103 protein-coding genes, 1 tRNA gene and 3 pseudogenes (1 of these 107 running past the window's edge) are annotated in these 115343 nt (G+C 58.6%); 59 read left to right on the forward strand and 48 right to left on the reverse strand.

Features of this window, described 5'->3' with window-relative positions; translation table 11 throughout:
* The 3 genes and pseudogenes from K0F75_RS04665 to norR form a co-directional block, all read left to right on the forward strand.
* Positions 1-1929, forward strand: a pseudogene (locus K0F75_RS04665) (hypothetical protein); the annotation flags it as partial.
* 5 nt (positions 1930-1934) lie between these two features.
* Positions 1935-2993, forward strand: a complete 1059-nt coding sequence (locus K0F75_RS04670) for a hypothetical protein (RefSeq protein WP_257604260.1) — start codon at positions 1935-1937, stop codon at positions 2991-2993.
* 170 nt (positions 2994-3163) lie between these two features.
* Positions 3164-4714 (forward strand): nitric oxide reductase transcriptional regulator NorR, encoded by a 1551-nt coding sequence (norR, locus tag K0F75_RS04675; protein WP_219060675.1) that lies wholly within the window; start codon positions 3164-3166, stop codon positions 4712-4714.
* A gap of 41 nt (positions 4715-4755) precedes the next feature.
* On the opposite strand, the gene K0F75_RS04680 is transcribed toward norR, so the two are convergent.
* The 13 genes from K0F75_RS04680 to atpD all read right to left on the reverse strand — a co-directional run bounded on the left by K0F75_RS04680 (position 4756) and on the right by atpD (position 14011).
* On the reverse strand, positions 4756-5181 hold the full coding sequence (locus K0F75_RS04680; RefSeq protein ID WP_219060856.1) for a 3-isopropylmalate dehydratase: 426 nt from the start codon (positions 5179-5181) through the stop codon (positions 4756-4758).
* Between the two features lie 100 nt (positions 5182-5281).
* Complete coding sequence (locus K0F75_RS04685; RefSeq protein WP_219060676.1) at positions 5282-5815, reverse strand: GNAT family N-acetyltransferase; 534 nt, start codon at positions 5813-5815, stop codon at positions 5282-5284.
* Positions 5816-5903: 88 nt separating this feature from the next.
* Positions 5904-6746: an NAD-dependent protein deacetylase gene (locus K0F75_RS04690; protein WP_219060677.1), complete on the reverse strand. Its 843-nt coding sequence runs from the start codon at positions 6744-6746 to the stop codon at positions 5904-5906.
* A gap of 24 nt (positions 6747-6770) precedes the next feature.
* On the reverse strand, positions 6771-7211 hold the full coding sequence (locus K0F75_RS04695; RefSeq protein WP_219060678.1) for a CBS domain-containing protein: 441 nt from the start codon (positions 7209-7211) through the stop codon (positions 6771-6773).
* Between the two features lie 135 nt (positions 7212-7346).
* Positions 7347-8225: a F0F1 ATP synthase subunit gamma gene (locus K0F75_RS04700; RefSeq protein ID WP_219060679.1), complete on the reverse strand. Its 879-nt coding sequence runs from the start codon at positions 8223-8225 to the stop codon at positions 7347-7349.
* Positions 8222-9769, reverse strand: coding sequence for an alternate F1F0 ATPase, F1 subunit alpha (locus K0F75_RS04705; RefSeq protein WP_219060680.1), 1548 nt, complete (start codon positions 9767-9769; stop codon positions 8222-8224). Before K0F75_RS04705 ends, K0F75_RS04700 begins: the two co-directional genes overlap by 4 nt.
* Entirely contained in the window at positions 9766-10584 is an 819-nt protein-coding gene (locus tag K0F75_RS04710) for a F0F1 ATP synthase subunit B (RefSeq protein ID WP_219060681.1), read from the reverse strand. The genes K0F75_RS04705 and K0F75_RS04710 overlap by 4 nt, the downstream gene beginning before the upstream one ends.
* Positions 10585-10587: 3 nt before the next feature.
* Entirely contained in the window at positions 10588-10869 is a 282-nt protein-coding gene (locus K0F75_RS04715) for a F0F1 ATP synthase subunit C (RefSeq protein WP_219060682.1), read from the reverse strand.
* Between the two features lie 18 nt (positions 10870-10887).
* A complete protein-coding gene (locus K0F75_RS04720) occupies positions 10888-11583 on the reverse strand; it encodes a F0F1 ATP synthase subunit A (RefSeq protein ID WP_219060683.1) in 696 nt (231 codons plus the stop codon).
* Positions 11573-11872, reverse strand: a complete 300-nt coding sequence (locus K0F75_RS04725) for an ATP synthase subunit I (protein ID WP_219060684.1) — start codon at positions 11870-11872, stop codon at positions 11573-11575. The genes K0F75_RS04720 and K0F75_RS04725 overlap by 11 nt, the downstream gene beginning before the upstream one ends.
* Positions 11865-12200 (reverse strand): AtpZ/AtpI family protein, encoded by a 336-nt coding sequence (locus K0F75_RS04730; protein ID WP_219060685.1) that lies wholly within the window; start codon positions 12198-12200, stop codon positions 11865-11867. The genes K0F75_RS04725 and K0F75_RS04730 overlap by 8 nt, the downstream gene beginning before the upstream one ends.
* Positions 12193-12597, reverse strand: a complete 405-nt coding sequence (locus tag K0F75_RS04735; RefSeq protein WP_219060686.1) for a F0F1 ATP synthase subunit epsilon — start codon at positions 12595-12597, stop codon at positions 12193-12195. The genes K0F75_RS04730 and K0F75_RS04735 overlap by 8 nt, the downstream gene beginning before the upstream one ends.
* Entirely contained in the window at positions 12572-14011 is a 1440-nt protein-coding gene (atpD, locus tag K0F75_RS04740; protein ID WP_219060687.1) for a F0F1 ATP synthase subunit beta, read from the reverse strand. The genes K0F75_RS04735 and atpD overlap by 26 nt, the downstream gene beginning before the upstream one ends.
* Positions 14012-14292: 281 nt before the next feature.
* Between atpD and K0F75_RS04745 the strand changes: the two genes are divergently transcribed.
* Complete coding sequence (locus K0F75_RS04745) at positions 14293-14796, forward strand: Hcp family type VI secretion system effector (protein ID WP_219060688.1); 504 nt, start codon at positions 14293-14295, stop codon at positions 14794-14796.
* Between the two features lie 253 nt (positions 14797-15049).
* Positions 15050-16069 (forward strand): branched-chain amino acid aminotransferase, encoded by a 1020-nt coding sequence (locus tag K0F75_RS04750; RefSeq protein ID WP_219060857.1) that lies wholly within the window; start codon positions 15050-15052, stop codon positions 16067-16069.
* Between the two features lie 145 nt (positions 16070-16214).
* Here the strand turns inward: K0F75_RS04750 and K0F75_RS04755 are convergent, their stop codons facing one another.
* Complete coding sequence (locus K0F75_RS04755; protein WP_219060689.1) at positions 16215-17780, reverse strand: PAS domain-containing methyl-accepting chemotaxis protein; 1566 nt, start codon at positions 17778-17780, stop codon at positions 16215-16217.
* Between the two features lie 381 nt (positions 17781-18161).
* Between K0F75_RS04755 and selD the strand changes: the two genes are divergently transcribed.
* Positions 18162-19196 (forward strand): selenide, water dikinase SelD, encoded by a 1035-nt coding sequence (gene selD, locus K0F75_RS04760; protein ID WP_219060690.1) that lies wholly within the window; start codon positions 18162-18164, stop codon positions 19194-19196.
* Positions 19196-20302, forward strand: coding sequence for a tRNA 2-selenouridine(34) synthase MnmH (gene mnmH / locus K0F75_RS04765; protein WP_219060691.1), 1107 nt, complete (start codon positions 19196-19198; stop codon positions 20300-20302). Before selD ends, mnmH begins: the two co-directional genes overlap by 1 nt.
* Positions 20303-20322: 20 nt before the next feature.
* On the opposite strand, the gene K0F75_RS04770 is transcribed toward mnmH, so the two are convergent.
* A complete protein-coding gene (locus K0F75_RS04770; RefSeq protein ID WP_219060692.1) occupies positions 20323-21252 on the reverse strand; it encodes an AEC family transporter in 930 nt (309 codons plus the stop codon).
* A 112-nt stretch (positions 21253-21364) separates the two neighbouring features.
* Positions 21365-22342 (reverse strand): class I SAM-dependent methyltransferase, encoded by a 978-nt coding sequence (locus tag K0F75_RS04775; RefSeq protein WP_219060693.1) that lies wholly within the window; start codon positions 22340-22342, stop codon positions 21365-21367.
* 139 nt (positions 22343-22481) lie between these two features.
* Here K0F75_RS04775 and hutC (K0F75_RS04780) point away from each other — a divergent pair, with 139 nt between their 5' ends.
* From hutC (K0F75_RS04780) to K0F75_RS04935, 33 genes and pseudogenes are all read left to right on the forward strand, one after another.
* Positions 22482-23231 carry a histidine utilization repressor gene (hutC, locus tag K0F75_RS04780; protein ID WP_219060694.1) on the forward strand — a complete coding sequence of 250 codons (750 nt, stop codon included), beginning with the start codon at positions 22482-22484 and terminating at the stop codon, positions 23229-23231.
* A 344-nt stretch (positions 23232-23575) separates the two neighbouring features.
* Positions 23576-24766, forward strand: a complete 1191-nt coding sequence (locus K0F75_RS04785; RefSeq protein WP_219060695.1) for a CaiB/BaiF CoA-transferase family protein — start codon at positions 23576-23578, stop codon at positions 24764-24766.
* Positions 24756-25895, forward strand: a complete 1140-nt coding sequence (locus K0F75_RS04790; protein WP_219060696.1) for an acyl-CoA dehydrogenase family protein — start codon at positions 24756-24758, stop codon at positions 25893-25895. The genes K0F75_RS04785 and K0F75_RS04790 overlap by 11 nt, the downstream gene beginning before the upstream one ends.
* 167 nt (positions 25896-26062) lie before the next feature.
* Complete coding sequence (locus tag K0F75_RS04795; RefSeq protein ID WP_219060858.1) at positions 26063-26734, forward strand: ATP-binding cassette domain-containing protein; 672 nt, start codon at positions 26063-26065, stop codon at positions 26732-26734.
* Positions 26734-27528: an iron export ABC transporter permease subunit FetB gene (gene fetB, locus K0F75_RS04800; RefSeq protein WP_219060697.1), complete on the forward strand. Its 795-nt coding sequence runs from the start codon at positions 26734-26736 to the stop codon at positions 27526-27528. Before K0F75_RS04795 ends, fetB begins: the two co-directional genes overlap by 1 nt.
* A gap of 144 nt (positions 27529-27672) precedes the next feature.
* The gene (gene mrdA, locus K0F75_RS04805; protein WP_219060698.1) at positions 27673-29562 is read left to right on the forward strand and encodes a penicillin-binding protein 2; all 1890 of its coding nucleotides are present in this window, start codon (positions 27673-27675) and stop codon (positions 29560-29562) included.
* 273 nt (positions 29563-29835) lie between these two features.
* A complete protein-coding gene (locus K0F75_RS04810) occupies positions 29836-30696 on the forward strand; it encodes a MurR/RpiR family transcriptional regulator (protein WP_219060699.1) in 861 nt (286 codons plus the stop codon).
* Positions 30697-30762: 66 nt separating this feature from the next.
* Positions 30763-31323 carry a D-alanyl-D-alanine dipeptidase gene (ddpX, locus tag K0F75_RS04815; protein ID WP_219060700.1) on the forward strand — a complete coding sequence of 187 codons (561 nt, stop codon included), beginning with the start codon at positions 30763-30765 and terminating at the stop codon, positions 31321-31323.
* A gap of 223 nt (positions 31324-31546) precedes the next feature.
* Positions 31547-33103: an ABC transporter substrate-binding protein gene (locus tag K0F75_RS04820; RefSeq protein ID WP_219060701.1), complete on the forward strand. Its 1557-nt coding sequence runs from the start codon at positions 31547-31549 to the stop codon at positions 33101-33103.
* A 108-nt stretch (positions 33104-33211) separates the two neighbouring features.
* Positions 33212-34228, forward strand: coding sequence for an ABC transporter permease (locus tag K0F75_RS04825; RefSeq protein ID WP_219060702.1), 1017 nt, complete (start codon positions 33212-33214; stop codon positions 34226-34228).
* Between the two features lies 1 nt (position 34229).
* Entirely contained in the window at positions 34230-35129 is a 900-nt protein-coding gene (gene ddpC, locus K0F75_RS04830) for a D,D-dipeptide ABC transporter permease (protein WP_219060703.1), read from the forward strand.
* A gap of 2 nt (positions 35130-35131) precedes the next feature.
* Positions 35132-36157, forward strand: a complete 1026-nt coding sequence (locus K0F75_RS04835; RefSeq protein WP_219060704.1) for an ABC transporter ATP-binding protein — start codon at positions 35132-35134, stop codon at positions 36155-36157.
* Positions 36154-37146 (forward strand): oligopeptide/dipeptide ABC transporter ATP-binding protein, encoded by a 993-nt coding sequence (locus K0F75_RS04840; protein WP_219060705.1) that lies wholly within the window; start codon positions 36154-36156, stop codon positions 37144-37146. The genes K0F75_RS04835 and K0F75_RS04840 overlap by 4 nt, the downstream gene beginning before the upstream one ends.
* A gap of 199 nt (positions 37147-37345) precedes the next feature.
* A complete protein-coding gene (gene phnC / locus K0F75_RS04845) occupies positions 37346-38179 on the forward strand; it encodes a phosphonate ABC transporter ATP-binding protein (RefSeq protein WP_219060706.1) in 834 nt (277 codons plus the stop codon).
* Positions 38180-38236: 57 nt separating this feature from the next.
* The gene (gene phnD / locus K0F75_RS04850) at positions 38237-39247 is read left to right on the forward strand and encodes a phosphonate ABC transporter substrate-binding protein (RefSeq protein ID WP_219060707.1); all 1011 of its coding nucleotides are present in this window, start codon (positions 38237-38239) and stop codon (positions 39245-39247) included.
* A gap of 73 nt (positions 39248-39320) precedes the next feature.
* Positions 39321-40109 carry a phosphonate ABC transporter, permease protein PhnE gene (gene phnE, locus K0F75_RS04855; protein WP_219060708.1) on the forward strand — a complete coding sequence of 263 codons (789 nt, stop codon included), beginning with the start codon at positions 39321-39323 and terminating at the stop codon, positions 40107-40109.
* Between the two features lie 34 nt (positions 40110-40143).
* Positions 40144-40848: a phosphonate metabolism transcriptional regulator PhnF gene (gene phnF, locus K0F75_RS04860; RefSeq protein WP_219060709.1), complete on the forward strand. Its 705-nt coding sequence runs from the start codon at positions 40144-40146 to the stop codon at positions 40846-40848.
* 14 nt (positions 40849-40862) lie between these two features.
* A complete protein-coding gene (gene phnG, locus K0F75_RS04865) occupies positions 40863-41318 on the forward strand; it encodes a phosphonate C-P lyase system protein PhnG (RefSeq protein WP_219060710.1) in 456 nt (151 codons plus the stop codon).
* Positions 41318-41932: a phosphonate C-P lyase system protein PhnH gene (phnH, locus tag K0F75_RS04870; RefSeq protein WP_219060711.1), complete on the forward strand. Its 615-nt coding sequence runs from the start codon at positions 41318-41320 to the stop codon at positions 41930-41932. The genes phnG and phnH overlap by 1 nt, the downstream gene beginning before the upstream one ends.
* On the forward strand, positions 41932-43020 hold the full coding sequence (locus K0F75_RS04875) for a carbon-phosphorus lyase complex subunit PhnI (protein ID WP_219060712.1): 1089 nt from the start codon (positions 41932-41934) through the stop codon (positions 43018-43020). The genes phnH and K0F75_RS04875 overlap by 1 nt, the downstream gene beginning before the upstream one ends.
* On the forward strand, positions 43020-43895 hold the full coding sequence (locus K0F75_RS04880) for an alpha-D-ribose 1-methylphosphonate 5-phosphate C-P-lyase PhnJ (protein ID WP_219060713.1): 876 nt from the start codon (positions 43020-43022) through the stop codon (positions 43893-43895). Before K0F75_RS04875 ends, K0F75_RS04880 begins: the two co-directional genes overlap by 1 nt.
* Positions 43892-44716: a phosphonate C-P lyase system protein PhnK gene (phnK, locus tag K0F75_RS04885; RefSeq protein ID WP_219060714.1), complete on the forward strand. Its 825-nt coding sequence runs from the start codon at positions 43892-43894 to the stop codon at positions 44714-44716. The genes K0F75_RS04880 and phnK overlap by 4 nt, the downstream gene beginning before the upstream one ends.
* A gap of 55 nt (positions 44717-44771) precedes the next feature.
* The gene (gene phnL / locus K0F75_RS04890; protein ID WP_219060715.1) at positions 44772-45488 is read left to right on the forward strand and encodes a phosphonate C-P lyase system protein PhnL; all 717 of its coding nucleotides are present in this window, start codon (positions 44772-44774) and stop codon (positions 45486-45488) included.
* Positions 45482-46642: an alpha-D-ribose 1-methylphosphonate 5-triphosphate diphosphatase gene (locus K0F75_RS04895; RefSeq protein WP_219060716.1), complete on the forward strand. Its 1161-nt coding sequence runs from the start codon at positions 45482-45484 to the stop codon at positions 46640-46642. Before phnL ends, K0F75_RS04895 begins: the two co-directional genes overlap by 7 nt.
* On the forward strand, positions 46642-47211 hold the full coding sequence (phnN, locus tag K0F75_RS04900; protein WP_219060717.1) for a phosphonate metabolism protein/1,5-bisphosphokinase (PRPP-forming) PhnN: 570 nt from the start codon (positions 46642-46644) through the stop codon (positions 47209-47211). The genes K0F75_RS04895 and phnN overlap by 1 nt, the downstream gene beginning before the upstream one ends.
* On the forward strand, positions 47202-47951 hold the full coding sequence (gene phnP / locus K0F75_RS04905) for a phosphonate metabolism protein PhnP (protein WP_219060718.1): 750 nt from the start codon (positions 47202-47204) through the stop codon (positions 47949-47951). Before phnN ends, phnP begins: the two co-directional genes overlap by 10 nt.
* A 131-nt stretch (positions 47952-48082) precedes the next feature.
* Positions 48083-48499: an SRPBCC family protein gene (locus tag K0F75_RS04910; RefSeq protein WP_219060719.1), complete on the forward strand. Its 417-nt coding sequence runs from the start codon at positions 48083-48085 to the stop codon at positions 48497-48499.
* Positions 48500-48588: 89 nt separating this feature from the next.
* Positions 48589-49110, forward strand: coding sequence for a superoxide dismutase family protein (gene sodC, locus K0F75_RS04915; protein WP_219060720.1), 522 nt, complete (start codon positions 48589-48591; stop codon positions 49108-49110).
* Between the two features lie 75 nt (positions 49111-49185).
* Positions 49186-49261, forward strand: a tRNA-Asn gene (locus K0F75_RS04920).
* Between the two features lie 501 nt (positions 49262-49762).
* Positions 49763-50794, forward strand: a pseudogene (locus tag K0F75_RS26170) (cache domain-containing protein); the annotation flags it as partial.
* A 93-nt stretch (positions 50795-50887) separates the two neighbouring features.
* The gene (locus K0F75_RS26175; RefSeq protein WP_374028602.1) at positions 50888-51652 is read left to right on the forward strand and encodes a methyl-accepting chemotaxis protein; all 765 of its coding nucleotides are present in this window, start codon (positions 50888-50890) and stop codon (positions 51650-51652) included.
* 182 nt (positions 51653-51834) lie between these two features.
* Positions 51835-52473, forward strand: a complete 639-nt coding sequence (locus K0F75_RS04930) for a nucleoside/nucleotide kinase family protein (RefSeq protein ID WP_219060722.1) — start codon at positions 51835-51837, stop codon at positions 52471-52473.
* A 154-nt stretch (positions 52474-52627) separates the two neighbouring features.
* The gene (locus tag K0F75_RS04935; RefSeq protein WP_219060723.1) at positions 52628-53179 is read left to right on the forward strand and encodes a DUF4174 domain-containing protein; all 552 of its coding nucleotides are present in this window, start codon (positions 52628-52630) and stop codon (positions 53177-53179) included.
* 20 nt (positions 53180-53199) lie between these two features.
* On the opposite strand, the gene tssC is transcribed toward K0F75_RS04935, so the two are convergent.
* A complete protein-coding gene (tssC, locus tag K0F75_RS04940; protein ID WP_219060724.1) occupies positions 53200-54873 on the reverse strand; it encodes a type VI secretion system contractile sheath large subunit in 1674 nt (557 codons plus the stop codon).
* A 328-nt stretch (positions 54874-55201) separates the two neighbouring features.
* Here tssC and ggt point away from each other — a divergent pair, with 328 nt between their 5' ends.
* Both ggt and K0F75_RS04950 read left to right on the forward strand, forming a co-directional pair.
* Complete coding sequence (gene ggt / locus K0F75_RS04945; protein WP_219060859.1) at positions 55202-56929, forward strand: gamma-glutamyltransferase; 1728 nt, start codon at positions 55202-55204, stop codon at positions 56927-56929.
* A 146-nt stretch (positions 56930-57075) separates the two neighbouring features.
* On the forward strand, positions 57076-57411 hold the full coding sequence (locus K0F75_RS04950) for a hypothetical protein (protein ID WP_219060725.1): 336 nt from the start codon (positions 57076-57078) through the stop codon (positions 57409-57411).
* Between the two features lie 113 nt (positions 57412-57524).
* On the opposite strand, the gene K0F75_RS04955 is transcribed toward K0F75_RS04950, so the two are convergent.
* On the reverse strand, positions 57525-58571 hold the full coding sequence (locus K0F75_RS04955) for a class I SAM-dependent methyltransferase (RefSeq protein ID WP_219060726.1): 1047 nt from the start codon (positions 58569-58571) through the stop codon (positions 57525-57527).
* A gap of 348 nt (positions 58572-58919) precedes the next feature.
* On the opposite strand from K0F75_RS04955, the gene K0F75_RS04960 reads away from it, so the two are divergent.
* Positions 58920-59201 (forward strand): DUF3303 domain-containing protein, encoded by a 282-nt coding sequence (locus K0F75_RS04960; protein WP_219060727.1) that lies wholly within the window; start codon positions 58920-58922, stop codon positions 59199-59201.
* 124 nt (positions 59202-59325) lie between these two features.
* Here K0F75_RS04960 and K0F75_RS04965 read toward each other — a convergent pair whose 3' ends face one another.
* Entirely contained in the window at positions 59326-60474 is a 1149-nt protein-coding gene (locus tag K0F75_RS04965; RefSeq protein WP_219060860.1) for a murein transglycosylase A, read from the reverse strand.
* Between the two features lie 60 nt (positions 60475-60534).
* Here K0F75_RS04965 and K0F75_RS25590 point away from each other — a divergent pair.
* From K0F75_RS25590 to K0F75_RS04980, 4 genes and pseudogenes are all read left to right on the forward strand, one after another.
* A pseudogene (locus K0F75_RS25590) lies at positions 60535-60648 on the forward strand (metal ABC transporter substrate-binding protein); the annotation flags it as partial.
* Positions 60649-60938: 290 nt separating this feature from the next.
* Entirely contained in the window at positions 60939-62345 is a 1407-nt protein-coding gene (locus K0F75_RS04970) for an LLM class flavin-dependent oxidoreductase (RefSeq protein WP_219060728.1), read from the forward strand.
* 185 nt (positions 62346-62530) lie between these two features.
* Complete coding sequence (locus tag K0F75_RS04975; protein WP_219060729.1) at positions 62531-63754, forward strand: SfnB family sulfur acquisition oxidoreductase; 1224 nt, start codon at positions 62531-62533, stop codon at positions 63752-63754.
* 52 nt (positions 63755-63806) lie between these two features.
* Complete coding sequence (locus K0F75_RS04980; RefSeq protein WP_219060730.1) at positions 63807-64577, forward strand: MetQ/NlpA family ABC transporter substrate-binding protein; 771 nt, start codon at positions 63807-63809, stop codon at positions 64575-64577.
* Positions 64578-64615: 38 nt separating this feature from the next.
* Here K0F75_RS04980 and K0F75_RS04985 read toward each other — a convergent pair whose 3' ends face one another.
* The 4 genes from K0F75_RS04985 to K0F75_RS05000 form a co-directional block, all read right to left on the reverse strand.
* Positions 64616-66022, reverse strand: coding sequence for an ATP-binding protein (locus K0F75_RS04985; RefSeq protein WP_219060731.1), 1407 nt, complete (start codon positions 66020-66022; stop codon positions 64616-64618).
* Positions 66019-67827, reverse strand: a complete 1809-nt coding sequence (locus tag K0F75_RS04990) for a DAHL domain-containing protein (RefSeq protein WP_219060732.1) — start codon at positions 67825-67827, stop codon at positions 66019-66021. The genes K0F75_RS04985 and K0F75_RS04990 overlap by 4 nt, the downstream gene beginning before the upstream one ends.
* Positions 67824-68783, reverse strand: a complete 960-nt coding sequence (locus K0F75_RS04995) for a cytochrome-c peroxidase (protein WP_219060733.1) — start codon at positions 68781-68783, stop codon at positions 67824-67826. Before K0F75_RS04995 ends, K0F75_RS04990 begins: the two co-directional genes overlap by 4 nt.
* Before the next feature lie 74 nt (positions 68784-68857).
* Positions 68858-70732 (reverse strand): bifunctional diguanylate cyclase/phosphodiesterase, encoded by a 1875-nt coding sequence (locus K0F75_RS05000; RefSeq protein WP_219060734.1) that lies wholly within the window; start codon positions 70730-70732, stop codon positions 68858-68860.
* 263 nt (positions 70733-70995) lie between these two features.
* Here K0F75_RS05000 and K0F75_RS05005 point away from each other — a divergent pair, with 263 nt between their 5' ends.
* Positions 70996-72372 (forward strand): HD domain-containing phosphohydrolase, encoded by a 1377-nt coding sequence (locus tag K0F75_RS05005; RefSeq protein ID WP_219060735.1) that lies wholly within the window; start codon positions 70996-70998, stop codon positions 72370-72372.
* A gap of 57 nt (positions 72373-72429) precedes the next feature.
* On the opposite strand, the gene K0F75_RS05010 is transcribed toward K0F75_RS05005, so the two are convergent.
* The 8 genes from K0F75_RS05010 to K0F75_RS05045 all read right to left on the reverse strand — a co-directional run bounded on the left by K0F75_RS05010 (position 72430) and on the right by K0F75_RS05045 (position 83335).
* Positions 72430-73614, reverse strand: coding sequence for a type III PLP-dependent enzyme (locus tag K0F75_RS05010; protein ID WP_219060736.1), 1185 nt, complete (start codon positions 73612-73614; stop codon positions 72430-72432).
* Positions 73611-75374 (reverse strand): IucA/IucC family siderophore biosynthesis protein, encoded by a 1764-nt coding sequence (locus K0F75_RS05015; RefSeq protein WP_219060737.1) that lies wholly within the window; start codon positions 75372-75374, stop codon positions 73611-73613. Before K0F75_RS05015 ends, K0F75_RS05010 begins: the two co-directional genes overlap by 4 nt.
* Positions 75371-76516, reverse strand: coding sequence for an MFS transporter (locus tag K0F75_RS05020; RefSeq protein WP_219060738.1), 1146 nt, complete (start codon positions 76514-76516; stop codon positions 75371-75373). Before K0F75_RS05020 ends, K0F75_RS05015 begins: the two co-directional genes overlap by 4 nt.
* On the reverse strand, positions 76501-78279 hold the full coding sequence (locus K0F75_RS05025; RefSeq protein ID WP_219060739.1) for an IucA/IucC family protein: 1779 nt from the start codon (positions 78277-78279) through the stop codon (positions 76501-76503). The genes K0F75_RS05020 and K0F75_RS05025 overlap by 16 nt, the downstream gene beginning before the upstream one ends.
* Complete coding sequence (locus K0F75_RS05030; protein WP_219060740.1) at positions 78276-79475, reverse strand: acetyl-CoA carboxylase biotin carboxylase subunit family protein; 1200 nt, start codon at positions 79473-79475, stop codon at positions 78276-78278. Before K0F75_RS05030 ends, K0F75_RS05025 begins: the two co-directional genes overlap by 4 nt.
* Before the next feature lie 77 nt (positions 79476-79552).
* The gene (locus K0F75_RS05035) at positions 79553-81637 is read right to left on the reverse strand and encodes a TonB-dependent siderophore receptor (RefSeq protein WP_219060741.1); all 2085 of its coding nucleotides are present in this window, start codon (positions 81635-81637) and stop codon (positions 79553-79555) included.
* A gap of 17 nt (positions 81638-81654) precedes the next feature.
* On the reverse strand, positions 81655-82425 hold the full coding sequence (locus tag K0F75_RS05040; RefSeq protein WP_219060742.1) for an HpcH/HpaI aldolase/citrate lyase family protein: 771 nt from the start codon (positions 82423-82425) through the stop codon (positions 81655-81657).
* 127 nt (positions 82426-82552) lie between these two features.
* A complete protein-coding gene (locus K0F75_RS05045; protein WP_219060743.1) occupies positions 82553-83335 on the reverse strand; it encodes an alpha/beta hydrolase in 783 nt (260 codons plus the stop codon).
* A 127-nt stretch (positions 83336-83462) separates the two neighbouring features.
* Here K0F75_RS05045 and K0F75_RS05050 point away from each other — a divergent pair, with 127 nt between their 5' ends.
* Together K0F75_RS05050 and K0F75_RS05055 are read left to right on the forward strand one after the other, a co-directional pair.
* On the forward strand, positions 83463-85139 hold the full coding sequence (locus K0F75_RS05050; RefSeq protein WP_219060744.1) for a thiamine pyrophosphate-binding protein: 1677 nt from the start codon (positions 83463-83465) through the stop codon (positions 85137-85139).
* Positions 85140-85141: 2 nt separating this feature from the next.
* On the forward strand, positions 85142-85861 hold the full coding sequence (locus K0F75_RS05055) for an alpha/beta hydrolase (RefSeq protein WP_219060745.1): 720 nt from the start codon (positions 85142-85144) through the stop codon (positions 85859-85861).
* 42 nt (positions 85862-85903) lie between these two features.
* Here the strand turns inward: K0F75_RS05055 and K0F75_RS05060 are convergent, their stop codons facing one another.
* A complete protein-coding gene (locus tag K0F75_RS05060; protein ID WP_219060746.1) occupies positions 85904-86485 on the reverse strand; it encodes a hypothetical protein in 582 nt (193 codons plus the stop codon).
* A gap of 168 nt (positions 86486-86653) precedes the next feature.
* Positions 86654-87586: a LysR family transcriptional regulator gene (locus K0F75_RS05065; RefSeq protein WP_219060747.1), complete on the reverse strand. Its 933-nt coding sequence runs from the start codon at positions 87584-87586 to the stop codon at positions 86654-86656.
* 135 nt (positions 87587-87721) lie between these two features.
* Between K0F75_RS05065 and K0F75_RS05070 the strand changes: the two genes are divergently transcribed.
* From K0F75_RS05070 to K0F75_RS05095, 6 genes are all read left to right on the forward strand, one after another.
* Positions 87722-88216 (forward strand): DMT family transporter, encoded by a 495-nt coding sequence (locus tag K0F75_RS05070; protein ID WP_219060748.1) that lies wholly within the window; start codon positions 87722-87724, stop codon positions 88214-88216.
* A gap of 2 nt (positions 88217-88218) precedes the next feature.
* Positions 88219-88692: a DMT family transporter gene (locus K0F75_RS05075; RefSeq protein WP_219060749.1), complete on the forward strand. Its 474-nt coding sequence runs from the start codon at positions 88219-88221 to the stop codon at positions 88690-88692.
* A 144-nt stretch (positions 88693-88836) separates the two neighbouring features.
* Positions 88837-91728 carry an EAL domain-containing protein gene (locus K0F75_RS05080; protein ID WP_219060750.1) on the forward strand — a complete coding sequence of 964 codons (2892 nt, stop codon included), beginning with the start codon at positions 88837-88839 and terminating at the stop codon, positions 91726-91728.
* A 338-nt stretch (positions 91729-92066) separates the two neighbouring features.
* Positions 92067-92996, forward strand: a complete 930-nt coding sequence (locus K0F75_RS05085) for an autotransporter outer membrane beta-barrel domain-containing protein (protein ID WP_219060751.1) — start codon at positions 92067-92069, stop codon at positions 92994-92996.
* An 86-nt stretch (positions 92997-93082) separates the two neighbouring features.
* Positions 93083-94408: a nodulation protein NfeD gene (locus K0F75_RS05090; RefSeq protein WP_219060752.1), complete on the forward strand. Its 1326-nt coding sequence runs from the start codon at positions 93083-93085 to the stop codon at positions 94406-94408.
* A gap of 14 nt (positions 94409-94422) precedes the next feature.
* On the forward strand, positions 94423-95181 hold the full coding sequence (locus K0F75_RS05095) for a slipin family protein (protein ID WP_219060753.1): 759 nt from the start codon (positions 94423-94425) through the stop codon (positions 95179-95181).
* A 38-nt stretch (positions 95182-95219) separates the two neighbouring features.
* Here K0F75_RS05095 and K0F75_RS05100 read toward each other — a convergent pair whose 3' ends face one another.
* Entirely contained in the window at positions 95220-96812 is a 1593-nt protein-coding gene (locus tag K0F75_RS05100) for a DHA2 family efflux MFS transporter permease subunit (RefSeq protein WP_219060754.1), read from the reverse strand.
* Positions 96809-97942 (reverse strand): HlyD family secretion protein, encoded by a 1134-nt coding sequence (locus tag K0F75_RS05105; protein ID WP_219060755.1) that lies wholly within the window; start codon positions 97940-97942, stop codon positions 96809-96811. Before K0F75_RS05105 ends, K0F75_RS05100 begins: the two co-directional genes overlap by 4 nt.
* 475 nt (positions 97943-98417) lie before the next feature.
* Between K0F75_RS05105 and K0F75_RS05110 the strand changes: the two genes are divergently transcribed.
* Positions 98418-98681 (forward strand): DUF2790 domain-containing protein, encoded by a 264-nt coding sequence (locus K0F75_RS05110; protein ID WP_219060756.1) that lies wholly within the window; start codon positions 98418-98420, stop codon positions 98679-98681.
* Positions 98682-98804: 123 nt separating this feature from the next.
* On the opposite strand, the gene K0F75_RS05115 is transcribed toward K0F75_RS05110, so the two are convergent.
* The 12 genes from K0F75_RS05115 to K0F75_RS05170 all read right to left on the reverse strand — a co-directional run bounded on the left by K0F75_RS05115 (position 98805) and on the right by K0F75_RS05170 (position 110435).
* On the reverse strand, positions 98805-99032 hold the full coding sequence (locus K0F75_RS05115) for a hypothetical protein (RefSeq protein WP_219060757.1): 228 nt from the start codon (positions 99030-99032) through the stop codon (positions 98805-98807).
* 257 nt (positions 99033-99289) lie between these two features.
* Complete coding sequence (locus K0F75_RS05120; RefSeq protein WP_219060758.1) at positions 99290-100066, reverse strand: hypothetical protein; 777 nt, start codon at positions 100064-100066, stop codon at positions 99290-99292.
* An 18-nt stretch (positions 100067-100084) separates the two neighbouring features.
* The gene (locus K0F75_RS05125; RefSeq protein WP_219060759.1) at positions 100085-101560 is read right to left on the reverse strand and encodes a hypothetical protein; all 1476 of its coding nucleotides are present in this window, start codon (positions 101558-101560) and stop codon (positions 100085-100087) included.
* Positions 101561-101572: 12 nt separating this feature from the next.
* Complete coding sequence (locus K0F75_RS05130) at positions 101573-102430, reverse strand: lipase family protein (RefSeq protein ID WP_219060760.1); 858 nt, start codon at positions 102428-102430, stop codon at positions 101573-101575.
* Between the two features lie 202 nt (positions 102431-102632).
* Positions 102633-103370 (reverse strand): histidine utilization repressor, encoded by a 738-nt coding sequence (gene hutC, locus K0F75_RS05135; RefSeq protein ID WP_219060761.1) that lies wholly within the window; start codon positions 103368-103370, stop codon positions 102633-102635.
* Complete coding sequence (hisC, locus tag K0F75_RS05140) at positions 103370-104506, reverse strand: histidinol-phosphate transaminase (protein ID WP_219060762.1); 1137 nt, start codon at positions 104504-104506, stop codon at positions 103370-103372. Before hisC ends, hutC (K0F75_RS05135) begins: the two co-directional genes overlap by 1 nt.
* Complete coding sequence (locus K0F75_RS05145) at positions 104503-105303, reverse strand: amino acid ABC transporter ATP-binding protein (protein WP_219060861.1); 801 nt, start codon at positions 105301-105303, stop codon at positions 104503-104505. The genes hisC and K0F75_RS05145 overlap by 4 nt, the downstream gene beginning before the upstream one ends.
* A 137-nt stretch (positions 105304-105440) precedes the next feature.
* Entirely contained in the window at positions 105441-106112 is a 672-nt protein-coding gene (locus tag K0F75_RS05150; RefSeq protein ID WP_219060763.1) for an amino acid ABC transporter permease, read from the reverse strand.
* Entirely contained in the window at positions 106109-106768 is a 660-nt protein-coding gene (locus tag K0F75_RS05155; protein ID WP_219060764.1) for an amino acid ABC transporter permease, read from the reverse strand. Before K0F75_RS05155 ends, K0F75_RS05150 begins: the two co-directional genes overlap by 4 nt.
* 74 nt (positions 106769-106842) lie before the next feature.
* On the reverse strand, positions 106843-107679 hold the full coding sequence (locus tag K0F75_RS05160) for a transporter substrate-binding domain-containing protein (protein ID WP_219060765.1): 837 nt from the start codon (positions 107677-107679) through the stop codon (positions 106843-106845).
* A gap of 178 nt (positions 107680-107857) precedes the next feature.
* Positions 107858-109234, reverse strand: a complete 1377-nt coding sequence (locus K0F75_RS05165) for an FAD-binding oxidoreductase (RefSeq protein WP_219060766.1) — start codon at positions 109232-109234, stop codon at positions 107858-107860.
* Positions 109235-109238: 4 nt separating this feature from the next.
* On the reverse strand, positions 109239-110435 hold the full coding sequence (locus K0F75_RS05170) for an alpha-hydroxy acid oxidase (protein WP_219060767.1): 1197 nt from the start codon (positions 110433-110435) through the stop codon (positions 109239-109241).
* Positions 110436-110852: 417 nt separating this feature from the next.
* Between K0F75_RS05170 and K0F75_RS05175 the strand changes: the two genes are divergently transcribed.
* On the forward strand, positions 110853-111818 hold the full coding sequence (locus tag K0F75_RS05175) for an isopenicillin N synthase family oxygenase (RefSeq protein WP_219060768.1): 966 nt from the start codon (positions 110853-110855) through the stop codon (positions 111816-111818).
* Between the two features lie 86 nt (positions 111819-111904).
* Here K0F75_RS05175 and K0F75_RS05180 read toward each other — a convergent pair whose 3' ends face one another.
* Positions 111905-113098 carry an amino acid aminotransferase gene (locus K0F75_RS05180; protein WP_219060769.1) on the reverse strand — a complete coding sequence of 398 codons (1194 nt, stop codon included), beginning with the start codon at positions 113096-113098 and terminating at the stop codon, positions 111905-111907.
* A 341-nt stretch (positions 113099-113439) separates the two neighbouring features.
* On the opposite strand from K0F75_RS05180, the gene uvrB reads away from it, so the two are divergent.
* A protein-coding gene (uvrB, locus tag K0F75_RS05185) for an excinuclease ABC subunit UvrB (protein ID WP_219060770.1) crosses the window boundary here: on the forward strand, positions 113440-115343 show its 5' portion. It continues 112 nt past the right edge of the window; 1904 of the gene's 2016 nt are visible here — the first part of the coding sequence; its start codon is at positions 113440-113442; its stop codon lies beyond the right edge, outside the window.

Below are 115343 nucleotides of genomic sequence, written 5' to 3' on the forward strand. Positions count from 1 at the left end.
CAGCAGGATATGGAAGCGCCGTATGTTCGGCCCAAACTCATGGACCGCAATCATGGCGACGGAAAGTATCGGTCGACTGAGGTGTTCAAAACGGCCTGCGGGGCCACACCTTGCGCCGAACAACTCAACACCCTCGATGCCGCTCTGCTGGCAGGATTACTGGAAAGCGGCAGCCTCGCTAGCACCCTGACCGGCGGCCTGAAAGCCGTCGCGGCGGCCTCCCTCAGCCTGCACGAGAACCTGCAAGGCGCGGTGAATGCGGCGGAACAGGCGCTGCACGCCGCCAACCACATTCCGATCCCTGGCGCCGAGCGTGGTGTCAATACGCTGAACCTGGCACTGCAACGACGGGCGTTGGCGCACCTGCGCGGCATGCTGCCGGAAGTCTTTGGTGACGCCCACTTTATTCGCCACCAAGAGGCCAGAGGCAGAAATCTCTACGTCTTTGGTTTTAGCGACATGCCCGAGCGTTCTGCCCATACCCGACGCCCCGCTCTCGATTATCGGAGTCCGGATGGGTATTCCATTGTCGGCTCACACCATTACCAGGCCGGCGGCGACCTGCACGCGAACACCGTCGTCATCGCCATGCGCCGCGACCATCCGATTGTGAAACTGGTCAGCGATGCGAACCAACGCATCAACGCCGCGTGGCAGGAGGATTTGGCAGAGCAGGACGCCACCAGGAAAAGTGCCATCCGGAAGGCAGTGGACAGCGGTGAGGCGTTGCGGAGTGGGCGGGTTTACCGGGTGCTTAACTCGACGCCGTTTGCGGTCACGGTAGTCATGTTGGAGTTGGTGAATTTGAAGAATGAGATGGATTCACTTCAGCAAACTATGAGAGAGAAAGGAACTTACAGAGCTTCTGGAGGAGTTGTTGGGGCGGGTGCTGATTTGGTGATTGCGATGGAAGCATTAACCGTAAAACTTGCGGGTAGCCAATCTGTTCTAGCCGCAGCTCGCAAAACGCTGTTTACCGTCTCGGATGCTTCTGCAAAACGTGTCCTAGGCTCATTAAGCGAATATTTCATAAAAGAGTTCTCCGTTCGATTGATCGGTCAAGTGATTGCCGGATCAATTTTTGTCGGCCTCAATCTCTACGACGCCTGGCAAGCCTATCAATGGGGAGACAATGCCATGTGGGGCCACCTATTGATGGCCGCAGGGGGCTTGACCGGCATCGCCGGCAGTCTGATGGTCGGCGGCAGCACCTTCCTCGGCTTGGGGCCAATGGGCTGGATCAGCTTGATATTGATCAGCGTCGGTGCGGGCATCGCCTACTGGCTCAGCAGTAACGCGGTCGAAGACTGGCTCAGCGCTGGCCCCTTCGGTCCTTTCAGCGACCGAATTCCCCACCTGCAAGATCCGGAACAGACCTTCTACTACCTGGTCAGCCTGTTTGCCGATATTCGCATCAGCTCGCGCCCTAATCCGGACCACGAATTCGCCCCCAAAATCAATGACTGGGATCCGGTACCCATGGACGTGCGGAAGGCCAACACTAGCATCCTGATCGAGAGCAATCTGCCGGGGCTGCTGAGTCAGGAACTCGACACTTTGATTGAATGCCGGTTGCAAAAGACGGAAGCCTATTACACATCGCGCCACGAATGGAGTCATCAGCGCAGTTATCTGACCCAGGAGAGGCCTGTTGCTTATCGGTCCTTGCCCAATGGGATGGAATTCTTTGTTACGTTGCCACGTAACCAGCCTGCGGAACCGTCGCAAAGCACACCGGCCCATATATACCGCTGGTTGGTCCGCGCGCAACTGTCATTGACGGACGGGGATCGCACCTGGGTATTCCCCGCACCGGCGCCGAAAGATCCAACGCCATTCGGTCCGGCTTATGCCAAAGCGAACTTCGAGGAAGTCAAACAACTGTTCTGGGCCGACGAAACCACCCATAAAGCGCCGAGCCAGGAATGACGGCCATGAACTCGTTTTACTATGCGGCCACGGCCTATCGTTCCGACCGTATCCCCAAACAACCGCCTTCGGCGGAACGTTCGTGGATTCGACGTTTTGCCAAGGTACGCCTGCCGTGGGGGATGACGCAGGAAGCCGCCCCCGATGATTTTTTGCTCCGGCGCAAACCCAGCAGCCTGCGGTTTCAGGAGGAAATGAACAAAGAACGAGAAGAGAAACAAGCACTAGGGACCTATGTTCCAGCTCCTTACGAGCACGTGGACTTCCATGACAAGCACGACCATGAGCGCTTCAGGTTTGCTTTATGGTCAAAGCGGTCGCAGTTCTGGGTATATCTACTTATATTTGGAAAAGGTTCTTTTCTGTTTCTCCTTCCGTTGAGCCTATTTGCATTCACCGTCGTCGGACTATCGTTGGAAGAGTCTTGGAGCGATCTAGCAGAAGATCTCATTCTAGGATTTTATTCTTGGCTGTTAGGCATCCCTCTATTGTTCTGGGCAATCGGTTCACTGGTCATAAACAAACTCCCCCACCTCTGGGTCAAACCCTCCCGAGGCCCGATCTGGGAAATCAACCGTCGCACGGGCCTTGTCACCCTGTTTGATTACGACAACCACGGCGAATACAAAAAGAACGGCACTATCGGTGAACTGACTGCGCCGTTCTATGAGTTCGACGCCTATATCGCCACGACCCCTGATCGTCAGGGTCTGCCGATGAATGCGCTGTACATAGCCCACCGCTATCGCGACATCGTCATCAACTTCGGCGCGCTGGTTCCTCCGGGCGCTGGCGAGTTGTGCTGTGCCCTGTGGGATTTTCTGCAGAACTACATGGACACCAGCCGCCCGTTGCCCGACTTGCCACGCTACGAAGAATTCCGCCACCTCGACCCTGTGACAGCTCAATACGACCGCGAAGTCGGCCGAAATCCACGACTGTGGATCGATATGGATGACGAAACGTATGAAGGGGCTCTCTACCACATGCGTGGCCAGATCGATCAGATCGACACCTTCCGCCGTCCTAATCTGATGGCGCGGTATGTGGAGTATGTCGATTGAGTGAGCACCGTCAGGCGGTTCATACCGGTACCCTAACGTGATAGGTTGTGCGGCTGGCGCAGAGTCGTATTTTTTTAAAATTTAAAGTTGTTATAAAACAGCAGCTTAAAATTTATTCGAGTCATTTTGATAGCGTGACGATAAGTCTTGATGACCACAATGGAGTCGTAATGACTAACCCTCTACTGTTGGCATTGGTGCCGCTGGTCGCCGATCTTTCCCGCGAATTGCCGGATGATGAGCGCTATCGACGCCTGCTGCGCGCCCTGCGTCAGATACTGCCATGCGATGCGGTGGCACTCCTCAAGCTTGAGGGCGATGTGCTGATTCCGTTGTCGGTAGAAGGGTTGAGTCCGGACACGTTGGGTCGACGATTCAAGGTTGAGGAACATCCTCGACTCAAGCTTCTTCTTGAAAGCCGTGGCCCGACCCGGTTTTCCACGGATTGCGGTTTGCCTGACCCTTACGATGGTTTGGTCGAGGGCCATCAGGGGCATCTGGAAGTCCATGATTGCCTTGGCTGTCCGCTGTACCTCCAGGACAAACCCTGGGGCCTGATTACCCTGGATGCGTTGGACCCGTCGAGCTTTGGTAAGGTCGATCTGGACAATCTCGAAGCATTCGCCAGTCTGGCTGCCGCGACGGTGATGGCCAGTGAGCGGATCAACCAGCTGGCGCGCAGTTTTGAGGATCAGCGCCAGTTGGCTGAGGTCTACAAACGTGCGGCAGGCGGGCGCCGGCCGCGTGAGCTGATTGGTCAGAGCCCTGTTCACAAAGGCATGCAGCAAGAGATTCAACTGGTGGGCAACAGCGCGTTGTCGGTGTTGATCACCGGGGAAACCGGCGTGGGCAAAGAGCTGGTGGCGGAAGCCATTCACCTGCACTCGCCACGGGCGCAGAAACCGCTGATCAGCCTCAATTGCGCGGCGCTGCCTGAGCTGCTGGTCGAGAGTGAGTTGTTCGGTCATGTCAAAGGCGCTTTTTCTGGCGCCGTCAGCGGGCGTGGCGGTAAGTTCGAGCTGGCCGACGGCGGCACGATATTCCTCGACGAGGTTGGCGAGTTGCCGCTGCCGGTTCAAGCGAAGTTGCTCAGGGTGTTGCAGAGTGGTCAGTTGCAGCGCGTCGGTTCCGATCAGGAGCATCATGTCGACGTGCGAATCATTGCCGCCACCAACCGCGATCTCGCCGAAGAGGTGCGCGCCGGTCGTTTTCGTGCCGACCTCTATCATCGGCTGAGTGTCTACCCGTTAAGGGTTCCGCCGTTGCGTGAACGAGGGCGGGATGTGCTCCTGCTGGCGGGGTTTTTTCTTGAAGAAAACCGCGCGCGCATGGGGCTGCGCAGCTTGCGTTTGAACCAGGATGCTCAAAAACTGTTGGTGAGCTATTCATGGCCAGGCAACGTCCGCGAGCTGGAGCATTTGATCAGCCGCGCCACGCTAAAGGCCTTGTCCAGTCACGCCGAGCGTCCGCGCATTCTCACCATTGATGCCCAAGCGCTGGGCCTGGACGAGGAAGTCCCTGTGGTGGAACCGGTCACGATTGGCGACGCGCCCAAGGTCAAGGATGGCGAGGATTTGAAGGCGTCAGTCGATGCCTATCAGAAAGTACTGATCAGTGAGGCGTTGACCCGGCATCAGGGAAAATGGGCTGATGTCGCCCGTGAACTCGGCCTGGATCGTGCCAACCTGAGTCGCCTGGCCAAACGACTGGGCATTCGTTGAGGTAGGCCGTCAGGCACCAACGCCGTCAGCAGGTATAAGGCTCAGCGCGGGTCGACTTGAATCCCGAAGCCGTTTTTGGCCTCACTGACAATTCGAAAATGCTGGGTTTCACCTTCCTTCAGCTGAATGGCCAGCTCGCGGTGCAGGTGTCCCTTGCTGCAGAAAGAGTCGTCCTTTTCATCAATGCCGATGCCGACGATGCGTGCGCCCGGTGGCACCTGGAAGTTGGCCGCCTCACCGATACCGATACGCGCGGCGACCTGCCGATCTATCAGGAAGGCCAGGTAACAACCACCGCCCAGCATGCCAATGTCGCGGTCCACGGCGATCTGGCCGCCACCTTTGATGGGTTGTTGGTAGGCCAGCAGCCGATCATTGGGGACTGGGGTGACTTTTTCCGGGGCTGCACGAAACGATGAACATCCAGCCAGCACCAACAGGGGAAGTACTAAGCAGATCAATCGCATTGAGGCTTCCTTGGGCAACTGACGGGCGGGGATGCTGCTGGAACTGTAGCTCAGATTGAGGCTGTCGATACTCATCCCTTACTTGCGTAAGGCGATCGCTTTAAACCGGCGGCAGACTCAGTGAACCGTCGCTCAGTGAACGCTGCATCAGCACTGTATCGACCCAACGCCCATGCTTGAAGCCGACCGCCTCAAAGACGCCGACCCGATGGAAACCGAGCCGCTCATGCAAACGAATCGATGCATGGTTTTTGCTATCGCCGATGATCGCGATCATCTGTCGCCAACCGCCTCGAGTACAGCGATCAATGAGTTCGCCGAGCAATGTCAGGCCGATGCCGTGGCCTCCCAATCCGTCGCGGACATAGACCGAATCCTCGACGGTAAAACGGTAGGCAGGACGCGGTCGGTACAGTGTTGCATAGCCATAACCGACCACCTCTCCAGCCAGTTCTGCGACCAGATACGGCAGCCCTTTTGCTAGAACGTCAGCGCGCCGCTCGATCATTTGGGGCACGCTGGGGGCTTCCAGTTCAAAGCTGGCGATACCGCCTATGACGTGCTGCGCGTAGATGCTTTGCACCGCTGACATATCGTCTTCGCAGGCATCACGCACGACCGGAATGTGGTTCATGTTCACTTCTCGTCTGATTCAATGATGGGCTTAGCCTGACACTGCCCTGTCGATACACGCTGACGAATCCGCGGCCGCCAGCAACACCTCAATCCCTCAAGCGCTCAACCAACACCGGCAACAGCTGTTCGCAGGACGCTTCGATTTTCAGGTCCAGAAAATCGTCAGCGCGGGTCTTGCCGAAGTTGATGGCGATCAGCGGCTTGTGCTGTTCAGCCATCGCGCGGCACAAGCGAAAGGCCGAGTAGGCCATCAACGAAGAGCCTACCACCAGCAATCCTTCTGCCTGCTCGACACACCGGGCGGCCTTGGCTGCGGTGGCCTGGGCGACGTTTTCGCCGAAAAAAACCACGTCCGGCTTTAACCGCTCACCGCTGCAGGAGGGGCAGCGGGGGATCTTGAAACGCGCTTCGAAGGCCGGGTCCAGTAGCGTATCGCCGTCGGGTGCCTGGGTGGCGTCGACCCCCGACAGGTAGGGGTTTTCCGCTTCCATGACGAGCTGGATCGCCTGGCGATCAGCACGCTGATCGCAATCCAGGCACACCACACGGTGCAGGCTGCCATGCAGCTCAATCACTTCGTGACTGCCCGCCTGATCATGCAGCGTGTCGACGTTCTGGGTGATGAGCCCGGCGATGAGCTGCTTCGTTTGCAGCGTCGCCAGCGCGTCATGGGCAGCGTTTGGCCGAGCTTGCCGGATGCGTGGCCAGCCCAGCATGGCACGCGCCCAATAGCGCCGCCGCGCTGCCGGCGCACTGAGGAACTCCTGGTACATCATGGGGGCTTTGCCCCGACGCACACCCTCGTTGTCACGGTAGTCCGGAATCCCGGACGGGGTGCTGATGCCCGCGCCCGTCAGGACCAAAAACTGCTTGTTGGCCATCAGTTGGTAGAGCATCTCGAGACGGTCGCTGATCTGCCTATCGATCATGTTGAAGTCTCCGATAAGGTCAGCTTAATCACCGCGAATGTACTGCTCCAGTTGCTGTATCAGGTCAGCCTGCTCGGCAATGGCTTCTTTAACCAGGTCGCCAATGGACAGCAAGCCCAGGAGTTTTCCGTCTTCGACAACGGGCAAATGGCGCAGGTGTCGATCAGTCATGATGCCCATGCAGGTGTCGATGCTTTGATGGGAATCCACGGTCAATACAGGCGTACTCATGATCTCGCTGACGGACGTGCCTTCCGAGGACCGTCCCTGGAGGACGACCTTGCGTGCATAGTCACGCTCGCTGATAACGCCTACCACCTGGCCGTTCTCCATCACGGGTAGAGCACCGACATTTTTCTCGGCCATCACCTTGAGCGCTTCCAGCACCTTTTGATCGGGGGCGATGGTGTGAACTTGCTGGTTTTGCTTGGCTTTCAACTTCAGCAGTTGCGCAACGGTCTTCATGCGAGCCTCTCCAGTGTTGTTTTGGGGTGGCCGCGAACCGGCCTGACAGGGGTCATACAGAATCGTAGAGAGAAGCCCGCAGGGCAAGGGCTAAAACGGTATGCACACGACTGAAAAACGTCATCCGGGCTGCTCTCAAGACTTGCTCAGCGCTTCAAAGCCTGAAATGACATCGAATAACTCTTCGTCAATCGCACTTTGGCGCAGACGATGGAAGTCCCGGTTGAGATCCTCCAACAGCTCGCCGATGTTTTTCTCGGCGCGCTGCATGGCCGCAAGACGGCTGGCATTTTCGCTGGCCAGCGATTCGGCGCAGGCTCGAAACAGGGAGACAAAAAGATACTCGCGGATTAACGCCGGGAGGGTTTGGTCTGTGCCATTGATCACTTCGGGTCGGTTTTTGGACGGCCAGTGATTGGCTGCCAGATTACGCCGCCACTTTTCGTCCAGCGGCAATAGTCGCTGGCTTACGGGTGCATAAATCGCACCTGACTGTGGACGGTTGTGGAACAGGTACACCTGAGAGATCTCGCCCTGTTCGCGGCGGGTTTGCATTTCGAGCAAAATCTGCCCGACCAGAGGCGTAATCGCAGTGATGGAGCTGGGCAGAACGAAGCTTTGACCCAAACGTAAATCGCTGTCCGCCAGACGTGACTGAATGCGCTCGCCGACCGCCCAGACTCTTTTATCTCCTGGCAGCTTGCCCAGCTCATCGATGACGAATTCGACCAGAACATCGTTGAATTGGCCGACCAACCCCTGGTCGGAACCGAAGACGATAACCCCAATCCCTTCATTTTTTTTCTGTACGACCCCTTGGTCAGCGGTCGCCTGACGCTGGAAACAGGCCATCAGGCCCAGCTGTACGGTGCGATAGTAGTCATTCAGTGAGCTGACTGCGTTTTCATACTGGCCGATGTTCGATGCCGCCATGGCTTTCATTGTGCGCACAACGGACTCGAGGTCTGCAGCACCGGTGATTTTACGACGCAGGTTGGCGGGGGTGTCGCTCACGGCGCACTCCCGGAGTCTGCCGGGGGTTGCAAGTGCGCCAAGGCATTGCGCGCGATCTGAATAATCGCAGCCCGGTCGGCGTCACTCAGTTTCTCATCCCCATTGAAACGTGATCTGACCTCGACCGGGATGGCCCCTGTAGCCTCACACACCGCCTGCTCGGCCTGGACCATCTGTTCAAGCGGCACTTTATCGAAGCATCCCGCGGTCAACGCCAGCAGAACCGCAATTTGCTCGGGCACCGACAACGGTGCGAATTCCTGTTGTTTGAGGCATGCACGGATCCGCAGTCCATGCGCGATCAGTTGGCGAGAGTCGTCATCGAGCCGGGCGCCAAAACGGGAAAAAGTTTCAAGCTCCTCGAATTGGGCATAAGCCAGCTTGAGGTCGCCGGCCACGGCTCGATAGACGCCCCGTTGCGCCTTGCCGCCCACGCGGGAAACCGACTTGCCGACATCGACTGCCGGCAGCACGCCGAGTTCGAAGAGCGCTGGAGAGAGGTAGATCTGCCCGTCGGTTATGGAGATCAAATTCGTCGGGATGTAGGCGGAAATATCCTGTGCTTCGGTTTCGATGATGGGTAAAGCCGTCAAGGAACCACCGCCGAGCTCGGAGCGCAAATGAGTCGCACGCTCCAGTAAGCGCGAGTGAATGTAAAAAATATCGCCAGGGAACGCCTCGCGACCCGGTGGCCTGCGCAAAAGCAGAGAGAGCTCACGGTAGGCGCGAGCGTGGTGGGTCAGGTCGTCGTAGACCAACAGAACGTCGCGTCCCTGCTCCATGAAGTACTCGGCAATGCTGGTCGCAGCATACGGCGCAATGTAGGCGAGGCCTGGCGGGTCGTTGCCTTCGGTGACCACCACCACGGTATACGCCAGCGCACCTTGTTCACGCAGGGTAGCGATCACTTTGGCGACGCCGGAGGCACGTTGGCCGATGGAGCAATACACGCACAGAACATTCTGATCGTGCTGATTGAGGATGGTCTCCAGAGCAATCGCGGTTTTGCCGGTTTGCCGATCACCCAGGATCAGCTCGCGCTGACCGCGTCCGACCGGAATCAGTGCGTCAATCACCTTGATGCCGGTTTGCAGGGGGGCGGTAACCGGTGCCCGATCCATGATGTGCGCGGCTGGACGCTCAATCGGCAGCCGGGCGCTGGACAATAGTGGCCCCAGACCGTCCAGTGGCTGACCCGTAGGGTCGATGATACGACCGATCAGGCCATCGCCGACCGGTACGTCCACCACATGCCCACAGCGCTCGACCTCATCGCCAGCGTGCAGTTGCGAGTAGTCACCGAGCAGCACGACGCCGATTTCGTTCTCGTCGATATTGAAGGCGATGCCATGGATATCGCCTGGGAATTTCACCAGTTCCTCGAAGCCGACACCGGGCAAGCCGGAGACCTTGGCGATGCCGGACGCAATGCTGGTGACCCGCCCGACTTCCTTTGGTCGCAACTGATGGACAAAGCCTTCCCGCGCTTCACCCATGACAGTAAAGGCCGTCGCAAAGACATCCTGAAGGCGCTCGATGCTCATGTGACTTGCCCTTCTTTCAGGGGGGTGGCCTTCACCTCCGTCCGGGCGTGGACCTGCTCCTTCGTGTCCAGCAGCTCGCTGATGCCCTTTTCCATGGCCGCCAGATACTCCGAGATACTCCAGGCTACTTTTTGCCCGGCTGCGCTGAGTTCGATACCGCTCACCAAGTCCGGGGCGGTCTCGAAGTGAACGTCAGCACTCACGGCCAGGAGCGTGTTGATGGCTGCTTGCGCGGCAGTGCGTTGCGCCTCTGGCAACTCGAAGGCAGTGCGCACGATGACCGGTTCTGCCGATGCCTTTAGCGCTGCCACCAAGCCTTGCTTTTCCTCAGTGCTCAACGTATTCAGACGATTGACGAAGGTGTCGACCATGCGCTCTTCCAGGGTCGTCCCGGCCAGGTCTTTCAGGGTCTTACGGGCAATGGCAAAAACTTCTTTCTGAGTACGCCGCCCCACTTCGTCATGCAGGCGGCGAGATTCGCTCTGCAGGGTTTCCAGATGTTTGGCACTCAAGGCCGTGGCGGCCTGGCGTGCGTCATCGAGAAGGCGCTGGCGCTCTACATTCGCCGCGGCTGCTGCCTGTTGCAGCAGCCCAGCCCGTTCCTTGTCGAATGTCACGTTTTTTTGCAAAAACTCATCGCGCTCCTTGTTGGCCTCGGCTTCTTTCGCCTCGGCATCCGCCAATTGCGCCGCAATGCGCTGTTCTCGCGCATCGATAGCCGCAAGGATCGGGTGATAAAGGAAGCGCTTCAACAACCACATCAGGATGAGAAAGTTGAGCGCTTGAGCACCGACAGTGAACCAATCGATGAGCATGATCTATTTTCCGGCGACCTGAGCGATGGCGTGATTCCAGAACGGATTGGCGAACAGAAGAATCATCGACACCACGAAGCAGTAAATCGCCACCGACTCGACCATGGCCAGGCCAACAAACAGCGTTCGGGTAATGGTCGCGGCAGCATCAGGTTGTTGCGCCAACGACGTTAACGCCGTCGCCACTGCGCGTCCTTCGCCAAGTGCGGGGCCAATACTGCCGATGGCGATGGTCAGCCCCGCAGTGATGATGGAAACCACTGCAATAATCGTCATGCTATCCATGGTAATTCCTTCCTGGGTTCAAGTTGTCGAGTCGGGGACGGGTTCTGGCGAGCGTGATCGTGTCGCTGCCGCGATGTAAACCGCTGCCAGAATGCTGAAAATGTAGGCCTGGACCATGCCGGTCAATAACCCAAGCGCACTGAGGGCAATGGGAAAGAGGAAGGGGGTGATGGTTAGCAGGATGGCGAGAATCATCGTGCCGCTCATCATGTTGCCGAACAGACGGGCGGCCAGTGCCAGGGTGCGCGAGAGTTCGCTGACGATGTTAAAGGGCAGCATGATGAAGGTTGGCTTCGTGTAAGCGCGCAAGTACTCGCCCAAACCGCAATCGGCGATGCCAAACAGGGGCACAGCGATAAACACGCAGATTGCCAGCGCGGTTGTCGTCGACAGCGATCCGGTGGGTGGCTCGTACCCGGGCACTATCGTAAATAAAGTGGCACTCGCCACAAACAGAAACAGCGTCCCGACAAACCCAAGGTATTTGCGTGGCTGGATGAGGCCAACCTCACCTAGCTGCGTGGTAATGCCGGTGACGACGATTTCCAGCAGATTCTGCCAGCCGCTGCGCTCCAGTCCACGAGACAGTCGGCGGGTCACCAGTTTTGAACCCAGCGCGAGGAACAGCATCAGCGCCCATGTGAAGGCGATAGTGGCGTTGATCTTGAAAAAACCGTATTGCCAGTAAATGATGTCGTCTGGGCTAAGGTGCATGGCGGTCCTCCGTGAAACGCAGGGCTGGTCGAGTCAGTCGTGTAACGAAAAACCGTGCCACGGTAAACCCGAGCAACGCGACCAGCCAGCGCTGCCAGTCACCGCCGCAGGCAAAATAGAAACCGACCAGCACGACGCCGGTTCGCAGGAGCAGGCTGGCGAAAAACCAGAGTGCTGCCCAACGCGATGACGCTGCCTGACGAACCGTCCACCAAAGGCCACCGAAAAAGAACGCACCAAGCACAACGCCCACTGCGAATGCCGGGACCAGACTCAACATGTCACTCATCCTTATCAGACTCCTGATCGCGAATTTCCCGACCTTCTTTGGCGACCCAATGCCATGCATTGAAGCAACCGAGGCCTAGCCCCAGGGCCAGCAGCGCAAGTGTCCACGAGTGGCCGCCTGGATAGTGCTTATCCAGCCAAAAACCCAGCGCTGCGCCAAGCAGCGTCGGGAGGGTCACCGACCAGCCGATCAGGCCCATCATGCCAAGACCGGACCAGACCGTTTGATTAACCTGGCGCTGCGCCTTGAGCTTGCGCGCTGCTTTAACACCGATCTGCTCGCTGAACGCCTTGCCCTTGGCGGGCTTCTTTTCTTCGCGATCACTCATGATGCATGGCCGCGAAACGGGTAATGAAACCGCCCTCCAGCTTCGCCAGGACCGAACGTACACTGCGCTCCTGCTCATCCAGATTGAGGAACTCCTGCTCGACAGCCCTGTGCAGTTCCCCCAAATCAGTGCCGCCAATGGCGTTACGTACGGAAATGAGGACATCGCTCCCGGTTTTGACCAATACCCCCTCATCGACCGCCACACACACTTCGCCCTCAGTCACAGTTTCGTAAATGAGAATGCCCGGCGCAAGAGCTGCCACACAGTCCAGCCGTTGGGGCAGCAGGCCGAAAGAGCCGTTGCGGGACTCGGCGACAATACGCAGTACATCGACCTTCTCGGCGAAGACCTTGAAGGGCAGCAGAATTTTAAGTTTCATGTGGGTTGACGGCATCTTCAGCCTCCGTTGCAGGCTCGGGCCTGGTTTTGCCCACCGCCTCGTCAATGCTCCCGATCATGTACAGGGCACTTTCTGGGACGTCTTTGAACTCATCGCGCAGAATGCGCTCGCAGCCGTCCAGCGCGTCCTCGAGGCTGACCCACTTGCCCGCAAGACCGGTAAATTGCTCGGTGGTGAAAAACGGCTGGGTGAGGAAGCGTTCCAGCCGCCGGGCACGGGCAACCACCTTGCGGTCCTCGGTCGACAGCTGTTCCAGACCGAGCATGGCAATGATGTCTCTCAGGTCGGCGTATTGCGCCAGTGTGCGGCGGATCTCCTGCGCCAGCGCATAGTGCCGCTCGCCGATGACCCCGGGCGTGGCCATTTTCGAGTTCGACAGCAGCGGATCGATGGCCGGGTACAAACCCTCACTGGCCCGCTTGCGAGACAGCACGATGGAGGCGGAGAGGTGGGAAAAGGTATGCACGGCGGCGGGGTCGGTAAAGTCGTCTGCCGGCACATAGACCGCCTGAATCGAGGTGATGGCGCCGGTATCGGTGTTGGCGATGCGCTCTTCCAGTTGCGACAGTTCGGTGCCCATGGTCGGCTGATACCCAAGACGCGAGGGCATCTGGCCCATCAGCCCGGAAATCTCCATGCCCGCCTGGATAAAACGAAAAATGTTATCGACCAGCAACAACACGTCACGGTGCTCGTCGTCGCGGAAATACTCGGCCATGGTCAAGGCCGCGTGGCCGACCCGAAAACGCGCGCCCGGAGGTTCGTTCATCTGTCCGAAGATCATCACCATGTTCTCCAGAACGCCTGCCGCCTTCATGTCGCGGTAGAGCTCCTCGCCTTCGCGGCAGCGCTCTCCGATGCCGCAAAAGATGCTGACGCCTTCGGTCTGCCCCACCATGTTGTGAATCATCTCGGTCAACAGCACGGTCTTGCCGACGCCAGCCCCACCGAACAGCCCGGCCTTGCCACCACGCTCCAGTGGCATCAACACATCAATGACCTTGATCCCCGTCGCGAATACTTCGGTTTTGGTCGAACGATTGGCCAGTGAAGGTGGCGCGCGATGGACGCTGCGCCAGCCAACCTGAGGCGCTGGCAGACGGTCGATGGCATTGCCAAAGACGTCGAACATGCGTGACAGAATTTCCTTGCCTACGGGCGCAAGCAAGGGCCCACCGCTGTCCACGACCTGCATGCCGCGGGCGAGACCTTGTGTCGGTGTCAGGGCGATGCCGCGTACACGCTGAGCATCCAGTTGCTCCATCACCTCAATGATGATTTTGCCTTCCGTCCCAGTGTGCAGCAGGGAATGGATTGGAGGCAGATGGGCTTCGAAGCGGATATCAACGACGCTGCCGCGCACCGAAGCAACCACGCCTGTATTCGATAAGCAGGCATTGCTTGTCATGCGAGCCCCTTATTTCCATTGTCAGCCGAGTAGGGCACCGGGAAATTTCATTCTGAAAGGCTGCGTCGGGCATTTTTGCCGCGCGCGCGATTCACCAGATAATCCAGTAAGGGCCTATATTGGCGCCAATAAATCCGGGGTGCATAGACCCTGATCAAGGATCAGGCAAAAAATATCCATCGGGCACCTGTTACAACGGTGACAATGGCTATTTGATCACCTGGCCTGCCACGATCTGGCAGATTTTTCATCTCTTTAAGCCGTGCAAGGAATGACACACGATGGATGTGATCATTATGGATCTGGGGGGCACGATCAAAGGTGACTGCCTGCTGGAAGGTTACACCGACAAAATTGAGGTCATGTCCTACAGTCATAACGTGGCCATGCAAGTGACCAACGATGTAAGCAGCGCTGAGCGAATCTCTGGCAGGCCACATATCGGTGAGTTCACCGTCACCAAGTTCATCGACTCCTCGACCTCAAGCATCAACGAGTACTGCTGCGCCGGCAAGCCGATTCCAGAGGCCAAAATCAGCGTGGGGCGCAACGCTTCAGACAATAGCGGGCAACTCATGCCTTTAATCGTCTACACCTTGACTGATGTGTTGATATCCAGCGTCAGTGTCAGCGGTGGTGCAGGGGGTAAGCCGGTCGAAACGTTGTCGCTGAACTTTATCAGGATCAAATGGGAGATTACCGCCCAGAAAGACGATGGAACAGAGCAGGGGGCTGCCGCATCGACCTGGGACCTGGCCGCGAACGCACGGGTCAAAAGCGGTTGACTGGAGAAATCTCTATTGAGTGCGGTCAATGGCTGGCACGTCACGACGTGTGCTGGCGATCAGGTCGACGTCACTTAACGTTCGATCGGCTGGCGTTCGGTCAGACGTGTATGTGGCCTCCCGACAGGCGGTAGAAAGACAAGAGTATTTTCGTTCAGGCTGCGATAAGTGCGTGAATAAAGTATTGTTGTTCGCATCAGCACGATGTCAGAAGCCTGGGGTGTTCAGGCGTTGTTAAATGATCGAGGGTGTCATGGGTTACGAAAGCATAAAGTGGGACAAGCTGGGATTCGATTACATCAAGACAGATCTGCGCTATTTGTCTTACTGGCGCAACGGTGCCTGGCAGGAAGGCACCCTGACAGAAGACAACGTGTTGCACATCAGCGAGGGCTCGACAGCCCTTCACTACGGCCAGCAGTGCTTCGAAGGGCTCAAGGCGTATCGCTGCAAGGACGGGTCGATCAATCTGTTCCGGCCAGACCAGAACGCGCTACGTATGCAGCGCAGTTGTGCCAGGTTGCTGATGCCTCCTGTCCCTTCGGATGTCTTCATTGAAGCCTGCAAGCAAGTCGTGCGTGCCAACGAGCGATTCATCCCGCCCTATGGCACAGGCGGAGCGCTGTACCTGCGTCCATTCATCATCGGGGTGGGCGATAACATTGGCGTGCGTACTGCACCGGAGTTCATTTTCTCGATCTTCTGCATGCCGGTGGGCGCCTACTTCAAAGGCGGCTTGAAACCCAATAACTTTGTGATTTCCAGCTATGACCGTGCAGCACCCAATGGTACGGGGGCTGCCAAGGTGGGCGGTAACTATGCTGCGAGCCTGATGCCCGGCGCAGAAGCCAAGAAGCGCCACTTTGCCGATTGCATCTACCTCGACCCTCAAACGCATTCGAAGATCGAAGAAGTGGGTTCCGCTAACTTCTTTGCAATTACGCGCAATGATGAGTTCATTACACCGAAGTCGCCTTCGGTATTGCCAGGCATTACCCGCTTGTCGTTGATCGAGCTGGCGCAGACTCGCCTGGGCCTGAAAGTTATCGAGGGCGATGTGTTTATCGACCGCATTGATGAGTTCAAGGAAGCTGGCGCCTGCGGTACGGCTGCGGTGATTACACCGATTGGCGGTATCGAATACCAGGATAAGTTACATGTGTTCTACAGTGAAGAAGAAGTAGGGCCCGTGACTCAACGGCTCTATAACGAACTCACGGGCGTGCAAACAGGCGATATCGAAGCGCCAGAAGGCTGGATCGTGAAAGTCTGATAACAGGCCCGGCATACACTGTATTGGCTCATCCACCCGGCTAAAAAAGGTGGATGAGCACCGGCATTTATCGCCGGACAGTGAGGCCTGCAAAGGACGAGGTCATTTTATAGACCTCTCCCACACACGGTGTTCCTGCAACGGGTCACCTGTTAAACCGTTCAACCAGCGCGCGCAAACCACGAGATGTACTTTCCAGTTCGTTGCCACGCATCACGGCTGCCTGTGCATTGCTCGCTGTTTTCTCAACGGTCCCTGCGACATTGTTGATTTGCCGGGCTATGTCTTCAGCGACATGGGCTTGCTCTTCTGAAGCCGCTGCCATTTGATGGCTCATGCTGCTGATGCGCTCAACGGCCTCACGGATTCCCTGGAGCGCCTCTTGCGCCTCAATGACCTGCAGAACACCGTGGTCAGCCTCGTTGATGCCCAACCTGGCGATGCTGACAGCCTCATCGGCTCCCTTTTTCAGGGTTTCAATGACACGTTGAATTTGCTGGGTTGATTCGCGGGTTTTGCCGGCCAGGGCGCGGACCTCATCGGCGACTACTGCAAAGCCCCGACCCTGTTCACCTGCTCTGGCCGCTTCAATGGCGGCGTTGAGAGCAAGCAGGTTGGTTTGGTCGGCAATGGATTGAATCATCCCGGCAGCGCTCATGATTTGCTGGGTTTCGTTGGCCAGGTTGTCCACGGCGTTGCTGATGTTGGTCACAGTGCTCGCCAGCAGTTGAATGGCTTCTCTGGACGTCCCGGCCACTTCGCCAGCCCGTTGAGCCAGTTCATGTGCTGTTTGTGCTTCATGTGCGGTGTGTTGCACATGACTGGACACCTCGTTGATCGACGCAGCCATTTGAGTCATGGCGGCGGCCGTCATGTCAGTTTCGGCTCTTTGCTCAAGCAAAGCCTGTTCAGTCTGGCTGGAAAGCAGTGAGGAATGTGCAGCCGCCTCGGACACTTGGGCCGCGAGATCGCTCAGGCGCGTGAGGGCGGTCTTGAGCCGGGCGTCTTCACTGATCAGTATCATCTCCAGCTGCGCCGACGGACCATATGCGTCGCTATAGGTGAGCGCGCTCACCGGGTCTGTAAACGCGTCAGGGGCGCTTTCAATGATGTGCTTTAGTTGATGCCCGATCCGTTTATATGACCATGCACCTACGATTAAAAATAACCCGGCGGTCACGGCGTGGGCTATCAGACTGGGCAGGTAATTAGCGGCGCCAATAGCGAGAACGGCGGCGCTCGCGGGGACAAGCATTTGTCCGGTAAAAGCCGCCAGGTGATGTTTTTTTGAAACGGCATTTTTACCGGCCCGCAACCGCTCATACAACCGATGTGCGCGGTCTATCTGCTGCCGCGTCGGCTTGACCCTGACGGACTCATAACCGACTAACTTACCCTCTTCAAGAATAGGGGTTACGTACGCGCTGACCCAATAAAAATCTCCGTTCTTACAGCGATTTTTTACAACGCCCATCCAGCTTTTTCCCGCTTTCAAATAACGCCACATCAGCGCAAAAACAGCAGGAGGCATATCGGGGTGACGCACCAGGTTGTGAGGGCTACCGATCAGCTCTGCTTGAGAGTAACCGCTTATCTGGGCGAATTCGCTATTGCAATAAGTGATTTTTCCGCTGGTATCAGTTGCTGAAATAAGGCGTTGTTGAACAGGAAATATCTGCTCTACGGCAGTGATGGAGCGGGCAGTTCGCACGGGCAGTGTGTCCCAAAATTATTGGTCTGTAATATTATAAAGCTACACGCTTTCAGAGTGATCCCCTAACGAATACTCGTGCTGAATACATACCTGTAACTGCGCCGTGGCGGTCAGCTGTAGTTAGGCATTCAACAAAAAGCTCTGGAGGCGCATCGACTTTCAAAGATGGCTATTTGATACTTTCGTGCCGGTATTATTTATCCGGCTGAGTATTTTTACAATAAGGCATCAAGGCCGTCAGGAGGGTGTTGAACTTTTTCTTCAGAGAAAAGCTCCAACTTGAATTTTGGCCAATATACAGTGTGGGAGGAATGTAAGCGCCTACCTCGCTTGGCCGCTCTGTTAGAATCGGGGCACTTGATATTCAGAGGTGCACAGATGAGCTCGCCGATTCGCCTTACCCAGTACAGTCACGGTGCAGGTTGCGGCTGCAAGATCTCTCCACAGGTGCTGGAGGTGATTCTGGCCGGCAGTGGTGCGCAGAACCTTGATCCAAAGCTCTGGGTTGGCAATGCATCGCGCGACGACGCGGCGGTGTACGCCATCGATGAGGAGCGTGGTGTGGTGTCGACCACCGACTTCTTCATGCCTATCGTGGATGATCCGTACGATTTCGGGCGGATTGCGGCCACTAATGCCATCAGCGATATCTACGCCATGGGCGGTGATCCGTTGATGGCGATTGCGATTCTGGGCTGGCCGGTCAATGTGCTGGCGCCGGAAGTTGCCCGTGAAGTGATTCGTGGCGGGCGTGCAGCCTGTGATGCTGCGGGCATCCCGCTGGCGGGTGGGCATTCGATCGATACGCCGGAGCCTATTTTTGGTCTGGCAGTGACGGGATTGGTCGAGAAGCGTTTCATGAAGCGCAATGACACCGCGACCGAAGGCTGCAAGCTCTATCTGACCAAGCCTTTGGGCATCGGTATTCTCACCACGGCCGAGAAAAAGGGTGTGCTGCGCGCCGAGGATCAAGGGGTGGCGCGCGACATGATGTGTGCACTGAACAAGCCGGGTAGCCGTTTCGGCAAGCTGGAGGGGGTCAAGGCGATGACGGATGTCACCGGTTTTGGCCTGCTCGGCCATCTAGTGGAAATGGCCGACGGTAGCCAACTGACAGCACGCCTCGATTTTGCCGCCGTGCCGCGTCTGGCCAGTGTCGACTTCTATCTTGAGCAGGGCTGCGTCCCGGGTGGAACCCACCGTAATTTCGACAGTTACGGCGAGCGCATCACCGCACTGACACAGATGCAGAAGTTGCTGCTGTGCGATCCGCAAACCAGTGGCGGTCTGTTGGTTGCCGTCGAGGAGGGTGAGCAAGCGAACTTCCTCGCACTGGCCTCAGAACTCGGTCTGGAACTGTCAGCAATCGGCGAATTCGTGGGTCGACAGCGTCACGCGGTTGAGGTGTTCTGATGCGTCAAAACAGCACCGACTACCGCGACATTTTTCTCAACGACCGCCCCTTGATGGACGTTCGTGCACCGGTCGAATTCGACAAGGGTGCTTTTCCCCTGGCGTGCAATCGGCCACTGATGAACGATCTGGAACGGGAGAAAGTGGGTACCTGCTACAAGCAGCAAGGGCAGCAGGCGGCCATTGAGCTGGGCCATCAGTTGGTGTCCGGCCAGACCAAGCAAGAGCGCATCGAGGCCTGGGTGGACTTTGCTCGTTCCCAGTCTCAGGGCTACCTGTATTGCTTCCGGGGAGGATTACGCTCGCAACTGACCCAGCAATGGCTCAAGAACGAGGCCGGGATCGAGTACCCACGGGTCATCGGTGGTTACAAGGCACTGCGTACGTACCTGATCGAAGTGACTGATAGCGCGGTAACCGAGTGCAACTTTGTGCTGGTAGGTGGGCTGACAGGCTCGGGCAAGACCGAAGTACTGACACAACTGGCCAATGCGCTTGATCTAGAGGGGCACGCAAATCACCGCGGCTCCAGTTTCGGCAAGCATGCGACGCCACAACCGGCGCAGATCAGTTTCGAAAATGCTTTGGCGATCGACATCCTCAAGAAGCGGGCTGGTGGCATCAATCAGTTCGTCCTCGAGGACGAGGGGCGTGTTGTCGGCAGCCGCGCGATCCCGCTAACGTTGTTCCAGGGCATGCAGAAGTACCCGCTGGTCTGGCTTGAGGAGCGCTTCGAGGACCGGGTCGAGCGAATCCTTAAAGATTATGTGATCGATTTGTGTGCCGAGTTCATCGACGTTCATGGCATCGAGCAGGGCTTTGGCGTCTTTGCTGCGCACCTGCGCCAGAGTTTGTCAGGCATCGTCAAACGTCTGGGCGGAGAGCGCTACCAGCGCCTGGCCTTGATTATGGACAGTGCACTGAACGAGCAGGAAAAGTCCGGCGCAGTCGATCTGCACCGGGACTGGATCATCGGGATGCTGAGTGAGTATTACGACCCTATGTATGCCTACCAGAGAGACAGCAAAGGGCCGCGCATCGAATTTTCCGGCGATCATGCGGCGGTGCTTGAGTACCTGAGAGACCGCGGCCGCCGACTCGACTGAGTACTGCGCTCGGCTGTGCGTCATCCTTTGATGACGTACAGACAGATCGACAGTGTCACCAATGAGCCAAGGGTCGAGATCAGAATTGTGCTTGAAACCACTGACGCCTCGCGCCGGTAGTATTCGGCCAGCATGAACGGCCCGGTGCCTGTGGGAAGTGCGCTGAGCAATAGGGCCGAATTGGCCCACAACGGTGGCAGGTGGAATACGCGGAACACCAGAAACCAGGTCAGCAGTGGGTGCGCGATCAGCTTTATCAGCACCAGCATGGTTGCGCCTTGCCGTGGGCCTTGCTGTTTCTGGGCAAGAAACAGCCCGAGTGAAATCAATGCACACGGTGTGGTTGCCGCGCCGAGCAGGCTCAAGAATTTTTCAAGTGGCCCTGGCAGCGGTGCGCCGGTATAGGCCCAGCAGGCGCCCAGAATCGGCGAGACCACCAAGGGATTTTTAGCCAGCGCGAGCAGCACCTTGAGCACGATGCGATGCACCCGAAGCTCGCTCTGTAAACCAATCTCGATGCACACCAGCGCCAGTCCGAACAACACACAGACCACCAGCAAGGACGCAATCAGGGCCGGTTCAAGACCCTCAGGCCCCAGGACCATGATGCACAGCGGTATGCCGATATAGCCGGTATTGGCATAGGACGCGCTGAGTGCATCAATGCTGGCATCGGCGAAGTGGCCACTTTTTTTCCAGCGCAGTAACAGGGTCAGTACGAACATCGCGAGGGTACTGCCTGTAAACGCGAGCACAAACCCCGGGTGCCAGATTTGCTCCCAGGTCGCGGTGGCGGTCGCCGTGAACAACAGCGCGGGCAGACACAGCCAGACCACCATGCGGTTGATTTCCGAGGCCGCATTCGGGCCCAGGCGCTGGGTGCGTCGACATACAAAGCCAATGAGGATCAGGGCGAAGATCGGCAGCAATACATTCAATACAGAAGACATCGACCCCGACCCCTTGAACCGCTAACAAGCCGGCAAGGTTAAAGTCGGAAATCGTTAGCGTCCAATCTTTATTGATGAGCTCGTGGCCTGCAATCTCTCTGTATCAACGGTTTCAGGGCAGCAGAGCGGACCCTCGCCCGGCCACAAAGTCGCTATTCAACGAGAAGATCAACGCCTTCAATCCGCCCTCAGGGTGGACGTCGGCAAACTCGGGCGGGTTTTCCAGGCGCTGCTGAAAAATCAGGTCAGGCGCCTCGACAGCGGCGCTGTCGATTAAAAAGTCCGGGCCGATGGCGGGGTCATTGATGCACGCCAGTACAAGACCTTGCGGGTTGAGCAAGTCAGGCAGGCGGCGGAGGATTTTTTGGTAATCCTTGGTCAGCACAAAGCTGCCTTTCTGAAACGAAGGCGGGTCGACGATGATCAGGTCGTAGGGGCCGTCTCTTTTTACTCTCGCCCAGGATTTGAACAAGTCATGCCCTAAAAAGCTCACTCGGCTCAAGTCATGCTGATTAAGGCGGTGATTATCTCGCCCTCGGCTAAGTGCGGCCTTGGCCATGTCGAGATTCACCACGTGCTCGGCGCCCCCGGCAATGGCGGCGACAGAAAAACCACAGGTATACGCGAACAGATTCAGCACCCGTTTGCCGTGTGCCTGAGCTTGAACCCAGCGGCGACCATAGCGCATATCCAGGAACAGCCCGGTGTTCTGGTTTCTGCCAAAGTCCAGTTTGAAATGCAGGCCGTTCTCGGTGACAACGCCGTTATCAACGGTCTCCCCCAGCAACCATTCGGTTGTGCTGTCTTGAAGGTAGCGGTGCTGCAATAACAGGGTATGCGCCTGGCGGTGCAGCCAGGCGGGTGACTGGCTCAGGGCCAGAAGCATATGCTTCAGGGCAGCCAACCCGGCTTCATCCGGTTGCTTGTACAGCGACACCAACAGCACGCCCTGCAACCAGTCAACGGTCACTTCTTCAAGCCCCGGCCAGCGTAGCCCTCTGCCGTGAAACAGGCGGCGAGCTTCGTCAGGTGCTGCACTTAAAGCGGAGATTAAATGCTGTTGCAGGATAGAGAGGGCTTCGGAATTCATCGCGGGCTATCAGTCATTCGAAAGCGCGCAGTTTAAGCGTAATCGCCGGGGGGTTGGTGGCGTTTATTCTATGATCCTGCGCTGGCGGGTAGACTAAGTGGCTGTGCTCGTTGAAGCATCCTTATGAACAGGAGTCGCTGTGTCCAAGTCTGTTGACGCCCCATCCCTTGAATCCTTTTCGAGCGAGAGTCCTTCCCCGCTGTATGCCCGGGTCAAGCAGGTTATCGTTCAGCGGATTCGCTCGGGAGCATGGCTGCCGAACTCGAAACTGCCCTCCGAAAGTGAGTTGCTAAGCCTGCTGGGCGTCAGTCGCATGACCATCAACCGCGCCTTGCGCGAGCTGACCATTGAAGGGTTGCTGGTGCGTGTCCAGGGTGTTGGCACCTTTGTCGCCGAGCCCAAAGGGCACGCCGCACTGTTTGAAATCCACAATATCGCCGAAGAGATTTCTGCTCGCGGTCATGTTCACCGCTGTGAAGTTATCACCCTTGAAGAGCTGCCGGCCAAGGCCAGTGTTGCGCTGCCGTTCGCTCTGGAAGGGGTAACGCGGCTGTTCCATTCGCTGGTGGTGCACTACGAGAATGAGGTGCCGGTGCAAATCGAGGAGCGCTTCGTCAATGCACTGATTGCGCCTGAATATTTGCAGCAGGACTTCACCAAAGTCACCCCTTATGCCTACCTCATTCAACTGGCGCCGCTAACGGAAGGGGAGCATGTGGTCGAGGCCATCCATGCCAAGTCTGCCGAGTGTCGACTGCTGCACATCAAGCGCAACGAACCGTGCCTGTTGATCCGTCGACGCACCTGGTCGGCCAAGGGGCAGGTAGGCAGTGCGCGGCTGGTGTATCCCGGCTCGCGGTATCGACTCGAAGGCAAGTTCGGTCACTGATTTCCCCCGATCAATGAGCGTCATTCAACGGGTCGCTCATCGGTTTTGGCGGGTGTTACCTGCGTTACTTTTTGGTGCGCTCATGTTACGTGATGGCGCTATTTGGTACAGAATTGCGGCAGATTCTTAGTCAGAAATAGAATCATGATTCCGCATGGTCTGATTAATTAAATTGTTAACTGTCTGAAAAAATAGAATTTTTATAAAATTCTGGATGCTTTGACTCAACCATAAAAAAACGATTGGCCCTTCACTTGCATTGACTTGTATGTACAGGCTGGTATGAGGCTTAAGTGGCTTTCTCCGGCCCCACCTGCTTGTGATGCCCGATGAAGGAACTCCACATGACTGATAGCCCTGTCACTCCCTTCACCCAACAGCTTCAGGGCGTACGCGTCCTGGATCTCAGTCGGGTGCTCGCCGGCCCGCACTGCACCGCTCTGTTGGCGGACCTGGGTGCCGATGTAATCAAGTTCGAAGTGCCTGTGCACGGTGATGACAGTCGACACCTGGGGCCTTTTCGCGAGGGTGAAAGCGTGTATTTCGGCTTGATCAATCGCGGTAAGCGGAGTGTCGAAATCGACTTCAAGTCCGAGTCCGACCGCGCACGATTTTATGAGCTGGTGGCTGACGCAGACGTGGTAGTGGAGAACTTCCGTCCGGGGGTGACCCAGCGACTCGGTATCGATTTCGACACCTTGAAGCAGTACAACCCGCGATTGATCTACGCGAGTATTTCCGGTTTCGGTCAGGACGGTCCGTTCTCGCGGCGACCGGCCTACGACATCGTTGCCCAGGCCTTGTCGGGTTTGATGAGCGTGACCGGTTTTCCCGAAACAGGCCCGACCCGCAGCGGTGAGGCGATTGGCGATTTATGTGCTGGCGTCTATGCCGCCTGGGCGATCAGCTCTGCGCTGTTCGCCCGCGAACGGCATGCGCCTGGCGCGCAGTACATCGACGTTGCGATGTTCGATGTGCTGTTCAGTCTGCAGATGACCGGCCTGTCCAATCTTTTCGCCACCGGTGTCGCGCCGGGCCTGGTGGGCAATCGTCACCCGGTGTCGACGCCGTTCGATACGTACCGCGCGGCCGATGGCCTGGTGGTTATTGCGGTGGCCAGCAATCGTTTGTTCCAGCGGCTGTGTGAGTGCATGGGCAACGCTGGACTGGCGAGTGATCCACGTTTCGTCGATGACGATCAACGCACCCGCAACGAGCCAGCCTTGCGCGGCGAAATCGAAGGCTGGACCGCGAGCTACAAGGTCGAGCAGCTCTGTGACGCGCTGCTCGATGCGGGTGTTCCCGCGTCGCCGGTATGGAACCTTGCTCAAGCGGCTGCCAGTGAGCAGGCCCAGGTCCGTCAATTGCAGATCTACCCTGAAGGCTCGGGGTTACCGCTGGTTCCTCAGCCGGTGTTTTTCAATGGTCAGAAACCTCATGCCACGACGCTGGCGCCTCGATTGGGCGCAGACAATCAGGCATTCGGGCTGGCGGACCCGATTAAACGCAAGCAGGAGATCAAGCATGAACTTTGAATTGGATCAGACCGAGTTGGCGGTGATCGACAGCGTTGAGCACGTTGCACGTGAAGTCATTGCGCCGCGAGCCAAACATTACGATGAGACTGAAACCTTCTGCGCCGAGAGTTTGCAGGCCCTCGCCGAGCTGGGCTGCATGGGCGTCAACTTGCCTGAGCACTATGGCGGCCTGGGCATTGGTAGCCTGGCGATGAGTCGTGTGGTTGAGGCGGTAGCGGGCGCATGTGCTTCGACGGCTTCTGCGCTTACGGCACATTTTTTGGCCACCGACTCGATCTTGATTGGCGGTACTGAAGCGCAGAAACAGGAGTGGCTGCCCCGGGCGGCCAGTGGTGAACTGCTGGGCGCCTTTGCCTTGACCGAGCCTGCTGCAGGCTCGAATCCGGCGGACATGCGCTGCCGGGCGCAGCGGGAGGAGGGCGGCTGGCGATTGCATGGGAGCAAGCATTACATCACCAATGCGCGCGAAGCTGGTTTCATTGTGCTCTACGCGAAAACCGACGCCGAGGCCGGGCACAAAGGCATCAGCGCCTTCGTGATTCCTCAGGGCACTGCCGGTATCAGCTTTTCCAGTCCGGAAAAAACCATGGGGCTGCGCGGCAGCACCATTTACGAATTGGCACTGGACTGCTGGCTGCCGGAATCGGCGTTACTTGGGACTGAAGGGCAGGGTTTCAACACAGCCATGGCGGTGCTTGATCGCGGTCGGGTCGAGGTGGCCGCCATGTCGCTGGGTATCGCCAATGCTGCCATGCAATGCAGCCTGGACTGGGTCCGCGAACGACAGATAGGCCCCAAACCGCTGGCCGCTTATCAGGGGACTCAATGGCGCCTGGCCGAGATGTACGCTCAGTTGGAAGGCGCCCGGATGCTCACCTGGAAAGCCGCCGTGCGACGCGACAGTGGTGGACGCTTCAGCCTCGACTCAGCCACCGCCAAACTGGTGGCGGCCGAATCGGCAGGCTTTATCACCGATGCCGCGCTTCAGCTACACGGCGGTTACGGCTACATCCGTGATCTGCCACTGGAGCGTTACGTGCGAGATGCACGAATCCTGCGCATCTTCGAGGGCACCTCTGAAGTACAGAAAATTATCATCTCCAGAGGTTTGCTCGAAGCCCGATGAGCCGCGATTTGTTAGCCTAGGCAAAAGCCGCTCGGTTTCAATTGAGCGGCACTGCGGCTATTGATCAGGGGAACAGGGATGAAGAGCGACGCACGCGTTGTGCATCACACCGCGACTGGCGGTGATGAGACGGCTGCTTTCTATATAGGGACAGCTGTCGAGTGATCTTGATAAAAGCGTCAGGGCTGGTCCGAAACGACGCGAAAACCCATAAGTGTTTGCTTAATCCTACGGATTTCACCTTGGCAGGTGGAGATCGCGTCGCCCTCACGGGGCCGTCGGGGTCGGGGAAAAGTGTATTTCTTCGTGCCCTGGCGCTGCTTGATCCGCTGGAGGAGGGCAGCGTTTTTTGGCGCGATAAACCGGTGTCGGGTTCCGGGATTCCGGCGTATCGCCGCCACGTCAGTTACATCGCTCAGCGCCCCGCAATGCTTGAGGGCACGGTCGAAGACAATCTGCGTTACCCCTTCAGCTTGAAGGTCTATCACGACCTTACCTTCGACCGCGCCGCCGCCTTACGGTTGGCCGAGCAGGCCGGTCGGGATGAGCGCTTTCTCGACCAGCAATCCAGCGAACTGTCGGGGGGCGAAGCGCAAATTGCAGCATTGATCAGGGTTCTGCAATTGCAGCCTGATGTGCTTCTGCTCGATGAACCCACCGCGTCACTGGATCCCGAATCATCTCGGGAAATCGAGTCACTGGTGTCGGCCTGGTTCAGTGGCGCCAAACAGGATGATCGCGCCTTCATCTGGATTTCCCATGATCAAGAGCAGGCTCAGCGCATGAGTGAGCGGAGATTGTCGATGCAGGCAGGCACACTGAGCGAGTACACGACCTGATGGAATATCAGAACCTATCGCTACTGGATATTGGTATTGCGTCCTCGTTGATCCTGATTAACGGCGTGCTGTCCCTTGTCCTGAAGCTTGATCTGGAGCGCAAGCTGCTTTGGGCGGCGATCCGCACCGTGGTGCAGCTACTCGCCATCGGATATGTACTGGGCTGGGTCTTTAACTTCGCCCAATGGTATGTCGTGCTGCCGTTGATGGCCGGGATGACCTTGATTGCGGGGCTGTCGGCCTCAGGTCGAGGCAAACGGACGTATGCGGGGCAGCGTATCGACAGCATTGCGTCGATCTGGCTGAGTTCATGGCTGGTCACAGCTGTGGGGCTGTTCGCTGTTATTCGGATTCATCCCTGGTATGAGCCGCAGTATGCAATCCCCATTCTCGGGATGATTCTCGGCAATACCCTGACCGGGGTGTCGCTGGGTATTGAGCGGATGACTCAGGAATTGACGACCGGGCGCAACGTCGTGGAAATGAGTCTTGCCCTCGGCGCTACCCGCTGGGAGGCCGCACAAGGCCCAGCCCGGCAGGCGGTACGTGCCGGGATGATCCCCACGCTTAATCAAATGACCGTGGTCGGGCTGGTCAGCCTGCCCGGGATGATGACGGGGCAGGTGCTGGCGGGCCAGTCGCCGATTCAGGCGGTGCGCTATCAAATCATCATTATGTTTCTGATCGCGGCGGCGTCGGCGCTGGGAACGGTGTGTGCTGTATTGCTCACCTACCGGCGGCTGTTTTCAGCGGATCACCGGTTTTTGGCGTCGAAACTTATGGCGCGTAAATAGTCGGCCATGACACCACCTTGCGCCCGTCGGTTCGTCGGCGTGGCAGCACTGCCGTTGATCAGCACTGCAATATTCGGGGGCACTTCTTGGTATTGTGCGTCACAATTTGTGACGTTTTTCCCTTTTTAACGAGAAGCTGTAGAAATGCCTGAACCAATTCCCTTAAAGGACCACGAGAAAGAGACGCAGCTGGTCAATAAGCGTTTGCTGGCGTGTGGTCTGCTCGTGGCCGTGTTGAGCTGCATTCTGGTGGGCAGAATGTATTTTCTGCAGGTAACCGAGTTTGCCTATCACTCGACGATTTCAGAGAACAATCGGGTGCATGTGCTGCCGATCCCGCCGGAAAGAGGCCTGATCTACGACCGTAATGGTGTGGTGCTGGCGGACAATCGACCCAGTTTCAACCTGATCATGACCCGCGAGCGGTCTGGGGACTGGAGTCAGGTGCTGGACTCCCTCATCAGCATTCTTCAGTTGCCTGAAGAAGACCGGATTTTGTTCGACAAGGATCTGAAGCAGGCCCGTCATCGCTTCGACCCTGTGACGCTGCTGTATGAGTTGACCGAAGAACAAATTGCCTTGGTCGCCGTCAATCAGTTCCGCCTGCCGGGGATCGACGTCGAGCCGCAGTTCGTTCGACATTACCCGTTGGGCGCGCATTTTGCCCATTCCATTGGCTATGTGGGCCGGATCAACGAAAAAGAGTCCAAGCAACTGTCGGTGGATTATCGCGGCACTCAATCGATCGGCAAGACCGGCATCGAGCGCTTCTACGAGTCAGAACTGCATGGCCGGGTCGGCTATGAAGAGGTCGAAACCAATGCGCAAGGGCGGGTGTTGCGCGTGCTCAAGCACACGGACCCTATCCCCGGTAAAAGCATTGTCCTGAGCCTGGATATCGGTCTTCAGGAAGCAGCGGAAGATGCCTTGGGAGATCGACGCGGTTCAGTGGTGGCGCTGGACCCGGAAACCGGCGAAGTACTGGCTATGGTCAGCAAGCCCAGTTTCGATCCCAACCTGTTCGTCACCGGTATCAGCTTCAAGGAATACGCAGCGCTGCGTGACTCTGTCGACCGGCCCTTGTTCAACAGGGTGTTGCGCGGGTTGTATGCGCCCGGCTCGACGATCAAGCCAGAGGTCGCGATTGCAGGGCTGGACAGCAGTGTTGTAACCGCGCAGACCCGGGTGTTCGACCCAGGCTATTTTCAGTTGCCGGATTACGACCACAAATACCGAAACTGGAACCACAGTGGTGACGGTTGGGTGGACATGGATGCCGCCATCATGCGTTCCAACGACACCTATTTCTACACGCTGGCGCACAAGCTCGGCATTGATCGCATGCATGACTACATGACCATGTTTGGCCTGGGGCAGAAAGTGTCGCTGGACATGTTTGAGGAGTCGGCGGGGCTGATGCCTTCCCGTGAGTGGAAGCGGGCCACGCGACGTCAGGTCTGGTTCCCGGGTGAAACCGTCATCCTGGGTATCGGGCAGGGGTATATGCAGGTGACACCGCTGCAACTGGCCCAGGCCACCGCGCTGATTGCCAACAAAGGCGTGTGGAATCGGCCTCATCTGGCGAAAACCGTCGACGGTGTGACGCCGGTCGATGAACACCCGATGCCCAACATCGTGCTGCATGACTCCAGTGAATGGGATCAGGTCAATCACGGAATGCAGATGGTGATGCATGACCCGCGCGGCATTGCCCGGGCCTCTGCCCTTGGCGCGCAATACCGGATTGCCGGTAAAAGCGGCACGGCCCAGGTGGTTGCGATCAAACAGGGTGAGCGCTACAACCGCTTGAAAACACTGGAGCGCAACCGCGACAACGCCTTGTTCGTTGGCTTCGCCCCGGCGGCACATCCGAAAATCGCGGTCTCGGTCATGATTGAAAACGGTGAAGCGGGCGGTCGTGTGGCGGGTCCTGTCGTGCGCCAGGTAATGGACGCCTGGTTGCTCGACAAGGAAGGCCACTTGAAGCCGCAATATGCGACGCCAGTCAAAGCGCCGGGTGAGCCGCACGTCTGATACGCCGCATCAAGCTCACGTTATTCGCGAACAAATGCGCTTCAACAGGATGCGCATTTGCCCGCGAATTAAGCTGATCAGATCCCGGTTTATGCCCGTAAACCGGGCGTTGCTGCTTCATCGTGCACCACTGTGAATCAATAAAAACCTTCCTGAAAATTTCTGCAAAAAAGCCGTTGTATCCGTCTGAAATTGAATGTTATGTTGATAACATATTGAGGCTTGGTGACTCGCTTCTAACATCCTCTGCTGCACCAGAGCGTTGAGTCCGGCATGAATCCCACTGAAAAAAGCAGTTTTCTGGTGACGCTGGAACAGCGCTTCACTGGCCTGACGCCGACCGGGAAGCGTATCGCCGGTTACCTGTTGGCCAACCCTCAGAAGTTGCCCTTCGAAACAGCTGACAGTATCGCGCAGCAAACCGGAACCACCGGTATCTCGGTCGGGCGCTTCTTGCGTTCGCTGGGCTACCGTAATCTGGACGACGTCAAACAAAGTTTGCGCGGCGACTCGGGTAATACCTGGCTGATCACCGACCGGCTTGGCGCCTTCCGTGAAGAAGCCACTCACGGCGATGCTCTGGACCGCTCGCTGAGCCGGGAACTGGACGCTATTCAGCATGTGTACGGCCTGGCCCGGAGCGAACAGTTTGCCCACATTGTCGAGCACCTGTACGCCGCCGATGCGGTGTTTATTGTCGGCATTCAGACCACTCGCGGCATCCTCAACGCGTTTCACAGCCACCTCGAATACATCCGGCCCAAGGTCTACTACGTCGATGGCCTGTCCGGGACTTACGCGGAATCCCTGAACTCAAGTTTCGAGAATCCCTACGCGATCATTTCCGACTTCCGTACCTATTCCAGCGTGGCCCGCACGTTTTGCGAGGTTGCCAGCAGCAACAATCTGCCCTTGGCATTGGTCACCGATTTTCACTGTCCGTGGGCCAGGGATTACCCCATGGACCTGTTGCAACTGAAGACCGACGTGGGTCAGTTTTGGGATTCCCTGGCACCGCTGACATGCCTGTTCAACCTGATGGTGTCGGCCGTGGCGGAAAAATACGGTGACCGTCTGGACGAGCGTCTGGCGAAAAACCGGCACCTGCAAGAGCTTTTTGGCCAGTTTGAATAGCGCTGCTCAGAGCGATCAAACCGGCAACATGATGACCAGCGTCTTACTTTTGATTGGAGTGTTTACGTGAACAGCAGCCTACTTGTCGAAGTCGATGCCCACGCGCTGCAGGTCGAAATCGATCTGATCTACGCTGGCGCCGATAACCTGGCTGGCACGCCGATTTATCAAGATCCACGCTGCTTGTTGCACCGCGATGCCGAACGCTGCCTGCGCATGGCCAGCCGTCTGGCGCGCCAGGCAGGATTGAGCCTGCGCATCCTCGATGCCTATCGCCCGCCGTATGCCCAACTGTTGTTGTGGCAGGCGCTGCCTAACCCGGAATACGTGCGTGATCCAACACTCGGTTCGCACCATAGCCGTGGCGTGGCGGTCGATTTGACGTTGATCGATGCCGACGGCCAGCCGCTGGACATGGGCACCGGTTTCGATGACATGCGTGAGCAGTCACATCAGTTCTTCGCCGACCTGCCTGCTGCTGTGCAGCGCAACCGTTTGTTGCTGCTGGGGATCATGCTGAGCGCGGGGTTCCAGCCGATTGCCAGCGAATGGTGGCATTACGAATTGCCCGACGCCGAGCGCTATCCCTTGATTGACGACGGTTCTATCCGTCCGGCCAACCACTGACGGCCAACCACTGAATAGATGACACCTGCTTGACTGTGACACAGCCTGACATGACCGGGACGACAATGAATCCCGGCGTAAATTCGGTGCAATCCTTTTCCAGAACAGGCAAGGATTGGCCGTTTTCGAACACTCATTGCGAGTGGTCGAGCTTTAACTGCCCGGTATAGCTTTAATAAAAAACCTGACGAACTTCCACATATCGAATGATCAAGGAACCGGCATGAATCTAATCTTCACCCCGCGCAAATTGGCCATGGCCTTGCTGTGTTCGGCTCTGGGTCTCGGTGCCTGGCAGTCGGCCAGCGCCGCCGTGCCGCAAGACACGCTGATGATCGGCAAACCTGCCGACCCGCAGACCCTCGACCCGGCCGTGACCATCGATAACAACGACTGGACCGTGACCTATCCGGCGTACCAGAAACTGGTGGCCTACAAGGTCGAGAACGGCAAGGGCAGCACCGAGGTGCAAGGTGATCTGGCTGCCAGTTGGACCACCTCAGCCGACAGTCTTGTCTGGGAGTTCAAGATCAAACCCGGCAACCTGTTCGATGATGGCGTCGAAGTGGACGCCAACGCGGTGAAGTTTTCTTTCGACCGGTTGATGAAACTCAAGCAAGGCCCGTCCGGTGCGTTCCCCGACGACATGGTGGTGGCGGTGGTCGACCCGATGACCGTGCGCTTTACCCTGAAAGCACCGTATGCGCCGTTCCTCTATACCCTTGCGCATAACGGCGGAGCGATCATCAACCCGGATGTCGCGAAGAAGACCGACGACGTCAACGCCTACCTGTCGACCCATACTGCGGGTTCTGGTGCCTTCCGGCTGACCTCATGGCAGAAAGGCCAGTCCTTGACCATGGAGCAGAATACCTACTTTTCTGGCCCCAAGCCGACGCTGAAAAAAGTCGTGATCAAAATCATTGGCGAGGCTTCAGTACGCCGCTTGCAACTGGAGCGCGGTGACCTCGACATCATTGAAGACATGCCCGAAGACCAGCTCGATGCGCTGGGCAAAAAAGCTGGCGTAGTGGTTCGCGACTATCCGTCGCTGCGGGTCACGTACCTGTACCTGAACAACAAAAAAGCACCGATGAACAATCCGGATGCACGCCGGGCTATCGTCGATGCGCTGGATTATGACGGCATCATCAACGGCATTCTCAAGGGCAAAGCCAAACCCATGAACGGGCCGATCCCACAGGGCATGTGGGCCTACGATCCGGCGTTGCCGCCGATGAAGCAGGACGTAGCCAAGGCCAAGGCCGACCTGGCGAAAGTCCCGGAGAAAATCGGCAGCCTGAACTTCATGTATTCGGACAAGGACCCTAACTGGGAGCCTATCGGTTTGACTTTGCAGGCTGGCCTGGCACCGCTGGGGGTCAATCTCAAGCTGGAGAAACTGGCCAACGCGACCCTGCGTGAGCGCTTGGGTACGGGTGATTTCGATATCGCCATCGGCTCCTGGAGCCCGGACTTCGCCGACCCCTACATGTTCATGAACTTTTGGTTCGACTCCAAGCTGCAAGGCCTGGCGGGCAATCGCTCGTTCTATGACAACCCGGTCGTCGATAAACTGATCCGAGAGGCCGCGTCGAACAACGACACCGCCAAGCGCACCGAGCTGTATCAGCAAGCGCAGAAAATTGTCCTCAACGACAGTGTCTACGCCTACCTGTACCAGAAGAGCTACACGTTGCCGATGCGTGACGCAGTCAAAGGTTACGTGTTCAACCCGATGCTTGAGCAAGTGTTCAACATCGACACCATCACCAAGTAAGTCGTCGTTATCGCTCCAGCGACCCACCTGTAAAGGGTGGGTTGTTGCAGCGTTGTGCCCACGGCAGACGTCTATAGCTGCCGATCCGAAGCGTTACCGAGGTGCCTGATGGCCTTCCTGAATATGTTGCGCAAACGTCTGTTCGGCCTGTTGCTGGTCGTTGTGGGCGTTTCGTTGATCACCTTTGCGATTTCCCATCTGATCCCCGGCGATCCGGCCCGACTGATTGCTGGCGACCGTGCCAGCGATGCCATCGTCGCCAACATCCGCCATCAATTGGGGCTGGACCTGCCGCTGTATCAGCAATATGGTCGCTACATGCTTGATCTGTTGCAGGGCGACCTCGGCACTTCGATCCGCACCAGTCGACCGGTGCTCGAAGATTTGCAGGCGTATTTCCCGGCAACTCTGGAGCTGGCGCTGGCGGCGCTGATCCTGTCGATACTGATCGGCGTGCCATTGGGTGTGCTGTCGGCGGTGTACCACAATCGCGCCATTGATCAGATCGCACGGACCCTGGCGGTCACCGGTATTTCCACACCGGCGTTCTGGCTCGGGCTGGGCTTGATCGTGCTGTTTTACGGGCATTTGGGCTGGTTACCCGGCAGCGGCCGCCTCGATGAGGGCCTTGAGCCGCCGCCGACCTTTACCGGCTTTTACTTGATCGATTCATTGCTCGCAGGCGACATGGCGCTGTTCTCCAACGCCTTGCAGCATTTGATCCTGCCTGCCGTGACCCTGGGTTTCGTTAACCTGGGGGTGGTGGCGCGGCAAATACGCTCGGCGATGCTCGACCAGCTTGGTGAGGATTACATCCGCACTGCGCGCGCCTACGGCTTGTCGCGCTGGGCGGTAATTCTGCGCCATGCGCTGCCGAATGCGTTGATCCCGTCGGTGACGGTATTGGGCCTGACCCTGGGCGACCTGCTCTACGGTGCGGTGCTCACCGAAACGGTCTTCGCCTGGCCAGGCATGGGCGCGTACGTGGTCAAGTCGATTCAGTCCCTGGATTTTCCGGCAGTGATGGGCTTCGCGATTTGGGTGTCCTTCATTTATGTACTGCTCAACATGGCCATCGATCTGCTCTACCGCGTGATCGACCCCCGCATTGGCGAGGTCAACTGACATGTCTATTCCCGTTAACCCGCTGACCATCGCGCCGCTCGCTCAAACCCCGCGCTGGCGGGAAAGGTTCGCCTACCTGGCCTACCAGATTCGCCGCAGCCCGCTGACCATGGCGGGCCTGGCGATCTCCCTGGTCGTCCTGCTGTGCATGGCGTTCGCGCCGTGGCTGGCGCCCCATGACCCCAACGCACTGGACCTGGTGCATCGCCTGGCACCCCCTTCCGCCGCGCACTGGTTCGGCACCGATGAAGTCGGCCGTGACCTGTTCAGTCGAGTGTTATACGGCAGTCAGCAATCGGTCGGTGTCGGACTGTTCGTGGCCTTTTCCTCGTGTTTGATTGGAGGGTTGCTGGGCTGCATGTCCGGGGTCATCGGCGGGCGTTTTGACAGCCTGACCATGCGCTTGATGGACATCATGCTCTCGGTGCCGTCGCTGGTGTTGATCATGGCCCTGGCTGCCGCGTTGGGCCCGAGCCTGTTCAACGCCATGTTGGCGATCACTCTGGTGCGGATTCCGTTCTATGTGCGACTGGCCCGAGGGCAAGCGTTGAGCATCCGTCAGATGGGTTACGTCAAGGCCGCGCAGACCTTCGGCGCCGGGCGCTGGCACATCGTGCTCTGGCACGTGGCGCGCAATGCCATGCCGCCGTTGTTGGTGCAACTGAGCCTGGACATTGGCAGCGCGATCCTCATGGCTTCGGCCTTGGGCTTCATCGGACTTGGCGCGCAGCAACCGACGGCGGAGTGGGGCGCAATGGTCGCCACGGGGCGTAACTACATCCTCGACCATTGGTGGTATTCGACATTCCCCGGCCTGGCGATCCTGGTCACGGCGACCGGATTCAATCTGCTGGGCGACGGCGTGCGGGACTTGCTCGATCCACGTCAACAGGGGAAATGACCATGCAGACCTCTCCAGAAGTGAGCGCACACGTGCCGAACGCGAATACCCCGGTCCTGACCATCGACAACCTGAGCGTGGAGTTTCCCGCTTACCGCAGCACGGTCAAGGCCCTCAACGGCGTTTCGCTGCACGTCAATCCTGGCGAAATCGTCGGCGTGATCGGCGAGTCCGGTTCGGGTAAATCAGTCACCGCCATGCTCAGCCTGCGCCTGTTGCCCGAACGCAGTTACCACGTCAGTGGCGGCAGCCTGCACATTCTGGGTCGCGACATGCTCGCGGCCAAAGAAAAGGACCTGCTTAAAGTCCGTGGCCGTGACGTCGCGATGATTTTCCAGGAGCCGATGACCGCGCTTAACCCGACCCGCCGCATCGGTCGACAGATGCTCGATGTGATCATTCATCACCAGCACTTGAGCAAGGCCGATGCACGGGCCAAGGCCATTGGTCTGTTGCGTGACATGCACATTGCCGACCCTGAGCAGGTGTTGGAAAGCTACCCCTTCGAGCTGTCCGGCGGCATGCGTCAGCGGGTGATGATTGCTTTGGCTTTTTCCTGCGATCCGCAGTTGCTGATCGCCGACGAGCCGACCACTGCACTGGACGTCACCGTGCAACGTCAGGTGTTGCTGCTGTTACGGGAAAAAGCCCGCGAGCGTGGCACCGCAATCCTGTTGATCACCCATGATATGGCGCTGGTGTCGCAGTTCTGCGATCGGGTCTACGTGATGTACACCGGTGCCGTGGTGGAGCAGGGTGCAACCGGCGAGGTCATGGTCGATCCGCGCCATCCCTATACCCGCGGTTTGCTCAGCGGCCTGCCGGAGCAAGTGCAACCTGGGGAAGACCTGATGACCATTCCTGGCCAGGTCCCTAATCTTGCCGCGTTGCCCGCAGGTTGCACGTTCCGCGACCGCTGTCAGTACGCGATGCCGGTCTGCAGCAAACGTCCGCCCTTGCAAGCCATTGACGCCGAAGGCCTGCGCAAGAGCGCCTGCTGGCTGACTGTACAGGAACAATCATCATGATCAGCACTGCACGTAAACGACTGCCCAGCGACAACGCGGCGATTCTTGGCCTGAGCGATGTGCGGGTACATTTTCCGGTGGGCAGCGACTGGCTGGGTCGCCCCAAGGGCCTGGCCCATGCCTTGAACGGTATTGATCTGGACGTTCGCGCCGGTGAAACCCTCGGCGTGGTCGGTGAGTCCGGCTGTGGCAAAAGTACGTTGGCGCAACTGTTGATGGGGCTGATCAAACCCACCAGCGGGACGCTGGACTGGATCTATAACGACGCCCGCGAGCGCAGCAGTAATGTGCAGATCGTGTTTCAGGACCCGCAGTCGTCTCTCGATCCGCGTCTGCCGATCTGGAAAATCATCACCGAGCCGCTGTTCGTCCAGCGTGCTGTCCCGCGTCGAGAAATGCGCGATATCGCGGCCAAAGTTGCAGCTCAAGTGGGCATTCGCACCGAGTACATGGACCGCTTCGCCCACCAGTTTTCCGGTGGGCAGCGGCAACGTATTGCCATCGCCCGAGCACTGTCGTCCAACCCGGACATCATCGTCCTCGACGAGCCGACCTCGGCACTGGACATTTCGGTGCAAGCGCAGATTCTCAACTTGCTGAGTGAACTGCAACGCAGTCGCGACCTGACCTACATCCTGATCTCGCACAACGTTTCGGTCGTCCGGCACATGGCCGACCGTGTGGCCGTGATGTACCTGGGGCAAATCGTCGAACTGGGCAGCGCCGCCGAAGTGCTCGATCACCCACGGCACCCTTACACGCGATTGTTGCTGGACGCGGTGCCGCGTCTTGGTGCGCCGATTGATAACGCCCAGGTCGCCGCCCCGACTGAACTGCCCGGCAACCGCAACCTGCCCACCGGCTGCTTCTTCCGCGACCGCTGCCCGCGCGCCACCATCGGCTGCGACAAACCTCAGGGGTTGTTGGCAGCGAAGGGCGGTACGGGCGATAACCTGGTGCGCTGCCACCTGGAATCTGTGACGGTCTGACCCCGACGCGTCAGAAAACGCCAGTGTTTGAAGCACTCACCGACCGGTAGTCGGTGAGTGAATGAGGGCGTCTACAAACCGTCAACCAATCGTTACCTTACTGTCATCCCCAGGTCATGGGCCTGAAACACCTTCTCTTTACTGTCAGTTGCACACAAACGCAGCCGTGCAAAGGCTGTTCAACCAGACAGAGAAGCCCATGAACGCAGCTATCCATGTCGACCGTCTGAACAAGACTTTTGCTCGCAAGACTGCTTTGGTTGATCTTGCGTTGTCTATACAACCCGGTGAAATGGTCGCGCTGATCGGTGCTTCCGGCTCTGGGAAATCAACGCTGTTGCGCCATATGGCCGGGCTGGCGCGTTGCGATCGCACCAACGGTGGCAGTGTGCAGGTGCTGGGCCGCGAAGTGCAGGCCTCAGGCCGCCTGAATGGCAACGTCCGCCAGCTGCGCGCCGATATCGGCTACATCTTCCAACAGTTCAATCTGGTCAATCGCCTCAGTGTGCTGGACAACGTGTTACTCGGTTGTCTGGGGCGCATGCCCGGTTGGCGCGGCAATCTGGGCCTGTTCAATGCTCAGGAAAAACAGTGGGCGATGGAGTCCCTGGACCGCGTGGGGCTGGCCGATCTCGCCACGCAGCGCGCTTCGACCCTTTCAGGCGGTCAACAACAACGCGTGGCGATTGCCCGTGCGTTGACCCAGCGTGCCGACGTTATTCTGGCCGATGAACCTATCGCGTCACTGGACCCTGAGTCCGCACGCAAGGTCATGGAAATCCTCGCCGATATCAATCGCCGTGACGGCAAGACCGTCGTCGTCACCCTGCATCAGGTGGATTACGCCGTGCGTTATTGCCAGCGCGCCGTGGCCCTCAAAGCCGGGCGCATTCATTTTGATGGCGCCGCTGAAGCACTCAGTACCTCGCTTCTCAACGACCTGTACGGCGCGGATCTGGACAGCAGTCTTCTGTTCTCCGACAAAGCTCGCAGCGCCGAAAGACCGTTAAAACTGGCGCTTGCGCGGGCCTGATTTCGTTGCAGTTGCTCTAAAAAACAAACCACCAACGCCACCTTCAGGAATCCCTCCATGTTGAATCGTATGGGTCGTGTTTTCGCGTCTGCCGCTTTATTGGCTACCTGCTTCCTGGGTACCGCTCAGGCTGAAGAAAAAGTCATCAACTTTGGCCTTATGTCCACCGAGTCTTCGACCAATCTGCGAAGCGTCTGGCAGCCGTTTCTCGACGATATGTCGAAAAAAACCGGTCTTAAAGTCAACGCGACCTTCGCCTCCGACTATGCCGGATTGATTCAGGGTATGCGCTTCAATAAGGTCGATATCGCCTGGCTGGGTAACAAGGGCGCGATGGAAGCCGTGGACCGTTCCAACGGTGAAATCTTTGCCCAGACCGCTGCCGCCAATGGGGCAGCCGGTTACTGGAGCCTGTTGATCGTGCGCAAGGACAGTCCAATAAACTCGGTCGAAGACATGCTCAAAAACGCCAAGGACCTGACCTTCGGCAACGGTGATCCAAATTCCACTTCTGGCTATCTGGTGCCGGGCTACTACGTCTTCGCCAAGAACAATGTGAATGCCGCCACCGCCTTCAAACGCACGCTCAACTCCAGCCATGAAGTGAACGCCTTGAGCGTGGCCAAAGGCCAACTCGACGTTGCCACCTTCAACACTGAAAGCTGGGACCGTCTGGTCGTCACCCAACCGGACCAGGCAGCCATGCTCAAGGTCATCTGGAAGTCGCCATTAATCCCCGCCGACCCGATGGTCTGGAACAAAGGTCTGTCAGACGTCGATAAGGGCAAAATTCGCGAGTTCTTCGCCACCTATGGCGACACCGACCACGAAAAGGCCGTGCTCAAAGACATGCAGTTGAGCAAGTTCCTGCCGTCCTCCGACGACCAATTACTGCCGATCCGCCAGCTTGATCTGTTCAAGCAGCGCACCGAAGTCAATGCCAGCACCACCCTCGACGCCAAAGAAAAAGCCGAGCGACTGAAAGAGCTCGATGCGGGTCTGGCCAAGCTGCAAGAGCGAATCAGCGATCTGGAAAAGAAGAGCACCTCCAGCGCCAGCGCCGGTTGACGCCTGCCGACGCGACGCCCCAGCGCGTCGCGTCATCGCAGCCTTTTATGGCTGCCCTATTTGAGAGCCGTTTATGACTTCCAATGCTGCACATGCTGAAGCCGTCGGCAAACGTACCTGGCCGCAATATGTGGGCTGGGGCCTGTTCCTCGCCATGCTGGCCTGGGCCTGGCATGGCGCTGAGATGAACCCGCTGGCGCTGTACCGCGATGCAGGAAACATGGCGACCTTCGCAGGCGACTTCTTCCCGCCAGACTTCCGCGAATGGCGCTCGTACCTCAAAGAAATGATCGTCACCGTGCAGATCGCACTCTGGGGCACGGTGCTGGCGATTGTCTGCTCGGTTCCGTTGGGAATTCTGTGCGCCGATAACATCACCCCGTGGTGGATTCATCAGCCATTGCGCCGGGTCATGGACTCGTTCCGTTCAATCAACGAAATGGTGTTCGCGATGCTGTTTGTGGTCGCGGTCGGTCTGGGTCCGTTCGCTGGCGTTCTGGCGTTGTGGATCAGTACCACGGGAGTCCTCGCCAAGCTGTTTGCTGAAGCGGTCGAGGCCATTGACCCCGGTCCCGTCGAAGGCGTGCGTGCGACCGGCGCCAGCGCCCTGCAAGAGGTCATCTATGGGGTCATCCCGCAAGTCATGCCGCTGTGGATTTCCTACGCGCTGTACCGCTTCGAGTCCAACGTGCGCTCGGCCACGGTGGTCGGGATGGTCGGTGCTGGCGGGATCGGGGTGATTCTCTGGGAGAACATTCGGTCTTTCCAGTTCGTTCAGACCTGCGCCGTATTGCTGGTGATTATCGTCGTGGTGAGCGTGATCGACGTCCTGTCGCAACGCCTGCGCAAACAATTCATTTGACGGAGAGGGTGCCGAACGGCGCTTTTTTTTAACCATGCAGTTGTCTAGACAAATTGAACCCGTTTACCGCGAGTTGGCAGACACCTTGCGCCGGGAGCTCGGCGATTATCGGGCCGGGGATTATCTGCCCGCGGAGATCCGCCTGGCCGCACGATTTTCCGTTAACCGGCATACCGTGCGCCGCGCCATTGATGAGTTGGTGCTCGATGGCAGTGTGTTGCGTCGCCAGGGCCGGGGCACTCAGGTGCTGGAGCGTCCGTTGATCTATCCGCTGGTCGCAGAAAGCGCCTACAGCCAGTCGTTGTCGGCGCTCGGGCATGGGGTTGAAGCCCGGCTGCTGCAGCGGCGCAGTTGCCTGGCCAACCGCGATGAGGCGAGGCACCTGGGCCTGGCTGATCAGGCGCCACTGATTGAGTTGCAAACGTTGCGCATGGTCGATGGTCAGCCCGTGAGCTTGATTCGTCACCGTTACTGCGCCAGCCGAACCGAGCTGCTGGCGCCGTATACCGGGGGCTCGCTGCGTCAGTTCTTCGCGGAGCGCGACCTGCCGTTGACCCGCACGTTCAGCTTGATCGGTGCGCGCCTGCCGAGCCGTGAGGAGGCAGGTCTGTTGCTCATGCCCCGGCATTTGCCCGCGCTCAGCGTTTTTACCCTTTCCCGTGATTCGTCCGGCCAGCCCGTGGAGCTTGCGCAGTCCACCAGCCGCTCGGACCGTTTCCAATATCAGGTCATCACATGATGGAGATGCCGACGATGAGTTCCGCTCCTGCAGCCCCGCACGCAGCCCGTCAACAGTGGATCGGCGTGCTCGCCCGTGCCCACCGTGGCGAATTGAGTGGCCATGAAGCGGCCCTGCGTGACACTGAATACCAACTGATTCGCGCTCCGGAAATCGGCATGACCCTGGTCCGTGGTCGCATGGGCGGCACCGGTGCGCCGTTCAACCTCGGTGAAATGAGCGTGACCCGCTGCGTCGTTCGCCTGGCGGATGGGCGCACCGGCTACAGCTACCTCGCCGGGCGCGACAAGGTTCATGCCGAACTGGCCGCGCTGGCCGACGCGCATCTGCAAGGCTCGCAACAGGCCCGCTGGTTGAGTGAGTTGATCGAACCCTTGGCCCGTGCGCACGCCGCACGCCGCGCCCAAAAAGACGCCGAAACCGCAGCGACCAAGGTCGAGTTCTTTACCTTGGTCCGAGGAGAAGACTGATGAGTGCAACCCTTTTGCAACCCGCATTTGCCGACCCTGTGCTGGACGCCCAACGCAGCTTCCGAGCGGCGCTCAAGGCCCTGGCTGGGCCGGGTGTGGCTCAGCCGCTGGAGCAGGCCCCGCCTCTGGAAGGGCTGGCGCCAGCGAGCTACGCGCTGTGTTTGGCGCTGCTCGATGTCGACACCCCGCTGTGGCTGGCGCCGGCATTCGATACACCGACGATCCGCGCCAACCTGGCGTTTCACTGCGGTTGCGCGATGGTCAGCCGTCGCGAACAGGCGCGTTTTGCGTTGCTCGACGACAGCGAACTCGATGATTTACAGGGCTTCGATCCTGGCAATGACCGTTACCCCGATCAGTCCTGCACCTTGTTGATCCAGCTGCCTCAGCTCGACGGCGGGCGGCCTCTGGCGTGGCGTGGTCCCGGCATCCAGCACGAAAATCAGGTCGCCTTGCCACTGTCTGAAGGGTTCTGGAGCGAGCGCAACGCACGCAACGATTTCCCCCGAGGGCTGGATGCGTTTTTTCTTGCTGGGCATAGCGTCATCGGTCTGCCGCGCAGCACCCGCATCAGCCACGTGAATCCAACAACCCTGGCTGAGGAGCTTGCCTGATGTACGTAGCCGTAAAAGGTGGCGAACAGGCCATCGACAATGCCCACCGTCTGTTGGCGAAAAAGCGCCGTGGCGACACCACGATTGCGGAGCTGGGCGTCGAGCAGATTCGCCAGCAACTGCCATTGGCCGTGGCTCGGGTCATGAGCGAGGGCTCGCTGTACGACGAGCAGTTGGCCGCGCTGGCGATCAAGCAGGCTGCCGGGGATTTGATCGAGGCGATCTTCCTGCTGCGCGCCTATCGCACCACGCTCCCACGTTTCAGTGCCAGCCTGCCGATTGATACTTCGGTCATGCAACTGAGTCGACGCTTATCCGCAACCTTCAAGGATGTTCCGGGCGGGCAACTGCTGGGCCCGACCTTCGACTACACCCATCGCTTGCTGGACTTCACGTTGCTGGCCGAAGGCGAACATCCGGGACCGCACGTAGAAGAGGGCGCGACCCTGGAGCCTTGCCCGCGAGTCCTCGGTTTGTTGGCCAAAGAAGGCCTGATCAAAAACGAGTCCGACAACGGTGAAGCCGTCGCCGACATCACTCGCGATCCTCTGGAGTTCCCTTCCAGCCGTGCTCAGCGCTTGCAGGCCCTGGCCCGTGGCGATGAGGGATTTTTGTTGGCGCTGGGCTATTCCACCCAGCGTGGCTACGGCCGTAATCACCCGTTCGCCGGGGAAATCCGCATCGGTGAAGTGGAGGTCTGGATTGAGCCGGAAGAGCTCGGCTTCCCCATCGCCATCGGTGCCATCGAGGTGACCGAGTGCGAGATGGTCAACCAGTTCGTCGGCTCTGGCGCTGAACTGGCGCAGTTCACCCGAGGCTACGGGCTGGCGTTTGGGCATGCCGAGCGTAAAGCCATGGGCATGGCTTTGGTGGACCGCTCTCTGCGTGCGGATGAGTTCAACGAAGAAATCCAGTCGCCAGCGCAGCAGGAGGAGTTTGTCCTCAGCCATTGCGACAACGTCGAGGCGGCCGGTTTCGTGTCGCACCTCAAGCTTCCGCACTACGTTGACTTCCAGTCCGAGCTGGAGCTGATCCGCAAGCTGCGCAAGCCCGCAGCCGCTCAGTCCACCGTACAGGAGAACCCATAATGAGCAGCGTGATGACTGACAGGCCTGCGCGTGACGAGGCCTACAACTTCGCTTACCTCGACGAGCAAACCAAACGCATGATCCGGCGCGGCCTGCTCAAGGCCGTGGCGATTCCCGGTTATCAGGTGCCCTTCGGCGGCCGCGAAATGCCGCTGCCGTATGGATGGGGCACGGGCGGCATGCAAATGACCGCAGCTATTCTGGGGGCTGATGACGTGCTCAAGGTCATCGATCAGGGCGCGGACGACACCACCAATGCGGTCTCGATTCGGCGCTTTTTTGCCCGTACGGCAGGTATCGCGACCACCGAGCGCACGCCGGAAGCGACGGTGATCCAGACCCGTCACCGGATCCCGGAAACCCCGCTGCACGCGGACCAGATCATGGTCTATCAGGTGCCCATCCCGGAGCCGCTGCGCTTTATCGAACCGTCGGAAACCGAGACCCGGACCATGCACGCGCTGAACGATTACGGGGTGATGCACGTGAAACTCTACGAGGACATCGCCACCTTCGGCCACATCGCCACCAGCTACGCCTACCCGGTGATGGTCGATGATCGTTATGTGATGGACCCGTCGCCGATTCCCAAATTCGACAACCCGAAGCTCGACATGAGCCCGGCGTTGATGTTGTTCGGCGCCGGTCGTGAAAAGCGCCTGTACGCCGTGCCGCCTTACACCCGGGTGGTGAGTCTGGATTTTGAGGATCACCCGTTTGAAATCCAGACGTGGGAAGAGTGCTGCGCGATCTGCGGCAGCCGCGATTCGTATCTGGATGAACTGATCCTCGACGACGCGGGCACCCAGAGCTTCGTCTGCTCGGACACCGACTACTGCGCCCAGCGCAGCAACGAACAGGAGGCCGGTCAATGAACAACCCAGTGCATCCCTCGCAGCGGTTGCGGGAACGGCAAGCCGACCGTGCGCAGCCGCTGCTCGAAGTACGGGGTCTGTCGCGCTTATACGGGCCAGAGAAGGGCTGTCAGGACGTGAGCTTCGACCTGTACCCCGGCGAAGTATTGGGCATTGTCGGCGAGTCCGGGTCGGGCAAATCGACCTTGTTGTCATTGCTCAGCGGCCGTTGCCCGCCCGACAGCGGTGCCGTCGCCTATCGACGTAAAGAAGGCGGCTGGCTCGACCTCTACAGCGCCAGCGAAGCCGAACGCCGTACTTTGTTGCGCACTGAATGGGGGTTTGTTGAACAGAGCCCGCGCGATGGCCTGCGCATGGGCGTGTCGGCTGGCGCCAACATCGGCGAGCGACTGATGGCGCAAGGCGCACGTCACTACGGGCAATTGCGTGCTGCCGGCATCGACTGGCTGACCCAGGTGGAAATCGATCCGCTGCGCATTGACGACCTGCCGCGCACGTTCTCTGGCGGTATGCAGCAGCGCTTGCAGATCGCCCGCAACCTGGTTTCCGGCCCGCGCCTGGTGTTCATGGACGAGCCGACCGGAGGGCTCGACGTTTCAGTCCAGGCGCGTTTGCTCGACCTGTTGCGTGGCCTGGTGCGGGAGCTGGACCTGGCGGTGGTGATTGTCACCCACGACCTGGCGGTGGCGCGATTGCTGGCCGACCGGCTGATGGTCATGCGGCGCTCCAACGTTGTGGAGGCCGGGTTGACCGATCAGATCCTTGATGACCCGCAGCATCCGTATTCGCAGCTGCTGGTGTCTTCGGTGCTGCAACCGTGATCCGTCCATCCGCCGGGCGATCCCCGGCTGCCGTCGTCTTTTTGGGGTGTGCTTGATGAACAGGCTGATCGAGGTCCGCGACCTCTCGAAAACCTTCACGCTGCACCAGCAGAACGGTGTGGTGCTCAACGTACTGGACGGCCTGAGCTTCACCGTCGACGCAGGCGAATGCCTGGTGCTGCACGGGCAGTCCGGCGCGGGCAAAAGTACCTTGCTGCGCACCCTGTACGGCAATTATCTACCGGCGGGTGGCAGCATTCGTGTGCGACATGCCGGTGACTGGCTGGAACTGGTCGGCGCCCAACCGCGAGATGTGTTGGCCGTGCGCCAACAAACCCTCGGCTATGTCAGCCAGTTTCTGCGGGTGATCCCGCGTGTCGCCAGCCTGGACGTAGTCATGGAGCCGGCACTGGCGCGAGGCTGGTCGAGGACGTTGGCCAAGGCCCGCGCAGAAAACCTGCTGGCGCGACTGAATATTCCGCAGCGCCTGTGGCAACTGGCGCCCGGCACCTTCTCCGGCGGCGAGCAGCAGCGGGTGAACATCGCTCGCGGCTTCATGGTCGCTTGGCCCGTGATGCTGCTGGATGAGCCCACGGCGTCGCTGGACGACACCAATCGCCAGGTTGTGCTGGAGTTGATGAACGAAGCCAAAGCGGGAGGTGCCGCCTTGATTGGCATCTTCCACGACCGCGCTGCCCGTGAAGCGGTCGCCGACCGCCACCTCGACATGACCCCGAATGCCCCGACAGCAAAGGAATCACAGCCATGCTGACCGAACAGATCCTTAGCAACGCGCAACTGGTCACCGCCGATCGGGTTTTCAACGGCACGGTGGTGCTGCGCAACGGCCTGATCGTCGAGGTGGACGAGGGCATTAGCAGGCTGCCTCAGGCACATGACCTGCAAGGCGATTACCTGCTGCCGGGTCTGATCGAGCTGCACACTGATAACCTGGAAAAGCACATGACGCCGCGCCCCGGTGTTGACTGGCCATCGACCTCGGCGGTGCTCAGCCATGACGCGCAGATCGTGGCTGCGGGCATCACTACGGTGTTCGACGCGCTGTCCATCGGTGACGTAAACCCCAAGGGCAATCGCATGCAGAAATTGCCAGCGATGCTCGACGCCATCGCTACCGCCAATGCCGCCGGACTGACCCGCGCCGAACACCGTCTGCACCTGCGTTGTGAGCTGTGTCACCCGGACACCCTGAGCGTGTTCCGTGATCTGGTGGAGAATCCGTTGGTGCAACTGGTGTCGGTCATGGACCATTCGCCAGGTCAGCGTCAATTCGCCCTGGAGTCCAAGTACCGCGAGTACTACATGGGTAAGTACCATCTGACGACGGTCGAGATGGACGCGTTCATTGTCACGCAGATGGCTAACTCCCGTGAGTTCAGCAGCCGTTACCGGCGTGCCATCGTCGAGGATTGCCTGGCACGTGGTCTGTCGGTGGCCAGTCACGATGATGCGACCCTGGCGCACGTCGAAGAATCGGCCAGCTACGGGATGACCATCGCTGAATTCCCGACGACCCTGGAAGCAGCGCGGGGCTGTCATCGTCTGGGCATGGGGGTGTTGATGGGCGCACCGAACATCGTGCGTGGCGGCTCGCACTCGGGCAATGTGGCGGCGGCCGACCTTGCTAAAGAAGGACTACTGGATATCCTCTCCAGCGATTATTATCCGGCCAGTCTATTGCAGGCGGCGTTTATGTTGGCTGCCCAGAACGAAGACAAGCGGCATAACGATTGCGATCTGCCTCGCGCCGTCGGTATGGTCAGTCGCGCACCGGCCCAGGCCGCCGGGCTCAATGACCGGGGCGAGATCCGGGTCGGGTTGCGTGCCGACCTGGTTCACGCTAGGCATCAGGACGGATTACCGGTGATTCAACAGGTTTGGCGACAAGCGAAGAGGGTGTTTTGATGGCGGGCAGGTTGATCTATCTCATCGGACCTTCAGGTTCGGGCAAGGACAGCCTGCTTGATGCTGCACGTGAACCCTTGGCCTATCAGGGCTGCCGGATCGTGCGGCGGGTCATCACCCGTTCGGCCGAGGCGGTCGGTGAGGCGGCGCAAGCGGTCAGCGTCGAGCAGTTCATAGCGATGCAAGGCGAGGGTGCGTTCGCCTTGAGCTGGCAAGCCAATGGCTTGCACTACGGGATCCCAAAGGAAATCGACGAATGGCTGGAGGCCGGGCTGGATGTTCTGGTCAACGGTTCCCGTGCTTATCTGCCCCAAGCGCATCAACGCTATCCGGGGTTGCTCGCGCTGCTGTTAACGGTGGATCAGGCCGTTTTGCGTCAGCGTTTGCAGGCCCGTGGTCGCGAATCATTGCCGGAGATCGAAGCACGATTGGCGCGCAATGCCGATTTTGCTGCGGTCTTGATGGCGGCTGAGGATAAGGCGTTGTGGCTGCTGGATAACTCCGGCCCCATCGAGCAGACCCTTGGACGGCTGCTGCAACTGATGGGTAAAGAGCCCACATGCACCTGACCTTGCTGGGCACCGGCGATGCACGTCAGGTGCCGGTCTATGGTTGCGACTGTCCGGCGTGCGCCGTTGCACGCTCGGACCAGCGCTTGCGCCGTCTACCGTGCAGTGCCCTGATTGAATGCGCCGGCCAACGCTGGTTGATCGACACGGGGCTGACCGACCTCACCGAGCGTTTCCCGCCGCGCAGCTTTAACGGCATCCTGCAAACCCATTACCACGCTGACCACGCACAAGGCCTGCTGCATTTGCGTTGGGGCCAGGGATGGGTCATTCCGGTACATGGCCCGGTTGATCCAGAGGGCTTTTCCGATCTGTACAAACACCCGGGCATCCTCGACTTCAGTCGACCCTTTGCTGCCTTCGAAACCCGGCAGTTCGGCGCGCTGAGTGTGACCGCGGTGCCGTTGATGCATTCAAAACCCACGCTGGGTTACCTGCTCGAAGGCGAGGGGCGACGCATCGCTTACCTCACCGACACCGTCGGCCTGCCTGAGCCGACTCGCGATTTTCTGCAACGCCAGCCCCTCGATGTACTGGTGCTGGACTGCTCCATGCCCCCTCAGCCGCAAACGCCTCGCAACCACAACGACCTCAACCTGGCCCTGGCTTGCATCGCCGAACTGCAACCACAACAGGCGGTGTTAACCCACATTGGTCACACACTGGACGCCTGGCTGCTCGATGAGGCGCATCAACTGCCCGCACGGGTGATCGTTGCGCATGATGGTATGGTGTTGTGAAACGGCAGTGGCTCTCACACAGTCATGCGTTGCTGAACGTTATGATTCAACGCGCGGCTACAGTAACTGAAGTCACCTGTCCGGCCAGTTGAGCCTTTTCCGATCCCTTGAATCCTGCTTGGAGAAATACCGTGGCTAAAGCGTCTGCAACGATCGAAATTCCGGCGACTGCCGATCAAGTCTGGCAACTGATAGGCGGCTTCAACTCGCTCCCCGACTGGTTGCCGTTCATCGCCAAAAGCGAACTGGGCGAGGGTGGGCGCGTGCGTCACCTGGAGACCGGCGATGGCACGGTGATCGTCGAGCGGCTCCAGACGTTCGATGACAAGGCGCGTACGTACACGTACTCCATTGATCAGGGGCCATTCCCTGTTACAGATTATCTGGCCAAGGTGCAGGTCCGGGAAGTGGCGGGCAAACAGATGACTCAGGTCGAATGGTCGGGCAGCTTCACCCCGGCTGGCGTGACCGATGCAGAAGCCGTCGAGCTGTTCAGCGGTGTCTATAGCGGTGGTCTTGATGCACTCAAGGTTAACTTCCCAGGCTGAAGTTCATCGTGTCGTAATGTGTAGGAAGCGCCGCTGACAAGTGTTCTTTCTTATAATTCAGGCTCTTTCCGATAAGCCCTGGAGGCACCATGAAATTGTATGGCTGGTGGGTATTGATGGGGGTAATGTCGTGCGGCGTTGCCCAGGCAGCCTCGAAAGAAGTCTCGATGAGCCTGGTGAGCGCTGACGGTCTGCCCCAGGCCATTGGTTCGGTTACGCTTAGCGAGACAGAGTATGGGGTGCTGTTTACGCCCAACCTGAAATCGTTGCCTGTTGGGGTGCATGGTTTTCACGTGCATCAGAACGGCAGCTGTGAGGCCGGATTGAAAGACGGTAAAAAGTCTGCGGCAGAGGCGGCCGGAGGTCATTTCGATCCACTGGGCACCAACAAGCACCTTGGCCCGTACGGTAATGGCCATATGGGCGATCTGCCTGCAATCTACGTAAATGCCGATGGCACCGCGACCTATCCGGTGCTGGCGCCACGTATCAAGAAAATTTCCGACATCGATGGCCATGCGTTAATGGTCCATGCCGGGGGCGACAACCATGCCGACATGCCAAAACCGCTGGGTGGTGGCGGTAGTCGCATGGCCTGTGGGGTCATCTGATTTTGGTCGGGTAGGGTAAGGAATTTTTTGCCGAAGGCTTGACTTGCCCTTTTCAATCAGTAACATAGACCACATTCCGCGATAGCTCAGTTGGTAGAGCAAATGACTGTTAATCATTGGGTCCCTGGTTCGAGTCCAGGTCGTGGAGCCATTTTCTTCAAGGTGCAAGTTTCAGGCAGTTGAGCGCTGGCTTGCACGCTTCTGATCAATTCAGACACGCAACCGTTATTGTCGTTGCTCCAGTGCATCGATCACCACGCGGTTCGCTGGATTTATCAGCTCATTGCCCAACGCTTTACGTGGGCAACGCAGGACACACAGTGCCTGTACCCAATCTGCTTTCATCCCCTTCCGCTATTCCTGCCGCCCGCTCGGTAACGTATTTCTGCACCTCGTTTGCGTGCATTTTCGTCTAAAAAAACCGGGCATCGGCGCGCGCTATGGCTGTGCATTATTTTTTACATTTCTGGTTAATCTTTAGTTCGTTACTGTCGATACAGAAGCGATAGCCCAGAAAAGACTGAAGAACGCGGATGCTCCTCAAGGGAACGGAGGGATAACCGGTTTGCCCTTCAAAAAATAATGCCCAGTTCGCGCTCTTTCGGAGAAAGGGTGCCCTTGGTCATGAAGACCCGAGCGGACACTAGACGCCATGACTAACAATTTGCGCTTCAGCCATAAAATTCTGCTGGCCGCTTCGCTGATCGTGATTACAACCTTCGCACTCTTCACCCTCTACAACGATTACTTGCAGCGCAATGCGATTCGCACCGATCTGAAGAACTACCTGCAAGAAATGGGTAGCGCCACTGCGGGCAACATTCAGACCTGGCTGAACGGGCGGACCCTGCTCATTGAAAACCTCTCGCAATCCGTTGCGCTTAATCCCGACGCAACGAACGTGGGCAATGTGCTCAACCAGAAAGCGCTTACTTCCAGCTTTATGGGCGTTTACCTCGGCGGCTCGGATGGCAGTTTCACCATACGGCCAGACAGTAAGATGCCGGACGGCTACGACCCACGCATACGGCCTTGGTACAAAGGTGCGCAAGGCAGCAACGTTTCTGCACTGACTGAACCCTACATTGATCTGGCAACTGGCGAGTTGGTGATTTCCATCGTTGATGCCGTGCAAAAGGCCGGTCAAAACCTTGGGGTAGTGGGTGGTGATTTGAGTCTGAAAACCATTGCCGACAGCATTAACGCGCTGGACTTTGGCGGCATGGGTTATGCCTTTCTGGTCAGCTCCGACGGTAAAGTTCTGGTTCACCCGGACAAAGCCTTTGTGATGAAAACTCTCAAAGACATTTACCCGAAAGATACGCCACCGATCAGCGGCAATATCAGTGAAGTCCAGGTCGACGGTAAAACCCGTATCGTCACCTTCAGTCCTATCAAAGGCCTGTCCTCGGTTAGCTGGTACATCGGCCTGTCCGTGGATAAGGATAAAGCCTACGCAATGTTGAGCGAGTTCCGGGCCTCTGCGATTGTTGCGACCATCATCGCGGTCGTCATCATCATTGCGTTGCTCGGCATGCTGATCCGTTTTCTGATGCAACCCCTGTATGTCATGACCCGCACCCTGCAGGACATCGCCGAAGGTGAGGGTGACCTGACCAAGCGCCTGACCATCCAGACTCAGGATGAATTTGGCATTCTGGGGACCGCGTTCAACCACTTCGTTGAACGAATTCACGGCTCGATCCGCGAAGTGTCCTCGGCCACCGATCACCTCAACGAGGTGGCAACGCGCGTGGTCTGCGCCTCCAATTCATCAATGCTCAATTCGGACGAACAAGCCAATCGTACCCACAGCGTCGCAGCTGCGATCAACGAATTGGGCGCCGCAGCGCAGGAGATCGCCCGCAATGCGGCGCAAGCTTCCCGCCAGGCCAGTGATGCGCGGCAGTTGGCCGGGGAAGGTCAGCAGGTGGTCGACAAGAGCATTCAGTCGATGAATCAGTTGTCCGAGATGCTCAGCGCCTCCAGCAGTAATATCGAGTCGCTCAACAGCAAAACCGTGAACATCGGGCAGATTCTTGAAGTTATCACCAGCATTTCTCAACAAACCAACCTGCTGGCGCTCAATGCTGCCATTGAAGCAGCGCGGGCAGGGGAAGCAGGACGTGGATTCGCGGTGGTGGCTGACGAGGTCCGCAACCTGGCTCATCGCACTCAGGAATCGGCGCAACAGGTGCAGAAAATGATCGACGAGCTGCAAGTCGGTGCCCGCGAATCGGTCAGCACGATGGCTGAAAGCCAGCGCCATAGTCAGGAAAGCGTCGTCGTCGCCAACCTTGCGGGGGAGCGTTTGAGCAGTGTGAACCAACGCATTGGCGAAATCGACGGTATGAACCAGTCGGTCGCCACTGCCACTGAAGAGCAGACTGCCGTTGTCGAGGCGATCAACATGGATATCACCGAGATCAACACACTCAATCAGGAAGGGGTGGAAAACCTTCAGACAACGTTGCGCGCCTGCTCCGACCTGGAGCAACAGGCGGGTCGCCTCAAGCAGTTGGTGGGCAGCTTCCGGATCTAGGCTTTAGTCCTGATGCTAATTGGCATCAGAATGACCGCTGGCAGCGGCCCTCTGATGACCAATTTGACCGCCTGCACGGGTTGGGTCAGCTCCGTACACTAACGACGGGATTCTCAACGGGGTGGGTAAGCCGGGTTAATCGTTGTTTGGCGTGAATAGCGCATCTACTAACGAGGATCATAATGAGCATTCCTGTTCGGCCTGATGTGCACCTTGCGGATGTACTGGTCGCCCGCGCGGAAGCGTTGATCCTTCGCGGCGAACGGCGGATGTTGGCCATCGCTGGAGCGCCTGGCTCTGGAAAATCCACAGTTGCCCAATGGCTGGCCGAAGCCTTGGGGGAGCGCGCTGTAGTGGTGCCGATGGATGGTTTTCACCTAGCGAACAGCGAGTTAGCTCGCCTGGGTCGCGCCGCCCGCAAGGGCGCACCGGACACGTTCGATGTGGCGGGCTACCGAGCATTGTTACAACGCCTCAAGCAGCCTCAGGCGGGAGAGACTATTTACGCGCCACTTTTCAACCGTGAGCTCGAAGAATCGATTGCCAACGCCATCCCGATAGCCGCCGCTGTTCAGTTGGTGATTAGCGAAGGTAATTACTTACTGCTTTCGCAAGGTCCGTGGGAGCCCATCGCCGGACTGTTTGATGAACGTTGGTATGTAGAGGTTGATGAGACCGTCCGGCGCGCTCGGCTGATTGAGCGCCACATGCGTTTTGGCCGCAGTCTTGAGGCTGCGCGAGCGTGGGTTGAGAGCACTGACGAGCCTAACGCTCGAAAGGTCGAGAAAGATCGCGGTCGAGCTGACTTTGTACTGCCGTGAGCGACATTGAAACCAAAGCATCTTCAGGGAGTGGTTGCGTGATGAGCACGCTGACCTAAGCTTCAGGTCAGTACAACGTGATGCGGCTTTGAGCTTGAAACCGCACGGATGAAACTCCCAATGAACGATGCGTGGTATTGAAAAGGAGATGCGTATGCTCATCCGGTCACTGATCCTTGCCACGCTGTTCGCTAGCGTCGGCCCGGTGCTGGCTGCCGACAGCGATGCCCCCTTGGCTCAGGATCGCGGACGATTCCGCCCGCTGATCATCATTGCTCCCAGTGCCGTGGACCCGACGCTGGTTAACCTGAAGAAAGCGCTGGAAGAGCCTGCCAACCGCGATGCCTTCGCCGAACGCAACATGGTGCTCTACACCGTGGTCAACACCATTGGCCAGCGCAGCGGCAAGGACCTGGACGCGCAAACCACCATGGCTCTGATCCGCGAACTCAAGCTGGGTGCCAGCGCCCAGGCCAAGGTCATTCTGGTGGGCAAGGACGGTGAGAAGAAGATCGAACACTCAGGCCCCATCGATCCCAAGGAGATTTTCAGCACCATCGACCAACTGCCCATGCAAGAAAAAGAGGCCTCGGCACCGCCGCCACCTCCAGCTGCGCCTGAGGCCACGTCAACCCGTACGGGCAAGACAGGCAAGCCTGATAAACCGGGTAAACCCAGCGCGCCACCCAAGGCGCTGGATGATTGACAGGAGGAGGGGCGGACGTTTCATTTCGGCAACTCAACCACCACCCTGATCGAAACGGTCAATTCCTCCAACTGAAAGTGCGGACGCAGGAACATCGTCGCGAGATAACTGCCTGGCTGCCCTGGCACGTCAGTGACAACGATTTTGGCTTCCCGCAGTGGGTACTGCGCGTTTATCTTCTGGGTGGCGTTGTCGTCGAGCAGCACGTACCCGGCAATCCAGTTGTTAAGGTAGGACTCCACATTGGCGCGGGTCATGAAGCTGCCAATCTTGCTGCGCATGATCGCTTCAATGTAATGAGCAAAGCGTGAGGTCGCCAGGATGTACGGCAGCAGCGAGCCGAGGCGGGCGCAGGCATCGGTATCAACGTTGAAGTAGCGCTTTGGTCTGTTGGTGGTCTGGCTGCCGAAGAACACGGCAGCGTTGGCGCTCTCGCAATAACACAAGGCGATGAAACTCAGGTTTTCGAGTTCCTGCTCACGGTCGTCGCTGATCCTTACCTCTGTTGCAGACTCTGCCAAACCACCGCGGCGGGTGTTGAAGGCGTAAACCGGCAGACCGCTCACCGCGCCTCCGCCCTCAATGCCCTGAATGGCGGCACACCAGTGGTATAGGGCGAACGCTTCGGTGATGCGCTGGGCCAGGAGCCAGGCGGCATTTCCCCAGAGAAACTTTTCCGGGTCTGTGTAGGGGGCTGCTTTTGGATCATCGGCCAGGCTGACGTCGCTCACGTGCACGTCTTCAGTGAAGGTCGGCATCCCCTGCACGGGCCAGTTCTGCGCATCGTAAGGCGGGCGGGCCAGATAGCGCGGCACCACCATGGCGACATAACGCGAATTCTCGCTGTCACGAAACGCCAGCCAGTCAACGCACTCGGGGCTCTCGAATATCGTGGATAACTCGCGTGGCCAGTCCAGGTCGCCAAGGCCCTGAAGATTAAACATGGCAGGGCTGGCGGCAGTGAGGAAGGGCGCATGAACGGCTGCGGCGACGTTCGACAGTCCCGTGAGCATCTGGATCTCAGCCATGTCCTGGCCAAACGCATAGTCGCCCAGCAATATACCGAACGGACTGCCACACAAGGTGCCATCGCGCGGCTCGGATACTCGCTGGAACAACAGGCTTTGGTCGAAGTCGACGGCGCTTTCCAGGTCAAGGCGCAGTTCTTCTTTGGTCACGTCAAGCAGGCGCAACGTCAGCAGAGGCCCGGTCTCTGTATTCATGACCAGTTGGTGCAGTCCGCGCCAGGACGCTTCAAGGGCTTGCAGCGGCTTACTGTGGAGAATCAGATTGAGTTGGGCATGGACCTGGTCACTGGAAAGATCCTTCAACTCAGGAACCTGGCCCAGGATTTTCTCCGGGCTGAAATCGCTGAAGGTGTTGAAGGTCAGCTCGATATTGAGCGGTTCGATTCGACCCGAGAGCGCGCTTTGGACGGTGAACGTAATGCGTGGCTGGAGGCTGCCGAGCAAGGCATCAAAGTGATCGCGATCGATGTCGACGAACGCTCTATTTTCCAGTGTTGGCGCTTTGACCAACGAGCCGTTTCCGGACAAGTCTGCAAGGATACCCACCACGAATGGCAGTTCTCTTTTTTCAAGCGCGCCACCTGTCTCGACATCGTAGGCAATGTGCGTGCGCGGTAGCAGATGGCTGTCTGAAGTACGGTGCGTGTTTTCTTGCTCGGGGGCCATTATTTTATTCCTTGTGGAGCCTGTGCGGATTCGAACGTGGACACTGAAATTGCTGGAGCGCATTTTTACACAGCCGTGACCCAAAATGACCCAAAGCGAGTAGTGACGCAAAACACTTGGATGGCCCCTTTTACCTGTGCCGTTGAGTAGGGCGTGGCGCAGGCAAGCCAAAATTGACCTACAGTCTCTGGGCTGTTGGCGTCTGCCATTTGATCGAACGTGGCGCTGCAAGGTCTCTTGGCATTGGTACTGGATGAGAGCTGCAGAGCCGGGACTTTGGCAACTGCCCACGCAGCCTTCCCTTACCTTAAAACAAGAGAATCGGCCCATGAAATTCCAACCCTTTGCCAGATCGCTTATTGCGACGGTATTCGTTATTGGTTCCATCGGTGTACACGCGGCTTCGCAAGCCCCTGTTGCTGCCGAGAACGGCATGGTAGTCACGGCCCAGCATTTGGCTACCCACGTTGGTGTCGATGTCCTCAAGGACGGCGGCAACGCGGTTGATGCAGCGGTGGCGGTCGGTTATGCACTGGCGGTGGTTTACCCTGCGGCAGGTAACCTTGGCGGCGGTGGTTTCATGACCATTCAGTTAGCCGATGGCCGCAAGACCTTCCTCGATTTCCGTGAGAAGGCGCCCCAGGCGGCCACCGCGAACATGTACCTCGATAAGGATGGCAATGTCATCCCGGACCTGAGCACGAGGGGATATCTGGCAGTAGGCGTCCCGGGTACCGTGTCAGGTATGGAGCTGGCGTTAAAGAAATACGGCACGATGACGCGTGCCACGGTCATAGCGCCAGCAATCAAGTACGCGGAGGAGGGCTTCGTGCTTGAGCAGGGTGACGTAGACCTGCTCGAAACCGCGACCGACGAGTTCAAGAAAGACATGCACGACTCAGGTTCGATCTTCCTGAGCAAAGGCGAGCCTATGCAGGTCGGCCAGAAATTGGTGCAAAAGGATTTGGCCAGGACGCTCCGGGAAATTGCCACCAAGGGTACCGATGGCTTCTACAAAGGCTGGGTTGCCGAGTCCATCGTGGGTTCAAGCCAGGCGGGCAAGGGCATTATCACTCAGGCCGACCTTGATAAGTATCAGACCCGTGAACTCGCGCCTATCGAGTGCGACTACCGTGGGTATCACGTCGTTTCGGCTCCACCGCCGAGTTCGGGCGGTGTCGTTATTTGCGAGATCATGAATATTCTTGATGGCTACCCGATGCAAAGCCTTGGTTTCCATTCGGCTCAGGGGTTGCACTATCAGATTGAGGCCATGCGGCACGCTTATGTCGACCGGAACAGCTATCTGGGCGATCCAGATTTTGTCAAAAATCCGCTGACTCACCTGCTGGATAAAAATTATGCGGCGAAGCTCCGTGCGTCTATCGATCCGCAAAAAGCCGGTATTTCGCGTGATATCAAGCCGGGGGTGGCACCTCACGAGGGCAACAACACCACGCACTATTCGATCGTAGACAAATGGGGCAACGCAGTCTCGGTGACATACACGCTGAACGATTGGTTTGGCGCGGGGGTCATGGCCAGTAAGACCGGGGTCATCCTCAATGACGAGATGGACGACTTCACCTCCAAGGTGGGCGTACCCAATATGTATGGTCTTGTACAAGGTGAGGCAAATGCTATCGCCCCAGGGAAAACACCGCTGTCCTCAATGAGTCCGACAATCGTCACCAAGGACGGAAAAACCGTCATGGTCGTCGGCACCCCAGGAGGCAGTCGGATTATCACGGCGACATTGCTGACAATGCTCAATGTGATCGACTACGGCATGAATATTCAGGAAGCAGTCGATGCGCCGCGATTCCATCAGCAATGGTTGCCTGAAGAGACTAATCTTGAAGCGTTTGCTGTCAGCCCTGATACCCAAAAAATCCTCGAAGGTTGGGGGCAAAAGTTCACGGGGCCGCAGCCGTTCAACCATGTTGCGGCGATTTTAGTCGGTGCGCCTTCGCTGGGTGGAAAACCGGTCGGCAAGAACCGCTTCTATGGTGCGAATGATCCGCGGCAGGGCTCAGGACTTTCACTGGGCTATTAAATGATGCAAGTGGTGCAAAGCCCTGTTTCGGGGCTTTGCTGACCCGCGCAAAGGTTTTTTTCTTTTGAAACCTTGAGCATCCGCACGTTGTCGTAATAGTCATGAGTCCATACAGTTTCCAATGGTTCACATCAGGAGGTTTCTCCATGAATGCCCTGACGATCGAAGGCTGGTGCAAAATCAGCGGCGAGCAAAAGTCCACCCCTGTAGGGGATATCCATTTTTACGTTAATGGACCTGTTCATTTGCGTCTGGAGCAGGCCGAAGAACACTTGCAGAAGACCCACGAGCCTGAAGTCATGGTCGATGTCGATATGGGCTCGATGGACTTGATTCTCCCGGAAGGGTACGGCCCCTTGTCCGATTGCCAATTGCGCGTTTATTTGAGTGATCAGCGCGGCCAGTTCCATTTGGTCGGGCATCGGGCGAGTGACGGTAGCTTGATCTATACCAACTCGGTGATGGTTGATCAGCTAGGGTAGCCGCGCACTGTTCAACGACGCAGGAACTCTCCTGCCATTGATGAGTTTGAGCGCAATATACCTCGGCATGGCGCTGAATCCAGCCGGCGTCATGCCGAGGTGAATTGCCCTGATTATTTGCGCGCTTCCAGGATCAGGTTAAACGGTGTTTCCGCTGCCCGGCGGAAGTGGGTGAACCCCGCCTCGGTGAAGACCTTGCGCAAGCGCGCCTCGCCAGCCTGAGCACCCAGACCGAGGCCGACCTCCTGAGACAGCGAGTTCGGTGTGCAGATAAAGGTCGATGCGGCGTAGAACAGTCGTCCCACGGGGGTCATGTTCTCGTCAAGCTTGTCGTTGGCGTACGGCTCCACCAGCAGAACCGTACCGTCAGGCTTGAGTGACTGATAGGCATGCTGGGCAGCACCTACGGGGTCGCCCATGTCGTGGAGACAGTCGAAGTAGCAGACCAGGTCGTAATCGTTGCCAGGGTAGTTCTTGGCTGTGCCCTGGGCGAAGCTCACGCGATCCGCCACGCCTCCTTCTTGCGCGCGTTGCGTCGCGATGTCGATGGACGGCGCGTGGTAGTCGATGCCTACAAAACGCGATGCCGGGAAGGCCTGCGCCATGATCACTGTCGACGCGCCATGGCCGCAGCCAATGTCCACCACCTTGGCACCGGTTTTCAGCTTGTCGACCACGCCCTCCAGGGCCGGCAACCACTCGGCGACTAGATGCGCCCGATAGCCAGGCCTGAAGAAGCGTTCCGTACCGCTGAACATACACGGATGGTGATCGCCCCAAGCGAGGGAGCCATCGCCGCGCATGGCTGCGACCAGCTTGTCCTTGTCATGGAACAACGACGCGATGACCACTGCTCCGCCCGCCACATAGACCGGGGAGTCCTCAATCGCCAACGCCATGGCTTGTTCCTCTGGCAGACGGAATTGGCCATCGATGTGCTCGATGTAGCCGGACGCCGCGTGGGCGTTGAGCCATTCACGCACCAGGCGCGCGTTGCAGCCGGTTTTGCTGCCGAGTGCTTCGGGGGTGACAGGTTGGCTGTCAGCCATGGCCCGGTACAGACCCAGCTCATCGCCGAGGATGATGTTAGCGAGCATCGCCGCTCCGCCCATGTCGGAAACCAGCTTGCCCATGAACTCATTGAGTTTGGCCTCGTTCATTGCGTGTCCTCCTATTTAGGAAGGCCACCGGCCAAGGCGTTGCGACTCCAGGCGACAACCTGCTCGGCGGTGGTCGGGGTCAATAAGTGTAGTCCGCCTCTAAGCGATGTGCAGTTGCTCTTCGTCGCTGCCTCAGCATATCTGGCGCTTGTGCTGGGTGAGGTAGATTCAAGGAAAGAGGATCAGCGGTCATACGCAAGGTTCGGGAGGCTGCTATTCCTTCCCATGGGAGCAGTCGTTTCAGGCCTGCCAGGGTGTGGGCCGGGAACAGACGCGTGGCCGTGGTCGCGGCGCCAGCCAGGTGCGTGAAGAGAAGAACAGGTGCCAATCCCTGTCAGGAGGTGGCAGATGCTATTCATTGTCAGTTGGTCAATCAGTCCCGAACGCCGTAATAGCGCGATTGAACGTTTTCTCAAAACAGGAGCCGTACCACCCGCAGGCGTAACCATGCTGGGACGCTGGCATGCCATAGGGCGCATGACTGGCTTTGGCATCGCAGAAACCAGTGATCTTGCGCTGATGCAGAAATGGGTGCTTGAGTGGAGTGACCTCATGAGTATGGAGATTCACCCGGCACTGACCGACGAACAGGCTGCTCCGCTACTGGCAGCAGCGGTCAGCAAGCACTAGTTTCCGTCCGAGAAAGCGTTGATAAAACAAGGACAGATTTATTTTGACCAATAAATCTGTCCTTTTTTCAGGGCGCCAGGCGCTTGTGCGATAACAGGACTGATGGGGGCTCCAGATCAGGCCGTTATTGCGCGTTGGGCAACGCAACCCCTTTTGGCCACAGCAGCCAGATCTCGCCCTGTTGTTTCATATTGCCTGCCAACTCACCGGCCTCGGTGCCGGTGCCCCAGAACAGATCCGCGCGGACTTCGCCAGCGATGGCGCCCCCCGTGTCCTGAGCGGCAACAGGCCGTACCACCTCGCTGCCATCGGGGCGTGTGGTGGAGAGCCAGAGCAGGCTGCCCAAGGGGATGACCTTGCGGTCGATCGCCACGCTGTAGCCTGCCGTCAGCGGCACGTTCAATGAGCCGCGCGGACCTTCATTGCTGTCAGGTCGTCGGCTGAAGAATACGTAGCTGGGGTTGCTCGCCAGTAACTCCGGAACCCGATCCGGGTTGGCACGGGCCCAGTCGTGGATCCGGCCCATGGTCACGTCTTCTTTTTTGAGTTGACCCTGCTCGACCAGCCAGCGGCCCACCGGCTTGTAGGGATGGCCGTTCTGGTCGGCGTAACCAATGCGCAATTGCTGACCGTTATCCAGTTGGATGCGGCCGGACCCCTGGATCTGTAGAAACTGCAGGTCCATGGGGTCGCTCAGCCAGGCCAGCACAGGGGCGTTCACACCTTGGCGTGCAATGGTGGCTGCATCGTCATAGGGCTTGAGTGTTCGGCCTTCGAGGCGACCGCGCAGGCGCTTGCCTTTGAGTTCGGGGTAGAGGCTGTCCAGCGCCACCACCACTAGATCGTCGGGAACGCCGTGGACCGGCACCGCCGTTTCCTCGGTACGTTCAAGGCTGCCCCGATAGATCGGTTCGTAATAACCGGTGATCAGACCGTGCTTGCTGCGGTCGGCCGAACGCAGGGCGTACACCTGCAGCTGGGTCTTGAGAAAGTCGCGAATCGCGGCGGTGGTAGGTGGCACCTGAGTGGCTGCGCTGCACGGGCCTTTCCAGACGGGATCATTGGCCAGTCGTGCGCACGCTGAATACCAGGCGTTGAAACCGGCCTGCAGGTCGCTGTCGCTGACGGCGGGCAGATCGTCCCAGTTGCCGCTGACATAGGTGGCTGCCGCAGGCGGTTCTGTCTTTTGGGCGCCGCCATCGCAACCCGCCAGCAGGGCGATGAGGGGGGCTGCGCACAGTAAAAGCCGGCGCCAGTGAAAACGGGGGTTAATCACGCAATGTGTTCCAGATGGACAATTCGAGGGCCGTAGCTTGGTGAAACCCGTCACTGACGTCAAATCAAGCGCGACGAACAGGTCAGCGCCTACTTTTTCGAATACTCAGGCGACCCGCGCCTGGTCAAGCAAATCGCCGCCGCCAGCGATGCGAGGACACGCGGCGACGTCGGCTCAATAGTTTCAGCGCTACCCTCAAGCAATAACGGGCGCTCACATTCTTTGTCGCTCTACTGTCGGTCAGCCAACAGCAGTTAAACAATTCGATGAGTTTGTGGGTGGATCAATCTTCGTAAAATCACATAACTAGTTGAAAAATAATATAAAAATTATTCGGCATGGCCTGTGCAGAGAGAGGAGACGAAATCCGATATCCCTCGACACTCTGGAGTCAGCCCATGTTATCTCCTGCATTCCCCCGCTTTGACTGCGCTTTGCCTTCAGCAGTAGGAGCCCTGTAAATGTCCCGTGAAATTCGTCTCAACGCCTTCGATATGAATTGTGTCGGCCACCAGTCACCTGGGTTGTGGGCGCATCCGCGTGATCGCTCATGGCAATACAAAGACCTGGAGTACTGGACTGACCTGGCGAAAATCCTTGAACGCGGCAAGTTTGACGGGCTGTTCATTGCCGACGTACTGGGCATTTACGACGTTTATAACGGCAACGGCGATGCAGCAATCCGTCAGGCGGCCCAGGTACCGGTGAACGATCCGTTGCAATTGATTCCACCGATGGCCATGGTCACCGAACACCTGGGATTTGGCCTGACCGCATCGTTGTCTTTCGAGCACCCTTATCCTTTCGCTCGACGCCTGTCGACCCTGGACCACCTGACCAAAGGTCGCGCCGGCTGGAATATCGTGACGTCGTACCTGGAGAGCGGTGCGAAGAACCTGGGGCAGAAAGCGCAGACTGAACACGATGCGCGTTACGACTATGCCGAGGAATACCTCGAGGTTTGCTACAAACTCTGGGAAGGGAGCTGGGAAGACGGCGCGGTCCTGCGTGACCGTGAGCGGCGGATTTTCAGTGACCCAAACAAAATTCATGAGATTCAGCACGTCGGTAAACATTTTCAGGTGCCCGGTATCCATCTCTGCGAGCCGTCGCCGCAACGCACACCGGTGCTGTACCAGGCGGGTGCGTCGAGCCGTGGCAAACAGTTTGCCGCCGAGCAGGCTGAGTGCGTGTTCGTCGCCGCGCCGTCAAAAGCACAGTTGAAGAAAACCGTGGCCGATATTCGTCGTCGCGCAGCTGAAGCGGGCCGTGACCCGAAGAAAATCCTGATCTTCAATTTGCAGACGGTGATCCTGGGCGAGACCGATGCCAAGGCCAAAGCCAAGTTCGAGGAATACAAGACTTGGGTCAGCTACGAAGGTGCGATGGCGCTGATCTCGGGCTGGACCGGGATTGATTTCAGTCAGTTCAAACCGGACGAACCGCTCAAGCATGTCCACACCAACGCGATTCAATCGGCGGTGGAAGCGTTCTCTACCGCCGAGCCGGATACGATCTGGACCCCCAACGAACTGGCCAACTGGGTGGGCATTGGTGGTTTTGGTCCTCTGTTCGTCGGCGGTCCGGAAACGGTGGCCGATCTGCTTCAGGAGTGGGTCGAAGACACGGATGTTGACGGCTTCAACCTGGCCTACGCGGTCACTCACGAAACCTTCATCGACGCCGTGGACTTGCTGGTGCCGGAGTTGCAGAAGCGCGGTGTGTTCAAGACTGAATATGCCCCCGGAACCCTGCGCGAAAAACTGTTCGGCGCCGGTCCGCGCCTGCCCGATATACACCCTGGCAGCGCCTACCGCGACCTGAAAGCCTTCCAGCTCAGGACCGCCCCATCGCCTGATCAGGCCTGAGTCAACCCAGGATCCGGGCACCACGGTAAGGAGCCCGGATCAACTGTTGCCACGCCGACATCACATCAGCAAATCGTCGTTTTCAGGCACACCGATTTATTCGTAACCCCCCGTAATTGCTGGTGTTCAGACTGGGCACGGAAGCTGCAATCACCCTTGGCATCTATTGATCGTCGAGTGCTTCCATGTCCCATTTACCGCTGTCTGCCGACTACTCCATCAATCCTCCCACCGCGCATGTGATTCGCGACGAAGCCGAAGCGTTGGCTGTTGCTGGACACGTCGCGGCCCTGCTTCTGGAAAACGATGCCGAGCGTGATCGCACTCGCCAAGTGCCTGCCGATATTGTCGATATCTATTCCAACAGCGGCTTGTGGGGTATCAGTGTGCCCAGGGCGTATGGCGGAGCGCAGGTGTCTTATGCGGTGCTGGCGCAGGTCATCGCGATCATCTCGGCGGCTGACCCTTCTCTCGGGCAGATCCCGCAGAATCACTACTGCCTGCTTGAGGACATTCGGCTGCAAGGTTCTCCTGATCAGCAGGCGTATTTTTTTGCGTTGGCGCTGCAAGGGCATCGCTTTGCTAACGCGATATCTGAAACAGGCGGCAAGAACGTTCAGGACATTCAGGCAACCGTGCGCCACGACGGCGATGGTCATGTGATCAACGGCCGCAAGGGCTATTGCACGGGTTCGTTGTACGCCCATTGGCTGGGGGTGCTGGCGCTGGATGAAGAGCAGAGAGGTCAGCTGGCGTTCGTTGAGCGCGGCACACCGGGGCTGGTGATTGTCGATGACTGGGACAGCATAGGTCAGCGCACGACCTCCAGCGGCACGGTGCTGGCAGACAATCTGCGCGTGCCGGCTTTCAATCTGCTCCCGGTCTGGCGCTCCTACGACAGCCCGACGCTTGCAGGGCCTTTTGCTCAGCTCACCACCGCCGCCATCGACGCCGGGATCGCTCGTGCCGCCTTGCGCGACACCCTGGTGTTTGTTCGTGAGCAGGCGCGGCCATGGATTGATTCCGGCGTTGAAAAAGCCAGCGAAGACCCGCTGACGATTGTGCAAATCGGCGCGTTGGACATTCGGCTGGAAGCTGCGGAAGCGCTGCTCGAACGTGCCGGTAAAACCCTCGACGCCGCGCGCGGTGAGACCACCGAAGACAACCTTGCATTGGCCTCCGTCGCGGTTGCCAGAGCCAAGGTCCTGACCACCGAAATCGCCATCGAAGCCAGCAACAAACTGTTTGAGCTGGGCGGTACGCGCTCGACCTTGAAAAAACACAACTTTGATCGCCACTGGCGCAATGCACGGGTTCATACCCTGCACGACCCGGTGCGCTGGAAGTATCACGTTATTGGCAACTGGTTACTCAACGGCGTCAAGCCACCCCGTCACGACTGGTCATGAAGACCGAACGTGCCACACGCAGCACTCCCTTTATGCCTTTCAGGAGCACACGATGAAAAAAACACTCGCCGTATTGGCCGCTGTGATGTCTTTGTCCATTCACGCCAACGAGAAATTGATTGTGGGGGCCACGCCGGTTCCTCACGCGGAAATCCTTGAGTTCATCAAGCCGGAGCTGGCGAAGGAGGGCGTGGATCTGGAAATCAAGGTGTTCCAGGATTTCATCCAGCCGAATCAGCAACTGGCTGAGAAACGCATCGACGCCAATTACTACCAGTACCGGCCGTTTCTCGATGAGTACAACAAAACCCGGCATACAGATCTGGTGCCGGTCGTGGGCGTGCACATCGAACCGTTCGGCGCGTATTCAACCAAAATCAAAAACATTGCCGAGCTGAAAGAGGGCGCTTCGGTATCGATCCCTAACGACCCGGTGAATGCGGGTCGTGCTCTGGTGCTGCTCAACGAGGCGGGTTTGATTACGCTGAAGGACCCGAGCAACACCCTGTCGACGCCCAAGGACATCGCCGCCAACCCGAAAAAACTGAAAATCCGCGAGCTGGAAGGCGCCTTGCTGGCACGTTCAGTCAGTCAGGTGGACCTGGCCTTTGTGTTCGCCAATTACGCGCTCGAGGCCGGGATCGATACCAACAGCGCATTGATCGTCGAAAAGGGCAAAAGTCTGTATGTCGAATACCTGGTCGCACGTCCTGACAACATCAATGACCCGCGCATTCAGAAACTGGCCAAAGCCCTTAACTCCGACGCGGTTCGTCAGTTCATCCTGACGCGCTACAAAGGACAGATCGCCCCCGGGTTCTAGGCCTTAACGCCGGCTGGTTTGGCGGCGAGGGCCGTGTGTCAGGTGCTCGAGTGTTGCTGCCTGATCGGCAACGTAACCCGAAACGTAGTCCCCACGCCAAGCTCGCTGCTGACCGTAATGTCGCCACCGTGTTTTTTCACAATTCCGTAGGAGAGGGACAGGCCCAACCCTGTCCCTTGGCCGACGGGTTTGGTGGTGAAGAAGGGATCAAAAATTTTCTGCACGGTGTCGGAAGCCATTCCTGATCCAGTGTCGGCCACTTCGAGCCAGACGTGCTCTGCTTCCATCCCGCTGCGAAGGGTGATTTTCCCGCGTTGAGGGCCCATGGCCTGGGCGGCGTTGACCACGAGGTTCATGATTACCTGATTGATTTGCGAGGGCAGGCATTCGATGTCGGGAAGGTCGACGTATTCCTTGATGACGTCGGCTTTGTATTTGAGTTCGTTGGCGACGATGTTCAGGGTCGATTCGATGCCCTGCTGCAGGTTGGCCCATTGCCATTCCTGATTCGAGTCGACGCGGGAGAAATCTTTGAGGTCTTTGACGATTTTTCCGACGCGGCTGATGCCCTCCTTGGACTCCTTGATCAGCAGCGGGATATCTTCCCTCAGGAAGTCCAGTTCCACACGCTCGCGCATGGATTTCAAGCGCTCGAGGATCTCGGTCGAGGCGATGCCCTCTTCTGAGCGCTGGTAGGCGTCGAGCATGTCCTGCAATTTGCTGAAGTAACCTTCAAGGGTGCCGAGGTTGGACGAGATAAAACCGATGGGGTTGTTGATTTCGTGAGCAACCCCGGCGGCCAGTTGCCCCAGGGACGCGAGCTTTTCGGATTGCACCAGCTGGCTTTCCAGCTGTTCGCGTTCGTCGATTTCGCGCTGCAGGGCTTCGCTGGCCTGTTTGAACTCGTGGGTCCGTTGCTCGACCAATTGCTCAAGCTTGCTCATCTGCACCGATGCGCGCTCGGTCATTTCCCATTTGGCGGTCAGGGTGTTGGCCAACTGATGGACTTCAATGTTGTCGAAAGGCTTTTTCAGAATCAACAACCGATCATGGCCATGCAGCCGTTCCAGTAATTCATCCCAGGAGTAGTCGGCGTAAGCCGTGCAGACCACCACCTGCAGGCGCGGGTCTTGCTCCCAGAGGTGCTCGATGGTTTCTACGCCGTCCCAGCCCTGGGGCATGCGCATGTCGACGAACGCCAAGGCATAGGGGCGATTGTCCTTGAGTGACTGGCACACCTTGGCCAGACCTTCCTGGCCCTGGTAGGCCGAGTCGAGCTCGAACACTGGAATCTCGATCTTGGCCGTTTGCCCGAACAGCGCTGCTTCCATCAGGTACAGGTCGGAGTTGTCGTCGACGGGAGGCAGGAGGATTTTGCGAAAGTCGTCATGAATGGCAGGGGTGTCGTCAATCAGCAGAATACGGCGGTTCGTTAGACTGTTCATTGCTTATCCGTCGCGATTGTCAGGGGCATTTCAAGGGTGAACGTCGCACCTTTGCCGGGTCCGTCACTGTAGGCACTCAAATGCCCATTCATCTCGATCGCGGCCAGCGCGCAACTGTGCAGGCCAAAGCCGTGGCCGTCTTTGCGGGTGGTAAAACCGTGGGCAAAGATTCGCGTCATGTTCTCCGGAGCGATGCCTTCACCTTCGTCTTTGACACTGATCTGCAAGATGGAATTGTCGATGAATTTTACGCCCAGGGTCATTTTTCGAGCGCGGTCGTCCATGTCGGACATCGCGTATTTCGCGTTGCTGATCAGGTTGATCAGAATCAGCAGCAGCCGATGTTTATCGGCCATCACGGCAGGTACATCGCTGAAGTCCTTGACCACCGTGACATGGTGGCGGGTCAATGCGCCCGAGTTCATGCGCAGGGCATCTTCAAGCAAGTCGCTGATGTTCAGGGATTCAGCCAGGCTGGACGCACCGGCGTAGGACTGCTGGGTGGAGACGATATCCTTGATGTGATCAACGCTTTTGGTCAGCTGCGCCAGCTCGTCGGTCATGCTCTGTTGCTCAGCGCCCAGCGCTTTGACCAATTGGTTCAGATAGCCCGGTAACAGTTTTCCCTTCTCGTCGACGGTGATGAAGTCTCCCAGATCGTGCTCGTGCTCATTCATCATTTGCACCGCTTTACCGAGGCCGATTGACTTGCTGGTGCGCAGTTTTCGCGTGAGCAGATCGGCAGAGATATTCACGCTGTTCAACACATTGCCGACGTTGTGCAGCACATTGGTGGCAATTTCCGCCATCCCGGCCAGGCGCGCGGTATCGAGCAATTCGCTCTGGGTATCTTTCAGTTCACGGGTGCGCTCTTCCACGCGTTGCTCAAGGCCTTCGTTGGCGGCATGCAGCGCTTTGTTGACACTGTTGATTTCGGCATAGCTGCGCAGCAACCGGATGGTCAGATATAACAGCAGGACGACCATCAATGCCGAGAAAATCAGCAGATACAGGTGGTACTGCTGACCCACTTTGACGGCCTGCTCCTGGTTGTGATTGAGGATGTTATTGATGTCCTCCAGTCGAGCGGCCACGGGAACGACGCCGATGTGCTCCAGCAGATCGTTGACCACGGGTTGCTCGTGCAGGATCAGCTCCACATGTTTGAGCAGAAGTTCCAGCGGAAGATGGAGTGGCTGCGGTAAACGATCTTTGTCCGCACCCAAACGGTTCAGGCCGACCTGGATGTCAGCCGCTTTGTCGTCAGAGGTGATTTGAGAGAACTCCAGACTGCCGAGCAGCAGGTCATAGATGTCCATAGAGGTGGCTTGCAGCACTGGGTCGTTCTTGTTGAGCGTGCCGAACTGATTCTGGATATCGTCTTCGGCGATGGGCAGAAAGGCCAGTGAGTTACGCAATACGGCGTTATGCGATTTGAATTTTTCAACCAGCCGTGTTTTCTCGTCGACGGCAGCCAGATAGGCGTTGCGGCTGTCTTGCCACAGCGCATCGGCATGCAGCGCATGCCCGGCCTGTATGGTATCGAACTGTTTCCAGAGGGTGTTCATTTCGGTCAGCGGCTCTACCAGCAGGTCGTAGTTTTGACTGACGGAAACTCTTGCCTTGAGGATCTCTGTTTCCCACTGCGCGTCCAGCTGTTTGATCTGACCAATCAGATCCCGCGACGCGATGTAGTTAGAGGTGTTATCGACACTGGACCTGATATAGAGGAACACCAGAATAGACGCGAGTGCCAGAGTCATTACGCCCAAAAGCAGTGAGCTGAATCGATGGGACAGTTTCATAGCGGCTTGCCTTTGAGTTCACCGGTCAATGTCTTGAGAAACTCAATGATCAGAAGTTTGTCCTGCGCCGAAGGCGTACGCCCCAGTTGATACGTGAACATCACGCTGACGGCCTCATCGAGCGTCCTGGCTGACCCATCATGAAAGTACGGCGCCGTGAGGGCGACGTTGCGTAGGCTCGGCACTTTGAAGACGTTACGGTCGGCCTCATCCCTGGTCACCAGATAACGTCCCAGGTCGCTTTCTGCCGGGTTGCCCCGCGCCTTGAAATAGTCGCTCATCACACCAAACTTCTGGTACATATTGCCACCGATGTTGACGCCTTGATGGCAGGCGATGCAGCCGTATTGCTTGAAGCGCTGATAGCCGTATTTTTCGTTAAGCGTCAGGATGTCGGTATTGCCTTTGAGGTAGAGGTCGAAGCGCGAGTTGGGCGTCAGCAGGGTGCGTTCATAGCTTGCCAACGCATTCTGCGCATTGGCTGCGGTGACCCCGTCCGGGTAGGACCTGGCGAAGGTGGCGCGATAGTCCGGGTCTCTGGAGATGGTGTCTATCACGGCTTTCCAGGTGTTGCCCATCTCGACAGGGCTTTGGACCACCTCTTCGATCTGTGCCTCCAGCGAGTCGGCCCGACCATTCCAGAACTGCTTGAAGTTAAGGCTCGCATTGAGCACGGTGGGAGTGTTGATGCCTAGCGGCGCGCCATTGAAACCAGTGGAGAAAGGCTTGTCGTCGGCCCCACCTTTTTCCAGGTGATGACAACTGGCGCAGGACACGCTGTTATTGACTGACAGGCGTGTATCGTTGAATAACTGACGGCCCAGTTCGACCTGCACGGAATTGTGTATCACAACGTCAGGTAACGGTTTTAGCGGCTCGTCCAGTGGTGTAGCAGCGGCCAACTCGCAGACACCAAGCAGCAACGCGAAAGCAGCGGGCAATCCATATAACTGCATCAATAATCCCTGGCTGCCTATAAATGTAGTGGTGCCCCGGCCCTAAATACGCCAGCGATCTCGTCTTGTCCGATTTATTCCTGTCGTGCTGCTTCCAATCGCTCACCACTCAATATTCTGGCGAATGCACATGGCTCTACCGCTCGGCTGAAGAAATAGCCCTGGCCTTCTTCGCAGTGGTTGGCTTTGAGGAAATCAAGCTGATCCTGGGTTTCGATACCTTCGGCAATGATGTTCAGCTTGAGGCTTCTTCCCAGACTGATGATGGCGCTGACCAACGCCGCGTCGTTGCTGTCGGTACTCAGGTCGCGGACAAACGACTGATCGATTTTTAATACGTCGATGGGGAAGCGACGCAGGTAACTCAGGCTGGAGTAGCCAGTCCCGAAGTCATCGATGGCCAAGCGGATGCCCATGTGCTTGATCGCTTGCAGGATCTGGATCGTCGACTCGGCGTTTTGCATGAGCACGCTTTCGGTGATTTCCAGTTCCAGCAGTTCAGGGTTCATTCCGGTTTCTTCAAGTACGGTTCGAATGCCCTCGAGAAACCCCCTCTGGCGAAACTCGGTGGCAGAAATGTTCACCGACATACGAATCGGCGGTAATCCGGCCGCTTGCCACACGCAGGTCTGGCGACAGGCCTCGCGCAATACCCATTTACTCAGTGGGACGATCAGGCCGCTGTCTTCGGCGACCGGGATGAATTCAGATGGGAAAAGCCAACCTTGTCCCGGTTTGAGCCAGCGGATCAACGCCTCGGCGCCGACTATTTTGCCGGTTTCCAGGTTCAACTTCGGTTGGTAATGCAAGACAAACTCGTTGCGCTCCAACGCCAGTCGAATGCCCGACTCGATAGACTGGTGCTCGCGGGCACGCTGGTTCATGGTGTCGGAAAAAAAGCAGAAGTCGCCTGGACCGCTGTCCTTGATGTTGCGCATGGCGGTTTCGGCTTTTTTGATCAGGGTGACGGCATCTTCACCGTCACCGGGGAAGATGCTGATGCCCAGGCTCGCGGTCACACTCAGGTCATGACCGGCGACATAGCGAGGAACCTTGATGGCGGCCAACAACTTCTCCGCAATGCCTTTGGTTTGTTGGGGGTGATGAACGTCGGACAGCACCAGGACAAATTCATCCGAGCCATAGCGAAACACCGAGTCGGACTCGCGTACGGTGTGGATGAGGCATTGAGCAACGAGTTTAAGCATCTCATCGCCGGTGGGATGGCCCAGCGCATTATTGATCCGCTCGAATCGATCCAGGCCAATGAACATCACTGCCAATTGCGTGTCGTGGCGGCGGGACAGGGCAATGGCTTGAGTCAAACGATCACCCAGCAACGTGCTGTTGGGCAGCTCCGTCAACACATCGTACTGGAGCAGATGGGATACTTTCAGCAATTCCTGAACGCGCTCGGCGATGGTTTGCTCCAGGTTGCGCATTTTTGCCGCGGCATCCTGTGCCATTTGCCATTTGACCGTCAGCGCACTGGCCATCTGGCGGATTTCCAGGCTGTCGAACGGCTTTTTCAGAACCAGCAGTTGGTCGCCGAACTCGAGACGTTCGGTCATCGCCTCCCACGAGTAATCGGAGTAGGCAGTGCACAGTGCGATCTGCAACTGCGGGTCGGCTTTCCACAGGTGCTCAATAGTCTCCAGACCATCCCAGCCGGGTGGCATGCGCATGTCGATGAAGGCCAGCGCGTAAGGCCGACCTTCTGCCAGTGCTTGCTTGACCCGTTCAAGGGCTTCTTGCCCCTGATAGGCGGAATCGAGCTCGAAATTTTTCCGAGCGACCTGTACTGTGCCGAAGAGCTCTTCCTCCGCTGCATCAAGAGACTCTTCGCTGTCCGGTTTCGGGCAGAGAATTTTACGAAAGTCCTGATGAATCGATGGCGTGTCATCAATGATAAGCACGCGGCGATTAGCGTGAGTGGCCGGATTGCTCATTCAACGCTACCCGGCAGGTCTGCGTTCAGATGAAAAATATGCATACGGATTTCCCTTCCTGAAGGCGCGACAACGGTTGCGTATACATTGGATACTATTTTGCGGAGCATAGCCCTCGACGAGGCGCTTCGCTGAGAAACCGTAGCTAATGTGCCATCAGTTTGTTAAAAATGCCTCTGCCCTTAGCCAAAAAAGCGAGGGAGCGAGGTTTTTATCATGAAAAACCCGTAAGTGCCCTCAAATGAGTGATGTCAGGTAACGCTATGGATGAGCAATCCGCTTCTGTTTCGGCTTATAAACCCTGCGTGCTGCTGGTGGATGATGAAGAATTCATTCTTAACAGTTTGCGCCGTCTGTTGCGCAGCCAGCCGTATGATTTGTTTTTTGCCGAAAGCGGTGAAAAAGCGCTTGAGTTGATGGCCCACCAGCCTATCGATCTGGTGATGACCGATGCCCGCATGCCAAATATGGATGGCGCTACCTTGTTGGCGGAGATTCATCAGCGTTATCCAGGCACCACACGGATCCTGCTGACGGGTTATGCCGACCTGGACACCATCGTCAAAGCGATCAATGAAGGAAAGATTCATCGCTATATCAGCAAGCCCTGGAACGACGAGGAGTTGCAGCTGACCTTGCGGCAGGCCTTGGAACATCAGCATTCCGAGCGCGAGCGGCAACGCCTGGAACGCCTGGCCCATGAGCAGAATGAGGCGTTGCAGGCACTTAATGCCACCCTGGAAAAACGGGTTGTCGCACGTATGTCCGAGCTGCAACAGACGGCCGACATGCTCGACCTGGCCTATGACGAGTTGAAGCACAGCTACGCGACCAGCACCGAAGTGTTCTCCCTGCTAGTCAATCAACGGCTGCCGAAAAGCAAGCAGACCAACCGGCAAATCATCGATTTGATTCGCACCTACTGCAAGTCCCACCCCATGGACGAGGCGAGTAGCCGCGATCTGGCCATGGCGGCAGCGCTCTACAACATCGGTAAGTTGAGCTGGAGCGACAGCATGATGGGCGCGCCTGCCGACCTGCTGCACCATACGGATCGTGAGCGTTATCGCGGTTATCCGAAACAGAGCGAGTCGCTGTTGATGACGTTGGAGCCGATGCAGGACGCGGCTCAGTTGATTCTTCACCATCAAGAGCGTTGGGACGGCACGGGATTCCCCGACCACCTCAAAGGCGAAGCCATCCCGTTTGGTTCGCGCCTGCTGAAACTGGCCGTGGACTTTATCGAGTTGCAGCGCGGGTTGATCCTCGAACGGCAAATGAACAGTGATGAAGCCCTGGTGTTTATCCGTAAGTACGCCGGCCGTCTTTATGACCCAGGGCTGGTGGAAGACTTCGTTCAGGTGTGCGCCGAGTACTTGAGCGATGTCACCTTGGGTGATCCTACGGTCAAGGTGGTTGGCACCCGCGAACTGTTGGGGGGGATGGTGCTTGCACGCAACCTCAATGCCGACAATGGCATGCTCCTGCTTAACGCGGGCAAGGTACTAAACACCGCGTTGGTGGAAAAGTTGATCGCCTTTGAAGCCATGGAAGGCGCGAAGTACAGCATTTTCGTCAAAGTGCCGGATGAGCTGCCTGCCAACCCCCTCGTGAATGAGCCTGTGCCAGCCACGACGTGATGCACAGTGGCTGGCATGCCTGTGTGGTCAGGTTGTCCTGTTTATGTCGTCAGCTATTTATGTCGTTAGAAACAGCATTTGCGGTGGTTCATGCATCAGAAAGTCCCGGTGCGAAATGTTCCAGGCATAGGCGCCTGCCAGGGTGAACACCAGTAGGTCATCGATCGCCAGGGCAGTGACTGTTTGCTGGCTTGCCAGCACATCTTTGGGCGTGCACAGCTGGCCGACCAGGGTGACCGGTTGATTCTGTAACTGCGCGGGTTGCTGGCCCCGTATCACGACAAAAGGATGGTTATGCCCCTGGGCAGCCGGTGTCCGGAAGTGGTGGGTGCCACCCCGGCCAATGGCGAAGTACTGACCATGGCTGCGTTTGATGTCCAGGACTTGCATCAGGTAGTAGCCGCAGGCCGCGCTGATAAAGCGGCCGATCTCGAAGCGAATGCGCGTATCGCCCATGCCTTCTTCCGCGATCAATGCCTTGAGTCCTTGGCAGAATGTCGTCCAGTCGAATGAGTTCTGCGGGTCCTGGTAATTAATGCCCATGCCGCCCCCGACGTTGAGCAGGGGCAGTTGCAGACCGTGTTCGGCGCAGAGCTGGCTGAAGGTGCGACAGTAGCTGCGGATCAGTCTCAGGTGAGCGGCCACATCAAGCTGATGAGACAACACATGAAAATGCAGGCCCTGGAGCTCCAGCCAGGGTTCGTCACGCAACAGCTTCAGCGCTTCGTCCAATGCGTCTTCGTCCAGGCCGAAGGGGGTCGGTTTGCCGCCCATCACCAAACGGCTGTCGGGTGCCTCGGCCAGTTTCAGGTTCAGGCGCAGCATGACCGGCGCCCGTTGGCGACGTCTGGAAGCGATGCGCGCCAGATTGCGTAACTCGGTCAGGCTCTCGACATGGAAGGCCGAAATCCGGTAGTCCATGGCGATTTCCAGCTCACTGTCGAGTTTGCCGGGGCCGCCGAAAATCAGCGAATGCCCTGGGCATTGCTCGTACAGCCAGCGCAACTCGCCACCGGACGCGGCCTCGAAGCCGTCTACTAGCGGTACGAGCGTGCGGAGGATCGGTGCTTCCGGGTTGGCCTTGGCGGCATAAAACAGCTCACAGTTGGCGGGCAGCGTTTCACGCATGTGCCGAACGTGTTGCTCCAGGGCGACCAGATCGTAGACGTAGGCACAGAGCGGTGTTTGCTGTTGCTCGCGCAATTGGCCGATGGCCAGGGTGACGCGTGTCGGCAAGCTCATGAACCGGCCCTCTCACCAGCAGCGAACAGCGGGCTGGGGAGCGCGGTGTAGCCTGCTTCGCGGTCGGCGCGCATCATCAGGCGGGTCATGAAGTTTTCCTTGCTGGGTAGCGGTGCCCCTGCACACAACTCGCGCAGCTGAGCGGGGTCATCCAGTACCGCTCGTTGTGCCTGCAGCAGCGTGCCGATATGCGCCCACAGTTGATTTTCCAGCCCTGAATCGGCGTTGGCCAGATGGAAGATCGCTTCGCCCAGGTTGTTCACCAGCGCGCAGTAGGCGACGCGCTGCCAGGCTTTATCCTCGTTGTAGTACAGCGAGGCGCGAGTGCGCTCGTTGAGTTCACTGAGTCGTTCCGGTGCCCAATGGCTGGCCACCAGCTTGGTACCTTCCAGGTCACGAATCCAGACCCGACAAGGCAAGCCGTCGGCGTCGAAACCCAACAGCGTGTTCTGCAAGTGCGGCTCCAGCACCACACCCTGACGGAACAGGCAATGCATCACCCCGCCGAGCAGTTGACGGGCGTAGCCGTCGAGCCAGCGCAGGGTCGCCTCGGCCACGTCGAGGCCAAGACGCTCGGCACATTGCTGCACCAAGCGCTGACAAACACTGCGGCCTTGCAGATCCCAGGTGAATAACGCCATGGCCACTTGCGGTTGGTAGCGCTCGCGGGTGGCCTCATCCAGGTTCTGGCGATAGAGGATGCCGAAGCATTCGGTGACTTCGCGGGCCTGCTCCAGGGTGCCAAGACTGCTCAGGTCCAGGGTGCTGGCGGCCGGTTCCGGCATCAGCAGAAAATCCGGAAGTGCGAGGGCCAGCTCGGCCATCACCGGCGCGAGCAAGCGGGTCAGGGCGACCGCGCTGTCCAGTTCGTACCAGGCGTTTTTGCGCACGCAATTGGTCAGGCGCACATGCATCGAAAACTTAAGGAAATAGGCTAGCTCGGGGTGATAAAGGGTGCGAACCGACGAGGTCGGGTACAGCGCCAGACCTTGAGGGCCGAGGTACTCCAGCAGGCCACGCTGTTGTGCGCGACGGACCAGCGGGTCGGCCAGAATCCGCTCGACTTCCCAAGGGTGGCAAGGGTACAGGTCGTTTCGACCACACAGCTGATGCAGGGTATCTCGGGGGTCGTCGCCCTGATGCTGGATCAGCGCCGGATCGACGCGGAACCAGTGCAGTTCGAAGCAAGCGCCGACTTCCGGCGAGCAGGCCAACAGGTCTTTTTGCGAGATGCCTTCGCGGCTCTTGGGGGTTGGGTGCAGGGCATGGCCCCAAATCTGATGCTGTTCCGAGGCCAGCAGGCTGTCAGTCGGTTGATCGCGATCCAGGCTGGCATGGCGGAGAAAGGTCCGGGTGATCTGCAGGCTGTTATCGACCTGCTGCAACATCTCGCCCACACGGTCCGGCCGACTTAACGGCGCGCACAGCAGACGCGCCAGTTCGGTCGCGTTCAACGGGTGCCAGCTGTGCCCATTGCCCTTGAAATAGGGGGCGCTGACAAAGCGGCAACGACCGAGCACGCTCGCGCGGTCGACCCGCACTACCAGTCGCCCGCTGGGCAGCCGGATGCTGATGCACTGGCCATTGAGTTGACGCAGGCTCATGGGCAGATCCTGAGCGCGATAGTCCAGGCTCGCCTCGTCGCGTGGCAGGGCGTATTCACGCAGATAACAATTAAGCAGGGATTCGATGGCGTGCCGTTGGGCTTCACCATCGAGGGCGCGTTCATGCAGGGAAGCGGTGGTCAGAGCAAGGTTCATGCTGGTATCTCCCGCGAGGTCATGAGTAGGGGGCGTGCCAAGGCCATCGCAGCAACGGCGGCCAGACAGGCAACGAGGAAAGGTGAGGCGATGCCGCAAGTCTGACTGACCAGCCCGGCGGTCACGCCGGCAGCTGTGCCGGCCCATTTACCGCTGGCATCGAACCAGCCAAACAGGCGCCCGGCACTGCCTTGGCGGCTGCGTTGGCTCAGGCAGCGATGCAAGCCGACAAAGCCCAGCAACATCCCGGCACCGCTGAGCAGGCGCAGGGCAAATAACGGTTCGGCCTGGGTACTCCAGAACTGCAGGGCATTGCTGACGGCCAGCAGCCCAAGGCCGGGTAGCAGCAGGTTGCTGGCGTGCCGTTGGACCCAAGGCAGGGCGATGAGGTAGACCAGATGCGGCAGGCTGTAGAGCACGCCGATCAGCGCGTCGTTGCCAATGCCCAGTGCTTCGCCGTAAGGGACGAAATAAGGGAAGGTGACGACCATGGCGAAGCTGAACAGAAACTGCACCAGTAACAGGCGTGGCATGTCGGTCGGCAGTTGGCTGAGTGGACCCTCAGCTTTGCTCGCATTCGCCTGATGGCGTGGGGTATCGGCGGGCAACGGCAGGATCATCACGAACGCCAGTAACGGCAACCAGGCCAGGTAGCGATACAGCTCCAGTCCCAACCCTTGCGCCGTCATAAGACCGAGCAGAATGGGGCCGCTGATCATGGCCAGACGTGCCGAATATTGGGTCCAGTTCAGCGCCCGCGACAGGTCGCCGTCCTTGAACTGGGTCGCCAGGTAGGCATTGGATGCGGCCATCGCCCCGCCAAAAGTGCCCTGAATGATCAAGGCCAGCACGAACATCGGCAGGTTGGTACTGAACCCGGCCAGGAGAAAGCCCGTAAACAGTCCGGCATGGGCACGCAACAAGGACAGGCGACAGCCCCGTCTATCCGCCCAGCGACCCCAGAGCGGCGCCGCCAGAGCGGTGCACAGGGTCGGCAGGACAAACAACACGCCGATGCTCCAGCCCGGCGCATCCGGCGCCAGATCGGCGAGGATGCGTGGCAGGTACAACGGAATGCCGAGGGCGGTGAAGGCCGATAAATAGTGGCCAAGCAATACACTGGCGATCAGTCTGCGTTGCACGGGTGCGCCTCCAGCAGGAAGTTTGCCGCGCTGTAGCCATAGAACTTGTTGATGTCCTGGGCGCCTGAGTGGTTTTTGCTGAACAGGCTGCCGGCACTGAGCAGGTATTTCACCGGCAATTTCGGGCTGTCCAGCAACACGCGTCTGGCTTCAGTGCAGTCCAGGCCTTTGCCCTCCAACTGCTCAATGCAATTGATCAGGCGCTGGCGCAAGGTGGCGTAGAGCGGCTCGCGGGGTGCCAGGTCGGCGGCAATGATCGCTTCCAGCACCGCGACGATATTCAGTTGCAAGGTGATGGTGCAGAACATCTCGGCCAGTGGCTGGGCATCGTCGACGCGGATGCGCTCGTCACGCAAGTCTGCAGGACGCTGTGCAAGGTCGGGGCAGGCTGCGGCGAAACGCTTGGGCCAGAGGCGTGCGGCGTCGTTATCTTTCATCAGCAGGCGCAATGGGCGATCAGCTTCGAAGATCAGCACGGCGTTCTGCTGATTGGCTTCCAGCGCGATGCCATAACCCAGCCACAGGCGCAGGTGTACGTGCAGCAGCAGGTCCAGATAATCGTCGAGCCAGCGTTGCAGCGAGCCTTGGTAGAAGCGCTCGATCAGTTGCTCGACGAACAGTCGACCATCGGGCAGCGGGCTGGCGAGGGCAGCGACGGGCACCAGCGTTGCGATGCCCAGTTCGCCGGGGTAGTGACGCGCAATATAGACCAGGTGGCGGCTTTCATCGGCATGCCCGCCATGTTCCTCATCAACGTGCAGATAGCGCATGCCCAGCTGAGGATCTCGTTTGGCCAGTGCTTGCAGCGTGGTCTGAAACCAATGACCGTCATACAGCGTGCTGGGCTTGATCAGGCGCAGGTTGCGGGCGCCCAGGGTGGTCACCAGCAATGGCAGTTTGATGTGCCAGTGCGGTCGCTCGACGCACATCACGGTACGCACCGACAGGGTTGGCTCAACGTCCATAGCGCTGTGCGGTGCCTTGATCGTGCCTTCGGGTAACCCATACGTATCCAACTCCAGCCACGTCAGCGGATGCACCGGCAGCAGGGTATGGCTGGTTTCGAGGCTCTGCTTCAAACCCAGTTCGACAAAGCTCGGCCAATGTTTGGGCGGCGAACTGCTCAACGTCAGGGCCGCGTTCGGCACAGCCAGCCAGTTGAGTTTGAAGCGCGGGGCGAATTCCGGGGCATAGCGCTTGAGGGCCGTGCTGTCGAAGCCACTTTTAGCGCGAGCGGTTGGGTAGTACGGATGGTCCAGGTAACTGGCCAGTCGGTCTATCCCTATCAGGCGTTGGTCCCAGGCGGGTTTACCGAGGATGCCGCTCAGTTCAGTCGCGTGTTCTTGATAGGCCGCATGACATAGCGCGCGATGGTGCACCGCGCAGTCAGCCTCTTTGCGGTACGCGGCAAACAGCTCAAGGCTGGCGTCGTCCAGGCCGTTGCTCAAATGCTCGAGCCAGCGTGCGTAACCGTGCTCGATGAAGACGTGTCCGTTTTGATCGCAGAGCCAGGCATGGCTGGACGTGCTCCAGGCCTGTAAAGGGCCGCCTTGGTGTACCGGCAACCAGAGTTCATCGGCGTCCAGGTGGGCTATGCGCAGCCAGTACGGGCTGACCGTTCCGGGCCAGTGGTCGTGCAATTCGGTGGGCAGGTGCTGGACGATGCCTTGGCTGAGCAGCCCGCGAATATCTTCGCGCAGGCAGCAATCGATGATGCGTTGGCTGATGGCCGCGTGATCGGCATCCTGCGCCACAACGTTCATGCCATCACCCAGCGCAGATCGGCCAATGTGGCGGCAAAACGTGCGTCCAGGCTGGCGGTATCCGGGGCGATCAGGCGCAGCACGCCCAGATAATCCTTGTTCGAGTGACTCACGTGAATGTCGTCGCCAATCTCGCGCAGCGCACGGTAGTCGCTCCAGTGATTGTCCTGCTCGTAACGAAAACTGCTGGAAGCCTGCTGCAAGCGGCCAGGTGTGTCGGCGACCAGGTAATGCACCAGCGCTTCGGCCAGGCCGGGCAGGGCATCTACCAGTGGCTCACCAAGGTGCACGGCAAGGATGCGGTCGAACCAGCCTTGGGGCAGCAGGCGGTCGAGAAGGAACTCGCGGCCGTCGCCGATGCTGCGGTAGTTGATTTCCACCAACACCGGTCCTTCGGCGGTGAGAATGAATTCGCTGTGGCACACGCCGAAATTGATGCCGAAAGCAGCGACCTGAGCCAGTGCTCCCGCCCGATGCTTAGCGCTCAATGAGCCGTTCCAGCGCGCAGCGAGTTCGACGAAGTGCGGGGGTGGCGACAGGCTGACATCAAAACCGCCGATGGCTTGCAACCGCTGACCGTCGCCGAGTGTCTCGAGGGTAAACAATGGGCCTTCCATGTAGGCCTCCAGCAACAGCGCGCGACCGGGTTGTTGTTGCCAGAACTGCGTGCAGTAATCCGCCAGTTCTCGGGTGCTGTGACACAGGCGGACGTCCAGGCTGGCGACCCCTTCGCGTGGTTTTACCACCAGCGGGAACGGGGCCTCTTCGGGCAGCACGCTGCCGGCAGTCAGCACCTGGAACCACGGGCCGGGCAGGCCCATGCGCTGTAACCGTTCGCGCATGGCCGCCTTGTTTTTTGCTGCATAGCACAGCCGCCAATCCTTGCCGGGACAGTCGAACGTTTCTGCCACCACTGCGGTGGCGGTTTGCAGGTGATCGCTGTTGGAAAACACGGCGGCGGGGCGCAGGCCATGAGCGTTGATCAGTTCAATCACGGCCAGAGGATTGAACACGTCGCACTCGAGGATCAGTAAGTCCTGTGCGGGAAAGTCGGACGTGGCGAGCAGGCGCCGATGCTCTTGGGCATGGTCGCTGATCAGCACCACTGACAGTCCGCGCTTGCGGGCGGCGGGCAGGAAACCTTCGGTAACGGCGGCGTGGGTGACATGGCTGAGGATGACGAGAGGACGGTGCATGGCGAGTTTCCTGGGGGCAGCAGTCGCCCGTCCCGAGAAGGTTGGGCGACTGGTTTTACAGGGGCGCGGGTGCGCAGTTAGAAGCGGTAGTTTGCGCCGAGGGTGAGGGCGCGCTCTGGGGCCGGCTGGCGACCCCATGGGCTGGTGTCGATACCGCGGAAATAGTATTCGCGGTTGAACAGGTTGCTGATACCGGCTGAAGCGGTCAGCACGCTTTTGTCGTCAAGCTTGAATTCGCGTTCCAGGGCTGTGTTGAAGACCCAATAGGCCGGTAGCCTGCCAACCGACGCACTGGCATTTTCATCGCCACTGTTGGCGGCATCCGTGTAGGCGCTGCTGACGTAAAGGCCGTCGAGGCTGTAGGTCCAGTGCTGGGCGAAGTGATAACGACCTTCGGCGTTGAACTGATGTTTGGACGCGAAAGGTACTTCGTTGTCTTTGTATTGACCCGTGCGCTGCTTGGCATCGAGGTAGGCATAGCTGGCATGCAGGTCCAGATCAGGGACCGCCGACGGGGTCCAGAACAGTTCAGTCTCGATACCCTGATGGCGAGTGCTGCCCAGGTTCACGTAGCGGTCGGTAGTGGCGTTGTATTCGATCTGGTCGTCGAAGTCGATGCGGTACAAACCGACGTCGACGCGCAGGCCGTCCCACGGTGTGTAACGCACGCCGGTCTCATAGTTCCAGGCGATTTCCGCGCCCACGTCGCCTTCTTTGACGATTTGGGTGATCTGCGGTGGACGCAACGAGCGCTGGGCGTTGGCATACACGAACCAATCGTCGTTCGCCTGGAAACCGACGGTCAGGCCGGGCAACCATTCTTCGGCCAGGTTGCTGTGCTGGAAGCCGGTGATCCCGTCGCTGTAGTCCATTCGCGCGTTTTCGTAGCGAATGCCCGGGGTGATGGTCAGGCGTCGGTCGAACAGGCTGATGGCGTTGCTCAGGTAGGCGGCTTTGGCTTCGTCGTTGAAATGCCAGTCACGGAAGACGCTGGTCACGCCAGTGCTGAGGGCTTCGCGATCAACCCGGTAATCGATGTCTTCCTTGACGTAGCGGGCACCCAGCACCCAGGTTTGTCCCACCTTGTCACCGTCGATGCTCATGCTCAGGCGCGGTTCGCTGCCCCATACTTTGAAGTCACGCGGACCGTCCTGCTGGGTCACTGCGGTACCGTCCGGGGTGAATGGCAGGCCAACGACGAAGTTGCGGTAGCTTTTGTGGGCGAAGTTGGTCCAGCTGAACTCGACTGAATCGAAAGGACCCATGGCGCCAAGCTGTTGCGTGTAAGTGCCCCAGACCCGGTCCGTATCGCCTTCGAATCGGTCCAGTGGCCGGGTCGACTGGCGCGGATCGTTCTTGTAGTCCTTGACGCTCAGGGCGCCGGCCAGGTCCATATCGGCCTTGTAGTGCTGCACGCCAAAACTCAGTGAGCGGTCATCATCGATGTTCCATTGACCCCGCAGACGGTAGTTCTGGATGTCGGTGTCGGAGTGCTCGCGGCCGTACTCGCCCTGAACGGTATTGACGTCCAGTTGCAGGCCGAAGTTGTCGGTCAGGTAGCCACCGGTCCCCAGGTAGGTGTCGAACAGCTGGCGACCACCGGCAGCGAAGGTGGTGCGCTCCTGAATAGTGGTCTGCATTTCATGGGGGATCGGCGCGCTGATGAAGTTGATCACGCCGCCGACGTTGTTCGGGCCGTACTGCACCGCTGCGCCGCCGCGCACAATGTCGACGCGATCAATCGTTGCCAGGGTCATCGGAAACAGTGACAGCCCCGTCTGGCCATAAGGTGCCAACGCCAGAGGAATACCATCGGACAAGGCCTGAATGCGTCCGCTCCGGCTCTCGTATAGACCGCGCACGGAAATCTGCGGCAAGGCACCCGTGCCGGTCTCATCGAAAATTTTGACCCCGGGCACGCGCTGCAAGGCATCGTCAATCCCGCGGACACTGCCTTTGCGCAAGTCGGCGGCGTCGATCACGCTGCGGCTACCGGAGTAGGTCCGCACTTCCGGATCGCTGGCGGTACCGAGCACGTCACCCTTGATCACCATGGGGGCGAGCGAGTAATCGGCAGGCGGGTCGTCGGCCAGTACGGTTTGGCAGATGCTCAGGGAGAGCAGGCTGAAGGGAAACGCAAACAGATAGTTTGTTGTTTTCATCTGGACTTCGTTCAGGCTCAGTTGGGAAATTGAAGGCTGTTCAAGCGCGCTTTCAACGCGTTGTGCAGCAGGCCGCGGTCTTCACCAGCGAGAAAGCTGCGAATCCCCCGGTCACGCCACCAGGCCTGTTGTTCGGGCGAACGTGGATTTGCGCAAAATGGAACGCCAGCGGCGGTGCAGGCATCGGCCATGCCTTGCAGGGCTTGCCAGACATGCGGGTGCAATGGATCAGGGCCCAGTTGCAAATCGAGGGCGAGGTCGAGCGCGCCTTCTAGCACCATGCCAACGCCGGGCAGCGCGAGAATGTCGGGCAGCGCTCGAAGCCCGGCGGCGCTTTCGATCATCGGTACGATGGGTGTTTGGCGGTTGGCCAGTTCGATGTAGTCGGGCAATGACACATGGCCAAAACCAGTGATGCGACCGCCGCTGATTCCGCGCTTGCCCAGCGGTGGGAAATACGCCGCTTCCAGGGCGCGGGCGACTTCGTCGGCGCTTTCGACACGCGGCAGAACGATGGCTTCGGCGCCTGCGTCCAGCGCACGGCCAATCAGTTTGACGTCGACTTCCGGGATACGCAGCCAGGCCGAAATCCCTGCTGATTCGCAAGCACGTATGCAATGCATCAGCTCATCGCCGGACCGCAGCAGGTGTTCCATATCGAGAATGACGAAGTGATAACCGGCGCTGGCAATCATTTCGCACAGCAGGGGGGAGGGGACTGAGTTGAGTAAACCATAGACGCTTTCGCCGCTTTCAAGGCGAGCAAAAACTGGTGACTTCCTGATCACTGGGCGCATTCCGTAATGTGAAACATGTCGCCAATGATAATCGTTATCGTTTGTATGTAAAGCTCTTATTTACCTGGGCGGATGCTCAAGGCCTGATTCTAGACGGCTGAAATGCCCAGCCAGGCCTTCATAGCCCGTCTCGCAGCATTTGCAAATACTGAGGGCTGTCGGAGATAGAGTTGTGGTCTTTGCCGGGGATGACCTGCAGCGTGGCCACACCTTTGGCGAAGTGTGTGTGGAGTTGTTCCGTGCTGGCGCGGGGAATGATTTCGTCTTGCCCGGCCGCGATCAGCAGTGTCGGCACGGTGATGAGTGGCGCGTAACGCCAGGATTCAAACGTGTCCCGCATAACCCATTTCACCGGGAACAAGGGCATCCTGCTTTGGGCCAGTTGCACGAGGCTGTTATAGGGGGTAATCAGGATCAGTCGCGATGCCGGGCGTTCGCTGGCGAGGCGAATGGCGACGCCCGTGCCGAGGCTGCGCCCCACAATCGCAACGTGGGGGTGGACGGCGTGGACCTTGTCGAACAAGGCGAGGGCGTCACGGTTAATTGACTCCTCGGAGGGCGAACCGGTGCTGCCCCCGAAGCTGCGGTAGTGAAGCAGATAAAGGGCCTGATCCGGGAACGCTTGCGAAAACGGCAACAGGTTCTGAGAAACATCCTCGGCATTGCCCCCGAAGTAAATCAGCGCATTGGGGCTGGCACGTGGCCAGACCGAGACCAGCACCTTTGCATCCGGCTGCGAGAGCTCAAGAACCGTCGAGGGGCTGCTCATGGAGCGAGGTTGCGGGAAATAGATAAGCGAGCGTTGAAACACGAGCAGCAGGACACAGGCCAGCACGTACAACACGGCGGCCAATGCCAGCAGTGAAATCAGGATTCGCGCGATGCGGCTAATCATTGTCATGAGCGCCAATCACCCTATAGAGTCAACCGTTCTGCTGAGGTTAGTCGAGTGTCCGCACTTGGATGTCCGGAATGCTTTTTCATCGCCCTGTTCCTGCCGGAAACCCGTCACAAGGAGCTTGAAGTCTATGCCTGAACTCATCGAACCCCGCAGCGGCGGGAAAATCCTGGTAGAAGCGCTGCTGCGCAATGCCGTGGACACGGTCTATTGCGTACCCGGCGAAAGCTATTTGCCGGTGCTCGACGCCCTGCACGATGCCCACTCCATCCGCACCATCGTCACCCGCCATGAAGGCGCCGCTTCGAACATGGCCGACGCTTACGGCAAGCTGACGGGCCGGCCGGGCATCTGTTTTGTCACCCGTGGCCCCGGCGCCACCCATGCGAGCAATGGGGTGCACACGGCCAAGCAGGACTCCACCCCGATGATTCTGTTCATCGGCCAGATCGAAAGTGGCTTCAAGGGCCGCGAGGCCTTTCAGGAAGTCGATTACACCCAGATGTTCGGCGGCCTGGCGAAATGGGTGACCGAGATCGATAGCCTGGAGCGTATTCCGGAAATCGTCGCCAAGGCGTTCAGCATTGCACTCTCCGGGCGCCCGGGGCCGGTGGTGATCAGCCTGCCGGAAGAAGTGTTGTTCGGCAGCGGTCTGTGTATCGACGCGCCGCCAGTGCGCGTTGCCTGTGCCGCGCCGGACCCGGCCGCAATGATTGAGTTGCGCGAGCTGCTCCGTGTCGCTCGCAAGCCCTTGGTGGTGTTGGGTGGCACGGGTTGGGATGCCGAGGCTTCCCGGGCGATCAAGCATTTCGTTACGGTAAACAACCTGCCGGTGGCGGCTTCGTTCCGTCGCCAGGACCTGTTCGATAACCGTGATCCGCATTATGTCGGTCAGTTGGGCCTGGGCATCTCGCCCAAGCTTGCCGAGCGCCTATGCACCACTGACCTGTTGTTGGTGATCGGCTCGCGCCTCAGCGAAACCGTGTCCAATGGCTACACGCTGATCAAAAGCCCGGTACCGACGCAGCCACTGGTCCACGTGCATCCCGATCCGCAAGAGCTGGGGCGGGTGTATCAAGCCCGATTGCCGATTGTGTCGTCCCTGCGCGGTTTTGCTGCTGCACTGACGCAACTCGAGCCGCTGACCGAGCAGCCGTGGACGTCCTGGACCGAAACCGCGCGGGCTGATTACGTGGAGCATTCAACACCGCCCCAGGCTCACCCGCAACTGGTCGGCGTGGACATGGCGCACGTGGTTGCACATTTGAACGATGTACTGCCCGACGACGCCGTGATCAGCAACGGCGCGGGTAACTACACCGTCTGGGTTCATCGTTTCTACCGCTATCGGCAACCGGGCACTCAGCTGGCGCCTACCAACGGCGCGATGGGGTACGGTTTTCCCGCAGCGATTGCCGCCAAACTACGCAACCCTGAACGCACCGTGGTCTGCTTTGCCGGCGACGGCTGCTTCATGATGTACCCACAGGAGTTGGCGACCGCCATGCAGTTCGGCGCACCGCTGGTGGTCATCGTCGTCAACAACGCCATGCTGGGGACCATCCGTATGCACCAGGAACGCGAGTACCCCGGCCGGGTGTTGGCGACCGACCTGGTCAACCCTGACTTTGTGGCCTTCGCCAGATCCTTTGGTGCTTATGGCGAATTGGTCGAGCGCACCGAAGATTTTGCCGATGCGTTTCAGCGTGCCCGGCAGGCGGGCGTTCCTGCGTTGATTGAGTTGAGTACGGACCCACGGCAAATATCGCCCCAAGTGCGCCTCTTTGACGGGCCGCGAGAGCATTGAAAATGATTAAGCTTTGGACCGTGTTGTTTATGTTGGCATCGACGGCTGCCCATGCCGACACAACACTGCACACCGACCTGCCGTTGAATTACATCGAGCAGGCCGGCCCCGACTCAAAAAATAAACCGCTTATAATTTTTCTCCATGGCTCTGGCAGCAATGAAGAGGACCTGTTCGGCATAAAAGATCAACTGCCTGACGACTACACCTATCTGTCGGTGCGGGCACCGTTTGAGGTCGAGTCAGACAGCTATCAGTGGTTCAACAAAAAGGCGGGCGAGGGTGATTACGATGGCGAGACGGATGAGCTGAAGAGTAGCGCAGGGAAGATCGTTGCTTTCATCGCCAAAGCCACCGGGAAATACCACACCCAGCCTGACAAGGTGTTTCTGGTTGGTTTTAGCCAAGGGGCAATCATGAGCTACGAAGTTGCCCTGCGCGATCCCGAGGTCGTGCGTGGGATCGCGGCGTTGAGCGGGAAGATTCTGCCGGTGTTGAAGGCTGAATTGAAGCCTGCCGACACCCTCAAACAGGTGGCTATTTTTATCGGTCATGGCACCGCAGACCGAAAACTTCCTTACGTGGGTGCAACCGACGCAGATACGCTGCTGAAAAGCCTGTCCCTGACCCCGGAGTTTCATGCTTATCCAGGCATTGGCCATACGATCAGTCAGACCGAAATAGTGGACCTGAACAGCTGGTTGCAGCAGATCAATCAATGACGCCTGGACGCTGAGCCTCACTCGCTTCACAGGCGTATCAGTTCATTTACCACCGACGATTTGCTTGATCAGTTTATCGTGCCCAGCCTGGTCGTCCGCGCGGAATATGACCTGAACCACCGACATGTGAGTGCCCGAACCGGCCAGGAAGGTGGTGCTGAGGGTCCTGCCGCCGCCCATGGTGGCGGTGCTGTCGATCTGGCGCACGCCTAGACCTTTGAGGGTCAGTTTCTTCTCGCCGAGCTGCTTGAAGTCAGGAAGGCCTGCGATCTGCTGTTTGAGAAAGCCGGCAACCGCGCCGTCGAGAAAATCCGCGTCATTGTCTTTCGCGTTCACCCCAGCTTGCAGTGGGTGTTCGACGGCGATGACCACGCTCTTCGTCGCTTTATTGACGTACATCGTTCCGGTTTCACCCGCAGTGCCGCTGGCTTCATCACCCGCAGGCAATGGGTTGGCGACATAGCTGGCGGGAAGTTTGAATTCGAATTTGCCGCCGAGTGTCGATACTGTCTGCATCGCCGGTTTGTGTTTGGTCGGCGCAGTCGCCGCGTAGCTGTTCATCCCGCCCAGACTGGCCGCCATCGCCAGGATCAACACAGCGGCCTTCTTAACGAAAAAAGACATTTAATCTCTCCTGATTGATTGCGCGCAGCGCCTTGTGGGCGTCGAAATGAATGACGCCACCGCGCATTGATGGGCCCGTGAAGGTGCGAAAATACCCTGCGTCGTTATTGCTGGGAAGTAAAAGCTGCGGGGAAGTAAAAGCACACGGCTATCCGAAAGACACATCGTTCAACGGTCCCAATAGGGCGTCGGTCCAAACCGCTCGACAAAGAAATCGATCACTGTTCTGACTTTGACCGAAAGGCGTCGGCTGGTCGGCCACAGGGCCGCGATCTGTTGGGGTTCGAGGCTGGTCGACACTTGAAACTCGGTCAGTACCGCGTGCAGCGTCCCTTTGTGCAGTGCCTCGCCAATCAGCCACGAGGGAAACATGACCAGGCCCATGCCGAGTTCGGCGGCCTGGGTCAGGGTTTCGGCGTGATTGCCGGTCAGTGGGCCTTTAACGGTGTAAGGCACCCAATTGTCCTGGCCAAGGCGAAAGAACCAGCGTTGCTGGCCGGTCATGCCTTTGTAGGCCAGGCATTGATGCGCGGCCAGCTCATCCGGGTGCTGCGGTGTGCCGTGGCGTGCCAGGTACGCCGGGCTGGCGGCGAGCCGATAGCGTTGCGGGGCGAGGATGCGCGCCTGCATGCTCGAGTCATTCAATACGCCGATGCGGAACAACAAGTCTGCGCCTTCCTGCAAAGGATCGACGAATGTGTCGGTCTGCTGCACGTCGAGTTGCAACTTCGGATAGCGGCGACACAGCTCGGCCAGCCCAGGCGCCAGATGCCGTTGACCGAACACCACCGGAGCGTTGATCCGTACGAGACCGCTGGGTTCACTTTCCTGCTCCTGCAAGGCCCGCTCGGCTTCCTCCAGTTGCGCGAGTACCAGGCGGGCATGGTATTCGAGCAATCGACCCGCCTCGGTCGGCGTAACGGCGCGCGTATGGCGATACAACAGTTGTTGTTGCAGCGCGCTTTCCATCACCTGGATTTGCCGCGAAATCGAGGAGGGCGCCACACCTTCACGGCGGGCAACCTCGGAAAAACTCCCTCGATCAAGCACGGCCACGAACAGGCGCAGCGCCTTGAATCCCAACTCGTTGAAACCGTGCATGATTAATCCTGCTGTGCGAGTTTCGCAAAAGTACTTTGTGAATAGTCCCATTTTACGCAAAGGACGATCAACCCATACTTCGCACCCTCGGCAAGGCCCTGGTCTTGCCCCTCGATTTTTGTAGAGGCGCACCTGATGCACGTCACATCGCTGGAAAACGCTGTACTTGAAGATCAGGACCGGCACGCCCGGCTGAAAAAGCTGTTGCTGCTGCCGCTGGTGATTCTCGCTGGCATGGGCCTGTCGGTCGAAGCCGGATTGCTCGGTCCATTGGGCGTGCAGGTCGGGCACTTGTGGGCAACCCTGAGTATCTTCGGTGTGGGTGCAGCCCTTCTGTTCTTGCTGACGCTGCTCAGTGGGCCGCAAAAGGGGCCCGCGTTGTCTGAGTTGCCGCGCTGGCAATTGCTGGGTGGGTTCCTCGGGCCGATGTATGTGGTGGTCCTGACATTGGCGACGCCCCACATCGGCATCGCGATGACCATGATTGCCATTCTTTCCGGCCAAGTGGGTAAAAGCGTGTTGATCGACCATTTCGGCTGGTTCGGTGCTGCCCGCAAACGGGTCAATGTTGAACGCTGGGTGGCTTTGATACTGATTCTGGTGGCACTTATTCTGATCGCGCGAGGTTGATGATGAACTTGACTCTATTGTTGATTCTGGTGGTAGCCGCTGGCGCCGTTCTAAGTATTCAGGCCGCTATCAATGGTCGTCTCGGAGAGGCTGTGGGTGTATTGCGCAGCAGCTTGCTGACCTTCGTGGTGGGTGCTGTGGTCACCGCACTGCTTATCCTGTTCTTCGAGCCGGCGCATTCCATTAGCGTGCTGGATGTACCGAAATGGCAGCTCGGCGGTGCCTTTTTCGGGGTGATCTACATGATGGTGATGGTCGGCGCCGTGCCACGGGTGGGTACGGCTGTAGCGACCGTAGCGGTGATCGTCGGCCAACTGGGCATGGGCATGTTGATTGATAACTTTGGCTGGCTGGGTAACCCCGCCATCGAGTTGTCGGGCAGCCGTATCCTGGCAATGGTCTGCCTGGGGCTTGCCTTGGTCTTCATGTACCGCAGCAGTGCGGCCGCGCCGGAATCCGCCGATAAAGCGCGATGAACTAAGTTGTTATTGGAAGGGACCGTACAAACGCGTATAAAACAATTGATATACAGCACGATAAGCTTTAAAAAAAAGGATTGTTAGCACATCGATTACTACAACTAAGATGTGTACCGCCAGTTTCTGGCTCATGGAGCGCTGATGAGTTTCCGGCCTTTGACCGACACCTTGGGGCAATCGAGTGATTGCGGCGATGTCGCCTCTCAAACTATCGGCAGCTCGGGCAGTGCCAGGGATGCGATTGAAACGCTGTTTGCAGCAGCCCGGAGCTGGAGCCACACGACGTCATGGGTCGCGTACAGAGCCGGTGAGCAAATGCACCTGGTGGGGCAGGGCGATCCGCAGATGCAATGGCCTGCCAGTATCGCCAATGACGCGTTCGATGCTTTTTGCGTTGCCGGGAAACTGCACCGTTGGCCAACGGGTAACGGTGAAAGTGTGCTGGGTTGGCTATTGGCGCCATTGGATGACGCAGCCAATCCTGCCTTGGTCGACTTTGCCCTGCGTCTGGGCGTTCAGGTGCAGACCGATACGCTGGCTCGGGCGCAAATTACCCAGCGCGTGCTGTATGAAATCACCTACCTGGCCAGCTCCACACGTGAGCGTTCGGTCTTTCTGGTCGGGGTTCACCGTTTACTCGCGACGCTGATCGACGCCGAGAATTTTTACCTCGCGCTCTATGATGCTCGCAGCGGCAAAATTACCTACCCCTATTACGTCGACATCATTGATGTCGACGCACTGGAAGCCGAGAACTACGAATTTCTCGATCCCACGCACTTGTCCTTGACCGGGCAGGTGCTGACCAGCGGCCAGCCACTGCTGATCGATGCCGCCGGTATTCGCACCGCCCAAGCCCAAGGCCGATTCTTTTGTGTAGGCCACCGGCCCGAGTTCTGGATGGGCGCGCCGCTTAAAAATGCATCGGATGATGTGTTCGGCATGCTGGCGATGCAGGTGTATGACGTTTCGCGCGCTTACAGCGCCGAAGACCGGGCGCTGTTCCTGGTTGTTGCGCGACACGTGGCCATGGCGCTCGACCGGATACTGCACCGTGCCGACCTGGAAGAAACGGTGTTGCGGCGCACCCTGGAACTGTCGGAGCTCAACAATGCGCTGCGTCAGGAGGTGGCGGACAGAGAGCGTGCTGAGCACCTCCAAAGCGCGCTGTTTCAGATTGCCGAACTCTCGAGCCAATCCGGCGACATGGAGGAGCTTTTTCAGCGTCTGCACGGGATCGTGGGCGATCTGTTGTTTGCGAAAAACTTCTACATCGCGCTCTTTGACGACACGACCGCAGAGGTCACTTTTCCTTACTATGTCGATGAGCGACAGAAGACGCGACCATCGTCGCGACGTGGTCAGCGTGGGTATACCGAGTATGTGATACGCCAGCGCCGGCCACGTCTGATTGATCGGGACGAGGCCTTGAGGCTGGAGAGCCTCGGCGAAATCGAAATTATCAATGAGTCCACCCGATCTTATTCCTGGCTGGGAATTCCGCTGTTCGATGGTGACATGGTGCGTGGCGTGCTCGCGGTGCAGAGCTATACCCCTGAGGTGAGCTATTCCCGGCGCGATCAAGAGTTGCTGACCTTCGTGTCGCGTCATATCGACACTGCGTTGTCGCGCCGCAGCGCTGCCGAAGCGATCCACGCGGCCAACCTCAAGCTCGAAGCGAGGGTTCAGGATCGCACCCGCGAGCTCGACCACGCCAATGCCAAGTTGCAACACGAGAACTCCCACGACACATTGACCGGTCTGCCAAACCGCGGCTATTTGCAGCAGCGCCTTGATGTGGCATGGACTCAGTTTGGCAATGACGGCCGACCACTGGCCGTGATGTTCATCGACCTTGACCGCTTCAAGCTGGTCAACGACAGCCTGGGCCATCACTTCGGCGACCTGCTACTGATGCAGGCAGCCTACCGTTTGCGCAATTGTCTGCGTGACAGCGACCTGCTGGCGAGGCTTGGCGGCGACGAGTTTGCGGTGCTTGCGCCCGAGGCGCCGCTCGACGCGGTGGTCGACATTGCGGAGCGGATTCTGGCGGCGTTCGACCTGCCGTTTTTTATCAATGGCCATGAAGTGTTCTCCTCCTGCAGCATCGGTATTGTCAGCGCCGACAGTCAGTTTCACCATGAACCGGCTGACCTGTTGCGCGATGCGGACATGGCGATGTATCGGGTCAAGAGTGGCGGTCGCGACAGCTATGCCGTGTTCAATCAAGAAGTGCGACGCGAGGTGTCGGACCAAGTCGAGCAGGAAGGCGCACTGCGCAATGCCCTAAAGCGCACTGACGAACTGGTGCCCTATTTCCAGCCTATCGTCTGTGTGCGAACAGGCGAGTTGGTCGCGCTAGAGGCGCTCATTCGCTGGCACCAGCCTGACGGTCGGGTCATCGTCCCGGGCCAGTTTCTACCCGCTGTAGAAGGCCTGCGCCTGATCGGACGGCTCGACCTGTACATGCTGACCAGTATCGTCGTCATTCTGGCGCAGCCCGAACACGCCCACTGGCCGGCCGTGCACGTGAACTGCTCCAGCTACAGCATGACCCGCCCGGAATTCGCCAATGAAGTGCTGACGCTGCTCGCGCGGCATGGGGTTGCACCGTCGCGGATCTGCCTGGAACTGACCGAGGGCGCGCTGGTGGCCGAACCGGACATTGCGCGGCGGACCATGCAGCAACTGGCCGACAACGGTATGTCGGTGGTGCTTGATGACTTCGGCGCGGGGTTCTCGTCGCTGAGCTATGTGCACCAGTACCGCTTCAGCGGCCTGAAAATCGACAAGTCATTCATTCTCGAACTCACCGCCAGCCCGCGCAGCCGCGCCATTGTTCGGGCCATCGTGCGTATGGCCGAATCACTCGGCCTCTCAGTGGTGGCCGAAGGCGTGGAAGACGTCGAGACCCTCGACCTGCTGCGCGAAATGGGGGCTGGTCAGGCTCAGGGTTATTACTTCGCCAGGCCCATGGCGCTGAACGAACTGATCCAGACCTCAAGAGCCCCAGGAACCTGGAGGCTGGGGTAATCGGTCGGCCGTGCAGGCCATAGAGGTTAGTCGATCTACCCGCGATCGCAGGCCATTTTTAGGGGCTATTCGGCATAATGAATAGCGCTTAAAGAAGTGTTAACTATCAGGTATTTGTTCATCGCAAATTCATTCAAAAGCATGTTGTCCACTTTCTTGACACTCCCCCATACCTCTCCTTAGCTATGACTAACTACCCCCGGTAATACCATCGGAGGCAAGCCTCGAATACCTGCCAGCGCAGGTCGTCGGGGCTTGCCTCAATGATTTCGGTCGCCCCTCATTCGGGGTAGGAGAGACGCCAGAGCGAGTACTTATGCGACAGCAAGGAATTCTCAATGAAAACTTCCATGACCCACCAGGAAATCAAATCGGCGGTGTGCGCTGTTTCGACTTCAATTCTTCTGTGCTCCGCCCTGGAAATTCAGGCATCGCCGCCAGAGGATGCAGCGATTTCCTGGTCCCGCGGGGACATTCCGATTCTCTTTTTGCTACCCCTTGACCCTGTTCGATTGGCAGGGAATCTCGCTGCTACCGGCCCCGGCAATGCTCAAATCGGCCCTGCGCTTTATGCCGCGCAAAACACTCGCGGGGATACCCAGCGCGCGGGCCTGTTTGTCGGACCCAGTCCTCTGCCGAGCAATACCGCTGGCTTTGTAGTAACCCCGGCAGCCAATGCCGTGAACCTGCAAAGTCAAAGCCTGGGGGCCTACTGGAGCCTGACCGCAGCGCAAGGCTGGCATGTGAATCTGGTCGCGATGGGGACACGCCTGAACGGTCAGGCACGCTCGGAACAAGGCGACTGGCGAGCCGCCGAAGGCAACGCCGTGACGTTGTCGGTGGAGGGCGGTTTTCCAATCGGTATCGGCGAAAACTGGATCATTGAACCCCAGGCGCAGTTAATCAATCAGCGTGCGTCCCTGGGCAGTCAGAGCACGGCGGCGGTCAACGCTCCCTATGATCAGCAGACGTCATGGAGCGGTCGTGTCGGTGCACGCCTCACCGGGAGCTACCAGGTCCGCGGCCTACCGGTCGAACCCTACGTGCGCACCAACCTTTGGCGCACGTATTCCAGCGGGGAGACGCTTACCCTGGGTCAGGTCGACAAGATCAGCAGTAGCCGCAACTCATCGACGGTAGAACTGGGCCTGGGTCTGTTGGCCAAAGTCTCGCCGACCGTCAGTCTGTTTGTCAGCGCCGACTTCAGCAGCGATGCCGAGAACGCCTTTGGCTTGATCGGTAACCTTGGCGTGCGCATGCGCTGGTGAGCACCACCCCTTAAACCCATCCGTCCGGGGCTGGCGTCAACTAAAATGACAGGTGACAGTCGGCGAGACATGTTCGGGAGGTTTCTGTGGGCAGTCGCTGGTGGCGCAAAACAGTGCTGTTGATATGGTTGCTCGGGGTGTCCGTGGGGGCGACTGCTGCAGACGGTTCGGTCAGGGTGCTGGCGGTGGACGACGTGATCGGCCCGGCCAGCGCCGAGTACGTGGTTAATGGCTTGGCCCGGGCCGCGGATGAGCAGGCTCAGTTAGTGGTGCTCACCATCGATACCCCAGGCGGGCTGCAAAGCTCGATGCGGGTGATGGTGCAAGCCATTCTCGCTAGCCCGGTGCCGGTGGTCAGTTATGTGTGGCCCAGCGGTGCCCGTGCGGCGAGTGCCGGCACGTATATCCTCTACGCCAGCCATATCGCGGCCATGGCACCGGGCACCCATCTGGGCGCCGCCACACCTATTCAGCTTGGCGTACAGCCAGAGCCGTCAGGGTCTCCTGCAATCGACACCGAGACGCGCAAGCAAATCAGCGATGCGTCAGCCTTTTTACGTGGGCTGGCTCAATTGCGCGGGCGTAACGCCGAATGGGCCGAGCAGGCGGTACGTGACGCTGTCAGCCTGACTGATTCTGAAGCCGCGAAACTTGGCGTCATTGAGTACCGGGCCAAGGATTTGAGCGATCTGCTCGGGCAACTGGACGGCAAAGTCCTGAACGTGGGAGGCCAGAGTGTGCAGTTGCATACCGCAAATGCGACGGTGATTCACGACGATCCGGACTGGCGCATTCGTGCTCTGGCGGTCATCACCAATCCCAATGTGGCGCTGGTGCTGATGATGATCGGCGTGTTCGGTCTGATTTTCGAATTTTTTAACCCCGGCTCGGCAGCTGGAGGTGTCATCGGTAGCATTTGTTTGTTGCTGGCGATGTATGCCTTGCAATTGTTGCCTGTCAGTTATGCCGGTGTCGGTCTGATCATGCTGGGCATGGCGCTGATGGTGGCCGAGGCGTTTCTGCCGAGTTTCGGGGTGATCGGTTTTGGCGGCATTGTCGCTTTTATCGGCGGCGCGACGATGTTGATGGACACCCAGGCTCCCGGATTTTCGGTGGCGCTGCCGCTGATCATCGCGATGGCAGCGGTCAGCGCCCTGTGCCTCATCGGTCTGGTCGGGGTAGCGCTCAAGGCCCGGCAGCGCCAGGTTGTCAGCGGTGACGCGGGTCTGGTCGGCAGCATGGTCACGATAACCGCATTGCAGGCGGATGACCCCTTGGGTGGTTGGGTGCAACTGCAAGGTGAAAACTGGCAGGTGTTGAGTCAAACACCGTTACGGCCCGGTCAACGGGTCCGGGTAGTGGCGCGTCGTGGCCTGCTGCTGGAGGTCGCGGTGGTGCCGGATACGCCTTAACAAGGAGACTGATCATGTTTGTGCAACTGGGTTTTGGCGCGCTGGTGTTGCTGTTGGTACTGCTGGCGTTGTCTACCTTTCGTATCCTGCGTGAGTATGAGCGAGGGGTGGTGTTTCAGCTGGGGCGGTTCTGGCAGGTCAAGGGGCCGGGCTTGATCCTGCTGATTCCGATGGTTCAACAGATGGTGCGGGTCGATCTGCGTACGGTCGTGCTGGATGTGCCGCCGCAGGATGTGATCACCCGGGACAACGTCTCGGTGAAGGTCAACGCAGTGCTGTACTTTCGGGTGCTTGATCCGCAACGGGCGATCATCCAGGTCGAAGATTTTCTCATGGCGACCAGCCAGCTGGCGCAGACCACATTGCGGGCCGTGCTGGGCAAGCACGAGCTGGATGAGCTGCTGGCCGAGCGTGAGCGGCTCAATGTCGATGTTCAGAAAGTGCTCGACGCACAGACCGATTCCTGGGGGATCAAGGTGGCGAACGTCGAGATTAAACACGTCGACCTCAACGAGTCGATGATTCGTGCCATCGCCAAACAGGCTGAAGCTGAACGTGAGCGTCGGGCCAAGGTGATCCACGCCGAAGGCGAACTGCAGGCCTCGGAGAAGTTGGCAGAAGCCGCTGAGGTGCTGGGTCGGCAACCCGGTGCCATGCAACTGCGCTATATGCAGACCCTGAGTGTGATTGCCAACGACCGTACCTCGACGATTGTCTTCCCGTTGCCCATCGAGTTGCTTAAGGGCATGGCCGACCTTTCGCCCAAGGCGTAAGGGGACGATGTACACCTGATGCAACCCCGATGACGGCCTCAATGAGCATCAGGAGAGGGCGAGGCGGGCGGCACGACCTTGTGCATCAGTGGCACCATTGCGGTCGCGATGATGAAACACACCATGATCGCCAGAAACGCGTCGGAGTAGGTTTGCGTCTGGGCTTCGCGGAACGTCAGCAACCACAGTTGGTGTAAGGCCGCCGTGGTGCCTTCGCTGCTGGTCTGGCCCAGGGTTGCAAGGTTGTCGCCGACCTGGCTCAGCCATTGATTCATCGCTTCGTTGCTGCTGTTCAGATGCTCGGCCAAACGAGTGAAGTGCAGGTTGGTGCGGTCATTCAAAATCGTGGCGCAGGCAGCGATGCCGATGGCGCCGCCGAGGTTACGCATCAGGTTGAACAGGCCGGAGGCTTGTTTGAGCCGCGACAGGGCCAGGCCGCCCAAGGTCAGGGTCACGGCGGGTGGCACTGCCAGTTGTTGGGCGATGCCACGCAGTGCTTGCGGCAACATCAGTTCATGAGCCCCCCAATCGTGGGTGATGGGCGAGAAGTCCCACATGGACACTGCGAACAGCGCCAGGCCGGCCATCATGATCCAGCGCAAGTCGACGCGATTGGCCAGAAAGGCATACAGCGGAATCGCCATGATCTGGAACACACCGGTGGAAAAAACCGCCAGACCGATGTCCAGCGCGCTGTAGCCGCGCACCCGGCCCAAAAACAGAGGTGTCAGGTAAATCGTCGCAAACAGGCCTATGCCCGTGACGAAGGAGAAGAAGCAACCGAGCGCGAAATTACGCTCTTTCAGGGCGCGCAAATCGACGATGGGGTTGGACACCCTTAGGGTGCGACCGATGAAGGCGACCGCCGCCAGCCCGGAGATCCAGGCCGTGGTCAGGATCGTGCTGTCGCTGAACCAGTTCCAGCGCGGGCCTTCTTCCAGGGTGTATTCCAGGCAGCCGAGAAACAGCGCCATGAACACCATGCTCAGGTAATCCGCCCCCTTGAGCAGTGACAGGTCCGGCTCGTCGATGCGCACCAGCATCGGCACGGCCACCGCGACGAAAACGCCGGGTATCAGGTTAATGTAGAACAACCAGTGCCAGGACGAAATGTCAGTGATCCAGCCACCGATAACCGGGCCAAGGGTCGGCGCCAGGGAGGCGATGGCACCGATGGTCGCTGCAGCGATGACTTTCTGTTTGCCGGTGAAAAACATGAACGCCGAGGTAAACACCATCGGGATCATCGAGCCCCCAAGGAACCCTTGCAGCGCCCGAAACACAATCATGCTTTGAATATTCCAGGCCGCGCCGCACAGCAGACTGGCGAGGGTGAAACCCACTGCTGACGCGCAGAACAGCCAGCGCGTGGACATCACTCGCGACAGCCAGCCCGACAACGGAATGACCACGATCTCGGCGATCAGGTAACTGGTCTGCACCCACGCCGTTTCATCGGTACCCGCCGACAGGCCACCGCCGATATCCCGCAGCGACGCGGAAACGATCTGGATATCCAGCAGGGCGATGAACATGCCGACGCACATAGTGGCGAAAGCGAATACTTTGGTTGCCGTGGCCATCGACGCGGCGTCGAAGGGTTTGGCGGGAGCAGAGACGATGGCACTCATGGTGCGCTGGCCTGATTGTCGGTGATGCGGTGGCCTGAGTCGGCGTGAGTATCGACCTCAGCCGTCACCGACAGACCCGGACGTAAATGGCCCAGAACGCCGTCGGCTTGATCGAGCAGAATCCGCACCGGTACACGCTGCACGATTTTGGTGAAATTGCCGGTGGCGTTTTCGGGGGGCAACACGCTGAACTGTGCGCCTGTTGCGGGCGCGAGGCTGTCCAGATGGCCATGAAATTCGCGGCCCGGCAGCACATCGGCATGAATGCTCACTGCCTGGCCAGGAAACATATGGGCCAACTGGTCCTCTTTGAAGTTGGCGTCCACCCACAGACCGCTGGCCGGTACCACCGACAGTTGTTGCGAGCCGGCGGCGGCGAAGGCGCCAACCCGCGCCCGGCGATTGCCGATAACCCCATCGACCGGGGCGCGCAACTCGGTGTAGCCCACATTCAGTTGGGCCATGTCCCGCTCGGCCTTGGCCTGCATCAATGCGGCCCGGGCTTGTTGCTTTTGCGTGGCGATCACCGCGATTTGCCGCTGGGTCGCCAGCATCGAGGCCTGAGCCTTGGCCCCATTGGCCTGGGCGGTTTTGAAGGTGGCATCGACCCGCTGTGCGCTTTCGACCGACACCGCTGACTGGCTAACCAACCGTTGATAGCGAGAATGGTCATCACGGGAGCGGACGGTCTCGGCGTTGGCCGCATCAATGCTGGCTTTTGCTTGCCCGATCACTGCGTATTGCAGTTGTTCGGTAGCGTCCAGATTGGCCAACAAGGCTTCCTCTGCGGCCACCGCACCCTCGGCTTTGTGCAACGCCGCAACGTAGTCCCGGTCATCAATCTTCACCAACAGATCGCCCGCGTGGACCCGCTGGTTATCGGTGACGTTTAGTTCAGTGATGTAACCGGAGACTTTCGGGCCGATCACCGTGACATCACCACCGATGTACGCATCGTCGGTTGACTCGATAAAGCGCCCGACCGTCCACCAATGAATGCCAAAAACCACGGCCAGCACCAACGCAGCGGCCGGCATCACCCATGACAGCAGGCGTTTGAGCCGTGCGGGACGGCTTTTTCTCACAGCGACTGCTGTGTCGGTATCACCTACCGCAGTTGAGCTATTCATCGTAGGACTACCTGGTGGATTCAGAGGCTGTGGACATCAATGCAGGCCAGGCTTCGCGGCGCTGGCGTCCCACGGGTGCGGATGGCGCGCCGTTCACGGTGGGTTCTTTAATATTACGGTCGTAATATGAATGAGTAAATCGCATTGTGCAAGTCACTGCCTAGACCGGTGGTCAGCAGGGAGGAGAGGCAGATTGGGACGAAGATGTATGGACGTGATCGAGGGCAATACGACGTATTGCGTATTGTCTTTGTGTGTATTAACTGCATGTAACGGAGTGCGGGGTTATTGTTACCAAAACTGCACATAGTCTTTATCAGAATAGGCACTGTAAGTTAGCGCCGTTGCCGCCTACTCTTCACCTCGCCAACCATTGAAACCTAAACAGACACGTTGATCACTCACGTCTGCAAGATGAAATTGACGTGTCGAGAGTTTGGCTGCCTGCCACATCTAAAGTTAGAGGAATGCAACGATGAAAGCGTCACTGCTGTTTTTATTAGCCTGTGTGTCTGCAGTCAGCATGGCCGATGAAAAACACGAAGGGACTGCCCAGCAACAGCCTGTCGTAGAGCACTACGATTATTCAATGAAACTGGACGTTGCGAAGGTCATCTCGATCACCGAGCCCCAAGCAGTCTGTGAAGCCGTCCCAGTTCAAATGAATTATCTAGACTCCGCTGGCAAGCAGCACATTGTTGAATACCTGGTGATGGGTACCGGTTGCTCTAATGGTTGATTGTTCATTGTCGTGAGCGTTTTGATAACACGCTGTATGGCCTGACGTATAAAAAAGGCCCTGTGATACAGAGCCTTTTTTAATGCTTTCCGTTTGTGCTTTTCAGGCCGCTGATGATTAAGCTTACAGCTCTGTCAGCCGTTGGCTGCACGCGTCGTCAAAGGCCACATAAAGACGTTCCGCAATCTGACTTTTAATCGCTTTTCCGCTCTCGAGTCCGAGAACGAACCCTTCAGCTTTGCCCCCTGCGCGATTCAAATCATCGGCCGTGCCCGCTTGGGTGATGGCATTCAATAGCTTCTCGGCGTCCGGTCCCACGCCTTTTGGCAGCACGATCCCGTCGAGGCTCATTGTTCGACCCCTTGATGTGAAGGCCTGGCGCCGTCGAGGCAGCCGGGCTGCATGCTGTGTTGGTCGGTCATGATCAATTCCTTAAGCCGAGTATCGGGCGCTGCGTAGAACCACAGGCCGGGGGCGATGGTAGGCCACGCACCGACGGTTAGCGAGCACATCCGGTAACTCGGCATTGAGGATGATCGTCCTGGCGCCGGGAAAGCGGGGATGCTCTTGTCCTGGACGTTGAGCCACTGCCCGCGATGAGCGGTCGGTTACGGGCGGGGCAGTGCCTTGCGATCATCGATTTCATAGGTGTTCCCCACCACAAAGCGACCGATTGGGCTTTTTTTGCCCATCGTCACGTAATAATCGTGCCAGTGGCGTGCTGCGGTCCAGATAGCTTCTGGACAGGAGGCCCGCGTCTCAAGTCCCGGCGTCAGGTCCAGACCGGCGCCGCCGAACGCGGCCTCAAGCATGCACGCTGAAGGTAGGCCGGTGCGCTCATGAATCGGGTTTGGAGCGGCATTCACTCCCCAGGCAAACGCCAGCCAGCGGACGATGTGTTCGAGCGCATCAAGTGCTCCGCGATTCTGAGAAAAATCAGTGATCTTCTGCTCAACTTTTTCTTCGCTGATGGGCAGGGCGATCAAGGCAATGTTTGGCCAGTTGGTGGCGTCTGCAAAGCGAGCAAAGGGTTGCTCGACGACACCATTGGTCTCGGAGGCAAACACGCCGTTGGCCGGTTGCAGCAGGGGGACATTAATGGCGGTCGCGGCTGACAGCGCATTAGCCCCTGTTCTGAGGAATAACGCATCGGACCAATAGGACGGAAGCATGTCATTTCTCAAGTGAGATTGGGCCACGCGACTACGAAACGACAGAACATCGATACCCCCGATCAGCGCGATCAGACTCCAGTCATTTCGTTTGTGCAGTTTCATGTCTTTCAACGCCCGTGAGGCCCACTTCACGTTGTCTTCTTCCTCTGGGCGCTTCAACTCGGACAGATAAGCGTTGGCCTCGGTGCTTTTGGACCTGATCTGTTGCATGGTGGCAACTCCTGTCAATTAATAGGACAGCAATGCAAAAGGCCCCACTTGGGTGGCGCGTCGTTGCGCGTTGATCGAGAAGAAAGTGATGGTCATTTCGACCACTTGCCCCGTCGTGCAAAACTGCAGCATTGCGACGTAATCACCTTTGTTTAACGGTGGGCCCGGCACAGGAGAAAACTCGCTATTGGCACCAAACCAGCCATGCGCGGGCTCGGGGGGCGAGTGACGAGGCCACGCGTCATCAGGACCCAGCCAGTTTTTGACGGAGTTGATAAGCTCTTTCGAGCGATCCACCCACGGGGTGCGCATAAGGCACGAAGGTGAACAGATGACTTCTGTCAGAAGTTTAAGTCCGCTGGCGCGATGAGTGGCTTGGGCCACCCGACTCCAATGAACATCGCCCGTCAGATAAACAACCGGGATCCGCAGCGTGGCCAATCGATCGAGCGTGTCCTGGATAATCCGGAATTGTTTGAAGTTGCTGTACTCGGCATCGGCTACTCGCTCATCGAGCGCATTGGGTGTGTCGACGAACAAGGCTTGTCCGCCAGACAGCACCCCGACGCAGGACTGGTGGTTCGCTTTGGCCGACATCAATGCCTGCTCCCATTCCTCGAGTTGCTTTACCGTGCTTGCAGACATGAGCCCTGTGGGGGAGTCGAAGTCCGAACTGCGTGCCATCCGGGTATCGAGAAACAACATGTACATGGGCTCGATATCAACGCGATAACTGGTGCCTGCGCTGCCGGGGGGCCCACCCTGTTGGTAATCCTCATACAGTCCAGTTGCGGCCTTGATCCACCTCGCGCGTGCTGCGGGTAAATGAGTCCCCGGTAACTGAGCCTGACCCACGGGTGCATTATTGAACAGCTCGTGGTCGTCCGGGATGCACACAGTAGGTGCCATTTTCAGGACTTTCTGCAGCCCGGGGATATTGAGTTCATCCGAGATCCAGTTTCTTTCGTACTTGGTGCCAAACGCCTGGGCGAGTCCCTCGGCGTCCTCCGGCAAGTCCTCAAACAGTGGGAGGTCAAGATAGACTTGATCCCCTGCCAGCACGGTCATATCTGGCTTGATCCTTAAATCCTTGACGATGTAGCCGAGCAGCCCTTTATCCTCGGGCTGGAAATAACAGGAACTCAGAAGCAGATTGAAAGTACCTTCCAGCTTGGCCGGCACCTTTGTCGGAAAGGGCGGGACGATGAGTTCGATGCCTTTGTTGTTTGCCGTGATATGGAGCCTGACGGGGTCTGGCGTGGCCAACTGTTTGAACTGAAAAACGCCCTGATAATTAAGCGGCTGATGGTCGCCTCGGGTCTTGCTGTCCCTGATGGGGTGAAGCTCTCCATTTTCAGGCACGGTGGGTTGTTCATTGAGTTTGAAAGCGAGGGTCGGGCCCTCGGCGCGCTCGCTGTTGTCCACGTAAAAGATGCCGACCCAGATCTGTATGAAGCCCTTCTTTCCCACTTGCGGTCGCGCATTGAGAATCATCCGGTTGCTCCCTTACCAAAAGGCTCGCACGTAATTGATGGGCGCGTGGTCAGCCCAATCCCGGAGAAATACATTTTCGGGGTGACGCGCATACCGCATCAGATAATCGACGCGCGCTTTTTCCTGATCTTCGAGGATCTGTGCGTGGGAGAAGGATGCCTGCAGGACGCCGTTGTGGTCGATATAGCCAAGCCCGTGCACATGGTCGAAACCCAGGCTGGCGGGCACTAATTCGGTGACCACATCACAACAGTCGACCAGCCGCATGACGCGCAGTTTTTTCTGCGCGGCCAAACCTTGGATAAAGTCAGGATCACCGACCCGTGGCGACCCAAGGGTCACCAGTAGGTCCGCCCCTGCGGGTTCGGCGAGCAGGGTCGCAATGGCGGCGCCCAGGCTATGCCCGGTGATGGTCAAGGACGTGCGTTGATGGGCGGTATCGTCGAGCCACGTCTGGATGGAAGGCCAGAGTCCCAGGGCTGCCTTGGCGAATCCGCTGTGCACCTGACCGTGTCCAGGTGTCCACGTCATGCGCATCACCTGCACATCCGATATCAAGTCTTTTATGCGGTCAATTTGCGTGCCTCGCAGGGCTATAAGCGCGCAGCCATCATCGCGTAGGGTGCCGAAGCCCTCGCTGCCTGTCGGGCCATGCCGAAAGTACTCGGGTTGCCCGAATCCTTGGCTCGAGAGTGTGATCTTCAACGTAAGCCTGGCAGCGTCAGACTCTTCGGTGCGCAGGTAGGCCAGCCGGGCCGCCTCCACCGCCAAAGAAAGATCACCCTGCGCAGGGACTGAAGCAAAAGCAGAAGGCTGTGCTTCGGGGTGATAGAGGGCTGTTTGCGAGGGATCGTATTCGAGAGCCGACATCGCCTGTGCGCTCCTTGCAGAACGGGAATGTTCGGCCTTCAAACTCAATCGCTATACACAATTGAGGCGCGACAACTGGACGGGCCGGGTTTCGCATCCGCAGCCTCTGACCACCGTGGATGCAACAGTTAAGCTAGTTGGGATTAGAGAACCTGCCACCTGAAAAGACTGAATTGTTTTGTGCAGTGAGCGGTGGGGCCACTCAGCTATCGCGGTGAGCACCGCTGACCGGCAGGCGGCTGCCGAGTCGATAGCGTGATGAGGGATGAACCAGACGCACGTAAGTGACAACCTTGCCGCCGCACCAGGTTCGACGCATCAGCACCAGGCAGGGCTCACTGGCATCGATCTGCATGTATTTGCTTTCATCGTTGCTGGGATGGCTGGCTTCTACGATGTGTTCCATCTCGTCAGGGTGGATCACTTGCAGCAGGTACCGGGACGCTTGCAGGTGTTCGCCGAATGTTTGCTGAATAAACTCGGGCGCCAGCTCGGGGTTGACGTAACGGTCCTCCAGTTGCACCGGCACGCCTTCTTCACAGTGCACGCACAGCAGGTGAAACACCGAGGTGCCGGTGGACAACGCCAAGGCAGCAGCCACGGCCATTGAGGCGGCTTCGCGACCCAGATACAGCACCTGGCAGGAGTACCGATGGCCACGGGCAATGATTTCGTCAGCAATGTTGGTGATGCGCAGCAGGTTCGATTGCGGTTTGCTCTCGGCGACAAAGGTGCCGACCCCTGAGACCCGCACCAGATGGCCTTCCCCGGTCAATTCTCGCAACGCCCGGTTGACGGTCATGCGCGACATGCTCAGCTCTTGCACCAGCCGGTTTTCCGAAGGAATCAATTCGCCGGGCTTCCATTCGCCAGAGCGAAGTTTGCCTTGCACAAAGTCCTTCGCTCGCTGGTAGAGGGCCTGCGGTGCGGCTTTTATCATCAGGCGCTCCGCACGTGCTGTTGGGTGAGGACGCTTGCCAACGCCTCAAGAAACAGATCGTTATCCTCACGACTGCCGACGGATACTCGCAAATACCGGGTATGCCCGGCCTCACGCCAGGGTTTGATGATCACGCCCAGGCGTAACAGCGCCTGGTTGACGGTCTCGGCTGCGAGGGGCGTGGAGAAAAACAGGAAGTTGGCCATCGACGGCACACTGACGATGCCCAAACCCTGTAGCGCAATGGCCATCCGGCGACGTTCGCGGGCGACATGTTCGAGGGTGGCGTGCAGGTGCTCATCATCGGCCAATGCCGCAACCGCCGCAGCCTGGGCCACGCGGTTGATATTGAAAGGCGTGCGCAGGCGATCAATCAGGTCTGCCAACACGGGATCACTGACGATACCGTACCCGATGCGCAGGCCTGCCAGCGAGTAGGCTTTGGAAAAGGTACGCAGCAAAATGAACGGTTTAGCGCTGTCCTGGATCAGGCCCAGGCAGTCCGGGTACTCGGCTTCATGTTGCGCGTATTCGTAATAGGCTTCGTCGAACACCAGTAAACAGTGCGCAGGCAATGCCGTGAGCAGTTGTTGCAGTTCATTGGCGTTGAGGGTGCTGCCGACCGGGTTGGACGGGCAGGAAAACATCAGCAAACGCGTACGCGGCGTCAGTGCTGCAATCATCGACGCTACGTCGAAGGCACCGTCGGCGGTCATCGGTACGCCCACAACCTGGGCGCCTGCGGCCATCGGATAGATGAAGTGCAGACCGAAGGACGGCACCACAGTCACCACTTCATCGCCATGGTCGAGAAACACTCGGCTGACGATACTCAGGAGATCCTCCGAGCCATTGCCGAACACCAATTGATTACCCAGCACCCCGAGCTTTTTCGAGAGGGCGGTGCGTAACACCAGGCAGTTGGCGTCCGGGTACAGGGCAATTTCGCTGCACGCCTGGGCCATGGCGGCGGCCACGGCGGGGGCCGGACCGAGCGGATTTTCATTGCTGCCGAGTTTGGCGACGCGGGTCAGGCCAAAGCGTTTGCGCACCGCCTCCGAGCTGAGGCCTGCGTTGTAGCTGGCAAGGTCGCGCACTTCGGCGCGAGCCAGCAGGTTCAAATCGGACGCGCTCATGCCGGGCTCACTTCTTTGCTGTCCTGCCAGAACGCGTTGCGGTCCAGGTAGTTCTGCAGGAACTGCTGTAGACGCGGGTGTTCGGCGTTATGAAATATCTCGTGCGGCGTGCCGCGCGCGACGACTTCCCCCTGATCGAGAAACACCACCGAGTCGGCCACTTGCGCGGCGAAGCCCATTTCATGGGTGACCACGACCATGGTCATGCCTTCTTTGGCCAGGGTTTTCATGACTTGCAGCACCTCGCCGACCAGCTCCGGGTCGAGGGCCGAGGTCGGCTCATCGAACAGCATGATGTGCGGCTCCATGGCCAGTGCTCGGGCAATCGCCACACGCTGTTGCTGACCACCGGAAAGCTGGGCTGGATAAGCATCCGCCTTGTGGGCGAGGCCAACTTTATCGAGCATCGCCATGGCCCGTTGCCGCGCATCGGCGGCAGACAGTTTACGCACGCGCAGCAACGCTTCACTGACGTTGCCCAGCGCGGTCATGTGCGGCCACAGGTTGAATTGCTGAAAGACCATGCCGACATTGCGCCGCACCATATTGATTTGGGATTGCGCGGCGCGTTTGCGGCCCTTGCCGTTGTCTGGCACCCAGCCGAGCAGTTTGCCTTCGATGTAAATCTCGCCTTCGTCGTATTCTTCGAGAAACGCCATGCTGCGCAGCAGGGTACTTTTACCCGAACCGGACGGGCCGATCAGGCACACCACTTCTGAGTGCCGGACTTGCAAGTCGATGCCCTTGAGTACGCGCAACGGGCCGAAACTTTTGCCGACGCTGTGCAGTTTCAGCATAGGCTCGCGGTTGTCGGAGAGTGCTTCGGGAGTTTTCATCGCTTCACCTGATTCTTGCAATGCGGGTAAGTGCGTGGCGGTCGGGATTGCCGTCGTGGGTGCCGGGCGCGGGCCTGTGACGGGGCGGAGGGCGTCGTTCATCGTGGCTGCTTCTGCATGAAACGCCCGACCCGCACTTCAAGCAGCATGCCCAGCCGTGAGCACGCTTCCACCAGTAGCAGGTAGCCGATGCACAGCACCAGCAGGGTTTCGACAAAGGCGAAGGTTTCCGAGCCGATGCCGGTCAGGACCATGGTCAGTTCGGGGATGGTGATGATCGACAGCACGGCGGTTTCCTTGCACAGGATGGTCACCAGATTGACCAGTGCCGGGAGGATGATCACCAGCATTTGCGGAATCTGAATGCGCGTGATGCATTGCAGGCGGCTGATGCCCAGGCAGTCGGCCGCCTCCAGTTGGCCACGGGCCACGGACTCAAAACCGGTGCGAAAAATCTCGGCGAAATAAACACTGCCATAGATGCCCAGGCCGAGGATGCCGGCCGGGATGGGCTCCAGGCTGAGGCCAAAAGACGGCCCGCCGTAATACACCAGAAAAAGCTGGACCAGAAACGGCGTACTTCGAATCACCTCAATGAACACCCGCAGCGGCGCGCGAACCAGGGTGTTGCCGAACAGCTGCGCGACGGCGATCAGCATGCCGAGTATGAGCCCGAGAGCGACACCGGCAGACCAGGTGCCGAGGGTGACCATGAAACCCTGGCCGATGTCACCGAGGTGCTCGGTGATGATCCTGGGGTCGAAAATCATAGGGCTCGCTCCTTCAGATGACGCTCCAGCAGGCCACCACAAAACGCCAGCGGAATGTTGATCAGGCAGTAAAAACCAGCCAGCATCAGGTAGTCCTGAACGAACATGTAGTCACTGGCCGCTATGTTCTGTGCGGTACGGGTCAGGTCGGCCAGACCCACTACGGATACCAGCGACGACGCCTTGATCAGCAGAATCATTTCATTGACCAGCGCCGGCAGGGTCAGGCGCACGGCTTGAGGCACGCGAATGCGCACCAGCATTTGCCCTGCGCTCATGCCCAGCAGGCCGGCGGCTTCCAGTTGCCCGCCGGGAATGGCGAGAAAACCACCGCGCATGATTTCAGCTATATAGGCCCCGGCCGCCAGCGACAGGCCGATCACTGCCGCCACCATGGGCGAGACGTTCGGCAGGCCAATGCGCGGCAGGAAGTAATAGATAAACAGCAATTGCACCAGCAGCGGAATGCCGCGGAACACGAATATATAGGCGCCACCCAGACGTCTTAACAGCGGCACGGGTGACAACCGCAAGCTGCCGACGATAACGCCGATGACAAAACCAAAAACCAATGCCGCGACCGAAACCTCAAGGGTCACCAGCAGGCTGCTCAGCAGCAACGGCAGGTTTTGCAGCAGTAAAGGCCAATCGAACATCGTCGTGACTCCACCCTCGATGATCGCCGGCCCGGTTGAGCCGGCGATCCGTTGATCCAACCCGCTAAAGCGGTTTACCAGGTTGGGTCGAAGTCAGCTTTAGGCACGTCCATTTCGGCCCCGAGCCATTTTTTCTGCAGGCTGGCGAGGCGACCGTCTTCATGCATTTTCAGCATGGCGGCGTTGAGGGCGGCGATCAGGCTGTTGGCGTCGTCATCCTTGCGTCCCAGGTAGGCAAAGTAGGATTTCTTGCCGAACGGCGGCATGACCACTTTGTACAAGTTTGATTTCTCGGCCGCGACATAGGAAATGTTCGGCAGGGAGTTGGCCACTGCGACGATGCGCTTGGCCGCCAGGTCGGCATAGGCCTGGTTGTTGTCGACGTACTCGCGGATCGTGACTTTCTCCGGCAGGGTCGCGGCGAAGGATTTGAGCTCTTCGAGCTGCGCCGATCCTTTGCCTGCGCCGACGGTCTTGCCAGAGATATCTTCAGGCTTTTTGATGGTCTCGTCTTTGGCGCCAATCATCAGCGCTACGGTCGCTTCGGCGATCGGCATCACGAAGTGGTAGCGCTCTTTGCGCGCCTTGGTGACGATAATAGGGCCAGCGACCACGTCGAATTTCTTCGCTTCCAGCCCTGGCAATACGCTCGGCCATGGCAGGTCGAGGAACTTGATCTTGACCCCCAGTTCTTTGCCCAGTTGTTCGAACACTTCGGCGTTCAGACCTTTCTGTTTGCCGTTGTCGGTGAAGTCGAACGGTGCAAATTGCAGTTCGGTGCCCACAACCAGCTCACCGGCTTTTTTCACATCGGCCAGTTGATCGGCATGCGCCGCCAGGGGAGCAACGGCCAGGGCCATGGCGACGCACAGGCCGTTGAATGTCTTACTGAACAGAGAATCGAGTTGCATGGGGTAACTCCTTCATCAGATGCAGTGAACGCTGGTGGTTTGTGTCGGTTCTTGTGTTGGCTGCGGTGTTGATTTTTATGATTGTTGCTAAGGGTTCTTGCGGGTGACTCAATGGGTTCTTGCCTATTGCCCAGTGCAGTTAGCGTGCCATACCTGTATGTACAACCTGAGAGGAGCTTCAGCCGAGTATTTTCCCTGGATTGAGAATGCCGTTGGGGTCATAGCAATCCTTGAGTTGCTGCATCGCCTGGCGCGCTTCATGGCTGACCGAGTGATGAAGAAATTCGCGCTTGAGCAGGCCGATGCCATGTTCAGCGGACACCGATCCGCCCAACTCACCGATGGCGGTATAGACCAGTTCCTCAATCTCAAGGACAGGTGCTGGCTGTGGCAACGAATCGCAGTCCACGGTCAGGTGCAGGTTGCTGTCACCGATGTGACCGAAGTACACGCTGCGGTTACCCGGCCAGCGTTGCTCAAGGCGCTGACGACACAGCTCGGCGAAGTCGCCGATCTGGCCAATGGGCAGACTCACGTCGAAATTCAATGGCGTCATGCGCAACGGAAATTCACCGGTCGCTTCGCGAATCTTCCACAGTGCGCGGGCTTGGGTCTGTGAACTGGCCAGCACTGCATCCACCACTTCGCCAGCGTTGATGGCATCTTCCAGGGCCTGCTCCAGCCGCTCGCGGGGGGCGGCGGATTCCAGCAATACGTACAGTGGATAATCCTGCGATATCGGTGCTACCGGATTTTCCAGCCAGGAAACGCCCAGGCGGAAGAAATCCTGCCACATCAGCTCATAGGCTTGCGGTGTGCCGACGCTGCGTTGCACACGCCGCAGCAGGCTCACCGCGCTGGCGTAGTCGGGCAGGGCGCACAGCAGGGTCGTGGTTTCACCGGGTAATGGCGCGAGCTTCAAGATGGCGCGGGTGATCACCCCAAGGGTGCCTTCGCTGCCGATGAAGCACTGTTTCAGGTCATAACCACAGTTGTTCTTGATCATTTTGTTCAGCAGATTGAGCACGCGGCCATCGGCCAAAACCACTTCCAGGCCGAGCACCAGGTCTCGGGTCATGCCATAGCGGATCACCGCATTGCCACCCGCGTTGGTCGCGATATTGCCACCGATCTGGCATGAGCCTCGGGCACCCAGGTCCAGAGGGAATAGAAAGCCTGCGTCGAGCGCCGCGTGCTGAATCTCTTGCAGCGTGGTGCCCGCCCAGACACTGATGGTGGCGGCGGCGGGGTCGATTTCTTCAATGCCGCGCATCCGCTCCAGTGACAGGGCGATGTCGGTTTCCCGAGGCACCGCGCCGCCAGCCAGTCCGGTCATTCCCCCTTGAGGCACGATCGTTTGCCGTGCTGCGTTGCAGATGCGCAAGGCGGCGGCGACGTCCTCGGTGCTTCTTGGCAATAACACCGCCGCCGGACAGGCAGGTGCGTGTCCGGTCCAGTCGCTGTAGTGCCGTTGATTGATCGCGGCGCCCGTGACTACCGCCGTGTCACCCAATGCTGCACACAATTGCTCGAGGGTCTGTTGTAGATGAGGCATTGGCCTAGCTCACGGTAAAAGAAGAAAGAGGATTCAGGCGCAACCGGCGACTGTCGAGCTGGCTCAAGTCCGGTTGGCCGAGCAAGGACAGGGCCAGACGTAACTCCTGTGTCAGCAGATCGAGGGCATGCCCGGCACCGGCCTGACCGCCGACGGCCACTCCATACAAGGTAGCGCGTCCCAGCAGAACCGCATCGGCACCCAGCGCGCAGGCCTTTAGAATGTCGGTGCCGCGGCGGATTCCACTGTCGAGCAGCAACGCCAGCTTGCCTTTGGCCACGGCGGCAATCGCTGGCAAGCATTCAATGCTGGCGGGCACACCATCGAGTTGGCGGCCACCATGGTTACTGATCACCAGCCCGTCGAGTCCCAGGGCGATGGCTTTTTCGGCATCTGCCGGATGCAGCACGCCTTTGAGCAGCAGGTGTTGAGGCCAACGATCCCGCAGTCTCGCCAAGGCATCCCAATCAAGCCCGGTGTCCATCTGCGAACCGATAAAGTGCGCGGCACCTTCGACGGTGCGGTGTTCGGCGGGCAGATAGCGTTCGATATTGGCCAGGTTCGGCAAGCCGTGTGGCCATAACGTCTGCTTCATCCAGCGCGGATGACGCAGTACATTGAGCGTGTTGCGCAGGCTCAGTTGGCGTGGGCGGACGAAATTGCGCTTGTCCCACTCGCGATTGCCCAGCAACACGGCATCGCTGGTCAGCAGCAGCGTTTTGCAGCCAACGGCAGTGGCGCGCTGCAACAGGTCTTGTTGCACTTGAGGGTCACGCAGGCAGTACAACTGGAACCACAGATTGACCTCAGGGACTGCGGCGACTATTTGTTCCAACGAGCTGGTGGACACGGTGCTGAGGGTAAAGGGCAGGCCACGCTCAGTGGCGGCCCGCGCCAGGTGTATGTCGGCATCGCGGTAGAGCATGCCGTTGTAGCCAGTCGGGCCGATGGCCAAAGGCAGTGGCAAGGTTGTGCCCAGCAGCGAGCGTTGGGTGCGCGCGGCAGTGCAGGGGATCAGGGTGTGCGGCAGCAGGCTGATGTCGGCGAAGGCTTGACGGTTGCGCTTGAGGGTCAGTTCCTCTTCGGCACCGCCTTCCAGGTATTCCCAGGCGAAGTGCGGCAGCCGTTGGCGTGCCATCGATGCCAGTTCGGCAATGCTGTGTGCGCGACGGAAGTCCGGGCCTGAATGATAGCGACGCATGCACGCTCCTGAGTCGGTGAAGGCGCATATATAGCTATATGATCCTGTCTATACAGGTAAGGCAAGATGCAGGCCAATGCGCCAATTGCACATCATGAGGGTCGTTCCTGAGCCTGTGTTTACAGAATCAAACAGGATTTCTCGGGTATTCCTGGCAGAGACTGTCACCGAAAGTTGCACCCATTGAGGTCGTTCCGCCCACTGATGGGGCGAAGGGAAACCAGGCAATTGCGGATGACAAGCCGAAGTTGATTGTCAGAAAAACAAGCGGTGAGCGTGAGCATGAGCATGAGGGTTTGCCGAAAAGGACAATGTCGGCGGCACAGTAAATGCTTGCACCTGTATATACCGCGCGTTCCGCTGTGCGATTGATCCCTCCATTCCAGCTCGGTATAACCCCTATAAACAGGAGCGAGCATGACCTCTAGCGCTAATCTGCCCTTGATCGATATGTCCGGTGTTCGCGAAGGTGACCAGGCGAGTATTCGCCGGGCCGGTGATGCCATTCGCGTGGCCTGCAGCGAAATCGGCTTTTTCTACATCATCAATCACGGTGTGCCGCAGGACGTGATTGACCGGGCGATGGCGGCGGCAGCGCAGTTCTTTGCCTACCCGGCCGAGACCAAGCGTCAGGTGGCGGTGAATAAGCGGCACCGTGGCTGGCATGCGTTGGGCGGGGCGACCATGTATGAGGCGACCAAGCCTGATTTCAAGGAGTTCTTCAGCATCGGGCTGGAGCTGCCCGAAGACGACCCGTGTGTGGTGGCTGGAGAAGCGTTGCGCGGACCGAATCAATGGCCGGCATTTATGCCGGAGCTGCGCACTGTGCTGGCTGAGTATTACGTCGAAATCGGCAAGGCCGGGGCCGATCTGTTGAAGGCGGTGGCGGCGGGTCTGGGCATCGAACAAGATTTCTTCAGCAGCAAGTACCACACACCGCTGCAACGGACCCAGATGGTGTATTACCCACCCCATCCGCCGATGGCCGAAGCCGATCAGTTCGGGGTTGCACCGCACACGGATTATGGCTGCATTACGTTGCTGTATCAGGACAACAGCGGGGGCTTGCAGGTGCGTGAGTTGGGCTCTAACCGCTGGATCGACGCCACGCCGATCGCCGGCAGTCTGGTGGTCAACGTCGGCGACCTGCTGGCGCATTGGTCCAATAACCGGTTCCGCTCGACCTTGCATCGAGTGATCAATAAATCAGGTCATGAACGCTATTCCATCGCGACCTTTTACGACCCTACCTACAGCGCGGTGGTCGATCCCTGTGATCTGGGTATCGATTCGGCATCGAGCCTGTACCCACCCGTGGCAGCGGGGGATTACATCCTCAAGCGGATTGATGATTCGATGGCGTATCGCAAAAAAGCGCAGTAAATCGCGTGCCTTTGACGGGGGGGCTGGCTTAAATAAAAAGGGGAGTCAGCTCACGCTGACTCCCCTTTGCGTACCGCCAACGACCGTCAGATCACCTGAACAATCGCCTTGGTCACGACGTCGATGTTGCTCTGGTTCAGTGCGGCAACGCAGATCCGGCCCGTGTCGAGGGCGTAGATGCCGAATTCGTTGCGCAGGCGATGAACCTGTTCGGTGGTCAGCCCGGAGTAGGAGAACATGCCGCGTTGACGACCGACGAAGCTGAAGTCGTGGTCGGTCTGGGCTGCCAGTTTCTCGACCATGGCCTGACGCATGCCGCGAATCCGCAGACGCATTTCGCCCAGTTCCTGCTCCCACATCTCGCGCAGTTCAGGGTTGTTGAGCACCGCAGCGACGATGGTTGCGCCGTGGGTCGGCGGGTTGGAGTAGTTGGTGCGGATCACGCGTTTGACCTGAGACAGAACCCGTGCGGTTTCGTCTTTCGATTCAGTGACGATCGACAACGCGCCAACGCGTTCGCCATACAGCGAGAACGATTTGGAGAACGAGCTGGAGGCGAAAAAGGTCAGGCCCGACTCGGCAAACAGACGCACTGCGGCGGCGTCCTCTTCGATGCCGTCGCCGAAGCCTTGGTACGCCATGTCCAGAAACGGCACGTGGCCCTTGGCTTTGAGCACGTCGAGGACATTTTTCCAGTCCTCAGGGCTCAGGTCGACACCCGTCGGGTTATGGCAGCAGGCGTGCAGGACCACGATCGAACCTGATGGCAGGTTCTGCAAATCTTCGAGCATGCCTGAACGGTTCACGTCATGGCTGGTCGCATCATAATAACGGTAGTTCTGAACCGGGAAACCAGCGGTCTCGAACAGCGCACGGTGGTTTTCCCAGCTTGGATCGCTGATGGCCACGACCGCGTCGGGCTTGAGCTGCTTGAGGAAGTCGGCGCCGATTTTCAATGCACCGGTACCGCCTACAGCCTGGACGGTCAGGGCACGCCCGGAATCCAGCAGCGGCGACTCGGCACCGAACAGCAGTTTTTGCACGGCCAGGTCGTAAGCGGCAATGCCATCGATCGGCAAGTAACCGCGTGCGACGTGTTGAGCCACGCGAATGCTCTCGGCTTCGGCGACGGCACGCAGGAGTGGAATTCGCCCCTCTTCGTTGCAGTACACCCCGACCCCCAGGTTGACCTTAAAGGTACGGGTATCGGCGTTGAATGCTTCGTTGAGGCCCAGGATTGGATCGCGTGGTGCCATTTCGACAGCGGAGAACAGGCTCATTTTTACGGCAGCTCTGAATGGAGGATTGAAGAGGTACAACGCTCCGGCCGAGTGCACTAGAGCGGTGCGCAAACGGGGACCTAGTATAGAGAGCATCGTTCAGCGCTGCGACAGGTTGGAGCGCGTTTTTCAGGGTTTTTTAGGGTTTTCCACATTTATTTTTCGACCGTCAGTCAAATTGCAACGGCAATTGTTTCGGGCTTGTAGGATGGGGTGCTTGAAAGGTGACATCTTTGACTCCATTTGTAGTGTCTTCACGTCTTTTCCCGACGGCATCGGTCGTTCGCGGTTTTCTCGTTTCAGCGCTGTTTTGCAGGCCGGAATGAACCCAGAGGTAACGTATGTCTGAGTTTGAGCTCGTAACCCGTTTCCAGCCAGCCGGTGATCAGCCGGAAGCTATTCGCTTGATGGTCGAAGGGATCGAGGCCGGGCTGGCGCACCAGACATTGCTCGGCGTAACCGGTTCGGGCAAGACCTTCAGCATCGCCAACGTGATCGCGCAAGTGCAGCGTCCGACCCTGGTGCTGGCGCCGAACAAAACCCTGGCGGCGCAGTTGTACGGTGAGTTCAAGGCGTTCTTTCCGAACAACGCAGTCGAGTATTTCGTCTCTTACTACGATTACTACCAGCCAGAAGCGTACGTGCCGTCGTCGGATACGTTCATCGAGAAGGATGCTTCGATCAACGACCATATCGAACAGATGCGGTTGTCGGCGACCAAGGCGTTGCTGGAGCGCAAGGACGCGATCATCGTCACCACGGTGTCGTGCATCTACGGCTTGGGCAGTCCCGAGACGTATTTGAAGATGGTGCTGCACGTCGATCGCGGTGACAGACTCGATCAACGCGAGCTGCTTCGGCGTCTGGCTGATTTGCAATACACCCGCAACGACGTGGACTTTGCTCGTGCGACATTTCGCGTGCGCGGAGACGTGATCGACATCCATCCGGCTGAGTCGGACTTTGAAGCGATCCGCATCGAGTTGTTCGACGATGAGGTCGAGAACATTTCTGCCTTTGACCCGCTGACGGGCGCAGTGATTCGCAAACTGCCGCGCTTCACGTTCTATCCGAAGAGTCATTACGTGACGCCGCGCGAAACGCTGCTGGATGCGATGGAAGGCATCAAGGTCGAGCTTCAGGAACGGCTGGAGTACCTGCGCAGCAATAACAAGCTGGTGGAAGCGCAACGGCTGGAGCAGCGCACCCGTTTCGATCTGGAAATGATTCTGGAACTTGGCTACTGCAACGGCATCGAAAACTACTCGCGCTACCTGTCTGGACGACCTTCCGGTGCGCCGCCGCCGACGTTGTATGACTACTTGCCGGCCGATGCATTGCTGGTGATCGACGAGTCCCACGTCAGCGTGCCGCAGGTGGGTGCGATGTATAAGGGCGACCGCTCACGTAAGGAAACCCTGGTCGAGTACGGCTTCCGTCTGCCGTCGGCTCTGGATAACCGGCCGATGCGCTTCGATGAGTGGGAACGCGTCAGCCCGCAGACGATTTTTGTCTCGGCCACCCCCGGCAACTATGAGGCTGAGCATGCCGGTCGGGTGATTGAGCAGTTGGTGCGACCTACCGGTCTGGTCGACCCGCAGATCGAGATTCGTCCGGCGCTGACTCAAGTTGATGACCTGCTGTCAGAGATCGGCAAGCGTGTGGCCGTGGGTGAGCGGGTGTTGGTCACTACCTTGACCAAGCGCATGTCCGAAGACCTGACCGATTACCTGGCCGATCATGGCGTTCGGGTGCGTTACCTGCACTCGGATATCGAAACCGTGGAGCGAGTCGAAATCATCCGCGACCTGCGCTTGGGTACGTTCGATGTGCTAGTGGGCATCAACCTGCTGCGCGAAGGCCTGGACATGCCTGAAGTCTCGCTGGTGGCGATTCTCGACGCTGATAAAGAAGGCTTCCTGCGTTCAGAGCGTTCGCTGATTCAGACCATTGGCCGTGCTGCGCGTAACCTCAACGGCCGGGCGATTTTGTACGCCGACCGCATTACCGGCTCGATGGAGCGGGCGATTGGCGAAACCGACCGTCGTCGGGACAAGCAGATTGCTTACAACCTGGAGCACGGCATCACCCCTAAAGGCGTGTTCAAGGACGTTGCTGACATCATGGAAGGCGCCGTCGTGCCAGGTTCGCGCAGCAAGAAGCGCAAAGGCATGGCCAAGGCCGCCGAAGAGAACGCCAAGTACGAAGCTGAGTTGCGCTCGCCGGGCGAGATCGGCAAGCGTAT

Source organism: Pseudomonas sp. UMAB-08, assembly GCF_900095225.1.
Lineage (GTDB): Bacteria > Pseudomonadota > Gammaproteobacteria > Pseudomonadales > Pseudomonadaceae > Aquipseudomonas.

Bases quoted from the DNA above. Each gene is read 5' to 3' on its own strand.
- phnN (WP_219060717.1), top strand. From the start codon at position 46,642: ATGGCGGGCAGGTTGATCTATCTCATCGGACCTTCAGGTTCGGGCAAG.
- K0F75_RS05095 (WP_219060753.1), top strand. From the start codon at position 94,423: ATGTTTGTGCAACTGGGTTTTGGCGCGCTGGTGTTGCTGTTGGTACTG.
- K0F75_RS04775 (WP_219060693.1), bottom strand. From the start codon at position 22,342: ATGAATTCCGAAGCCCTCTCTATCCTGCAACAGCATTTAATCTCCGCT.
- K0F75_RS05080 (WP_219060750.1), top strand. From the start codon at position 88,837: ATGAGTTTCCGGCCTTTGACCGACACCTTGGGGCAATCGAGTGATTGC.
- K0F75_RS05050 (WP_219060744.1), top strand. From the start codon at position 83,463: ATGCCTGAACTCATCGAACCCCGCAGCGGCGGGAAAATCCTGGTAGAA.
- K0F75_RS04895 (WP_219060716.1), top strand. From the start codon at position 45,482: ATGCTGACCGAACAGATCCTTAGCAACGCGCAACTGGTCACCGCCGAT.
- hutC (WP_219060761.1), bottom strand. From the start codon at position 103,370: ATGATAAAAGCCGCACCGCAGGCCCTCTACCAGCGAGCGAAGGACTTT.
- K0F75_RS04690 (WP_219060677.1), bottom strand. From the start codon at position 6,746: ATGATCGATAGGCAGATCAGCGACCGTCTCGAGATGCTCTACCAACTG.
- K0F75_RS05070 (WP_219060748.1), top strand. From the start codon at position 87,722: ATGCACGTCACATCGCTGGAAAACGCTGTACTTGAAGATCAGGACCGG.
- K0F75_RS05025 (WP_219060739.1), bottom strand. From the start codon at position 78,279: ATGAACGTTGTGGCGCAGGATGCCGATCACGCGGCCATCAGCCAACGC.
- K0F75_RS05155 (WP_219060764.1), bottom strand. From the start codon at position 106,768: ATGTTCGATTGGCCTTTACTGCTGCAAAACCTGCCGTTGCTGCTGAGC.
- K0F75_RS05065 (WP_219060747.1), bottom strand. From the start codon at position 87,586: ATGCACGGTTTCAACGAGTTGGGATTCAAGGCGCTGCGCCTGTTCGTG.
- K0F75_RS05035 (WP_219060741.1), bottom strand. From the start codon at position 81,637: ATGAAAACAACAAACTATCTGTTTGCGTTTCCCTTCAGCCTGCTCTCC.
- K0F75_RS04750 (WP_219060857.1), top strand. From the start codon at position 15,050: ATGGGTTACGAAAGCATAAAGTGGGACAAGCTGGGATTCGATTACATC.
- atpD (WP_219060687.1), bottom strand. From the start codon at position 14,011: ATGACAAGCAATGCCTGCTTATCGAATACAGGCGTGGTTGCTTCGGTG.
- K0F75_RS05085 (WP_219060751.1), top strand. From the start codon at position 92,067: ATGAAAACTTCCATGACCCACCAGGAAATCAAATCGGCGGTGTGCGCT.
- K0F75_RS05180 (WP_219060769.1), bottom strand. From the start codon at position 113,098: ATGAGCCTGTTCTCCGCTGTCGAAATGGCACCACGCGATCCAATCCTG.
- fetB (WP_219060697.1), top strand. From the start codon at position 26,734: ATGGAATATCAGAACCTATCGCTACTGGATATTGGTATTGCGTCCTCG.
- mrdA (WP_219060698.1), top strand. From the start codon at position 27,673: ATGCCTGAACCAATTCCCTTAAAGGACCACGAGAAAGAGACGCAGCTG.
- K0F75_RS05160 (WP_219060765.1), bottom strand. From the start codon at position 107,679: ATGCAACTCGATTCTCTGTTCAGTAAGACATTCAACGGCCTGTGCGTC.
- K0F75_RS04720 (WP_219060683.1), bottom strand. From the start codon at position 11,583: ATGCACCTTAGCCCAGACGACATCATTTACTGGCAATACGGTTTTTTC.
- K0F75_RS05105 (WP_219060755.1), bottom strand. From the start codon at position 97,942: ATGAATAGCTCAACTGCGGTAGGTGATACCGACACAGCAGTCGCTGTG.
- phnH (WP_219060711.1), top strand. From the start codon at position 41,318: ATGAGTGCAACCCTTTTGCAACCCGCATTTGCCGACCCTGTGCTGGAC.
- K0F75_RS04995 (WP_219060733.1), bottom strand. From the start codon at position 68,783: ATGCAGTTATATGGATTGCCCGCTGCTTTCGCGTTGCTGCTTGGTGTC.
- K0F75_RS04960 (WP_219060727.1), top strand. From the start codon at position 58,920: ATGCTATTCATTGTCAGTTGGTCAATCAGTCCCGAACGCCGTAATAGC.
- K0F75_RS05120 (WP_219060758.1), bottom strand. From the start codon at position 100,066: ATGCAACAGATCAGGTCCAAAAGCACCGAGGCCAACGCTTATCTGTCC.
- K0F75_RS05175 (WP_219060768.1), top strand. From the start codon at position 110,853: ATGACCTCTAGCGCTAATCTGCCCTTGATCGATATGTCCGGTGTTCGC.
- K0F75_RS05030 (WP_219060740.1), bottom strand. From the start codon at position 79,475: ATGCACCGTCCTCTCGTCATCCTCAGCCATGTCACCCACGCCGCCGTT.
- K0F75_RS04825 (WP_219060702.1), top strand. From the start codon at position 33,212: ATGGCCTTCCTGAATATGTTGCGCAAACGTCTGTTCGGCCTGTTGCTG.
- K0F75_RS04745 (WP_219060688.1), top strand. From the start codon at position 14,293: ATGGATGTGATCATTATGGATCTGGGGGGCACGATCAAAGGTGACTGC.
- K0F75_RS04695 (WP_219060678.1), bottom strand. From the start codon at position 7,211: ATGAAGACCGTTGCGCAACTGCTGAAGTTGAAAGCCAAGCAAAACCAG.
- K0F75_RS04955 (WP_219060726.1), bottom strand. From the start codon at position 58,571: ATGAACGAGGCCAAACTCAATGAGTTCATGGGCAAGCTGGTTTCCGAC.
- ddpC (WP_219060703.1), top strand. From the start codon at position 34,230: ATGTCTATTCCCGTTAACCCGCTGACCATCGCGCCGCTCGCTCAAACC.
- selD (WP_219060690.1), top strand. From the start codon at position 18,162: ATGAGCTCGCCGATTCGCCTTACCCAGTACAGTCACGGTGCAGGTTGC.
- norR (WP_219060675.1), top strand. From the start codon at position 3,164: ATGACTAACCCTCTACTGTTGGCATTGGTGCCGCTGGTCGCCGATCTT.
- K0F75_RS05125 (WP_219060759.1), bottom strand. From the start codon at position 101,560: ATGATTCTCAATGCGCGACCGCAAGTGGGAAAGAAGGGCTTCATACAG.
- phnL (WP_219060715.1), top strand. From the start codon at position 44,772: ATGAACAGGCTGATCGAGGTCCGCGACCTCTCGAAAACCTTCACGCTG.
- K0F75_RS04990 (WP_219060732.1), bottom strand. From the start codon at position 67,827: ATGAAACTGTCCCATCGATTCAGCTCACTGCTTTTGGGCGTAATGACT.
- phnE (WP_219060708.1), top strand. From the start codon at position 39,321: ATGACTTCCAATGCTGCACATGCTGAAGCCGTCGGCAAACGTACCTGG.
- K0F75_RS04685 (WP_219060676.1), bottom strand. From the start codon at position 5,815: ATGAACCACATTCCGGTCGTGCGTGATGCCTGCGAAGACGATATGTCA.
- tssC (WP_219060724.1), bottom strand. From the start codon at position 54,873: ATGGCCCCCGAGCAAGAAAACACGCACCGTACTTCAGACAGCCATCTG.
- K0F75_RS04725 (WP_219060684.1), bottom strand. From the start codon at position 11,872: ATGAGTGACATGTTGAGTCTGGTCCCGGCATTCGCAGTGGGCGTTGTG.
- K0F75_RS05010 (WP_219060736.1), bottom strand. From the start codon at position 73,614: ATGAGCTTGCCGACACGCGTCACCCTGGCCATCGGCCAATTGCGCGAG.
- K0F75_RS05075 (WP_219060749.1), top strand. From the start codon at position 88,219: ATGAACTTGACTCTATTGTTGATTCTGGTGGTAGCCGCTGGCGCCGTT.
- K0F75_RS05005 (WP_219060735.1), top strand. From the start codon at position 70,996: ATGGATGAGCAATCCGCTTCTGTTTCGGCTTATAAACCCTGCGTGCTG.
- K0F75_RS04950 (WP_219060725.1), top strand. From the start codon at position 57,076: ATGAATGCCCTGACGATCGAAGGCTGGTGCAAAATCAGCGGCGAGCAA.
- K0F75_RS04980 (WP_219060730.1), top strand. From the start codon at position 63,807: ATGAAAAAAACACTCGCCGTATTGGCCGCTGTGATGTCTTTGTCCATT.
- K0F75_RS04715 (WP_219060682.1), bottom strand. From the start codon at position 10,869: ATGGATAGCATGACGATTATTGCAGTGGTTTCCATCATCACTGCGGGG.
- K0F75_RS05170 (WP_219060767.1), bottom strand. From the start codon at position 110,435: ATGCGTCGCTATCATTCAGGCCCGGACTTCCGTCGCGCACACAGCATT.
- phnC (WP_219060706.1), top strand. From the start codon at position 37,346: ATGAACGCAGCTATCCATGTCGACCGTCTGAACAAGACTTTTGCTCGC.
- K0F75_RS04735 (WP_219060686.1), bottom strand. From the start codon at position 12,597: ATGCCGTCAACCCACATGAAACTTAAAATTCTGCTGCCCTTCAAGGTC.
- K0F75_RS04835 (WP_219060704.1), top strand. From the start codon at position 35,132: ATGCAGACCTCTCCAGAAGTGAGCGCACACGTGCCGAACGCGAATACC.
- K0F75_RS04970 (WP_219060728.1), top strand. From the start codon at position 60,939: ATGTCCCGTGAAATTCGTCTCAACGCCTTCGATATGAATTGTGTCGGC.
- phnD (WP_219060707.1), top strand. From the start codon at position 38,237: ATGTTGAATCGTATGGGTCGTGTTTTCGCGTCTGCCGCTTTATTGGCT.
- K0F75_RS04840 (WP_219060705.1), top strand. From the start codon at position 36,154: ATGATCAGCACTGCACGTAAACGACTGCCCAGCGACAACGCGGCGATT.
- K0F75_RS05150 (WP_219060763.1), bottom strand. From the start codon at position 106,112: ATGATTTTCGACCCCAGGATCATCACCGAGCACCTCGGTGACATCGGC.
- mnmH (WP_219060691.1), top strand. From the start codon at position 19,196: ATGCGTCAAAACAGCACCGACTACCGCGACATTTTTCTCAACGACCGC.
- sodC (WP_219060720.1), top strand. From the start codon at position 48,589: ATGAAATTGTATGGCTGGTGGGTATTGATGGGGGTAATGTCGTGCGGC.
- K0F75_RS05110 (WP_219060756.1), top strand. From the start codon at position 98,418: ATGAAAGCGTCACTGCTGTTTTTATTAGCCTGTGTGTCTGCAGTCAGC.
- K0F75_RS05015 (WP_219060737.1), bottom strand. From the start codon at position 75,374: ATGAACCTTGCTCTGACCACCGCTTCCCTGCATGAACGCGCCCTCGAT.
- K0F75_RS04705 (WP_219060680.1), bottom strand. From the start codon at position 9,769: ATGAGCATCGAGCGCCTTCAGGATGTCTTTGCGACGGCCTTTACTGTC.
- K0F75_RS04820 (WP_219060701.1), top strand. From the start codon at position 31,547: ATGAATCTAATCTTCACCCCGCGCAAATTGGCCATGGCCTTGCTGTGT.
- K0F75_RS26175 (WP_374028602.1), top strand. From the start codon at position 50,888: ATGCTCAATTCGGACGAACAAGCCAATCGTACCCACAGCGTCGCAGCT.
- K0F75_RS04880 (WP_219060713.1), top strand. From the start codon at position 43,020: ATGAGCAGCGTGATGACTGACAGGCCTGCGCGTGACGAGGCCTACAAC.
- K0F75_RS05165 (WP_219060766.1), bottom strand. From the start codon at position 109,234: ATGCCTCATCTACAACAGACCCTCGAGCAATTGTGTGCAGCATTGGGT.
- K0F75_RS04770 (WP_219060692.1), bottom strand. From the start codon at position 21,252: ATGTCTTCTGTATTGAATGTATTGCTGCCGATCTTCGCCCTGATCCTC.
- K0F75_RS04930 (WP_219060722.1), top strand. From the start codon at position 51,835: ATGAGCATTCCTGTTCGGCCTGATGTGCACCTTGCGGATGTACTGGTC.
- K0F75_RS04680 (WP_219060856.1), bottom strand. From the start codon at position 5,181: ATGCGATTGATCTGCTTAGTACTTCCCCTGTTGGTGCTGGCTGGATGT.
- K0F75_RS05115 (WP_219060757.1), bottom strand. From the start codon at position 99,032: ATGAGCCTCGACGGGATCGTGCTGCCAAAAGGCGTGGGACCGGACGCC.
- K0F75_RS04875 (WP_219060712.1), top strand. From the start codon at position 41,932: ATGTACGTAGCCGTAAAAGGTGGCGAACAGGCCATCGACAATGCCCAC.
- K0F75_RS05130 (WP_219060760.1), bottom strand. From the start codon at position 102,430: ATGTCGGCTCTCGAATACGATCCCTCGCAAACAGCCCTCTATCACCCC.
- phnF (WP_219060709.1), top strand. From the start codon at position 40,144: ATGCAGTTGTCTAGACAAATTGAACCCGTTTACCGCGAGTTGGCAGAC.
- phnK (WP_219060714.1), top strand. From the start codon at position 43,892: ATGAACAACCCAGTGCATCCCTCGCAGCGGTTGCGGGAACGGCAAGCC.
- K0F75_RS05000 (WP_219060734.1), bottom strand. From the start codon at position 70,732: ATGAGCAATCCGGCCACTCACGCTAATCGCCGCGTGCTTATCATTGAT.
- K0F75_RS05055 (WP_219060745.1), top strand. From the start codon at position 85,142: ATGATTAAGCTTTGGACCGTGTTGTTTATGTTGGCATCGACGGCTGCC.
- K0F75_RS04985 (WP_219060731.1), bottom strand. From the start codon at position 66,022: ATGAACAGTCTAACGAACCGCCGTATTCTGCTGATTGACGACACCCCT.
- K0F75_RS04975 (WP_219060729.1), top strand. From the start codon at position 62,531: ATGTCCCATTTACCGCTGTCTGCCGACTACTCCATCAATCCTCCCACC.
- K0F75_RS04670 (WP_257604260.1), top strand. From the start codon at position 1,935: ATGAACTCGTTTTACTATGCGGCCACGGCCTATCGTTCCGACCGTATC.
- K0F75_RS04785 (WP_219060695.1), top strand. From the start codon at position 23,576: ATGACTGATAGCCCTGTCACTCCCTTCACCCAACAGCTTCAGGGCGTA.
- K0F75_RS05045 (WP_219060743.1), bottom strand. From the start codon at position 83,335: ATGACAATGATTAGCCGCATCGCGCGAATCCTGATTTCACTGCTGGCA.
- ggt (WP_219060859.1), top strand. From the start codon at position 55,202: ATGAAATTCCAACCCTTTGCCAGATCGCTTATTGCGACGGTATTCGTT.
- phnP (WP_219060718.1), top strand. From the start codon at position 47,202: ATGCACCTGACCTTGCTGGGCACCGGCGATGCACGTCAGGTGCCGGTC.
- K0F75_RS04790 (WP_219060696.1), top strand. From the start codon at position 24,756: ATGAACTTTGAATTGGATCAGACCGAGTTGGCGGTGATCGACAGCGTT.
- K0F75_RS05145 (WP_219060861.1), bottom strand. From the start codon at position 105,303: ATGCTGAAACTGCACAGCGTCGGCAAAAGTTTCGGCCCGTTGCGCGTA.
- K0F75_RS04730 (WP_219060685.1), bottom strand. From the start codon at position 12,200: ATGAGTGATCGCGAAGAAAAGAAGCCCGCCAAGGGCAAGGCGTTCAGC.
- K0F75_RS05060 (WP_219060746.1), bottom strand. From the start codon at position 86,485: ATGTCTTTTTTCGTTAAGAAGGCCGCTGTGTTGATCCTGGCGATGGCG.
- phnG (WP_219060710.1), top strand. From the start codon at position 40,863: ATGAGTTCCGCTCCTGCAGCCCCGCACGCAGCCCGTCAACAGTGGATC.
- hisC (WP_219060762.1), bottom strand. From the start codon at position 104,506: ATGAGCGCGTCCGATTTGAACCTGCTGGCTCGCGCCGAAGTGCGCGAC.
- K0F75_RS04810 (WP_219060699.1), top strand. From the start codon at position 29,836: ATGAATCCCACTGAAAAAAGCAGTTTTCTGGTGACGCTGGAACAGCGC.
- K0F75_RS04710 (WP_219060681.1), bottom strand. From the start codon at position 10,584: ATGCTCATCGATTGGTTCACTGTCGGTGCTCAAGCGCTCAACTTTCTC.
- K0F75_RS04935 (WP_219060723.1), top strand. From the start codon at position 52,628: ATGCTCATCCGGTCACTGATCCTTGCCACGCTGTTCGCTAGCGTCGGC.
- K0F75_RS05100 (WP_219060754.1), bottom strand. From the start codon at position 96,812: ATGAGTGCCATCGTCTCTGCTCCCGCCAAACCCTTCGACGCCGCGTCG.